This window comes from Amycolatopsis solani (assembly GCF_033441515.1).
GTDB lineage: Bacteria > Actinomycetota > Actinomycetes > Mycobacteriales > Pseudonocardiaceae > Amycolatopsis > Amycolatopsis solani.
In genome coordinates this window covers 451,650-563,571 of sequence record NZ_JAWQJT010000004.1, presented here as the reverse complement: position 1 = coordinate 563,571, position 111,922 = coordinate 451,650, and the positions used below count along the sequence as shown (strand labels likewise).

Genomic DNA, 111,922 nt, shown 5'->3' with positions numbered 1-111,922 from the left:
ACGTCGTCGCGGGGGAGCGGGACATGGGCGGCACCATGCGGCTCGGCGCCTACCCGGCGAAGCTCAAGGCGGGCTCGCAGGCCGCGAAGGCGTACGGGACCACCGAGGTCTCCGAGCGGCACCGGCACCGCTACGAGGTCAACAACGCCTACCGCAAGCAGCTCTCGGACGCGGGCCTGGTCTTCTCCGGCACCTCGCCGGACGACCACCTGGTCGAGTTCGTCGAGCTGCCCGCCGACGTGCACCCGTTCTTCGTCGGCACGCAGGCGCACCCGGAGCTCAAGAGCCGCCCGACCCGGCCGCACCCGCTGTTCAGCGCGTTCGTCAAGGCCGTGGTGGACCGCAAGGTCGCCGAGCGGCTCCCGGTCGAGCTGCCCGAGGCCCCGGTGGCGGCCCGGTGACCGCGCCCGGCGAGCACGAGTTCAGCGTCGCGGCCAGCCGGGACGTCCACATCGGACGGGTCGTCGGCCTCCGGATCGACGAGGTCGTCATGCCCGGCGGGGACACCGCGACCCGCGAGGTGATCGAGCACCTCGGCGCGGTGGCGATCGTCGCGCTGGACGACGACGAGCAGGTCACGCTCATCCACCAGTACCGTCACCCGATCGGGCACCGGCTCTGGGAGCTGCCCGCGGGGCTGATCGACCACGTCGGCGAGGACCCGGTCGGCACAGCTCGCCGGGAACTGGTCGAGGAGGTCGGGCTGGCCGCGTCGGACTGGGTGACCCTGGTCGACGTCGCGGCGTCGCCCGGGTTCACCGACGAGGTCGTGCGGGTGTTCCTGGCCCGCGGACTGTCCGATGTGGAGCGCGACGTGCTCGGCGAGGAGGAGGCGGACCTGGTGATCCGCAAGTTCCCGCTCGCCGAGGCGGTGCGGATGGCGTTGGCGGGCGAGCTGGTCAACGGCGCCACGGTGTCCGGCGTGCTGGCCGCGCACGCGGTGCTCACCGGCGCGGCCCCGGCTCGTCCCGCGGACGCCCCGTGGGAGGACCGCCCGACGGCGTTCGCCAAGCGCAAGGAGTCCTGAGGCCCGATGCCAGGGCGCCGGCAAAGTCGCGGGTCCCGCCGACCTGAAGGGGACGTTGCTGGCATCTGGTGTGCTGAAGGGGACTTTGCTGTCATCACATGACAGGAACGTCCCCTTCAGGGCACCGCAAAGTCGGATCGGGACCGGCGGGCCGGCTCGAGCGGCCCCCGGGATGTCTTGAATGAGTCATTCAGGACCTCCGGCGTCCTGAATGACTCATTCAAGACATCAGGCGAGCCCGTCGATGCCACGATCCGCCGGTGGGCGGCTCCGACTTTGCCGGAGCCGGCCGGCGGCGGCGAGGTCAGGGGCGCAGCTGGCCGGCGGCGGCGGGGTCAGGGGGCGCAGCTGGCCGGCGGCGGGGTCAGGGGCGCAGCTGGCGGCCTTCGGCGTCCCGGCCGCCGTTGACCAGCAGCACGATGCCGTCGATGATCGGCCACAGGATGCCGACCCCGGTGCAGAAGGTCGCGAAGAGCTGGGCGATGCCCAGGCCGGTCTGGCCGGTGTAGAACCGGCCGACGCCGAAGGGCAGCACGATCTGCAGCACGCCGGCCACCGTCTTCGACCGGTGGGAGTACACCGCGGGCGGCGGCCCGTACGGCATCGGCACGGGCATGGACGGCGGCGCGTACACCGGCATCGGCGTCGCTCCCGGTGGCGGCCCGAAGAAGCCCGGGTGCGGGTGCGGCAGGTCGCGGAACAGCGGCCGCAGCTCGCCCAGGGTCGTCGCCGCGTAGGCGTCGGTCACCCGGGTCTCGTACTCGACCGGCGTGATGCGGCCCATGCCGAAGTGGTCGGCGAGCAACCTCGCCGCCTCCTCCCGCTCGGCGGTGCCGATGCGGAGTTCGTCGGACCCCATGGATCCACGGTAACCGAACGGGGTTTCTGCCGGGTCACGAGCGCCGCGCGGCCTAAGGTGACGGCGTGGCAGCCCCGGGCAGCACGGCCGACGTGGTCGCCGCGTACCTCGACCACCTGGTCGTCGAACGCGGGACCGCGCGCAACACCCTGGACAGCTACGCCCGTGACCTGCGCCGGTACGCCGCGCACCTGGACGGCCTCGGCGTCGGGAAGGTCGCCGACGTCACCTCGGCGCACGTGACGTCCTTCGGCGCCGCGCTGCGCGAGGGCGACGAGGACCACAAGCCGCTGGCCGCGTCGTCGGCCGCGCGGGCCCTGGTCGCCGTGCGGGGCCTGCACAAGTTCGCCCACGCCGAGGGCCTCACCGAGCACAACCCGGCCCGTGAGGTCCGCCCGCCGACACCCGCGAAGCGGCTGCCCAAGGCCCTGCCGGTCCACGACGTGCTCCGGCTGCTGGAGACCCCGCCGCCGGAGGGCGAACGCCCGCTGCGCGACCGGGCGCTGCTGGAGCTGCTCTACTCGACCGGGGCGCGGATCTCCGAGGCGGTCGGCCTGGACCTCGACGACGTCGACGACGCCGAGCGCACGGTGCTGCTCGACGGCAAGGGCGGCAAGCAGCGGCTGGTCCCGATCGGGCGGCCCGCGCTCGCCGCGCTGCACGCCTACACCGTCCGCGCGCGCCCGGCGCTCGCCGCGCACGGCCGGGGCACCGCGGCGCTGTTCCTCAACGCCCGCGGCAGCCGCCTCTCGCGGCAGAGCGCGTGGCAGGTGCTCAAGGACACCGCCGGCCGCGCGGGGATCGTCGCCGCCGTCTCGCCGCACACGCTCCGCCACTCCTTCGCCACGCACCTGCTCGAAGGCGGCGCCGACGTCCGGGTCGTCCAGGAACTGCTCGGCCACGCCTCAGTGACGACGACGCAGGTGTACACGCTGGTCACGGTCAACACGCTGCGCGAGGTGTACGCCACGGCGCACCCGCGGGCGTTGGGCTAGACGGCCCTATAAACGGCGAACAGCCTTCCTACGCTGGACCGACGGTCGAGTGACATTGCCCCCTCGGGTCCGGCGCGTTGCTTTGCCGGGGCTCCGACTCCGCGCATAGGCTGCGGCGGACGCTGACGAACAAGGAGCTTTCGCGCCATGTCGACACCGAACCAGCCGGCCGTACCGGCCGAGTCCGCCGGGTCGGCGGCGGCGAACCTCAGCCAGGTCACCATCGCCACGCCCGCGATCCACGACGGCGACGAGACGTCCCCGGAGCGCAACGGCAAGAAGGTCAAGCTCGAGGGCATCGGCCCGACCGGCCGCCCGATCCGCGAGCACGCCGATCCGGCGCCGCTGGAGAAGCACGGCCCGGCCAAGATCATGGCCATGTGCAACCAGAAGGGCGGCGTCGGCAAGACGACGTCGACCATCAACCTGGGTGCCGCCCTCGCCGAGTACGGCCGCAAGGTGCTGCTCGTCGACTTCGACCCGCAGGGCGCGCTCGCCGTCGGCCTCGGCATCCAGCCGCACGAACTGGACCACACGGTCTACAACGCCATCATGGAGCGGTCGGTCAGCGCCACCGACGTGCTGATGAAAACCCGCGTCGACGGCGTTGACCTGCTGCCGAGCAACATCGACCTGTCCGCGGCGGAGGTCCAGCTCGTCGCTGAGGTAGGGCGCGAGCACACGTTGTTACGGGTCCTTCGTCCGGTCATGAACGACTACGACTATGTTCTTGTGGACTGCCAGCCCTCGCTCGGCTTGCTCACGGTGAACGCGCTGACCGCCGCGGACGGCGTGATCATCCCGCTGGAGTGCGAGTTCTTCAGTCTGCGAGGCGTCGCCCTCCTGATCGACACCATCGAGAAGGTCCAGGAACGCCTCAACCCCAAACTGGACATAGTCGGGATTCTCGCCACCATGTACGACCCGAGAACCCTGCATTCGAAGGAGGTCATGGCTCGCGTGGTGGAGGCATTCGGCGAGACCGTGTTCGACACGGTCATCAACCGCACGGTGCGGTTCCCCGAGACGACGGTCGCGGGTGAGCCGATCACGACCTGGGCGCCCAAGTCGGCCGGCGCGGCGGCGTACCGCCAGCTGGCCCGCGAGGTGATCGCTCGGTGAGCAGGCGCGCTTCCCTGCCCGGAGCGTCGGAACTCTTCAGGATCACCTCCAGTCCCGCCCTCGATCTCCCTCCCCAGGCACCGCCCGCCGAGCCCGTCGAGAAGGCCAAGCCTTCGGACAACGGCCGGACGGAACAGCTGGCCCGCAGCGCGGCCCCGCACGGGTCCGGCCGCACCAAGCACGACGCGAAGATCACCGTGTACGTCTCCGGGGACGAGCTCGTCGCCATGGAGCAGGCCCGGCTGACGCTGCGCGCCAAGCACGAGCTGGTCGTCGACCGCGGCCGGCTGGTCCGCGAGGCGGTCGCGGTGCTGCTGGCCGACTTCGACCAGCACGGCGAGGAGTCGGTGCTGGTGCAGCGGCTGCGGGTGGTCGGCTCAGACGGCGGCGAAACCGAGGGCTGATGGACGAGCCGGAAGCGGCCCCGGCCGACGCGCCGGAGCCGGTTGCGGAGGTCCCGGAGCCGCACCAGACGGTGCACGGCGGGATGATCCCCGAAGGCGTCAACACCGAAGAACTGAGCACGTCCAAGTTCAAGGTGCGGCTGGCCAACTTCGAAGGACCGTTCGACCTGCTGCTGCAGCTGATCTCGCAGCACCAGCTCGACGTCACCGAGGTGGCCCTGCACCGGGTCACCGACGACTTCATCGCCTACACGCGGGCGCTGGGCACCGACTGGAACCTCGACGAGACGACGGAGTTCCTGGTCATCGCGGCGACCCTGCTCGACCTCAAGGCGGCGCGGCTGCTGCCCTCGGCCGAGGTGGAGAACGAGGACGACCTCGCCCTGCTCGAGGCCCGTGACCTGCTGTTCGCGCGGATCCTGCAGTACCGCGCGTACAAGCAGGTGGCGGCGCTGTTCGGCGAGCTGGAACAGGGCGCGCTGCGGCGCTACCCGCGGTCGGTGGCGCTGGAGGACCGGTTCGTCGGGCTGCTGCCCGAGGTGATGCTGGGCGTGACGCCGGACAAGTTCGCCGAGATCGCGGTCGCGGTGTTCAAGCCGAAGCCGCCGCCGACGGTGTCGATCGCGCACATCCACATGGGCCGCGTCTCGGTCCGCGAGCACGCGGCGCTGCTGCGGGTGATGCTCGCCGAGCGCGGCCAGGCGACGTTCGGCGAGCTGGTCGACGACTGCGAGCACACGGTGGAGATCGTCGCGCGCTTCCTGGCGCTGCTGGAGCTCTACCGCGAGGCGACGGTCCAGTTCGAGCAGACCGAGGCGCTGGCGGAACTGCACGTCCGCTGGACGGGCGGCTCGAAGGAAGAAGCCTCCGCGGCGGCCGAGCTGGACCGCGCCGCCGGAGACGAAGAGGAGTACGGGTGAGTCCCGAGAACGACGAAGTGGCCGAAGCGCCGGTGCCGCCGGTGGGCGAGCCGGCCGAGGCCGCGGCGGAGCTGGCGCTGGACGAGGCCCTGTCCGGCGAGCCCGTGGACGAGGACGGCAGGCCGGTCGACCCCGTGGTCGAGCCGCCCACCCCCGAGCCCGCACTTTCACGTGAAAGTGCGGCCCCCGAGGCGGAGCTTTCACGTGAAAGCGACGCGCCCGAAGGGGAGCCGGGGGCTGAGGATCCCGAGTCCGAGCTGGTCGCGAGCGGGGACATCAGCCTGTTGCCCGACGTCAGCTCCGACGAAGCCCTCGAAGCGGCTCTCGAGTCGCTGTTGCTCGTCGTCGACTCGCCCGCGAGCGAAGAGCTGCTCGCCGAAACCCTCGAGCAGCCCAAGGCCCGGATCGTCGTCGCGCTGCGGACCATGGCGCAGAAGTTCACCGAGCGGACCAGCGGGATCGACCTGCGGCGCGTCGGCGAAGGGTGGCGGTTCTACACTAGGGACGTCTACGCCCCGTTCGTGGAGAAGCTCCTGCTGGACGGCCAGCGGTCGAAGCTGACCCGGGCCGCGCTGGAGAGCCTCGCCGTGATCGCGTACCGGCAGCCGGTGACCCGGGCCAGGGTCGCCGCGGTGCGCGGCGTGAACGTGGACGGCGTGATCCGGACGTTGCTCGCGCGCGGCCTCATCGAAGAGATGGGGACCGACCCCGACACGACCGGCACGCTGTACGTGACGACCGAGCTGTTCCTGGAGCGACTGGGGCTGTCGTCACTGAACGACCTGCCCGCCATCGCTCCGTTGCTACCCGAAGTGGACACCATCGATGACATCCAGTGAACACCCCGACGGCATCCGCCTGCAGAAGGTGCTGTCGCAGGCCGGGGTCGCCTCCCGGCGCGCGGCGGAAGACCTGATCGCGGCCGGACGGGTCGAGGTGGACGGCGAGGTCGTCACCGAGCTGGGCCGCCGGGTGCACCCGGACGAGGCGGTCATCCACGTCGACGGCACCCGCGTGAACCTGCGCGACGACCTGATCTATCTCGCCCTGAACAAGCCCAAGGGCGTGCACTCGACGATGTCGGACGACCGCGGCCGCCCGTGCGTCGGCGACTACCTGGCCGGCCGGTACGAGGAGACGCCCGGCGTCGTGCACGTCGGACGGCTCGACGAGAACACCGAGGGCCTGCTGCTGCTGACCAACGACGGCGACCTCAACCACCGGCTGATGCACCCGTCCTACCGGGTGCTCAAGACCTACCTCGCCGAGGTCGACGGCCTCGTGCCGCGCGGGCTCGGCAAGGAGCTGCGCAACGGCTGGGAGCTGCCGGACGGCATCATCAAGGTCGACCAGTTCCGGGTGAAGGACATGCACTCCGGCAAGTCGCTGGTGGAGCTGGTCATCCACGAGGGCAAGAAGCACATCGTGCGCCGCCTGCTCAAGGACACCGGGCACCCGGTCCTCAAGCTGGTCCGGACCGCGGTCGGCGACGTCCAGCTCGGCAACCAGCGCGTCGGCTCGATCCGGCGGCTGACCAAGGGCGAGGTCGGCGCGCTGTACCGGAACGTCGAGCTCTGACACTCCGGTAGGCACAGTCCCGACTTTCCGCCGTGGCGCGAGCGCGGCCGGCCCTGCCAGCGTGGTCGCATGCGAACCGGTCTGGTACTGCTCGCGCTCATCCTCTTCTCGACGTTCACGCCCGGGGCGGCGCACGCCGCGGCGCCCCGGGGCACTGAACCCGTCTACGACTACGCGTCCGCGATCCGGGAGACGGTCTGGGTCGACATCGGCCGCGACGGTGACGGCGACGGCCGGTCCGACCGCGTCGCCGCGGACATCGTGCGCCCGTCCGGCGCGACCTCGCGCGTGCCGGTGATCATGGACGCGAGCCCGTACTACTCGTGCTGCGGCCGCGGCAACGAGAGCGAGCTCAAGACGTACGACAGCGCCGGCAAGCCGGTGAAGTTCCCGCTGTTCTACGACAACTACTTCGTGCCGCGCGGGTACGCGGTGGTGCTCGTCGACCTGGCCGGGACCAACCGCTCGGCGGGCTGCGCGGACGTCGGCGGCGCCTCCGACGTCGATTCGGCGCGGAAGGTCGTCGACTGGCTCAACGGCCGCGTCACCGGCTACAGCGCGAAGACCGGCGGCACCGCGGTGACGGCGGGCTGGAGCACCGGCAACGTCGGCATGATCGGGAAGTCCTACGACGGCACGATCGCCAACGGCGTCGCGGCGACCGGCGTCGCCGGGCTGAAGACCGTCGTGCCGATCTCGGCGATCAGCTCCTGGTACGACTACTACCGCTCCGACGGCGCGACCTTCGGCTTCAACCCGGCGGGCCTCGCGCAGACCGTCGAAGCGCGCAACTCCGGGCAGAACTGCTCGGCGCAGAACCAGGTCCTCACCCAGGGCGCGACGGCCAACGGCGACTACGGGCCGCTGTGGGCGGACCGGGACTACGTCACCCGGGCCGGCAACGTGCGGGCCAGCGTGCTGCTTTCCCACGGCGTCAACGACCTGAACGTCAAGACCATCCACTTCGGACAGTGGTGGAGCGGGCTGAACGTCGAGAAGAAGATCTGGCTGTCGCAGACCGGGCACGTCGACCCGTTCGACTACCGGCGCGCCGACTGGGTCGACCTGCTGCACCGGTGGTTCGACCACTACTTGCTCGGCGTCGACAACGGCGTCCAGAACGGGCCGCAGGCGAGCGTCGAGCGGCAGCCGGACCAGTGGGTGGACCAGAGCGCGTACCCGGCGGCGAACGCGGTGGCGACGACGTTGCGGCCGGGCGCGTCCGGCACGCTGGGCACGGCGACGTCCTCGGGCACCGCGTCCTTCACCGACAACCCGAACCTGGGCGAGGACACCTGGGTGACGAACCCGGGCAGCGCGGCGCTGACCTACTCGACCGGGGCGCTGACGTCGGACGTCCAGGTGTCGGGGACCACGAGGCTCACCGTGACGGCGACGCCGTCCACCTCGTCGGCGCGGCTGTCGGCGCTGCTCGTCGACCTCGGCCCGGCGACGATCCGCAACTTCGCCGGCAGCGGCGAGGGGATCAAGACGGGGACGGCGGAGAACTGCTGGGGCTCGTCGGCGGCCGGGGACGACGCCTGCTACAAGATCGCGTCCGCCGACCCGAAGAAGGTCAACTACACGATCCTCAGCCGGGGCTGGGCGGACCTCGCGAACTACGCGTCGCTGTCCCAGGAACGCCCGTTGACGCCCGGAACGGCGTACACGATGACGTTCCGGCTGGCCTCGACCGACCACATCGTGCCGCGCGGGCACGCGCTCGCGCTGATCATCGGCGGCACGGACGGCAGCTTCATCCGCGGCCCCGCCCAGCCGGGCCGGGTGACCCTGGACCTGGCCCGCACGTCGGCGTCCATCCCGCTGGTGGGCATCCCGGCGCAGGCGACCACGCACCCGGCCCCGCCCGGCGGCGAGCACGTGCCGTCGGCGGGCCGGGCGGACCTGCGGTAGCCGCGGAATCCGCACGACAGCGGCCCCGGAGGCGGTTACGTTCGGCCGCATGCGCGAACTCACGTGGCGGCCGCTCGTCCCGGCGGACGCCAAGGCATCGGCCGACCTGCTCAACGCGATCGAGACAGTGGACCGGATCGGGGAGAACTACACCGAGGAGGACACGCTCCAGGAGCTGATCGACCCGTACGCGGACCTCGAGCGGGCGAGCCTCGCCGCGTTCGACGGCGAGGCGCTCGTCGGCTACGTGAAGGTCCGCCACAAGGCGGAAGCGGAAGCGGTCCACCGGGTCTTCCTCGACGGCGGCGTGCACCCGGCATACCGCCGCCGCGGTATCGGGACCGCGCTGGTGGACGCGGGCGTGGCGGCGGCGGAGGTCGTGCACGCCCGGCACCACCCGGCGCTGCGGCTCGTGGTCGACGTCCACAAGGCGGAGCACATCGCCGGGGTGCCCGAACTCGTGCGTTCGCGGGGCTTCGCGCCGGTGCGGTACTTCCAGCGCATGGAGCACGCGCTTTCGGAGGTGACCGGCGTCGCCGTGCCGGGACTGCGGATCGAGGGGTGGACGGCGGCGGCCGACGAGGAGTTCCGCGCGGTACGGAACGACGCCTACCGGGACTTCTGGGGCGCCGCGCCGATGCCGGCGGACCAGTGGCGGAACAAGATCGTCAACCAGACGTTCCAGCCGGAGGTCAGTTTCCTGGCGCGGGACGGCGGGACCGCGGTGGGGGTGCTGGTGACGATGTCCTGGGCGGCCGACACCGCGGCGACCGGCGTGCGGGACGCGCACTTCATGGTCATCGGGACGGCGAGGGAGCACCGCCGGCGGGGCGTCGCGAGCGCGTTGCTGGGTCACGCGCTCGCGACGGCCGCCGGGCTCGGGTACGACCGGGCCAGCCTGAGCGTGGACTCGGCGGACCCGGCTGGGGCGTCGGGGATCTTCGCGAAGGCGGGGTTCGTGCCGAAGCACCGGTACGTGCGCTGGGCGCGTGAGGTCTGACCCGAGCGCCCCAAGGCGGCCTTGGTTGCGTCTCACGCACCGAAGGCCACATTGGGGCGCTCGGGACCGCGGGCTAGTTCGCCTCGGCCGGGGCGGTCTTCGTGGCCGATTTGCGTTGGAGGGCGCGGGCGATCGGCTCCACCACGCGGGCGGCCGTCGGGCCGAGGATGGCCATCAGCAGGACGTACGCCGTGGCCAGGGCCGCCAGTTCGCCGGTCACCGCGCCCGCTGTCACCGCCAGGCCCGCGATGACGATCGAGAACTCGCCGCGCGCCACCAGTGCCGCTCCGGCGCGGGCGCGGCCCATCTTCCCGATGCCCTGCCTGCGCGCGGCCCACCAGCCGGTGCCGACCTTGGTCGCCGTCGTCACCACCGCCAGGACCACCGCCCAGCCGAGCACGGGTGGGATCGACGCCGGGTTCGTGTTGAGGCCGAACACCACGAAGAACACCGCGGCGAACAGGTCGCGCAACGGCTCGAGCAGGTGCGTCGCGTTCTCCGCCGTCGAGCCCGAGATCGCGATGCCGAGCAGGAACGCGCCGACCGCGGCCGACACCTGCATCGCCGACGCGATGCCCGCCACCAGCAGCGCTGCGCCCAGCACCTTGAGCAGGAACACCTCGCGGTCGGGGCTGTCGACGGCGGCCGAGACGTACCGGCCGAACTTCAGCGCGATGACCAGCACCACGGTGATCACCAGCAGCGAGATCCCGACGGCTTCCAGACCGCCGAGCAGCGAGACGCCGCCGAGCACCGCCGTGAGGATCGGCAGGTAGAGCGCCATCACCAGGTCTTCGAACACGAGGATCGACAGCACCACCGGCGTCTCGCGGTTGCCGAGGCGGCCGAGGTCGCCGAGGACCTTCGCGACGATGCCGGACGACGAGATGTACGTGACGCCCGCCATCACCATCGCGCCGACCGGGCCCCAGCCCAGCAGCAGCGCGACCGCCGCGCCGGGGGCGGCGTTGAGGACGATGTCGAGCAGGCCCGCCGTCCAGGAGCGGCGCAGGCCGGTGAACAGCTCGGCCGCCGAGTATTCGAGGCCCAGCAACAGGAGCAGCAGCACGACGCCGATTTCACTGGCGAGGTGGGTGAAGCCGCCGATGTCGGTCAGCGGGATCAGCCCGCCGGAGCCGAAGCAGAGGCCGCCGAGCAGGTACAGCGGGATGGGGGAGAGGCCGATCTTCCCGGCCAGGCGCCCGAGCGCGCCCAGCACGAAGAAGACCGCCCCCAGTTCGATCAGGGACAGCGCGGTGTGGTCCATCGTGGGCTCAGCCGTACTTCAGGATCTTGGCGGCGGCTTCGAGACCCTCGCTCGTGCCGACGGCGACCAGCAGGTCGCCGCCGGTGAGGGCGAAGTCGGGCGTCGGCGAGGGGTGCACCTGGCCGGCCCGCGCGACCGCGACCACCGAGACGCCGGTGCGGGTGCGCATCGCCGTGTCGCCGAGCGTCCGGCCGTCGAACGGGCCGGACGGCTTGATCGGCAGCTGCTTGGTGCTGATCCCCGGCAGGTCCTGGTGCTCCTCGGTGAGCTGGGCGACCAGCTGCGGCGCGCCGAGCAGGTTGGCCAGCGTGCCCGCCTCGTCCGCGGTCAGCGGGATCGAGGCGGCGCAGGCGTCGGCGTCGTCCGCTTTGGACACGATGAGCTCGGTGTGGCCGTCCCGCTGCGACACGACGCCGATGCGGCGGCCGGTACGGGTGCTGAAGTCCTTGCGGACCCCGATGCCGGGAAGAGGGGTTACTTCGACGTTCACCCAACCACCGTAACCCACCTGTCCGATTCGCGACGTTCAGCCGAGCAGGAGCAGCAGCGCCGCGACGACCATGACGGCGGCGGTGAGGCCGTGGACGCCGAAGGCGACGGCCTTCTTCCCCCGGTGGCGCAGCACGATCAGCATGTCGAAGACGGGCCAGAGGGCCGCGGTGAGGAAGACCCAGCCCAGCGCGTGCGGGTCGCCGTAGATCATCAGGGCCAGCGGGATCAGGCCGGCGCCGACGTCGCGGCCGCCCTTGACGTTCAAGAAGTTTGCGGCGTTTTCGGGGACTTCGCCGAAGCCGAAGCCCGCGGCGGTCTTCACCGGCGCGAAGAGGTAGTTGAGGCCGATGTAGATGATGCCGAGCGAGACGATCGCGACGAGGACGTAGCCGGTGATCACCATGGTGTTCCCTTCAGTTTTTCTAGCGGCGCTAGCATTACTAGCAACGCTAACTTAGCGGCGCTAGTTTGTCTAGCAGTGCTAGCATCGGCTCATGATCCAGCGACAACGGCGTGTGCGCGACCGGACCGAGCGCGGGCAGCGGATCGTCACGGCGGCCAGGGAGCTCGCCGAAGCGGAGGGCTGGGACGCGGTCACCACCCGGCGGCTCGCGGCCCTGATCGAGTACAGCCAGCCGGTGCTCTACAGCCACTTCCCCGGCGGCAAGGACGCGATCATGACGGCGGCCGCGCTCGAGGGCTTCGGTGAGCTGTCCACCGCGCTCGCGGCCGCCCGTGCCGGCGGGGTCGCCGGGGTCGCCGCGGCGTACGTGGCGTTCGCCGAGGCCAAGCCCGCGCTGTACGACGCGATGTTCACGCTGGCGTCGGAGCTGCCGTTCGCCCAGGACGACACCCCGGCGGTGATGCAGGAGGCCTACGGCGGGCTCTTCGCCGTGGTCGAGCCGGTGTCGGGCAGCCAGGACGCGGGCGCGCTGACCGAGGTGTTCTGGAGCACGCTGCACGGCCTGGTGACGCTGGACCGCGGCCACCGGCTGTCCCCGGAACACCGTGACGAGCGCCTCGCCTTGGTCGTCGCCCGCTTCGGCGCGCGGGGCGACTGATCTCCTCCGCACCCCGACCGGCAGAATGGACCCCAAAGCCGACGAGAACGCGAGGAGAGTGCCGGTGACGGGAGCCCTACGTGGTGTGGTCGCCTTGGACGGCCCGTCGGGGACCGGGAAGACCACCGTCGCCCGCAAGCTCGCCGACCGCCTCGGCGCCGGCTACCTCGACACCGGTGCCATGTACCGGATGGTCACCCTCGCCGTGCTGCGCGCCGGCGTGGACCCCACCGACCAGTCAGCCGTCGCCGACGTCGCCGACCAGGCGGACTTCAGCATCGGGACCAGCCCCGAGCGCCCCGAGATCCGGCTCGGCGGCGAGGACGTCGCCGCCGACATCCGAGGTCCCGAGGTCACCAAGGCCGTCTCGCCGGTCTCGGCCGTGCCGCACGTGCGCGAGCTGCTGGTCGGCAGGCAGCGCGAGATCATCGGCGACGTCGTCGGGCACCGCGGCGGGATCGTCGTCGAGGGCCGCGACATCGGCACCGTCGTCGTGCCGGACTCGCCGCTGAAGGTCTTCCTGACCGCGTCGGCCGACGTCCGCGCCTCCCGCCGGAGCACCCAGGACACCGCCGCCGGCCGGACGTCGTCGGTCGCCGACGCGCTGGCGAGCGTCGAGCGCCGCGACCACCTCGACTCGACCCGCGCCGCCTCGCCGCTGCGCGCGGCCGACGACGCCGTGCACGTCGACACGTCCGAACTGTCGATCGACCAGGTGATCGTCGCCCTCAGCGAACTGGCCAGCCACCGCGGCCTGCTGGCGGGGTGCAACGCCGAGGTAGCGCGATGAAAGCTGACGGACTCCCCGAGGGATCCGTCGCATGGCTCCACGAAGCCGGGCGGATTTTCGCCCGGTACCATTTGCGGTCGGCCTTCCGCGTTCGCGTGCACGGCCGTGACCGCATGCCCGCCACCGGGCCGGTGGTCGTGGTCGCCAACCACAGTTCGATGATCGAGCCGCAGCTGATCTTCGGAATGCTGCCGCGGCGTTCGGCGTTCCTGGTCAAGGCCGAGCTGTTCGCCGGGCTCGCCGGGAGGTTCCTCCTGGCGATCGGGCAGATCCCGCTCAAGCGCGGCGAGATCGACCGCAAACCGCTGATGACCGCGGTCGGCGTGCTCAAGGGCGGCGGGGTCGTCGGGATCTTCCCCGAAGGCACCCGCGGCGCCGGGGACGTCGGCGCGGCCGAACGCGGCGCGGCCTGGCTGGTCCGGGCCTCCGGCGCGACCGTGCTCCCGGTCGCGACGCGGGGGACCCGCAAGCCGGCCGACGGCAAGCGGCGCTGGCGCCCGCGCGTGGACATCCTCGTGGGGGAGCCGTTCACGCCGAAGGTCGGCCCCGGGAAGACCGGGCTCGACCAGGGCACCGAAGAGCTCCGCGGCGAGCTCGCGGCGCTCGTCAAGACTTTGGACGATTGGCGTAGCGAAAACGGATTCGTTACGCCATAAGGGAAATTGGGTTCTCATGGAAGAGTTCGACAGCATCGGCGAAGTCGACGGCACTTGGTCGGAAGAGACCGAGTTCGCCGCGCTCGACGCGCAGATCGAGGCGGCCGAGCTGGCCGAGGAGGCCGCGCTCGCGCAGCCGGTGCTCGCCGTCGTCGGCCGCCCGAACGTGGGCAAGTCGACGCTGGTCAACCGCATCCTCGGCCGCCGCGAAGCCGTCGTGCAGGACGTGCCGGGCGTGACCCGCGACCGCGTCGCCTACGACGCCTTCTGGGGCGGGCGCAAGTTCACCCTGGTCGACACGGGTGGCTGGGAGCCGGACGCGACCGGCCTGCAGGCCTCCGTCGCCGCGCAGGCCGAGCTGGCCATGCAGACCGCGGACGCCGTGCTGCTGGTGATCGACGCCACGGTCGGCGCCACCGCCACCGACGAAGCCGTCTCCAAGGTGCTGCGCCGCTCGAAGAAGCCGGTGCTGCTGGCCGCGAACAAGGTCGACGACGACCGCCTGCTCGCGGACACCGCGTCGCTGTGGTCGCTCGGCCTCGGCGAGCCGCACCCGGTCAGCGCGCTGCACGGCCGCAGCTCCGGCGACCTGCTCGACGCCATCCTCAAGGCCCTGCCCGAGTCGCCGCGCGAAGGCGGCGCCGTGACGTCGGGGCCGCGGCGCGTCGCGCTGGTCGGCAAGCCGAACGTCGGCAAGTCGAGCCTGCTCAACAAGCTCTCCGGCGAGGAGCGCTCGGTCGTCGACTCGGTCGCCGGCACCACCGTCGACCCGGTCGACTCGCTGGTCGAGCTGGACGGCGAGACCTGGCGGTTCGTCGACACGGCGGGCCTGCGCAAGCGCGTCAACTTCGCCGCCGGCGCCGAGTACTACGCCTCGCTGCGCACCAAGACCGCGATCGACGCGGCCGAGGTCGCGATCGTGCTGCTCGACGCGGCCGAGCCGCTCTCGGAGCAGGACCTGCGGGTGCTGACCATGGTCGTCGAGGCCGGGCGCGCCTGCGTGCTCGCGTTCAACAAGTGGGACCTGGTCGACGAGGACCGGCGGCACGCGATGGTCCGCGAGCTCGACCGCGGCCTGGTCCGCGTGCCGTGGGCGGAGAAGGTCAACATCTCGGCGCTGACCGGCCGTTCGGTGCGCAAGCTCGCGCCGGCGCTGCGGACCGCGCTGAAGTCGTGGGACCAGCGGGTGCCGACCGGTCAGCTCAACGCGTGGCTGTCCGACCTGATCGCGGCCACCCCGCCGCCGGTCCGCTCGGGCAAGCAGCCGAAGGTGCTGTTCGCGACGCAGGCCGGCATCCGGCCGCCGACGCTGGTGCTGTTCACCACCGGCTTCCTCGAGGCGGGCTACCGCCGGTTCATCGAGCGCAAGTTCCGGGAGCAGTTCGGCTTCACCGGCAGCCCCGTCCGGGTGAACGTCCGGGTCCGGGAGAAGAAGGCGAAGCAGAAGATCGGCGGGAAGGCCGCACGGACGCGGTGATTTCCCCACGTGGCGGGCCCGCGTGAGGTCCGACACTCCCTCGTGACCCTGTGGATACCTTTTCGTCATCCACAGGTATTGTGGAAGGTCGTTGCGGGCGCCTCAACCAGGAGAGCGAGCCCGGTTGAGGCTCCCGGAAGGTGAGTGGTGGGCTTGCGCGCCCATGCTTTGTCCCTGCATGTCTTCGTCACGGTCGAGGTGGACGCTCGATGACCGTCACGATCGAACCCACCGGTTCCGCCGCGGTCACGGCGGCGCCGGCCCCGGTCGCTGACCGCGCCCTGTTCTGGTCGGGGCTCGGCGCGAGCGAGCGCACCCTGCTCGACATCGTCGCGGCGACCGCCGAGCTCCACCCCAACGCCGCCGCGATCGACGACGGCACCACGACGCTGACCTACCGGCGGCTCCTCGAGGAGATCGACGCCTACGGCCGGCGGCTGCGCGGCTACGGCGTCGGCCTCGGTGACCGCGTCGGCATCCGGATCTCCTCCGGCACCGCCGAGCTGTACATCGCGATCCTCGCCACCCTGTCCGTCGGCGCCGCGTACGTGCCCGTCGACGCGGACGACCCGGACGAGCGCGCCGAACTGGTCTTCGAGGAAGCACAAGTGGCCGCCGTCGCCACCGACGGCAAGATCAACGTCCACAGCACGCCGGGTGGGCGTGACGGCGTCCCCGGCCCGGCCGACGACGCCTGGATCATCTTCACCTCCGGTTCCACCGGCAAGCCCAAGGGCGTCGCGGTCACGCACGCCTCCGCCGCCGCGTTCGTCGACGCCGAGGCCGAGCTCTTCCTCGCCGACGAGCCGGTCGGCCCCGGCGACCGCGTCCTGGCCGGCCTGAGCGTCGCCTTCGACGCTTCCTGCGAAGAGATGTGGCTGGCCTGGCGCCACGGCGCCTGCCTGGTCCCGGCGCCCCGCGCGCTGGTCCGCACCGGCGTCGACCTCGGCCCGTGGCTGGTCGCGCAGCGGATCACCGTCGTCTCGACCGTGCCGACGCTGGCCGCGCTGTGGCCCGCCGACGCGCTCGAAGACGTCCGCCTGCTCATCTTCGGCGGCGAAGCGTGCCCGCCGGAGCTGGCCGAGCGCGTCGCCGTCGAAGGCCGCGAAGTCTGGAACACCTACGGCCCGACCGAGGCCACCGTCGTCGCCTGCGCCGCGCAGCTGACCGGTGAGGGCCCGGTGCGGATCGGCCTGCCGCTGTCCGGCTGGCAGCTCGCCGTCGTCAACGACGAGGGCCGGCCGGTCGCGATGGGCGAGACCGGCGAGCTCGTGATCGGCGGTGTCGGCCTGGCCCGCTACCTCGACACCGAGAAGGACGCGGAGAAGTTCGCGCCGCTGCCGTCGCTGGGCTGGCAGCGCGCCTACCGCTCGGGTGACATGGTCCGCGCCGAAGCCGAGGGCCTGCTGTTCCTCGGCCGGCTCGACGAGCAGGTCAAGCTCGGCGGCCGCCGCATCGAGCTGGGCGAGGTCGACGCCGCGCTGCAGGCCCTCCCCGGGGTGCAGGGCGCGGCCGCCGCGATCCGCCGCACCAAGGCGGGCAACCAGGTCCTCGTCGGCTACGTCGTGCCCGGCACCGAGCCGTTCGACCACGACCAGGCCGCGAACCGGCTGCGTGAGCACCTGCCCGCCGCGCTGGTGCCGCTGCTCGCCGTCGTCGAAGACCTGCCGACCCGCACCTCCGGCAAGGTCGACCGCAACGCCCTCCCGTGGCCGCTGTCCACAGTGGACGCCACCGGGCTGTCGCCGACCGAGACGTGGCTCGCCGAAGGCTGGGCCGAGATCCTCGGGGTGTCGGTCGACGACCCGAAGGCCGACTTCTTCACCCACGGCGGCGGCAGCCTGACCGCCGCGCAGGTGGTCGCGCGCATCCGCACCCGGCACCCGCAGGTGTCGGTCGCCGACGTCTACGCCCACCCCAAGCTGGGTGCGCTGGCCGCGGTGCTGGACGCGCTGAGCGGCCAGGCCACCGAACGCCGCGACATCGCACCGACCCCGCGTCGCGCCGGGGTCGTCCAGACATTGCTGACCGTCCCGCTGATGGGGCTCGTCGGCCTGCGCTGGGCGACGCTGGCCGCCGCGCTGTCGAACGTCCTGTCCCTGCTCGGGTTCGCCTGGGCGCCGACGCTGAACTGGGCGTGGCTCGGCCTGGCCTGGGTGGTGCTGTTCAGCCCCGCGGGCCGGATCGCGATCGCCGCCGGTGGCGCGCGCGTGCTGCTGTCCGGGGTCCGTCCCGGCACCTACCCGCGCGGCGGGAGTGTCCACTTGCGACTGTGGACGGCCGAGAAGCTCGCCGAGTTCTCCGGCGCGGACAGCGTCGCCGGCGCGTCCTGGATGACGACGTACGCGAAGGCGCTCGGCGCGCGGATCGGCAAGGACGTCGACCTGCACTCGCCGCCGCCGGTCACCGGCTTCCTGAAGCTGGGCCGCGGGGCCGCGATCGAGCCCGAGGTCGACCTGACCGGCCACTGGGTCGACGGCGACGTCGTGCACATCGGCAAGGTCCGCGTCGGCGCGGAAGCCCGCATCGGCGCGCGCAGCACGCTGTTCCCGGGCGTCCGGATCGGCAAGGGCGCGGAGATCGCGGCCGGCTCGACCGTCCGCGGTGCCGTCCCGGCCGGGCAGCGCTGGGCCGGTTCGCCCGCCGCGCGCGTGGCGAAGGACGAGCGTGACGCGCTGAAGTGGCCGTCGAGCCGCCCGCCGCGGTCGCACTTCTGGGCCACCGTGTACGGCGTGACTTCCCTGGCGCTCGGCTTCCTGCCCGGCTTCGCCGCGCTGGCGGGCGTCGCCGTCCTCGGCTACGCGATCTCCGGCGCGCCGACGCTGCTCGACGCGTTCACCCGGGCGCTGGTCTTCGTGCCGGTCGCGACCGCCGCGTACTTCCTGGCTTACATGCTGCTGGTGCTGGCCGGTGTCCGGGCGCTGAGCATCGGCATGGTCGAGGGCTACCACCCGGTGCACGGCCGCGTCGCGTGGCAGGTCTGGGCCACCGAACGGCTGATGAGCATGGCCCGCGAAGGCCTGTTCCCGCTGTACGCCAGCCTGTTCACGCCGGTGTGGCTGCGGCTGCTCGGCGCGAAGGTCGGCCGCAACGTCGAGGCGTCGACCGTCCTGGCGCTGCCGAAGATGACCAAGGTCGACAGCGGTGCGTTCCTGGCCGACGACACCATGGTGGCGACCTACGAACTCGGCCACGGCTGGCTGCACGTCGCCCCGGCCCGGATCGGCAAGCAGGCGTTCCTCGGCAACTCGGGGATGACCGCCCCGGGGCGTTCGGTGCCGAAGCGCGGACTCGTGGGTGTGTTGTCCTCGACGCCGTTGAAGGCGAAGAAGGGTTCGTCGTACCTCGGCATGCCGCCGCTGCCGGTGCGCCGCGCGATCGGCGACGCTGACACCAGCCGCACCTACACCCCGGCGCTGCACCTGAAGGCGGCGCGGGCGCTGGTCGAGCTGTGCCGGATCATCCCGGTGATGTGCGGCGTCGCGCTGACCGTGTCGGTCGCCTTCGGGCTGCTGTGGGCCGCGTCCGTGTTCGGGTTCGGGGTCGCCGTGCTGCTCGCCGGGCCCGCGCTGCTGGCCGCCGGCGTCGTGGCGGCGCTGACCGCGACCGTCGTGAAGTGGCTGCTGGTCGGCAAGTTCCGCGAAGTCGACCACCCGCTGTGGAGCTCGTTCGTCTGGCGCAACGAGCTGGCCGACACGTTCGTCGAGGCGCTCGCGGTGCCGTGGCTGATCGGCTCGATCGGCGGCACGCCGCTGCTGAGCGCGTGGCTGCGCACGATGGGCGTCAAGATCGGCCGCGGGGTCTGGCTCGAGACGTACTGGCTGCCCGAGGCCGACCTCGTCGAGCTGGGCGACGGCGCGACCATCAACCGCGGCTGCGTCGTGCAGACGCACCTGTTCCACGACCGGATCATGAGCATGTCGCGGGTGGTGCTCGGCCAAGGCGCGACGCTCGGCCCGCACGGCATCGTGCTGCCGGGCGCCGGTATCGGCGCGCGCACCACGGTCGGCCCCGGGTCGCTGGTGACCCGCGGCGACGAGGTGCCGGCCGACACGCGCTGGCTCGGCAACCCGATCTCCGCGTGGACGGGTAAGTAGAAGGTCACGAAGTACCCACCTGGCTCGCCGGACTCACCCGTCCGTGCGAGCCTGGTTTGGTACGTCGGTACGAGGAAAGGTTCGGCTCGGGTGATTGCGAAGGCTCCTGCTCCGGCACCCGGCGCGGACACCTCCGGTGATCCCTACCTCCCCGCCCACGGCAACGGCGGGTACCGGGTCCGGCACTACGACCTCACGCTCGACTACAAGGTCGCGCCCAACCGGCTGTCGGCCGCGGCGGTGATCACCGCGGAGGCGACGCAGGCGCTTTCCCGTGCCAGCTTCGACTTCGGCGAGTTCCGGATCAACCGCGTGCTGGTCGACGGACGGCCCGCGAAGTACGTGAAGCGCGGGGTGAAGCTGCACGTCAAGCCGGCGAAGTCGGTCGCGGCCGGTGCCGCGTTCACGGTCGAGGTCCACTACGTCGGCAACCCGCGCCCGGTCCGCAGCCGCTGGGGTGACGTCGGCTGGGACGAGCTGACCGACGGCGCGCTGGTGGCGAGCCAGCCGGTCGGCGCGCCGTCGTGGTTCCCGTGCAACGACCACCCGTCGGACAAGGCGTCGTACCGGGTGAGCGTGACGACGGCGTCGCCGTACCTGGTCGCGGTCACCGGCACCCTCGTCGAGCGGTCGACGTCGGCCAGCACGACGAGGTGGGTGTTCGAGCGGCCGGAGCCGACGGCGACGTACCTGATGAGCGTGCAGATCGGCCGCTACGACGACGTCGAGCTGACCGGCCGCGGCTGGGCGCCGCCCGCCGGCGTGGGCGCGCGCCTGCTCAGCCTCGGCTTCGGGCACGGCCGCGTCGAGTCGGTCACCGAGACGGTGCCGCAGCGGGCCGCCGTGCCGCCGCGGCTGCGCCGGGCGTTCGACCGCGACTTCGGGCGGCAGGGCCGGATGATGGAGTTCCTCCAGCGGCTGTTCGGCCCGTACCCGTTCCACGAGTACGTCATCGTGGTCACGGACGACGACCTCGACGACCCGATCGAGGCGCAGGGCATGTCGATCTTCGGCGCCAACCACGTCGACGGCCGCCGCACGTACGAGCGGCTGGTGGTGCACGAGCTGTCCCACCAGTGGTTCGGCAACAGCCTGACCGTGGCGGACTGGCGGCACATCTGGCTGAACGAAGGCTTCGCGACCTACGCCGAGTGGCTGTGGTCGGAGGAGTCCGGCGGGCCGTCCGCCGAGGCGCTGGCCCGCGACTGGTACGCGCGCGTCAAGGCGAAGCCGGCGGACGTCCGGATCGCCGACCCGGGCGTGGCGCGGATGTTCGACGAGCGCGTCTACAAGCGCGGCGCCCTGACCCTGCACGCCCTCCGCACGGAGATCGGCGACCCGGCGTTCTTCGCGCTGCTGAAGGCGTGGGCGGTCGAGAACCGGCACGGTCTGGTCACGACGGCCCAGTTCGTCTCGACGGCGGAGGCGTACGCGGCCCGGCCGCTGACCGCGTTCTTCACCCGCTGGCTCGACTCGACCGCTCTCCCGCCGCTTTAGCCCGCCCAACGCTCGTGAGTGTTTAGTCGGGTTCTAACCCGACTAAACACTCACGACCTCCCGCGCCGGTATTCATCGGATGTCTTTGCCGCTTTCCGGGTGAACGACTCTGGCGTTTTGGGACACCCTCTGCAAGTATGGCCGCACGCCGCCGCTTGAACTCGCCGAAACGTAGTATGAATTCGGAGGATGCTTCATGGACTCAGTGTCCCGGCGGACGGTGCTCCGTGCTGCCTCGGTCGCGGCCGGGGCCGCGGCCTTCGGCGGTCTGTGGGCGAAGGGGGCCCCGCCCGCCCTCGCGGGGGCGGCGAACCCGCACCGCGAAGTCGCCGCCGACGCGCGCATGGTCTGGAAGCGGCTGCCGAAGAACTGGCGGGAGGGCCCGTTCCTGGCCAACGGCTACCTCGGCGCGCAGGTCTACGCCGGCCAGACGCCGCAGGTGCTGAAGGTGATGCTGAGCCACACCCAGGTGCAGGACCAGCGGATCCAGTGGGAGGCGGGCATCGGCCTGTCCCGGCTGCCGATCGGCTACCTCACGCTCACCCTGGCCGGCGCGATCACCGCCGTCGACTGGACGCTCGACCTCTACAACGCCGAGCTGGGCGGCACCATCACCACGACCCAGGGCTCGGTCGCCTTCTCCGCGGTCGTGCACAACGACCTCGGCGTGCTGCTCGTGTCGATGACGCCGAGCGCGGGCGAAGCCGGTGCGGCGTGGGCGTTCCAGCCGCTGGAGTCCGCGACGACGCGGGCCGTCCGCAAGCCGCCCGAGTACGTCGCGAACCCCGCGCCCGAGCTCGCGGACGGGTACTGCGCGCAGCCGATGCTCGCCGGCGGCGGGTACACGACGGCGTGGCGGGAACGCGCGATCGGGGCCCGGCGGCTCCTCGCTGCGACCGTCGCCTACAGTTTCCCCGGCACCACGCACACCGCCGACGCCCTCGAGAGCGTCCGGAAAGCGCTTGCGCTGAACCCGGACTTCCTCCTCGCGCGCCACCGCCACTGGTGGAACGACTACCACCGGCGCAGCTTCGTTTCGGTGCCGGACAAGCAGGTGCAGCGCTTCTACTGGATCCAGCTGTACAAGATCGCGGCCGCCACGCGCGCCGGCGGCCCCGTGGTCTCGGAGTGGGGCCCGTGGTTCCCCGAGGTCGGCAACAGCTGGACCGCGGTGTGGTGGAACCTCAACGTCCAGGTCACCTACCCGATCGTCAACAGCAGCAACCACCCCGAACTCGACGCCGTCACCGAGACCTTCCGGCGCGACCACGCGAACCTCGAGGCGTCCGTGCCGCCCGCGTACCGCGATGGCGACACCTACGCGCTTTCGCACCCGGGTGACTGGCGGCTGCGCCCCGGCGGCACGCGCTCGGTCGGCGTTCCCGGGACGACGTCCAAGACCGACCAGACCGGGAACCTGTTGTGGGGCCTGCACAACGTCTGGCTGGCCTACCGCCACCACCTGGACCGGAGCGTGCTGCGCGACGTCCTGTACCCGACGCTGGCGAAGGCGCTGAACTTCTACCGCCACTTCCTGGTCACGGGCCCGGACGGCTTCCTGCACCTGCCGCTGACCCGGTCGCCGGAGTACGCCGACACCCCCGACTGCACCTACGACCTGTCGCTGATCCGGTGGGCGGCCGGCACCCTCGTCGACACCGCCCGGATCCTGCGCCTGAACGAGCCGCGCGTGCCGATCTGGCGGGAGATCGGCGCGAAACTGGTGCCCTACCACGAAGATCCCGTCAACGGCGTGCTGATCGGCGACGGCGTCCCGCTGGCCGCGTCGCACCGGCACTTCTCGCACCTGCTGTGGCTGTACCCGTTGCGGGAGAAGGTCTGGGACACCCCCGCCGACCGCGACGTCATGACGCGCACCTTCGACCACTGGGCCGCCGACCAGTCCGCCTGGCACGGCTACAGCTACGCGGCCGCGTCCTCGATGAAGTCCGTGATGGACGCGCCGGAAGAAGCGTTGCGGTACTTGAAGTTCTTCCTCGACCGGAACATCGTGGCCGACACCGAGCTGACCGCGAACACGATGTACCGCGAAGGCTCGAACTTCGCCATCGAGAGCCCGATCACGGCCGCCCAGTCCGTTGTGGACATGCTGATGCAGGGTTCCGGCGGGGTGCTCAAGGTCTTCCCGTCGGTGTCGTCGACCTGGCGGGACGCCTCGATCTCGGGGCTGCGCGCGGAGGGCGCGTTCCTCGTGGACGCCTCCCGGCGCGGGGGCACCACGGAGTTCGTCCGCGTGCGCAGCGAAGCCGGCGAACCCCTGGTCCTCCAGCACGGCATCGCCGGGGACGTCGACGTCCGCGACGAGCACGGCAGGCACCTGCCGTGGCGGGCCGCCGGCCCGGGCCGGCTCTCGATCGGGCTGCGGCGCGGTGGGACCGCCGTCGTCACGCCCCGGGGCACGCGGCCGGAGTTCGCGCCGCGAGACGTCCCCGCCCTCGGTCCGGCGCCCGCGTGGGGCCTGCCGGTCTGACACCCGCTTCGACGAGGAGGCCGGAATGGACATCACCCGCAGAACCGTGCTCGGCGGCGCGCTCGCCGGGCTGGCCGCCGCCGGCTTGGCCCCCGCGGCCGCGGCGGCGGAACCGGGCGGCGACGACTTCTCCTGGGCCGGGTTCCTGGGCACCGCCGACCTGTACTGGCGGCGGCTGCCGAAGACCTGGTACGAGGGACCGTTCCTGGGCAACGGGTTCCTCGGCTCCGCGATCTACGCCGAGCCCGGGCGCAACGCGATCCGCTTCAACGTCCAGCACAGCCAGGTGCAGGACCACCGGCCGGAGTTCGGGTCGCTGTTCGGCCTGGCCCGGCTGCCCATCGGGTACTTCACGCTGGAGCCGGTCGGCGCGATCACCGCGCTCGACTGGCGGCTGGACCTGTGGAACGCCGAGCTGACCGGCACGATCACGACGACGGCGGGCAGCCTGAGCCTGCGCGCGATCGTCCACACCGGACAGTCGTTGCTCGCGATCGAAGTCCGGCCCAGCGAAGGCGAACGCGGGTTCGCGTGGGTGTTCCACCCGGCGGTGGCGGTCAGCCCGCGCGCCGACCCGGTGTGGAACAAGCCGCCGCCGGCGGGCTACACCGCCAACCCGCCGGTGAACCTGACGACCAGCGGGGACGCCCGCCTGGCCGTCCAGCCGCTGCTGGCCGGCGGCGAGCACGTGACGGCCTGGCGGGAGGTGGCGCGCGGCGGCGCGCGCACGCTGTACACGTCGGTCGCGTGGTCGCACCCGGAACGGACGTCGGTGGCCCGTGCGCTCGCCACGGTCCGCCGCGCGGGCGCGTTCGCCGAGCTGACCCGGGACCACCGCCGCTGGTGGCACGACTTCTACCGGGGCAGTTTCCTGTCCATTCCGGACACCCGGCTGCAGAGCTTCTACTGGATCCAGCTCTACAAGGTCGCGTCGGCGGCCCGGCGCGAGGCACCGGTGATGGCGACGTCCGGGCCGTGGCTGGAGAACACGCCGTGGCCGGCGACCTGGTGGAACCTCAACGTCCAGCTCGAATACTGGCTGATCCACGGCTCCAACCACCTGGAGCTGGACGCCGTCAGCTACGCGCTCGGCAAGTACCGCGCGAACCTCACCAGCCAGGTCGCGCAGCCGTACCAGGCCGACTCGGCCGGGATCCCGCGCACGACCGACATGACCCTGCTCAACGGCGTTTCGAACGCCACCAGCGGGTTCCCCGTGGGCGTCCCGGGGCAGGACACGCCGACGCCGGAGGTCGGCAACCTGACCTGGGCCCTGCACAACGTGTGGCTGTCCTACCGGCACACGATGGACCGGACCCTGCTGACCGGCACGCTGTTCCCCTTGCTGCGCAAAGCAATCAACTACTACCTGCACTTCCTCGCTCCGGGCGCCGACGGGAAGCTGCACTTGCCGCCGACGTTCTCACCCGAGTACGGCGTCAACGCCCCGGACTGCAACTACGACCTCTCGCTGATCCGCTGGGGCTGCAAGACGCTCCTGGAGATCGCGCCCGGTGACGCGCTCGCCCCGAAGTGGCGGGACGTCCTCGCGAACCTCGTGGCCTACCCGGCCGATGCGAACGGCTACATGATCGGCGCCGGGGTCCCGTTCGCGAAGTCGCACCGGCACTACTCGCACCTGCTGCAGATCTACCCGCTCTACGACGTCACCTGGGAGCAGCCGGAACACCGCCAGATCATCGAAACGTCGCTGAACCACTGGGTCGGCTTCGAAGGCGCGCTGCAGGGCTACACGTTCACCGGGGCCGCGTCGATCTCGGCGCAGATGCTCCGCGGCGACCAGGCCGCGTTCTACCTCGGCGAGCTGCAACGGCGGTACATCCAGCCGAACACGATGTACAAGGAGTCCGGGCCGGTCATCGAAACGCCGCTGTCGGCGGCGAAGTCGTTGCAGGACATGCTGGTGCAGAGCTGGGGCGGCGTGCTGCGGGTGTTCCCCGCGGTCCCGTCGGCGTGGGGCGACATCGCGCTGCGCGACTTCCGCACCGAGGGCGCGTTCCTGCTCAGCGCGTCCCGGGCCGGCGGCCGGACCCGCTGGCTGAAGGTGCACAGCGAGGCCGGGGCGCCGTGCGTGCTGCGGCCGGGCATCGAGGGCGAGCTCGCCGTGACCGACGCGCGCGGCCGGGCCCGCCGGTGGCGGCGGCTGGCCACCGGGGACGTCCAAGTCGAACTCGGGCGTGGCGAGGACGCGTTCGTCCACCGGAAGGGGGACAAGCCGGACTTCGGTGTCCGGCCGGTCACGCCGGGTGGGCCGAGTTCACCGTGGGGGCTGCCCTGATCGGGCGTTCTCGCCCGGGGAACGGCCGTCGGCGGCAGAATGGAGCTCTCGACGAGGGGAGCGTTCATGAGCGAGCCGGGGGAGCGGCCTCAGCAGTACGGCCAGTGGCCGCCGCCGATACCGCCGAAGCGGACTTCGACGACGGCGATGGCGCTGGTCACCGGGTCGGTCGTGGTCGTCGTCGTGATGGTGCTGGCGTTCCTGGCCTGGGGCTACCCCGGGTTCCTGCGCAAGCCGGACGGTCAGGCCGGCGGTGGTTTCTTCGCCGCGCCGACGTCCTCGGCGATGGCGTCTTCGGCCACCCCGCCGGTCACGGTCAGCTCGCCGGTTTCGATCCCCGGCGGCCGGGCCGCGATGCCGAAACGGGTGAAACCGCTGGCCGACCCGGTGACCTGCGCGTTCACCCCGGATCCCGGCGCGCCGGCGCCGAAGAAGGCCGGGCTGCCGCCGGACGGCCCGGCACCGTCGTCCGGGACGGTCGACGTGCGGCTCGCGACGAGCGCGGGTGCCATCGGGCTGACGCTGGACCGCGCGTTGGCCCCGTGCACCGTGGTCAACTTCGTGAGCCTGGCGAAGCAGGGCTTCTACGACGGCACGTCGTGCCACCGGCTCTCGGTGACGGCCGGCCTGCAGATGCTGCAGTGCGGCGACCCGGTCGGCGACGGGACCGGCGGCCCGGGCTACACGATCCGCGACGAGGTGTTCCCCGAGCTGACCTACGGCCGCGGGATCCTGGCGATGGCGAAGACGAGCCAGCCCGACACCGGCGGTTCGCAGTTCTTCCTGGTCTTCGGCGAGACGCAGATCCCGCCGGAGTACACGGTCTTCGGCAGCATCGACGACGCCGGCCTCGCCGTCCTGGACCAGGTCGCCCGCGGCGGCATCGACTCCTCGAAGCCGGGCATCGGCGACGGCAGCGGGCCCCCGAAGACCCCGGTGACGTTCACCGGGGTCACCACCACGCCGTGATCAGGGCCGGTCGAGGACCTGCCGCAACGCGCTGAGCAGGGCCTTGGCGGCGTCGGGTGCCGCGGTGGCCTGGCGCCAGGCGACGTAGCCGTCCGGGCGGACCAGCAGGCAGCCGTCCTCGTCGATGCCGCTCAGCCGCGACCAGTCACCGTAGGCGTCGCGGGTGCCGGGGTCGCCGATCCGGACGGCCCGCAGGTCGAGGCCCAGTTCCGCGCCCACCTTGGCCGCCGCGTCCCGCCACGGCGTGCCGGTGAGGCCGGTCAGCACCGTCCAGCGACCGCCGGCCACGAGGTCCAAAGTGGACACACGGCGGCCGTGCGAGCCGACGAGCCAGGCGTGCGGCAGCTTCGCGCCCGGCTCGGTGCTCGGCCGGTGGAACAGCTCGGGGTCGCGGTCCGATTCCGCCGTGACGCCGTCGGGCAGCACCGCGCCGGAGACGTACCGCTGGTCCAGCTCGACGCCGTGGGCGTTGAACTCGTAGTGCTTCAGCTCGATCGCCCGCTCCAGCTCACGACGTTTGCGCGCGCCCTCGGCCGTGGGCGCGAGGCAGGTTTCGAGCCCGGCCGTGATGCCGTCGGCGTCGGTGCCGCCGTCGATGCCGAGCGCGGCGAAGATCGGCCCGAACTGGTCGCGGCTGAGGTTTGCCCGGTCGACGATCTGCTTGCCCACCGGCGCCCGTTCGGCGCTGTAGCTGTCCAGCAGTCTCTCTCCCGCCTCGCCGCGCAGCACCATCGCGAGCTTCCAGGCCAGGTTGTAGGAGTCCTGGACGGACGTGTTGGAGCCGAGCCCGTTGGACGGCGGGTGCCGGTGCACGGCGTCCCCGGCGCAGAACACCCGGCCGTTGCGGTATTCGGTGGCGTAGTTGTGGTTGACCGTCCACAGCGACGTCGAGGTGATCTCGACCTCGAGGTCCGGGTCGCCGACGAGGTCGCGCACCAGCCGCGTCGCCTCCTCGACGTCGACGTCCGGCGGGGCCTGCTCGATGTCGTAGCCCCAGGTCAGCAGCCATTCGTTCCACGGCCGGACCATCCGGACCAGGCCCATCCCGATCCCGCCGAGGTGCGCGCCCGGCCGCATCACCCAGTACAGGACGCTCGGCCGGTGGGCCACGTACGGCGCGAGGTCGGCGGTGAACGTGATGTTCATGCTCCCCGCCTTGCCGGTCTGCCCGGCGATCGGCAGGCCGGCCTGGTCGGCGACGCGGCTGCGGGCGCCGTCCGCGCCGATCAGGTATTGGGCGCGCAACGTGAACTCGTCGCCGCGGACGCGGTCGCGGAACCGGGCGGTGACGCCGTCGCCGTCCTGCGTGAAGTCGAGGAATTCGGTGTCCAGCCGCAGTTTCGCACCGCGCGCGGCGGCTTCGCCCGCCAGGATCGGCTCGAGGTAGGTCTGCGGCAGGTCGATCATGTGGCACGGGCTGGCGGCGGTGTACTCGGCCGCCGACCGGTCGCCGGTGCCCCAGCTGGCGATCCGGCCGATCTCCGGCCCGGTCAGCGACGTGCAGAGCACGGTGTCGCCCATCAGTTCCGGCGGCGTGCCGATGGCGAGGGCCTTGTCCTCGACGCCGAGGTCGCGCAGCACCTCCATGGTGCGCTGGTTGGTGATGTGCGCGCGGGGCGTGTTCGCCGTCCAGCCGTACTTGGTGGCGAGCACCGTGGGGACGCCGTAGGTGGCGAGCAGCAGGGCCGCGGCGCCGCCGGCCGGGCCGCTGCCGACCACGATGACGTCGGTGTCGTAGCTCATGCACCGCTCCCTGAGATCCGGAAGGTGAACTCGAGTCCGTCGGTGAAGTCGACGATCAGGCCGTCCTTGACGCCGAACACGGTGTCGGAGTCGAGGTACTCGCCGCCGGCGACGAACAGCTGGGTGATCAGCGTGCGGTAGCCGGGCTTGGCGATCATGAAGTGCACGTGCGGGGCGCGGTACGGGTGCCGTCCGACGGCGGTCAGCATCTCGCCGACCGGGCCGTCGGCGGGGATCGGGTACGCGCTGGGCACGATCGTCCGGAACCGCAGCCGCCCCTCGGCGTCGGTGCGGAACCGCGCCCGCAGCACCGGGCCGTCCAGGTCGGGCAGCTGGACGTCGTAGAAACCGTCCTCATTGGACTGCCAGACGTCGACGATCGCGCCGGCGACCGGCACGTCCTGCGTGTCGGTGACGAGGATGTCGGCCGACAGGGGCGTGCCCGGCAAGCCTTCCGCGATGTCGGCGCCCTGCGGGGTCTCGGGTGGTCCCTCGACGTAGAAGGGGCCGAGCACGGCCGACGGCGTCGTGTCCGGCGTCCGCGAGTTGGTCAGGACGTCGACGACGCTGGAGACGCCGAGGGTGTCCGACAGCAGGATGAACTCCTGGCGGGTGTCGGTGGTGATGTGCCCGGCGCGGGTGAGGAAACCGATCGCGTACTCCCACTCGTCCTGCGTGAGGTCGGTGCGGATGGCGTAGCCGTGCAGGGTTTCGACCAGGTCGGTGAGGAGGGTGCGCACGCGGTCCGGGGCGCCGGCGAAGCTGTCGGCCACCTGCTTCGTCAGCGCCTTGAGGCTCGGCGGCGCGGCGGGACGGGTGCCGTGCAGAGCCTGGCGGAGCAGCTCCGGTTCGCCCTCGAGGTCGGCTTCGGTGAGGCCCAGCTCGGCCAGCGAGTGCGGGATCGGGAGGGACGCGGCCAGCTCGAAGACGTCGTTCGCGTCGTCCAGGCCTTTCTCCGCCATGACGTACGGGAGGAGAACGGCGTGGGTTTCCGCGTGCGGCAGCCCGAACTTGCCGCCGAGGTGGTGGCAGAGCTGGTGGTGCAGGCCCATCGTGACGGCGTCGAGGCACGAGCCGGCCAGCCAGGCGCCGCGCAGCGCGTCGGTCCGCGCGTCCACATCGGACGGATCCGCCGCGATGCGGGGGAGTGCGCTCACGAGCAGCCGCTTGGCCTCCGCGGCGAACAGGTCGGTCATCGGGTTGGCGTCCGGCGCGTAGGTCGCTTCCACCGCGTGGGCCAGTGCGTTGAGCCCGCTGGCCGCCGAGAGGGGCACCGGCAGGGACAGCGTCAGATCGACGTCGTAGAGGACGGCCTCGGGCCGGACCTTCGAGGTCTTCTGCGTGGTCTTGCGGCCGTCGGCCGTCTGGCCGAGCACGGAGGTGAGTTCGGAACCCGCGTAGGTCGTCGGGACGATCAGCTGCGGCAGGTCGGTGTGCAGCGCGATGGCCTTGGCCAGCCCGGTGGCGGAACCGCCGCCGATCGCGACGACGCCGTCGACGTCGTGCTCGGCGACGACCTTGAGCGCGCGCTCGGTGACGTCGACCGGGGTGTGCATGGCCGGCTCTTCGAACCGGGCGGCCAGGCGCGGGCCGAGCGCCGCCGCGGCCCGGTCACCGAACCGCGCGCCGCCGACCAGCAGCACCCGGCTCAGCCCGAGGCGGCCGGCTTCGTCGCCGAGGGTGCCGAGCGAGCCGAAGACCACCCGGACGGGGTTCGCGGCGTAGCTGAACGAGGTCATGCGACGCAGTATCCGGCGCGGACGAGCCCGGGTCCTGCACGTTCCTGCTGCCGGACGGCACGAAACGCGCGAGTCAGCCCGCCCGGCGCAGCGCGGCCGGGGTGGTGCCGAGCTGGGCGCGCAGCACGCGCGTCAGGTGCTCCTGGTGGGAGAAGCCGCAGCGGGCGGCGATGTCGGCGATCGGGTCGTCGCCGGTGCGCAGCAGCAGCCCCGCCCGCTCGACGCGCAGGCGCAGCAGGAACCGGTGCGGCGGCAGGCCGGTGCGCGCCTTGAACTGCCGCGAGAACTGGCTGACGCTCAGCCCGGCGAGCGCGGCCAGCTCGGCGAGCGGCACCGCTTCGGCGAGGCGCTCGGTCATCAGATCGCGGACGCGCGCGAACTGCCGGTCCGAAAGCCCCCGCGCGACGGGCGCGGCGACCGGCCCGGCGCGGTGCCGCCGGACCAGCTGCGCGGCGACGAGCGCCCCGAGCTGGTCGGCGTAGGTGCGAGCGCTGGGCTCCCAGTCGCGGACGACGCCGTCGAGGCTCAGCACGAGCTGTTCGAGCAGGGGATCCGAGCTGCCCAGCTCCTCGGCGAGCCGCACGCTTCCCCCGGCGGCCTCCTGCACGGCGTCGTCGTCGACGTAGACGTGCACGGTGTCGAGCTCACCGCCGAGCTCGACGGACAGCTCCGCGTGCGAGGGCTGAAGGAACAACCCGCCGACGGGCATCCGGCGGCTCTGCTCGCGAGGCGTGCCGACGCCGCGCCGGACCGTCACAGGCCCGTCGAGGTGCAGGATCAGCTGATGGCTGCGTGCGGCGCCGAACTCGGCGCGGTAGGGGCGTTCGCGCTGCTTGGAGACGTAGACGCGGTCCCAGCCGAGCCCGGCGGAGGTGCGTTCGGGGCGGACCCAGGGCAGCGCGAGGATGCCGTTGGTGTCGGCCAGCCCGAGTTCGCCCACGCCTGCCTCCTCGACGTCGAGGCTGCCCGCGATGGTACGCGAGCAGCACCGCGGTACCCAGCCGGACGATTCGCTCGGGCTGGTGCCAGCCGCCGCCGGGCTGCTGCTGCCCGACCTGGCCGGCCGGTGGCGCGCGTGGGGCGGCCCGGCGCCCGGCCTAGCCGGCCGGGCGCGTGGGTGGCCCGGCGCGGTGGCGGCGATCGCGCTGGTTCAGCTCGAGGCCGGGTACCTGGTGCCCGGCGGCCGCGCGTGGGGGGCCCGGCCGGGCGGTGTACGTGGGTGACCCGGCGCGGCGGCGATCGTGGCTCAGCCCGGGGCCGCGCGGCCGTGGCGCCAGTAGCCGAGGAACGCGATGTCCGGCTTCGGCCAGCCGCGCTCGCGCACCAGGTGGCGCCGGACGCCCGTGGCCAGCGCGCTTTCCCCGGCCACCCACGTGTACGCGCGCCCCTCCGGGAGGTCCGCCGCCTCGATCGTCTTGAGCGCCAGCGTGCCCGGGCGGCGGCCGGGCTCGTCCCGCGGCAGCCAGTGCACCCGCACGCCCGGTGGCGGGTCGAGGTCCCGGACGTCTGCCGTCGACGGCACCTCCAGGAACACCTCCGCGACCAGGTCGGACCGCGCGCCTTCGAGGATCGCCAGTATCGCCGGCACCGCGCTCTCGTCGCCGGCCAGCAGCTGCCACGCCACCCCGGGCGGCGGCAGGTAGCTCACGCCCATGTCGAAGATGCCCGCCGGATCGCCGGGGCGCGCGGTGCGGGCCCACGAAGCCGCCGGGGCGTCGCCGTCGTGGAGGGCGAACTCGATGTCGATCTCGCCGGGGCGGGCGCGCCGGATCGTGTAGTTGCGGACCCACGGGCGGCGCGACTTCGGCAGCATCAGCACCTCGGCCATCCAGCCCTCGTTGTCGCGCGTGGGCATCCGCAGGCCGGCTTGGCCGTCGCGGGGGAAGAACAGGCGCACGGCCTGGTCGTCGCCCGCCGGTTCGAAGTCCGCGAGGGCCGGGCCGCCGAGGGTGATGGTCCGGAACGCCGGGCTCGGTGCGGTGTTCGCGCGGACTTCGAGCGTGATCATCCGTCGCGTCTTCGGGCGGCGCACCTTCGGGATCATCAGACGTCCAGCACGAGCCGGGGCGACGAGGCACGCGACACGCACGGGTACATCCGCCCGGCCGGCGCGCCGATGTCGTCGCGGTGCTCGGGGTCGCCGTCGAGGACGGAGAGTTCGCAGCTGCCGCAGACGCCCTCGCGGCAGCCGGACGGCACCGGCTTCCCGGCGTGGTTCAGCACGTCGAGCAGCGATTCGTCGGCCGGGACCCGGAGGGTCTGCTCGGATCGGGCGCACACCACCTCGAACGGGGTGTCCGGCCCGAAGACGCGCCGGGTGGGCTGGAAGCGTTCGGTGTGCACGCGCGGGAACAGCGCTTCGGCCGCGTCCACCATGGACGCCGGGCCGCAGCAGTAGACCTCCGCCGCCGGGAACTCCGCCGCCAGCGCCGCGAGGTCCGGCCGTTCCTCGGAGTACAGCCGCACGCGTTCGCCGTACGCGGCCACGAGGTCCGCCGCGAACGGCATCGTCGAAGCCGAGCGGCCCGCGTACACCAGCGTCGCCCGGGTGCCGGCGGCCCGCAGCATCGGGATGATCGGCGTGATCCCGATGCCGCCGGCCACGAACAGGTATTCCGGGGCGGCCACCAGCGGGAAGTGGTTGCGCGGCACCGAAACTTCCAGGGTCCGGCCGGGGCGCAGGTACAGGTGGACGTACTCCGAGCCGCCGCGGCTGAGCGGGTCGTGCCGGACCGCGATCCGGTAGGCGGAGCGGTCCGCGGGGTCGCCGCAGAGCGAGTACTGCCGGGTCAGCCAGTTCGGCAGCGCGAGGTCGATGTGCGCGCCGGGCTCCCACGGGGCCAGATCGCCTTCGTCGCCACGCAGCACGAGGGAGACGACGTCGTCGGCGACGCGCTCGACGCGGTCCAGGATCGTCTTCTGCATGTCAGTACAGCTTCCGGTAGCCCTCTTCGAGCATCCGCTCGAGGAGTTCGGGGTCGCCGCCCATCGCCTCGGCGGCGACCTCGCCCACCGAAGGCAGCTCCGCGGCCAGCGCCTGGCTCGCCGGGTTCCACAGCCGCGAGCGGATCAGCGCGCGGCCGCAGTGGAAGTACACCTGCTCGACCTCGATGACGATGGCGAGCATCGGCTCCTTCGCCTCGGTGCGCATCCGGGCCAGGACGTCGGGCTCGTCGGTGACGTACGCGCTGCCGTTGACGCGCAGGGTTTCCCGGGTGCCGGGGACGAAGAAGAGCAGCCCGACACCGTCGTTCTCGGCGATGTTGCGGAAGGAGTCGGCGATCTTGTTGCCGGTGCGGTCGGGCATGGCGAGGGTGCGTTCGTCGAGGACCTTCACGAACCCGGGGTAGTCGCCGCGGGGCGAGCAGTCGGCACGGCCCGCGGCGTCGGCGGTGGCCAGCGTCAGGAACGGCGAGTGGGCGATGAAGCGCCGGGCGTGCCGGTCGATGCGGTCGCCGATCTTGGCCTCGATCATGGCTTCGGGCTCGCCCAGCCGGGACCGCACCTCGGCCATGGTCACGCGGCGCAGCATGTTTGTGCTGGTCATGACACAATTATGAGCAAATACTCAGATCCTGCGCTACTCGCTTTCGAGGCGCGCGAGAGGAGGAGCCGTGAGCTTGGGCGAGCGTCGCATCCAGGCACGTAAACAGCCGCGTCAGGTCCGCGCCGAGCTGACCCGGCAGCGGATCCTGACCGCGGCTGCTCACGTTTTCGGCGAGCACGGCTACGCCGCGGGCACCACCAACCGCATCGCCGAGCGGGCCGGCATCTCCATCGGCTCGCTGTACCAGTACTTCCCGAACAAGGACTCGATCCTGGCCGAGCTGCTGGTCCGCCACCTCGACGAAGGCGCCGCCGCCACGGAACGGATCCAGCGCGCGGAGCTGCCCGGCTCGATCGAGGAAATCTTCCGCGTCTTCGTCCGCGGCGCGATCGAAACCCACCTCGGCGACCCGCAGCTGCTGCGCCTGCTGATGGAGCAGGCCCCGCGCTCGGCCGAGCTCCTCGAAAAGGTCGCGCGGCTCAAGCAGTCGCTGGTCAGCTACGTCGAGGAGCTGTTCGAGACCCACCCCGAGGTCCGGGTCGCCGACATCGCGACGGCGGCCCGGCTGGTCGTCACGACGACCGAGCTGGTCGTCCACCAGCTCGTGGCCGACCACGAACCGATGGACCCCGGAAGGCTGGAGAACGAGATGGTCGCGATGCTGACCCGGTACGTCACGGGGTGAACTGGTAGGCGCCCGCGTCGATCCGCGTGCCGATCGCGGTGCCGTCGACGTCGACGTCCGCGTACTTCGCCGTGCCGAGGCCGATCGCCGGGCTGCCCGCGGTGAGGACCAGGTTCGTGGCCGACGTGAACTTCGGGTCGGCGACCTCGTCCGTGGCGCCCGGCGTGAACTGCCGCTGCCCGCCGAAGAAGACGTTGTGGTCGGTGGCGGTCCAGCCGCTGTCGGCGTACCCGACCTTCATGGCGGCCTGGACGACGTTCTGGGTGAGCTTCAGCGTCTGGTTCGTGCAGCCGCCGTAACAGACGAAGCCCTCGGATTCGGCGTTGCCCAGCCAGACCGAGTTGTTGCGGAAGGCGGTGCCGGTCACGGGGCCGTTCCGGCCGTCGGCGTCTGTGCCGAGCTCGGTGAAGGACTCGCTGTCCTCGGCGATGTTGTGGTGGGTGACGTTGCCGGAGTGGTAGAAGATCTCGACCGCGGCGCCGTCGAGGCCGCCGAAGTCGTCGCTCACCGCTATCGACCCGCTGATCCGGTTCCAGCCGATGTCGGATCCGTTGCCCGGCACCAGGATCGCGAACGCCCCCGAGTCGTCGCTGCCGCCCGGCGTCGCGACGGTCATGTGGTTGTTGTCGACAAGGTGTTCTGCGTGTCCTCGGTGCCGGCGCCGGTGATGTAGTTCGAGAGCACCTTGTCGTGGTCCCCGCCGACCTCGACGCCCGCCCAGGAGCAGCGCCCGGCGTCGGCCGCGACGCCGACCTGCAGGTCCTGCACGGTGATGTAGTTGCCGGGCAGGTCGACGCAGGCTTCGTCGTTCCCTTGGACGATCGGGCGCGCCCCGGTGCCGTAGGCGCCGATGGTCACCGGGGCGGCCGCGCTGCCGGAGCCGCGGACGGCGAGCCCGCCGGTCCAGGTCCGGCCGCGGCGCAGCAGCACGGTGTCCCCGGGCGCGAGGGTGGTCGCGGCGACCTTGCCGAGCGACTTCCACGGCGCCGACTGCGACGTCCCGGCCGCGGTGTCGCTGCCGGAAACCTGGTCGACGTAGTAGGTCTTCGGCGCGGCGGCCGCGTCGGTGGCGGTGAACGCCGTGGTGGCGAGGGCGGCGAACACGCCCAGCGCCAGCAGTTTCTTCGACATGGCGCGCGACGCTAAGCCAGGCTCGTACAGGGGACGTACAAGCCGGCCGCGATCACCGGTCCCTGGCCAGCAGCGCCGCCTGAGTGCGGCTCGTGACGCCCAGCTTGGCCAGGACGTTGCCGACGTGCACCTTCACCGTCCGTTCGGCCAGCCGCAGCCGGGTCGCGATGTCCCGGTTGGACAGTCCTTCGCCGAGCAGTTCCAGCACGTCCCGCTCTCTCGGCGTCAGCGCGCCGCCCGCGCTCAGTGCCGACGCCACCGCCGGGCTCAGCGCGGTCACGCCCTGGTGCGCGGCCCGGACCGCGGCCGCCAGCTCGTCGCCGGACGAGTCCTTCAGCACGAACCCGGCCGCGCCCGCGTTGAGCGCTTCACGGATTTCACGAGGCCGGCCGATCGTGGTCAGCATCAGCACCCTCGGCGCAGGACCCAGCCGGCGCAGGACTTCGAGGCCGTCCATCCCGGGCAGGTACAGGTCGAGCAGCACGACGTCGGCCTCGACCGGCGACGCGAGCAGCTCCGGCCCGCTCGCGTACTGCGCGACGACGTCGACGTCCGGCCGCGCCGCCAGGATCAGGGCGATGCCCTCGCGCACGAGCGCGTGGTCGTCGACGACCTGGACCCGGATCATGCCGGGCACTCTACTGTCGGGCGCATGCGCCAGTCCTTCGTCACGACGGCCGCGGCCGCGGCGGTGTTCTTCGCCGGCGGCGCCTGGACCCCGCACCAGGGCTGGGTCGCGGCGCTGCTCAGCGCGGTGCAGCTGGTCCCGCTGCTGTGGTCGCGGCGCGCGCCCGCCGCCGTGCTGGTGGCCGTCACCCTGGCGACGGCCGGGCACCTGCTGCTCGACCAGCCGCGCAACACGATGTACGTCCCGGTGCTGCTCGCGCTCTACAGCACACCGCAGCGGTGGCTCGCGGCCGCGGCGGCCCTCGCCGTCGGTGCGGCCGTGTTCCCAGCCAAGGGGCCCTTCGACGGCACGTTCCTGGCCGTCACGATCTGCGCGGTCGCCTGGCTGCTCGGCGCCGAACGCCGTCGCGCGCTGGCCGACCGGGCCGAGCGCGCCGCCCGCCGGCTGCACGACACCCTCGCCCAGACCACGGCCGTCATGCTGGTGCAGGCCGAAACCCTGCGCGCGGTCGGCGACCTGACCGACGCCGACCGCGAGCGCCTCGACACCCTCCTGGCCGCCGGGCGCGGCGCGCTCACGCTGGTCCGCCGCACGCTCGACGACCTGCGTGCCGACGACGAGCGAGCGCCGGACCTCGCCGAGGTGCTGGCCCGGCTGCGCACCGCGGGCCTGGTCCTCGACCGCGACCCGGTGCTGCCCGCGCTGCCGCGTCCGCTGCGGGAGCTGGCCGAGCGGTTCGTCGCGGAGACGGCCGTGAACGCGTTGCGGCACAACGGCCCCGGCGTCCGGCTGCGGTTCGACGTCGAACCCGGCGAGCGGGTGAAGATCACCGCGCGCAACGCGCTCAAGGGAACGCCGCGCCCGGGCGGCGGCTACGGACTGGCCGGCCTGGCGGAGCAGGCCGCGGGCGGGTTGTCCTACGGCCCGCGCGACGGCGAGTGGGTCGTCAGCGTCGAGCTGCCAGCAGCTGCGACACGGTCACGAACCGGTAGCCGCGCTGCTTGAGCCGGTCGACGATCGGCCCGATCGCCTGCCGGGTCTGCCCTCGCGCGGCGTACATGGCGTGCAGCAGCACGATCGAGCCGGGCCGGACCTGGTCGACGGCGGCCTGCTCGACGCTCGCGGCGTCCGGCGTCCCGTCGGAATCGGGCTCGACGTCCCAGGTGATCGTGGTGCGGTCGTGCGACGCGAGGTAGTGCGGGAGGGCGAAGAGCTTCTTCCCGTTCGGCGGCCGGAAGTGGATCTCGCCGGGGTAGCCGGTGGCGCGGATGAGGGCGTCGGTGGCTTCGACCTCGTCGGCGACCCAGGCCGGGGTCACGCCGATCATCCGGTCGTGGCTGAAGCTGTGGTTCCCGATCTCGTGGCCGGCCGCCGCGATCGCGCGGGCGAGGTCCGGGTGCGCGGCGATGTCCCGGCCGATGAGGAAGAACGTGGCCGGCACCTGGCGGCGGCGCAGCGTGTCCAGGATGGCCTGGGTCCCGGCGGGGTCGGGCCCGTCGTCGAAGGTGAGGGCGACGATCTTCTCGTCCGTCTCGACCCGGTTCACCAGGGTTCCGAAGAACTGGAACGTCCGCGACTTCGACACCTCGAACAGCGTGAACGCGGCGCCCAGGACCACGACGAGCACGCTCGCCACGACGATCGTCCACTTCCGCGCGCGGCGGGATTTCAAGATCATGGCGCCACCCTGGCTTCGCCCGGAGAGCCGAGGAAGCCGCGAAGGTACTAGTACCTCCGCGGCTTCCGTAGGACGTCAGAGCGGGTTGAAGACACCCAGGGGAGCGGTGCAGAACGGGCCGCCCACGTACTCGGCCGCCGCCCCGGTGGGTGCGGGCTTCGACGCCAGCTGCTCCGCGTACACCTCGGCGTCGTCCAGGGACTTGTAGCCCAGCGCCTCCGCCTCGGCCAGCGAGTAGATCCGGCGCGTGTTGTCCGAGACGCCCCAGATCAGCCGGTACCCCGGCGACGGCGCCGACAGGCAGGCCTCGAACAGCCGGGCCCCGTCGTCCGGGGACAGCCACGTCGTCAGGCCGCGCGGGCCCAGCGGCAACGGCGTCTCGAAGCAGGAGCCGATCCGGATCACGATGACGTCCATGCCGAAGCGCGAGTGGTACAGGCTGCCCAGCGCCTCGATCGCCGCCTTGGAGACGCCGTAGTACGTGTCCGGGCGCGGGGACGAGTCCGCCGGCAGGTCCTCGTCGTTGCGGCGGAAGCCCACCGCGTGGTTGCTGGAAGCCAGGATCACCCGCGTGATGCCGGCCTGGCGCGCCGCCTCCAGGACCGTCTGCGTCCCGTTGATGTTGACGTCCAGGGTCGCTTCCCACGAGTTCTCGCGGCTGTGCCCGCCGAGGTGGATCAGCGCGTCCACGCCTTCGCACGCCGACGCCATCGCCGAAGCGTCGGTCACCGAAGCCGTCACGACCTCTTCGGAGGCGTCCGACGCCGTCTGCGGGGCCAGGTCGAGCAGGCGCAGCACGCGGCCGTCGCGCTTCAAGCGGGGCCGCATCAGGGTGCCGACGACCCCCGCCGACCCGGTGATGAGCACACGCTGGTCCGTCATGGATTTCCTCTCGGTAAGGGCGGCGGTCAGCGAATGCCGGCCCGGCGCAGCTGCTGCCCGAGCTCGGCGGTGGTTTCGGCGAGCAGCTCGCCGACGCGCTGCGCGTCGGCGTCGCTCACCTGGGAGATCGGCATCGAGCAGCTGATCGCGTCGGTGCCCGGGATCCGGTAGGGGATCACCGCGGCGACGCAGCGGACGCCCAGCGTGCCCTCCTCGACCTCGGCGGCGTACCCGCGCTCGCGCGTCGCGGCGCACTCGGCGTGCAGCGCTTCGAGCGTCGTGATGGTGTTCGGGGTCAGCGCGGTCAGCGACGCCGGCATCAGCGCCTCGATCTCGTCGTGCGTCAGCTCGGCCAGCAGCGCCTTGCCCAGCGCGGTCGCGTGCGTGGGCAGCGTGCGGCCGACGCGGGAGACGAGGTGCGTGGAGCGCTGCGACTCCCGCGTCTCGAGGTAGACGACCTCGGTGCCGTTGCGCCGCGCGAAGTGCGCGGTGAAGCCCGTCTTCTCGCGGATGCGCTCGAGCGCCTCGGTGGCGAACGGGACGACGGCGTCGCGGTCCAGGTACGCCGTGCCGCAGATCAGCGCGCGGACGCCGAGCCGGTAGCGGGCGGTGTTGGTGTCCGCCTCCAGCCAGCCGGCCTCCAGCAGCGTCCGCAGCAGGCCGTGCAGCGACGAGCGGGGGAAGCCCGTGCGCGCGTGCAGGTCCGAGAGCGACAGCCAGACGTCGTTCGCCGCGAACGTCTCGATGAGGTCGACGGCCCGGCGCGCGGACTTCACCCCCGACGACTCGGCGGGAGCACCCTCCGCCGTGTCCACCTTCTGCGGCATTTGTGCTCCTCCGTCCGGCCGTTGACTTGTGACTCCGGCCATATTAGCGTCCCGAACAACGTTCTTATGGATGAACATAATCACTATAACAGACTCCGTTCATAGATGTGAACAGTGAAACCACATCGACGTGGACGCGGAAGGGAGCCTGCGGTGCACGCACTCGACTGGACGATGGTCTGCGCGTACTTCGCGCTGATGATCGTGATCGGCTGGTGGTCGCACAAACGGGTCAGCGACGTGAAGGACTTCTTCACGGCCGGCGGCAAGATGCCGTGGTGGCTGGCCGGCATCTCGCACCACATGTCCGGCTACAGCGCCGTGCTGTTCGTCGCGTACGCGGGCGTCGCGTACACCAGCGGCGTCACCGTGTACTTCTGGGGCTTCGCCAGCATCGGCATCGGCGTGGGCATCGGCAGCTGGCTGTTCGCCGCCCGCTGGAACCGGTTGCGCTCGAAGCTGGGCGTCGCCTCGCCGCTGGAGTACCTGGCCAAGCGGTACAACGTGCCGACGCAGCAGGCGCTCGCCTGGAGCGGCAGCCTGCTGAAGATCTTCGACATCGCCGCCAAGTGGTTCGCCGTCGCGACGCTGCTGCACGTCTTCGCCGGCCTCGACTACAACCTCGGCATCCTCATCACCGGCGCGGTCACCCTCGTCTACTGCACCATCGGCGGGCTGTGGGCCGACGCGCTCACCGACTTCGGCCAGTTCGTCATCCAGGGCATCGCCGCGATCGTGATGATCGTGGTCGTACTGGGCAAGCTCGGCGGGATCTCCGCGCTCTGGACGATGTGGGACAAGCTGCCCGAAAACCACATCAACCCGGTGACGTCGAAGTACACCACCATCTTCCTGCTCGTCTACGTGCTGGTGAAGACGCTGGAGTACAACGGAGGCATGTGGAACCTGGCGCAGCGCTACATGGCGGCGCCGAACACCCACGAAGCCAAGCGCGGCGCGCGCCTTTCGTCCGCGCTGTACCTCTTGTGGCCGCTGGTGCTGATGTTCCCGATGTTCGCGGCACCGCTGCTCATCCCGGGCATCAAGGACCCGACGCAGTCCTACGCGATCATGACGACGACGTTCCTGCCGCCGGGCCTGGTCGGCCTGGTGCTGGCCGGCATCTTCTCGCACACCATGGCGATGGTCTCCTCCGACGCCAACGCGATCTCCGCGGTGATCACCCGGGACATGATCCCGGCGATGGTCCGCCGCACGCGGCAGTGGACCGACGTCCAGGGCCTCAAGGCCGCGCGGATCACCACCGTCGTGTTCGTCGCGCTCACCATGCTGGTGGCCACGCAGGCGCAGAACCTCGGCGGCGTGCTGCAGATCGTCGTCAACTGGGTCGCCGCGCTGATGGGCCCGATCTCCATCCCGCTGCTGCTGGGCATGCTGCCGTGGTTCCGCAAGTGCGGCCCGCGCGCGGCGCTGGTGTCCTGGGCGGGCGGCCTGATCGCCTACGCGCTCTGCTACTACGTCTTCAACGCGAACCAGACCGTGCTGATCGCCACGCCGATCCTGGTTTCGCTGGCCCTGTACGTCGGTCTCGGCCTGCTCGCGCCCGAGCGCAGTGCGGTCGCCGATGAGATCGTCGACACCGTGAACGTCGACGACGACGTCGACCGCACGAAGGAAGGCACGACCGTGCCCGCTTGACCGAAGCCGGTCCACCCCCGGCCGCACCCGACCAACGGAGAGCAGAAAACAGATGGCACAGACCGAGATCGCGCTGGACGGCCTGCTGGCCTTCCCCCTCACCCCGTTCACCGAGGACCTCGAGGTCAACCTCGACGCGCTCGCGGAGAACGTGGAGAGCCACATCGCGGCGGGCGCCGGCGCCCTGTTCGTCGCGTGCGGCACGGGTGAATTCAGCTCCCTGTCGCCGGCCGAGCACGCCGCTGTGCTCGCGAAGACCCGTGAGGTCACCGCGGGCCGGGTTCCGGTCTGGGTGGGTGCGGGCGGGGGTGCCGCCTCGGCGCGGGCGGGCATCGCCCTCGCCGAGGCCGGGGGTGCCGACGGCGTCCTGCTGCTGCCGCCGTACCTGGTCACCGGGCCGCCCAGCGGCCTGGTCGACTTCGTCCGGTACGCCGTCGGCGACTCGTCGGTGCCGGTGATCGTCTACCACCGCGGCACCGGGGTGTACACGGCGCAGACGGCGGCGGCGCTGCTCGACATTCCCTCGATCGTGGGGCTCAAGGACGGCTACGGCGACGTCGAGGTGATGACCCGGATCGTCACCACGATCCGGGCGCTGGACACCGAGCGGGCGCGGAAGTTCCTGTTCTTCAACGGGTTGCCGACCGCGGAGGTCTCGGCCAAGGCGTACGCCTCGATCGGCGTCGCCCGCTACTCCTCGGCGGTGCACTGCTTCGCGCCGGAGATCGCGCACCGCTTCCACCGCGCGCTCGGCGAGGGCGACACCCGCGTGCTGGACGCGCTGCTGACCGGCTTCTACCTGCCGCTGGTGGCGCTGCGGGACGAGACGCCGGGCTTCGCCGTGTCCCTGGTGAAGGCCGCCGCGCGGTTGCGCGGCGACAAGGTCGGCCCGGTCCGGCCGCCGCTGGTCGAGCCGACGCCGGAGCAGGTCCACCGGCTCGAGAAGATCGTGGAGGACGGCTTCGTCACGCTGAAGGCGCTGGGCTGATGAAGATCCTCGATGTGGTGCTGACGCCGGTCGCGTTCGCCGACCCGCCGCTGCTCAACGTGATGGGCGTGCACGAGCCGTTCGCGCTGCGCAGCGTCGTGCAGGTGAAGTGCGAGGACGGGATCGTCGGGCTCGGCGAGTCCTACGGCGATTCCGCGTTCCTCGGCGAGGTCCGCAAGGTGCTGCCGCAGCTGCGCGGCCACGACGTCTTCGACCTGCCCGGGCTGCAGCGGCTGGTCGCGCGGGCGTTGTCGGACACGGTTCTGACCGACGCGCACGGGCTGATCGGCGGGTTCTCCATCCGCAAGACCATCGCCAGCGTCTATTCGCTGTTCGAGGTCGCGTGCCTGGACGCGCAGGGCCAGTACCTCGGGCGCCCGATCACCGACCTGCTCGGCGGCAAGGCGCGTGACGCCGTCGAGTTCTCGGCGTACCTGTTCTACAAGTACGGCAAGCACGTCGACGGCCGCGAGGACTCCTGGGGCGAGATCACCACGCCGGAAACCCTGGTGGGGTCGGCGAAACGGATGATCGACGAGTACGGCTTCCGCTCGATCAAGCTCAAGGGCGGCGTCTTCGAACCGGGCCAGGAGGTCGACGGGATCCGCGCGCTGGCCGAGGCGTTCCCCGGCCACCCGCTGCGGATCGACCCGAACGGCGCGTGGACTCCTGAGACCGGCATCCGGGTCGCCGGTGAGCTCGACGGCGTCCTCGAGTACCTCGAAGACCCGACGCCGGGCATCGAGGGCATGGCGCAGGTGGCAACCGAGGCGTCGATGCCGCTGGCCACCAACATGTGCGTGGTCAACTTCGGCGACATCGACCCGGGCTTCCGGGCGCGCGCGATCGGCGTCCTGCTGTCGGACCACCACTTCTGGGGCGGCCTGCGGGCGACGCAGTCGCTGTCGACGACGTGCGAGAGCTTCGGCGTCGGCCTGTCGATGCACTCCAACAGCCACCTCGGGATCAGCCTGGCCGCGATGGTGCAGGTCGCCGCGGCGACCCCGCACCTGACCTACGCGTGCGACACGCACTGGCCGTGGAAGGTCGAGGACGTCATCGAACCGGGCGCGCTTTCCTTCCGGGACGGCGCCGTCGCGGTACCGGCGGCCCCGGGCCTCGGCGTACGACTGGACGAGGACGCGCTGGCCCGCCTGCACGAGAACTACGTCCGATGTGGACTGACCAAACGGGACGACGTGACCTACATGCGCAAGTATGTGCCGGGGTTCGAGCCGAACACGGCGAGGTGGTGACCCGGTGAAGGTGACGGGATACGCCTACCCCTGGGACGTCCTGGAGTCCGGGTTCGCCGCGCGCGTCCGGGATCTGGGCGTCGACGAGGTGGCCGTGGCGCTGTCGTACCACAGCGCCCGCGCGGCGACGCCGTGGTCGGCTTCGCGGACTTCGGTCGTCGCTCGGCACGCGGCGTTCTACCGCCCGGTTTCCGAAGGGTGGGGTGCGCTGCGTCCGTCCACTCCGGACTGGGTTTCGCCGGAGGACTCCGGCGGTGACGCGGTCCGGCTGCTCAACGAGGCCGGGATACCGGCGGCCGCGTGGATCGTGCTGACCCACAACTCCCAGCTCGGCTACGAGCACCCGGACGTCGTGGTGCGCAACTGCTTCGGCGAGCCGTACCCGTGGGCGCTGTGCCCGTCGCAGCCCGCGGTGCGCGAGTACGCGGCGACGCTGACCGCGCAGGCCGTCGCCGGGCTGGAGCTGTCGTCGGTGATCCTCGAGGCGTGCGGCCCGCTCGGCGCGGTGCACCAGCACCAGCACGAGAAGACCGACGGCGTCTGGGCGCCCGCGGTGGCCCGGCTGCTGTCGATCTGCTGCTGCGACGCGTGCGCCGCGTCATGGGACGTCGACGCGGACACCGTCCGGGCCCAGCTCGTCGAGGAGGTCCGGCGGCTGATCGCGACCGGCGACCTGGGGGTGACGGCCGACGGACTGCCGCCGTCGTTGACCTCGATGCTGCTGCGGGTCCGGCAGGAAGCCACCGACGCCTTGCGGGCCGCGGTGCTGGCGGTGCTGCCTTCGGGGGTGCGGATCGTGTTGCACGGCGCGCTCGACCCGTGGGTCACCGGCGCACTGCCGGGGCTGACGCCGTCCGCTGCGGACGACGTCGACGCGGTCGTATTGTTCGGCTGGGCGCCCGCCACGGGTGCCGAGGCCGTCGCGGCGGCCCGGGAGGCACTGCCCGAGCGGGTCGCGATCGGCAGTTACATCACCGCGGTCGCCGCCGCCCGGGTGCCGGACATCGCCGCGTACGCCGGCGAGCTGGCCAAGGCGGGCGCCGCGGAGCTGCACCTGTACCACCTCGGACTGGCCGGTCCGGGTCGCTGGGGCGACCTGGCCACGGCCACCGCCGCCGCCCATGAGAACTGAGGAGCTGTACCCCAAATGAGCCAGGCCACCGAAGCCGCCACGCTCGAGAAGATCCTGGCGGCCGCCGCCGAAGCCGCCCGTCCCGCCGCCGAGGCCACCCCGGCCGAGCGCGCCCGCTGGCTGGTCGCGGCCGCCGACGCACTGGACGCCGCCGCGGACGACCTCGTCCCGCTGGCCCACGCCGAAACGCACCTGCCGGCCACCCCGCGGCTGGCGGGCGAGCTGAAGCGCACGACGTTCCAGCTGCGCCTGTTCGGCGAGGTGCTCACCGACGGCGAGTTCCTCGGCGCGACCGTCGACCACGCCGACCCGGACTGGCCGATGGGCCCCCGCCCGGACATCCGCCGCGTGAAGACCGCCATCGGCCCGGTGCTGGTGTTCGCCGCGAGCAACTTCCCGTTCGCGTTCAGCGTCGCCGGCGGCGACACGGCGTCCGCGCTCGCCGCGGGCTGCCCGGTGATCCTCAAGGCGCACCCCGGGCACCCGGAGCTGTCCGCGCTGACCGGCCGCATCGTGCGCGAAGCCCTGATCGGCGCCGGCGCGCCGGACGGCATCTTCGACGTGATCTTCGGGCAGGACGAAGGTGTCACGGCGCTGAAGGACCCGCGCATCGCGGCGGCGTCGTTCACCGGCTCCATCCCGGGCGGCCGGGCGTTGTTCGACATCGCGAACGCTCGGCCGCGGCCGATCCCGTTCTACGGCGAGCTCGGCAGCGTCAACCCGGTCGTGGTGACCGAAGCCGCGATCGCCGCGCGCGGGGAAGCCGTCGCCAAGGGGTACGCCGGGTCGTTCACCCTGGGCGCCGGGCAGTTCTGCACCAAGCCGGGCCTGCTGTTCCTGCCCGAGGACCACGGCTTGACCTCGACGTTGAAGGACGCGCTGGCGGGCGCCGCGGCCCAGCCGATGCTCAACGACCGCATCGCTTCGGGGTATGCGTCGAAGCTTGCGGCGCTGCAGGAGGTGCCGGGCGTCGAGGTGGTGTCTTCGTCGGCGGCGTTCGCCCCGACGCTCCTGGCGACCACCGGCAAGCAGTTCCTCGAGGGCGGCGACACCGTGCACGAGGAGTGCTTCGGCCCGGCGTCGCTGATCGTCACCTACGCCGACCAGGCCGAGCTGCTGCGCCTGCTCGACGTGATCGAACCGGGGCTCACCGCCACGATCCACGGCGAGGAGTCCGACGCGGACTGGCTCCGGCCGGTGCTGCCCCCACTGGCCCGCATCGCCGGCCGCCTGCTGTGGAACGACTGGCCCACCGGCGTGACGGTGAGCTGGGCCCAGCACCACGGCGGCCCGTACCCGGCGACGACCGCCCCGACGACGACGTCCGTCGGCACCGCGGCGATCGAGCGCTTCCTGCGCCCGATCGCCTGGCAGGGCTTCCCGGACGCGCTGCTCCCCGAACCCTTGCAGGAGGCCAACCCCTGGCAACTGCCCCGCCGCACCGACGGCTCCCGCTGACTCGCACTTTCACGTGAAAGTGCCAACCTGGGCCCCGCACTTTCACGTGAAAGTGCGGGGTGATGCTCCACCACGCCGCCGCACAACTGAATCCCCTTCCCCGCAAGCCAAGGCTGTCTTGATCCTGGGAGTCGTCGTCATGCCCGTGAACCGGAGAAATGCCCTGCGCGGTGGTGCCCTGGCGGCCGCTTCCACCGTGCTCCTCGCCCGTCCGGCGTTCGCCGCCGGCGCTGGGCCCGTGGGCGGCGCCGCGAGTGGGGTGCCCGCCGCGACGGCGCCGATCGTTGCTGCCTACCGGCAGCTGCAGACCGGGATCAACCGGCCGTCGCCGGAACGGACCGAGGCGCTCGCGAACTTAAGCCGCGTGGCTAAGGCGTACCACTCGAGCCTGTCCGTCGCCGGCGGTGGCGCTCCACTGTGGACGGACCTGCCGCTCGGGCCGGGCAGTGACTACACTACGTCGATGTACGCCCGGCTGCGCGCGATCGCCGTCGACTGGGGTACCCCGGGCGGTGCGCTGGCCGGCGATCCGGCGGTGCTCGAGCGGATCAAGGCGGCGCTCGAGCTGATCTACACCAGCCAGTACAACGAAAACGTCGGCGAGATCGGCAACTGGTACACCTACGAGATCGGCATCCCGTACTACCTGCTGCACACGCTTTCGGTGGTCGCCGACCAGCTGACCGCGGACCAGCTCGCCCGCTACCTCAAGCCGGTCAAGCGGTTCGTCGGCGATCCGAACCGGCGCGCGAACAACGCGGCCGTCGTCGAAACCGGGGCCAACCGGGCGGACAAGGCGCTGATCTCGATCGTGTCCGGCGCGCTGCTCGGCGACGCCGCGTGGATCAAGACCGGCCTCGACGCGCTCACCGACGTCGCCGGCGGGGGCGCGGCGAGCGTCGTGGCGAAGCTGGACCGCGCGGCCGGCGACGGCTTCCACGTCGACGGCTCGTTCCTCCAGCACGACACCATCCCGTACCCCGGGCACTACGGCATCGTGCTGCTCACCGCGCTCGCCGGCGCCATCCACGTCACGCAGGGCACCGAGTACGCGCTCCCGCAGCCGCTCAAGGACAAGATCTACGCCTTGGTCGCGGACAGCTTCGCGCCGTTCGTCTACGCGGGCGCGCTGATGGAGCCGGTGCGCGGGCGGATGCTGTCGCGGCAGGGGGAGACCGGGCACGACATCGGCCACCAGCTCACCGTCGCGACCCTCGTGCTGGCGCGGACGGCTTCGGGCAAGACCAAGACCGACCTCAACGCGCTGGCCGCGAAGTGGATCAAGGAAGGCGCGTACGCGCCGTTCCTGAGGATCCCGGACCCCGAACGGTTCGCGCCCGGCCCGGACCTGGTGGCGACGCCGGGCATCGAGTTCGCGCAGGACATGCTCGCCTCGGGCGCGCGCCCGGCGCGGGTCACCGCCACGCACCGGAACTTCGGCCAGCAGGACCGCCTGGTCCACGTCACCGAGGACTGGTCGGCCTCCCTCGGCGTCAGCTCGACGCGAATCTCGCGCTACGAAGCCATCAACGGCCAGAACCTCAAGGGCTACCACGTCGGCGACGGCGTGCTCTACACGTTCCTCCCGAACGCCAAGGGCCACTACACCGACGCCTACTGGCCGACCGTCGACCCGCTGCTGCTGCCCGGCACGACGGAAAACGACGGGCCGCCCGACCCGGCGTTCGGCGGCGTGCCGGTCGGGCCGAACCCGCACACCGGCGGCGTCCGCTGGGACGCGCGCAGCGGCGCCTACGCGCTCGACTTCAAGTCCTGGGACGGCTCGCTGGTCGCGAAGAAGTCGTGGTTCTTCACCCCGGCCGGGATCCTGTGCCTCGGCGCCGGGATCACGAGCACGTCCGGCCACGCGGTGCGCACGACGATCGAGAACCGCAACCTCGGCGAGGGCGGGGGCGGGGCGCTGCTCGCGGACGGCCGGCGGGTGGCCACCGACCCCGGCAAGGCGTCCGCGCTGCGCAAGCCGCGCTGGGTGCACCTGGAGGACGTCGGCGGGTACGTGGTCCTGGACGGCGCTTCGGTGACGGCGCTGCGCGAGGATCGGACCGGCGCGTGGCGCGACATCGACACCGGCGCCAACACCAAGGGCACCACCACGCCGAACACGCGCCGGTACCAGAAGCTGATCCTGGAGCACGGCGTGCAGCCGACGGGCGCGACGTACGCGTACGCGGTGCTGCCGGGCGCGTCGATGCTCGGCACCCTGGCGGCGTCCTGGGCGTGGCGCGTGCGGTCCAACACCGCGACGGTCCAGGCCGTCCAGACCGGGGACGTGCTGCTGGCGAACTTCTTCGCGGCCGGTTCGGTCGACGGCGTCAGCGCCTCCGGGCCCGCGTCGGTCGCGGTCGGGCGGCATCAGCTGGCGGTGTCGGACCCGACGCAGACACAGGAGAGCGTGACGGTGACCGTGCACGGCAAGCCCGTTGCGGTGCCGCTCAAGGGCACGTTCGGCGCGACGCGGGTCGTGCGGTGGTAGGGCCCCGGTTACGCTGCGAACCATGACCGGTGCCGAACACGTCGACGTCCTGATCGTGGGGGCCGGGCTGTCCGGCATCGGCGCGGCCTGCCGGCTCCAGGAACGGCTGCCGGGCAAGACGTACGCGGTGCTCGAAGCGCGCGACACCATCGGCGGCACCTGGGACCTGTTCCGCTACCCCGGCATCCGGTCGGATTCGGACATGTTCACCCTCGGCTACCCGTTCCGCCCGTGGAAGGACCCCCAGGCGATCGCGGACGGGCCGTCGATCCTCGCGTACATCCGCGAGACGGCGGCCGCGCACGGGATCGTCGACCGGATCCGCTTCGGGCACCGGGTGGTGCGGGCGTCGTGGTCGTCTTCGTCGGCGCGGTGGACGGTCTCGACGGCACACGGCGCGACGTTCACGTGCCGGTTCCTGTACCTGTGCAGTGGTTACTACTCCTACGAGTCCGGGCACGTCGTCGACTTCCCGGGCCGCGCGGACTTCGCGGGCGAGATCGTCCACCCGCAGCACTGGCCTTCGTCGCTGGACTACACGGACAAGCGGGTCGTCGTGATCGGCAGCGGCGCGACGGCGGTGACGCTCGTCCCGGCGATGGCCTCTCGCGCTTCGAGCGTGACGATGCTGCAGCGCTCGCCGTCGTACATCGTGGCGCGCCCGGGCCGCGACGCGCTCGCCGACCGGATCCGCGCGCTGCTGCCGGAGAAGCTCGCGCACCGGGTGGTCCGCGGCAAGAACGTGGTCATGGGAACGCTGTTCTTCCAGCTGATGCGCCGCCTCCCGGGCCGGGCCGCGCGGGCGCTGCGCGACCGCGTGGCGGCGCAGCTGCCGGCGTCGATCCCGGTGGACCCGCACTTCGTGCCGTCGTACGACCCGTGGGACCAGCGCCTGTGCCTGGTCCCGGACGCGGACCTGTTCAAGGCGCTGCGGTCGGGCAAGGCCGACATCGTGACGGACGGGATCTCGCGCTTCACCGAAACCGGAGTGGAACTGGCTTCGGGACGTACGGTGCCGGCGGACATCATCGTCACGGCGACCGGCCTTCGCCTGGTGGCCTTCGGCGGGATTTCACTCGACGTCGACGGCCGCGCGATCGAGCCGGGGGAGCAGCGGGCGTACAAGGGCATGATGTTCGGCGGCGTCCCGAACCTGGCGTGGTGCGTGGGCTACACGAACAACTCGTGGACGCTGCGGGCGGATCTGGCGTCCCAGTACGTCTGCCGGCTGCTGGCGCACCTGGATCGCCACGGGTACGCGTTCTGCGTGCCCGACCCGGCGTCGGCGGAGTCGGCCGGTGAGCCGCGGCCAATCGTGGACCTGCAGTCCGGGTACATCAAAAGGGCCGCTTCCGGCCTGCCGAAGCAGGGCGGGAAGCGGCCCTGGATGATGCGCCAGAACTACCTGCTGGATCTGGCGGACATGCGCTTCACCCGGCTCGACGACGGCGTGCTGCGGTTCGGGTCCCGCACGCCGGCGAGCGCGGTTCAGCCCTGACGCGCCTTCGAGCGCGGGTTGTCCTTGTTGATCACGAACACCCGGTTGCCGCGGCGGATGACCTGCGCGCCCTGCTGGCGGGCCAGCGAGCGGATCGAGCTGCGGACCTTCATGGTGGACCGTCCTTCCCGTGGGAACCGTCCCACACCCTCCTCAACATCACGCCATTCGGTTTGATTCCGCGACTCAGCTGGTCTCGCGAGCCACCCATCCCTGCAGGTCGTCGCCGCGGATGGCGGCGGCCATCAGCTCGGGGAACTGGTCCGGGGTGCACGCGAACGCCGGGACGCCCAGCTCGGCCAGCGCCGCCGCGTTCTCGTGGTCGTAGGAAGGCGCACCCGAATCGGACAGCGCCAGCAGCGTGACCACCTGGACCCCCGCGCCCACCAGCTCGCCGACGCGGTGCAGCAGCTCGTCGGCGTCACCGCCCTCGTACAGGTCGCTGATCAGCACCAGCAGCGTGCGCTCCGGGCGCTCGACCAGGCCCTCGCAGTAGGCGATCGCCCGGTTGATGTCGGTGCCGCCGCCCAGCTGGGTGCCGAACAGGACGTCGACCGGGTCGGTCAGGTGCTCGGTCAGGTCCGCCACCTCCGTGTCGAACGCGACGAACGACGTCCGCAGCGCCCGCATCGAGGCCAGCACCGCGCCGAACAGCCCGGAGTAGACGACCGACTCCGCCATCGAGCCCGACTGGTCGACGGCCAGGATCACGTCCCGCTGCACCGCCTGCTGCCGCCGCCCGAAGCCGATCAGGCGCTCCGGCACGATCGTGCGCAGCTCGGGGGAGTAGTGCTTGAGGTTCGCGTGGATCGTGCGCGCCCAGTCGACGTCGCCCGGGCGGGGCCGGTGGGTGCGCGACGCCTTGTCCAGCGCGCCCTTGATCGCGGCGCGGGTGCGCTCGGCGAGGCGCTCCTCCAGCTCGTGGACCACCTTGCGGACGACCTCCCGCGCGGTCTCCTTCGTCTCCTCGGGCAGCACGCCGTTGAGCGAGAGCAGCGTGCCGACCAGGTGCACGTCGGGTTCGACCGCCGACAGCAGCTCCTTCTCCAGCAGCATCCGGGTCAGCCCGAGCCGGTCGACGGCGTCGCGCTGCATCACCTGCACCACCGTGCTGGGGAAGTAGCGGCGGATGTCACCCAGCCAGCGCGCGACCCGGGGCGCCGACGCACCCAGGTTCGCCCCGCGCGGGCCACCCGCGGCCTCCTCGTCCGGCTTGTCGTAGAGCGCGGCCAGCACCTGGTCGACCCCACTGTCCTCATCGGACAGTTCCGTGTCGGCCAGCCCCGAGCCGGGCCCGGCGCCGTCGCCGCCCAGCACCAGCCGCCAGCGCCGCAGCCGGTCGTCGGTCTCCGCGGTCATGCCCCCACCCCCAGCAGTGTGGCCAGGACGGGCAGCACGCGCTCCGCCCGGTCCTCGTCCAGTTCGTCGGCCACCGGGGCGAGCCGGGCGGGGCCGGTCAGGCCGGCCGCCCGGTGCCCGATCGCCCGTTTCTCGGGCCCGCTGAACGCGCCGAACGTCCGGCGCAGCAACGGAAGCACCTCGGTGAAGACCTCCGGCGGGATCCCCGCGAGCCAGGCGTCGATCACCCGCAGCAGGCCTTCGTCGTGCACCAGCAGCAGCGCGCCGCCGTCGAAGAAGCCCTCGACGTACGCCGCTCCCGCCGACGGCGTGATGCCCGGCGTCAGCGCCCGGCCGAGCCGCAGCTCGATGTCGAGCGCGTCGAGGAGGCCGCTGTCGTGCAGGATCCGGGTGAGCCGCCCGGCCAGCAGCGGCGGCAGCGACGGGCGTTCCGCGAGCCGGGCCAGCGCCGCCAGCCAGCGTTCCTTGGCGGCGTCATCCAGCAGCGAGGTGGCGTCGTGCACGCCGTCGACCAGCGCGGCCAGCCGGGCCGCGGCGTCGTCGTCGATGCCGTGGGCGGCCGGGGGCAGCCCGGCGCAGATCCGGTCGAGCATGCGGTCGGCGACCGCCCGCAGGGCACCGGTGTCGGTGCCGCGCACGTTCCCGTAGCGGGTCGCCCTGGCCAGCGCCGGCAGCGCCGACATCAGCCGCGCGACGTCCGCGTCGGCCGCCGCACGGGCGTCGAGCGCCGCGAGCGCTTCGGGCAGCGCCTCCGGCAGGTCGGCGAGCAAGCAGTTCTCGACGGCCGTGGTGACCTCGTCCAGCGGTGGCGTGCCCTCGACGGTGCCGCGCACCGCGGCCGTGGCCGCCGAGGGCACGGTCGTGCCGTAGACCGCCGCCGCGACCAGGTCGACCTCGAACGACGGTTCCCAGGCCAGCGCCCAGGTTTCCCGGAACGTGCCCTTGTTCCGCCGCGCCGACGCCTCCCGGCTGCCCCACTCGATGCCGAGGATCCGCAGCCGGTGCAGCAGCTTCGAGCGGTCGAGCCCGCCGGGTGTGCGCAGGTCGAGGTCGAGCTCCTTGACGACCGGATCCTTCTTGAGCCGCAGGCGTTTCGCCGTCGCGGTCAGGTCCGCGGCCAGCGGCGGCTGCGGCACCCGGTCGGGGACCTCGCCGAGCCGTTCGCCGACCACCAGCCGCCGGGTGACCAGCTCGACCTGCACCTCGTCGCCACCGCACAGCACGGACCGGGTGGCTTCGGTGACCTCGGCGAGCCCGGCCGACGACCGCCCGCGCAGCGTCGCCAGCGCTTCGGCCAGCCGGACGGCTTCGATGACGTGCGCGGTCGAGACGGGCAGGTCCTCTTCCCGCAGCACCCCGGCGACGCCGGTCAGCCAGCGCGCGGTGACGTCTTCGGCCGTCGTGAACAGGTGGTGGTACCAGCCCGGCGACCGCACCCCGGCGCCGTACCCGCTGGCGGTGGCCAGCCTGCCGTGCGTCCACGGCACCCAGGTGCACGCGACCTTGCGCTTCGGGAGTCCTTTGAGGACGGCCTGGTCGTGCGACGCCGGCGGCAGCGGGTCGGCCAGCGCGGGTACGTGCCAGGCCCCGCAGACGACCGCAATGTTTTCGAAGCCGTCCTTGCGGGTGCGGCGCAGCACCGAGCGCATGTACGCCTCACGCCGGGCTTCGCTGCCCTGCGGGGGTTCTTCGTCTTCGCGCACCGCGGTCATCGCGTCGGCGATCACGTCGAACGGGTTTTCGCTGTCCCGCCGGGACTCGACGACGTCGTCCCACCAGCGTTCCGGGTCGTCGTAGCCGCCCGCCGAAGCCAGCAGCGCCAGCGGGTCGACCGGTGGGCCGGCGAGCTCGTCGGGACCCGCGGCGAACGTGTTCGCGGCCGGCAGGTCGCAGAACCGCACCGGGATCCCGGCTTCGCGGGCGTAGGTGAGCGCCTGCCATTCCGGGCTGAAGACGGCGAACGGCCAGAACGCGGCCCGCGAGACGTCGTCGGTCGCGTAGGCCAGCAGCGCGACCGGCGGCGCCATCGCCGGGTCTTCGGTCAGCTCGACCAGGACGTCGGCTTCGGGCGGGCCCTCGATCAGCACGACGTCGGGCTCGAGTTCGGCGAGCCGCGCCGCCACGGCCCTGGCGGATCCCGGGCCGTGGTGGCGGATGCCGAGCAGGTGGGTCGCCGTCACGAAATCTCCTGGCCGGCCCGGTAGAAGTCGGCCCAGCCGTCGCGCTCGCGGACCACCGTCTCCAGGTATTCGATCCAGATCGCGCGGTCGGCGACCGGGTCCTTGACCACGGCGCCGTGGATGCCGGCCGCGACGTCGTGCGGGCGCAGCACGCCGTCGCCGAAGTGCGCCGCCAGTGCGAGCCCGCCGGTGAGCACGCTGATCGCCTCCGCGGTGGAGAGCGTGCCGGACGGCGACTTCACCGCCGTGCGGCCGTCTTCGGTGCGGCCCGAGCGCAGCTCGCGGAACACCGTGACCACCCGGCGGATCTCGGCGAGCTCGGCGGCCTCGGTGGGCAGCTGCAGCGACTTGCCCAGCTCGGCGACCCGCCTGCTGACGATCTCGACCTCCGCGTCGGCGCTGTCCGGCAGCGGCAGCACGACCGTGTTGAACCGCCGCCGCAGCGCGCTCGACAGCTCGTTGACGCCCTTGTCGCGGTTGTTGGCCGTCGCGATCAGGTTGAAGCCCGGCCGCGCCTGCACCTCGGTGCCCAGCTCCGGGATCGGCAGTGTCTTCTCGGACAGGATCGTGATCAGCGAGTCCTGGACGTCGGCCGGGATGCGGGTCAGCTCCTCCAGCCGGGCCAGCTTCCCGTCGCGCATCGCGTGCAGCAGCGGGCTCTCGACGAGCGCGGCGGGGCTCGGGCCCTCGGCGATCAGGCGGGCGTAGTTCCAGCCGTAGCGGATCGACTCCTCGGACGTGCCCGCGGTGCCCTGCACCAGCAGCGTCGAGTCGCCGCTGATCGCGGCCGAGAGGTGCTCGGACACCCACGTCTTCGCCGTGCCCGGCACGCCGAGCAGCAGCAGCGCGCGGTCGGTGGCCAGCGTGGCGACGGCGACCTCGATCAGCCGGCGGGGGCCGACGTACTTCGGCGTGAGCACGGTGCCGTCCGGCAGGGTGCCGCCGAGCAGGTATTCGACGACGGCCCAGGGGGACAGGTGCCAGTTCGGCGGCTTCGCCCGGTCGTCGGCGGCGGCCAGCGCGGCCAGCTCGGCGGCGTGGTCCTGTTCGGCGTGCGGCCGGAGGACGGTGGCGGGGGCGGTCATGCGAGCTCCTCGTACATTTCGCGGCGGAAGTTCAGCGTTTCGGTGAGCGCCCGGCGCCACGGCCCGGCGTCCATGGTCAGGCGGGTGGTGGCCAGCGGGTGGCGCAGGCACTGCGGCGGGACCGCGCGGGCGATCACGACGGCGGCGTGCGAAACCAGGCGGTGGTCGTCCTGGCGGGCGATCCAGTCGAGCAGGGCCGTGCCGAGCTCCTTGGTCCACGGCCGGGGCAGTTCGTGCACCAGCCGCGCGAACGATTCGACGGGCAGCCGGCTCACCAGGTGCCCGATCGTGGCGGCCTGGCTCGCCGGGCTCAGCACGCCGAGCAGCGGCGGGGTGGTGCGCCCGCCGGGATCGGCGCCGATCAGCGCCTTCGCCCAGGTCTCGTCGCCTTGGCGGACAGCGGCGGTGGCCCAGGAGTCGCGCAGCACGGCGGCCGGGCACCCCTCGACGGTCATCCGCACCACCTCGGCGGGCGGCCCGAACTCGGTCCAGAAGGCCAGGGGAGCGGCCGCGACGAGGGTGCGCAGCCGGACGGTGCCGTCACCGCGTTCGCCTTGCGGCAGCACGATTTCCAGGACCCGGTTGCGGCTGCGGACCAGCGGGCGCAGCCGTTCGGCCATGCTTTCGCCGTACCGGGTGCCGGGCAGCCGCCCGAGCAGCTCGGCGGCCCGTTCCCGGACGGCGGCCGCCCGGTCGGTCAGCGCGGCTTCGAGGAAGGCCTCGTCCTCGGGCCGCACGTGCGGGGCGAGCACGCTGAGGAAGTCCGAGCGGACGTCGGCCGGTTCGGACTTCCAGGACGTCGTGAGGGCTTCGCGGGCTTCATCGGGTGCTTCGGCCAGCTTGGCGGCCAGCCAGCGGCGCCGCTGGGCGAGGCTGCCGTACTGCCAGATGTCCGGCGAACCACCGGATTCCGCGGGGGCGCCGAGGAAGGACCAGTCCGGGTTCCGCTGCCCGAGCCAGGCCCCGACGGGCCCGGCGACCGCGACGAGCGGCCCGCGCAGGGCGGCTTTCGTCCGCGCGGCTTCGGCGAGTAGGGGAAGGGTCTCGGGCGGGACGCGGTAGCGGGTGCCGGCGACGATGCCGAGCCACTCGAGCAGCAGATCGGGATGACTGGCGGCGAGCAGCCGGGCTAGCCGTTCCCGGGCGAGCGGCGGTACGAAGGCGCGCTCGTCCTCTGTGGCAACGGGCAGTGGCCGCACGTCGTGCAGCGCCTGCCGCCCGGCCCGCCGGAAGGTGGTGAGCACCGCCGCGGCGGCGAGGAGCTGCTCGGCGGGGTCGGCGCGGTCTTCGGCGAGCGGCCGGACGGCGGGCGGGAGGTGGGCGAGGTCGAGGGTGCGGCGGCGGGTGCCGAGGAGGGCGGTGCCGACGAGGTCTTCCCAGGCCTTCACGGGTGCACCTCCGGTGCTCGAAGTTCTTTCAGGGCAAGGTTCACAGGCGCACCGCCCGGTTTTCGTGCCAGCACGTCAAGGGGCGGAAGCCGGCTGGGCTCCACTCGCCCGCCACCGTCAGGGGGCGGCCCGCCGACATCGCCAGCAGGGGCCACGGGAACGCGTACGGCACCAGCGGTAGTGCTGTTCCGTCCTTTTCGGACAGACACCAGCCGCCCGCGTGTTCGGCTGGGGTGACTGCCGAGAGCAGGATCGGCCAGCGTTCCAGCCACGGGTCGGCGGCCATGGCCTCCGCGTACGCCGCCAGCGCCTCCGGGATGGAGCCGCCCTCGGCGGACGGGGCCGCGAGCGGGATGCCGCGCTCCACCACCAGTGCCCGCAACGGGGCCGCGCCCGGGTAGAACGCCAGTTCCGCCGTGAGCAGGTGCCCGGGTGGCAGGGACGCGTCCAGGGGGCGGCCCGGCGGGGCGAACGACAACACCAGCGCGTCACGGCCCGTGCCGCGGCCGCGCAGCCACGTCCGGCGAGTCAGCAGCCGGTCGTTCTCCTCGTCGGCCGCGCCGGTGATCAGCCAGTCGTCCGAGACGCGCTCGCCGGTCTCCATGACGCGGGCCGTCTCCACCGAGAAGCCGAGCCTGGTCCGGACCGTCTCCGCCAGCGGCGGCGGCAGCTCGTCCAGCCGGCCTGCCGCGTCCGCCAGCAGGTACAGCAGCGAAAGCTCCGAGAGCAACGCTTCCGGCCAGTCGCGGCGGCCGACGGTCCCGGCCGCCCGCCTCAAGCCGCCCGCGAGGCCGGACGCCTGTGCGTCGACCATCCGGGCCGCGACCGTGCGCAGTTCTTCGCCGCCGTTGCGGTCGAAGCCCGCGAAGCCGGCGCCGATCCGGTCGGTCAGCCAGACCTTCAGCTCGGCGACGCCGCCTTCGACGCGCGCCGCGCGTTCGCCCGCACGGCGGGCGGCCGCTTCTTCGTCCTTCGGGCCGGTCGCTTCCGCGCGTTTTTCCGCCCGCCGGGCGCGATCGGCTCGCTCGGCGAGCCACGTGTGCACCCACTCCGGCGCCGGTCCCGCGTCGATCTTCCCGGCCGCCCACAGCATCAGCAGCCCCAGTGCGTGCTTGCACGGGAACTTCCGGCTGGGACAGGAACACCGGAACGCGGGCTCGGCGAGCTCGACGCACGTCTGGTACGGCTTCTTGCCACTGCCCTGGCAGAAGCCCCACACGGCGTCTTCGGACGCGCCCGCGCCGGACCACTTCGCCGGCGCGGCGAGCGCCCGGCCCGCCTTCTCCGACGCGGGATCCGGCGCCAGCCCGGCCACGCGCTCCGCGGTCCACGGCACCGCCGTCACCACCTGTCCCCCCACTGTGCTCCCTCGCTTTCCGGTACTCGCTGAAGCATGCCAGCCCCCACCGACAATTTCCGGAACCGTTGACGAGTGGGTGTATTACAGTACTAGAATAGGCCGGTGCTCACCGACGCGGAACTGACGGTGCTCGGCCTGGTGGTCGAGCGGCCGAGGCACGGCTACGAGCTCGACGAAGTCGTCTCCGAACGCGGCATGCGCGAGTGGACGGCGCTCGGGTTCAGCTCGATCTACTACGTGCTCGGCAAACTCCGCGACCGCGGCCTGGTCGCCGAAGTCGAGCAGGAACGCGCGCACGCCAAGGCGAAGAAGACGTACACGGCGACGGAAGCGGGACGGCGGGCGTGCGCGGCCGCCGCGGAAGCCGCCATCGCCGAACTGCGCCCGGTGCACCCGCCGCTGCTCGTCGGACTGGCGAACAGCCCGGTGGTGGCGCCGGACCGGGTCGCCGCGGCGCTGGCCCGGCGAGCCGAGGCGGTCGCGGAGAAGCTGGCCGAAGTCCGGCGCGCCGCCGCGGCCCAGCCGGACGTGCCGCCGTTCGTCCGCGCGATCTTCGACTATTCGATCGCGCAGCTCGAAGCCGAAGCCGCGTGGCTGGAGGGGATGTCCTGATGCCGTACGACCTCAAGAAAGAGCTGAACCAGCTCTACGCGCCCAAGAACACCGACTGGGCCCTGCTCGACGTGCCCGAGCAGCAGTTCCTCGCGATCGACGGCCGCGGCAACCCGAACACGGCCGAGGCGTACCGAAAGGCCGTCGAAGCGCTCTACGCCTTCGCGTACACGATCAAGATGACGGCCAAGCGCACCGGCGAGGACTTCGTCGTCGGCCCGCTGGAAGGCCTGTGGTGGGCCGACGACTACGCCGCCTTCACCGTGCGGGCCAAGGACACCTGGCAGTGGACGATGCTCATCGCGCAACCGCCGTGGATCGGCGAGGACGCCGTCGAGGAAGCCCGGGAAGCGGTGCGGCGCAAGAAGAAGATCGACGCGCCGGTCCGGCTGGAGAAGCTGCACGAGGGTCGCTGCGCGCAGGCCCTGCACGTCGGCTCGTACGACGACGAAGGCCCGTTGCTGGCCCGCTTGCACGGCGAATTCCTCGAGCGGCACGGATTGGCGCCGACCGGGCTGCACCACGAGGTCTACCTCGGCGACCCACGCCGGACGGTGCCTGAGAAGCTCAAGACCGTGCTGCGTCAGCCGGTCGGCTGATCCAGCGCCGCCAGTCCCTGTTCCCAGCGCTCCCGCCGTTGCGCGGAAGTCTGCTCCCACCACGGTTCGCCGCGCTCGCCCAGCGCGACCTTCGCGAGCTGGGTGCGTTCGCGGTCCTGCACGCGCCGGGCCGCCATCAGGTGCTTCTGCAGCCGGTCGCGGACGTCGGCCGGGATCTCCGGGTCCGTCGCGCGCCAGCGGCGGCCGTTCACGACGATGTACCGGCCGTCGGGGGTGTGCTCGGGCATCAGTACTCGGAGGTCGCCGGCCAGGTGTCGTCGTGCAGGAGGCGCTTGAGGATCTTGCCCGTCGCGTTGCGGGGGAGGTCCGGGACGAAGTAGACGTCCCGCGGCACGGCGAACCGGGCCAGCCGCTGGTGGATGTATGCGCGGATGTCCTCGGCGTGCAGCGAAGCACCGCGCCGGGGCACGACGTACGCCGCCAGGCGCTGGCCCCACTCCGCGTCCGCCACGCCGACCACCGCCGCGTCGTGCACGCCGGGCAGCGCGACCAGGGCTTCCTCGACCGGGCGCGGGAAGACGTTCTCGCCGCCGGAAACGATCATCTCGTCGGCCCGGCCGGTGACGAACAGCCGGCCCGCCGCGTCGAGGAAGCCGACGTCGCCGGTGGCCATCAGGTCCGCCGCGCGGGCCGGGTCGGTGCCGTTGGTGTAGCCGTCGAAGAGCATGTCGTTGCCGACGAAGATCTGGCCCTCGCCGCCCGGCGGCACCGGCTTGCGGTCCTCGTCCAGGATGGCCAGGCGGGTGCCGAGCAGGCAGCGGCCGGCCGTGGTCGGGGCCGCGCGCAGGTCGGCGGGGTCGGCGATGCTCGCCCAGGACACCTCGGTCGAGCCGTAGAAGTTGTAGAGGACGTCGCCGAAGGTGTCCATGAACGACGTCACGAACGCGCCGGACATCGCCGAACCGCTGCTCGCCACGATCCGCAGCGACGACAGGTCGTAGCGCGCGCGGACCCGTTCGGGCAGGTCCATGATCCGCTGCAGCATGATCGGCACGACGAACAGCGCGTCGCACTTCTGCTCGGCGATCGTCCGCAGCGTCTCTTCGGCGTCGAACTTGCGGATCAGCGCCAGCGACGCCCGCAGCGCCATGCCGATCTGCATCGCGGCAAGGCCCCAGCTGTGGAACAGCGGCGCCGCGACGAGGATCCGGTCGCCGGCGCGCAGCGGGATGCGGTCGAGGATCGCCGCGGCGGAGCCGAGCCCCTTCGGGGTGGGACGGCGGGCGCCCTTCGGCGTCCCGGTGGTGCCGGAGGTGAGCACGACCAGCCTGCCCGGCCGCTCGACCGGCTTCGGCGGATCGGCGGGCGCGGCGTGGATCAGCTCGTCGACGGTCGGGTAGCCGGCGTCGGCGTCCGGCCACGTGCTGATCCGCGCGAAGTCGCCGGGGACGTTCGCGATGGTCTGCGCGAATTCGTCGTCGGCGAGCACGGCGGACGGCTTGTGTTCGGCGAGCACGTCCTTGACCGAAGCCGCGGACAGGCCGGTGTTCAGCAGGACGACGTCGGCGCCGAGCTTGCTGGCCGCGACGAACGACTCGACCATCGCGGAGTGGTTGCGGCACATCAGCGCGATCCGGTCGCGCTCGGCGACGCCGAGTTCGCTCAGCGCGTTGGCGAGCCGGTTGCTGCGCTCCTGGACCTGGCGGAAGGTGCGGGTGTTGCGCTCGTCGTGCAGCGCGGGCTGGTCAGGGACGCGCCCGGCGGCGGCCTGGTAGCCACCCGCGACGGTGGCGCCCCACTGCGCGAGGGAGTTGAGCTGGCGGGCCAGCTTGTCCGGCCGGGCCGGGCTGAGCACGCCGGCGCGCAGCAGTACGCTGGTGGTGCGCAGCTTGGTCGCCTTGTTGCCGTCGCGATCGGCTTCGGTGTCGTATTCGCCGGCCAGGTGCAGGTCGAGCCGCCGGGCCAGGACGCGGACGTCCTTCTTGATCGACGAGACCAGATCGAGGTACGCCGGCGGTAGCATCATCCGCACGAACAACTCGGTCTTGCCGCCCGCCAACGGTCTCAGCTCCAGGGAGACCCACGTGCCCTCGTCCGGGACGCCGCACCACACCACGTGCTCGCCCGGCCGGTACACGACGGCCTGCACCTGCGCCTCCAGCATCGGCCCGCGCGCCGGGACGATCCTGATCATCCCCTTCGGCCCCCGGCCGCGCGAGGCTGGTTCCTGCACCTCGCACCAGCTGATCTCCGGCACGAACCGCGCATACCACTCCGGAGATCCGACGATCTGCCACACCACGTCCGGCGTGTGCCCGACCACCGCACTCGCCTCGACCACATCGTCACGCATCGTCTGCCCTCGCCGCAGTGTCACCGAACACACGTTCAGGTCACGGAGGCGTCACAGTAACAGCAAACGGGTGATCACGGATACTCCGAACGGCCAGATACCGGTGAGTAACGGACACTCGTAGTAGGTCTTCCTAGTGTCCATAATGGACCGATTAACGGCGTTCACCGAGCATAGCGGGCGAACCGCGTTCAAGCCGGGTGGTTTTCGGTGGGTGGCGGCGTGAGCAGGCCCGATACCGCGCGTGGCCGGGGCCGGCCGGAGTTATCGGGCATAACGGGCAACCAGCTCGGCGCCGAGGCGGGCCAGCTCGGCCCGGACCGACGCCGGACCTTCGACTTCGACGAGCGCGCCCCACCCCGCCAGCTCCTGCGCGATCATGATCGGCGCGGGCGCGGCGACCCGCACCCGCACGCGGTCGTCCGGCAGCTCGGCCACGAGCTCGCAGTGCCGCCCGAACCGGTCCCGCATGACGCCGAGGTGGCGCCGGTCCAGCAGGACGTCCGCGGTGAGCGGCGAACGGCGCTTCTCGACCTCTTCGACGACCTCCTCCCACACCTTCGCCAGCTCCAGGTCCGTCGGCCGGTCGGCCGGCTCGGCGGTGGGAGCGGCCGCGGTGATCCGGTCGACGCGGAACGTGCGCCGGCCCTTCTCGGTGCCCGCGACCAGGTACCAGACGTCGTTCTTGTCGACCAGGCCCCACGGATCGACGAGGCGCTCGCGTCCGGTGTAGGTCAGGCGGACGCGGCGGCGGGCGACGACCGCGTCCCGCAGCAGCCCGACCATCGGCGGCCGGTCCTTCGGCCGCTCGCCCCAGCCGGCCTGGTCGACGACGACCGCGTCCGCCGCCGCCTCGGCGGCCGCGCGGAACGTGCCCGGCAGCGCGCCCATGAGCTTGCGCAGCGCCGACTTGACCTCCGGCGCGGCGGCCGCGGCCGGGCCGGCCAGGAGGAACAGGGCCTGCGCTTCGCCGGCGCTCAAGCCCGAGAGGTCGGTGCGCGCGCCGCCGACGAGCTGCCAGCCACCGCCGCGGCCGGGCTGGGGGTAGACGGGAACCCCGGCGGCCGAGAGGGCTTCGAGGTCGCGGCGGGCGGTGGCGACCGAGATCTCCAGTTCGACGGCCAGCTCGCGCGCGGTGACGCGGCCGCGTGCCTGCATCAGCAGGAGGGTGGCCACGAGGCGGTCGGCGCGCATGGGGGAAGTGTCGCAAACAAAGTGCTCACTCCGTGCGCACTTTTACCCCGCATGCTGGCTCCACACCCGCTGAAGAGGAGCAGACATGCTGCGAGGAATGGCCACCGTTTCGTACTTCGCCGATGACCACGAAGCCGCCAAGGAGTGGTACGCCGGGTTCCTCGGCATCGAGCCGTACTTCGAGCGGCCCGGATACGCCGAGTTCCGCATCGGCGACCACCAGCACGAGCTCGGGCTGATCGACCGGAAGTACGTCCCGGCGAGCCGGGGCGGGGCGAGCGGCGAGATCGTCTACTGGCACGTCGACGACCTCGAGGCGACCGTCGCCCGCCTCCACGAGCTGGGCGCGCGGGAGCACGAGCCGATCACCGAACGCGGGCCGGGATTCGTGACGGCGTCGGTCGTCGACCCGTTCGGGAACGTCCTCGGCGTGATGACCAACGCGCACTACCTGGCGGTGCTGGCCCGCTGACGGGGTGTGCGGCGACACCACGGGATCTTCGCGACTTGTAGCCGCCGCGCACATGGCCCGCGACGCGGGTCACGCTTACCGTTCCCGTCCATGACCAGCGATCTGGACGGGCGCACCGCCCTCGTGACCGGCGGGGCCGGGGGCATCGGCCTCGCCTGCGTCCGCGCTCTCGCGGCGGCCGGGGCCAAGGTGCACGTCGTCGACGTGGACGCCGAAGGCGCCGAAGCCGCCGCCTCCGAAGCCGGCGGCTGGGCGCACACCGCCGACCTGACCGACCCGGCCGCCATCGCCGCGCTGCCCGCCGAGGTCGACATCCTCGTCAACAACGCCGGCATCCAGCACGTCGCGCCGCTCGAGGACTTCCCGCCGGAGGTCTTCACGCGCATCCAGGCGCTGATGGTCACCGCGCCGTTCCTGCTCATCCGGCACGCGCTGCCGTCGATGTACGCCAAGGGCTGGGGCCGGATCGTCAACATGTCGAGCGTGCACGGGCTGCGCGCGTCCGCCTACAAAGCCGCGTACGTCGCCGCCAAGCACGGGCTCGAAGGGCTCTCCAAGGTCGCCGCGCTCGAAGGCGCCGAGCACGGGGTCACCAGCAACTGCGTGAACCCCGGGTACGTCCGCACCCCGCTGGTCGACGGCCAGATCGACGCGCAGGCCGCCGAGCACGGCATCCCGCGCGACGACGTCGTCGCCGAGGTCCTCCTCCGGCGGGCCGCGATCAAGAAGCTCATCGAACCCGATGACGTCGCTTCCCTGGTGGTGTGGCTGTGCTCCCCGCGCGCCGGCCACATCACCGGGGCGTCCATCCCGCTCGACGGTGGCTGGACCGCCGCCTAGATCCCGCCAACCCCACAAGGAAGTGGAGCCCGCAGTGAGCCAACCCCACCGGTCGGCGATCGCCAAGATCGTCGGCGCGAGCCTGATCGGCACCACCATCGAGTGGTACGACTTCTTCCTCTACACCTCGGCCGCGGCACTGGTGTTCAACAAGCTGTTCTTCCCGACGGCGGACCCGCTCACCGGCACGCTGCTCGCGTTCCTGACCTACGCGGTCGGGTTCCTCGCCCGCCCGATCGGCGGCCTGGTGTTCGGGCACTTCGGCGACCGGCTCGGGCGCAAGAAACTGCTCATCGTCAGCCTGTCGCTGATGGGGGGTTCGACCGCGCTCATGGGCGTCCTGCCGACCTACGCCTCCGCGGGCGTCGCGGCTCCGGTGCTGCTGACGCTGCTCCGCCTCGTCCAGGGCTTCGCGCTCGGCGGGGAATGGGGTGGCGCCGTCCTGATCGTCTCCGAGCACGGCGACGACCGCCGCCGCGGGTTCTGGGCGAGCTGGCCGCAGTGCGGCGCGCCGGGCGGCAACCTGCTGGCCACCGCCGTGCTGGCGATCCTGTCCGCGACGCAGTCCGACGCGGCCTTCCTGTCCTGGGGCTGGCGGATCCCGTTCCTGCTCTCGGCGGTGCTACTGCTGATCGGGCTGTGGATCCGGCTGGCCGTCTCCGAGTCGCCGGTGTTCCTCGCCGCTCAGCAGCGGGCCGCGGAGCGCGGCGAGAAGCACGTCCCCGTCGTCGACGTCTTCCGCCACAACTGGCGCGAGGTGCTGGTCACCATCGGCGCCCGGATGGCCGAGAACGTGTCGTACTACGTGATCACCGCGTTCATCCTGGTGTACGTCACGACCGGCCTGCACCTGCCGAAGGGCATGGGCCTGACCGCGGTCCTGATCGGGTCGGCCGTGCACTTCGTGACCATCCCGATGTGGGGCGCGCTGTCCGACCGCGTCGGCCGCCGCCCGGTCTACCTGTTCGGCGCGATCGGGATGGCCGTGTGGAGCTTCGCGTTCTTCGCGCTGCTGGACACGAAGTCGTCGGCCGTGATCGTCCTGGCCACGACCGTCGGGCTGGTGCTGCACGGCGCCATGTACGGCCCGCAGGCCGCGTTCTTCGCCGAGCAGTTCCCGACCCGCGTCCGCTACACCGGGCTGTCGGTCGGCGGCCAGCTGTCCTCGATCGCCGCCGGCGCCGTCGCGCCGCTGATCGCGGTGGCGCTGTTCTCGGCCTGGGGCAGCACCGTGCCGGTGTCGCTGTACGTCACGGGGATGTGCCTGCTCACCGTGATCGCCCTGCTGGCGGCCGGCGAGACCCGCGGCCAGTCCCTGCACGACGAGGGCGTTCAGGCGGAGCAGGCGACCGTTTCGCCCTAGCATGACCGCCGTGACCGCACCTTCCGACGCGTTGCGCCGGCTGCTCGACCTCCTCGCCTCCGGGGCGAGCACCGAGCAGCTGGCGCACGTCGTCGTGGCCGCCCGCGCCGAAGGCTCCCTCGGCGCGGGCGATCTGGCCGCGCTGGCCACCGCGGGCGAGCTGGCCCTGCGGATCCGCGAGACCCTCGACGAGCACCGGCGGCGCGAAGCCCAGGTGGGCGCGTTGTTCGCCACCGCGAGCGAGCTCGCCGCGCTGTCCGACCCGGACACCGTGCTGCGCTCGATCGTCCGCCGCGCGCGGGCACTGCTCGGCGTCGACGTCTCCTACCTGTCGCTGAACCGGGAGGCCGAGAACAAGACCTACGTCCGGGTCAGCGACGGGTCGGTGTCGGCGGAGTTCCAGCAGATCGTGCTCGGCATGGGGGAGGGCCTCGGCGGGCTGGTCGCGCAGACCGCGCGGCCGTACGCGACTTCGGACTACTTCAACGACGAGCGGTTCAAGCACACCCGGCACATCGACTCCGGCGTCAAGGACGAAGGCCTGACCGCGATCCTCGGCGTTCCCCTCGCGATCGGCCCCAAGGTGCTCGGCGTGCTCTTCGCCTCCGACCGCGCCACGCGGGAGTTCACCGCGGACGAAGTGGCCCTGCTGTCCTCGCTGGCCGACCACGCGGCCATCGCGCTGGACAGCGCGAACCTCCTCGACCAGACACGCCGCGCGGTCGCCGAGCTCAACGAGGCCAACGCGACGATCCGCGCGCAGAACGAGGCGATGGAACGCGCCGAGGACGCCCACGACCGGCTCACCGACCTGGTGCTGCGCGGCGGCGACCTGCCGGACGTGGCCGCCGCCGTCGCCGGTGTGCTGCACGGCGACCTCACGGTGTACGACGCCGAGGGCACGCTCCTGGCCAGTTCGGCGGACCCGGTCGCCCTCGACCCGGCCGCGCTCGCCGCGGCCCGCGCCGCCGGGCGCGCGGTGTCCACGAAGGACTGCTGGGTGTGCGCGGTCCAGGCCGGTCCTGAACTGCTCGGCAGCCTCGCGCTGGCCGGCCGCCCCGGGCTGACCGAACCCGACCGGCGGCTGTTCGAACGCGCCGGCGTCGTGACGGCGCTGCTGCTGATGCTCCGGCGGTCGGTGGTGCGGGCCGAGGACGAGGTCCGCGGCGAGCTGCTCACCGACCTGCTGACCGCGCCGGACCGCAACCCCCGTGCGCTGCTGGCCCGCGGCCGCCGGCTGGGCATCGACCTGTCGGCACCGCACGCGGTGCTGGTCGCGCACGCCGACGGCGGTTCGCGGCGGCGGGTGGCGAGCGCGGCCGCCCGGCACGCGACCCTGGTCGGCGTGCACGCGGAGGAAGTCGTGCTGCTCGGCGAAGGCGACCCGGACGAGCTGGCCCGGCGCGTGGCGGCCGACCTCGGCGCGGCCACCGGCCGCCCGGTCACGGTGGGCGCGGCCGGCCCGGCGAGCGGCCCGTCGGCGATCGCGGACGCCCACGCGGAAGCCGCGCGCTGCGTCCGCGCGCTGCTCGCACTCGGCCGGACCGGCGAAGGCGCGGCGATGACCGGGCTCGGCTTCCTCGGCCAGCTGCTCGGCGACCGCGCGGACCTCGACGCGTTCGTCCGGCAGACGCTCGGCCCGGTGCTCGACTACGACGAGCGCCGCGGCACCGAACTCGTCGCGACGCTGCGGGCGTACTTCGCGAACGGGGCGCAGCTGGCGCGCACGAAGGACGTCCTGCACGTCCACGTGAACACGGTGGTGCAGCGGCTGGAACGGGTGGCGTCGCTGCTGGGCGAGGACTGGCAGGCGCCGGACCGCGCGCTGGAGATCCAGCTGGCCCTGCGCCTGCACCGCCTCCGCGAAGCCTGAGGGGTCGGTTCAGGATTCTGACCGGCCAGCTGCGGGAGCGGCTCGAACCCCTGCTTCCGGTACACCCGCGGCGGTTCCGCCACCCCGGCCGCGAGCGCGCCGACGACCGCGTTGTCCGGCGCCTCCGGGGTCACCTGCCGGCGGCCTGCGCATCCGCACCGGACGACGAGCCGACACGCCAGCTCGTTCCGAACTGACCTCTAAGCCACCGCGACGATCAGCTTGCCGCGCCGCGGCCCGCGTTCGGCGGCGGCGTGCGCGGCGGCGGCGTCTTCGAAGACCGCCTCGACGGGGACGCGGAACCGGCCCTGCTCGAACCAGCGGGCCGCCGCGGCGAGGCCGTGCCGTCCGTGCGGCTCGCCGCCCAGCACGCCGACCGATACGCGGACGCCGTGCGCCGGGCCGCCGAAGTCGGCGAGCGTGACGACCGACGACGGCGTGCCGGTGAGCGCGACCAGCTCCGGCAAGGAACCCCTCCCGGCGACGTCGAGCGCGGCGTCGACCCGGCCCGGCACGCGCTCGCGCAGACCCGGCCCGTACGGCACCGGGGTGGCACCGAGGCTTTCGACGAACTGCTGGTTGCCGGGCGCGGCGGTGCCGATCACCCGCGCGCCGCGTGCGAGGGCGAGCCCGACGGCGAGGCTGCCGACCCCGCCCGACGCGCCGTCCACCAGCAGGGTCGAGCCGGCGCGGAGGCCGAGCAGGTCGAGGGCGCGGGTGGCCGTCTCGATCCCCGACGCGGCCCCGGCGGCCTGCGCCCACGGCATCGAGGGCGGTTTCGCCGCCCAGAAGTCCAGCACCGCGAACTCCGCGGTGGCCCCGCCGAGCCGGGCGACGTCGACCGCGCCGAAGACCTCGTCGCCGGCCGAGACGCTGTCGGCGGCCGATTCGTCGACCACGCCCGCCGCGTCGACGCCGGGGACGTGCGGCAGGGCGATCGGCGAGCGCGACTTCCCGGCGCGGATCGCCAGGTCGACCGGGGACACCCCGGCGGCCCGCACCCGGACCCGCACTTGCCCGGGACCGGGGTGCGGCTCCGGGAGTTCTCCCCTGGACAGGACTTCCGGCGGACCGAACCGCTCGAACCGAATCGCGAACACGGGCCTACGGTAGGGGTGATCACGGGCGAGGAACGGGAAGTGAGAGCCGTGCGGGAGCGACAGACTCGGAAACGCCGGACCGACGCCGAGCACAACCGCCGTCACCTCGTCGCCGTGGCGCACACGGCGTTCGCCGAGCGCGGCCCGGACGTACCGGTGCGCGAGATCGCGCGGCGCGCGGGGCTGGCGCCGGCGACGGTCCACCGGCACTTCCCCTCGCGCGACGACCTCCTCGCGGCCGTGCTCGCCGGTCAGGCCGACCGGTGCGAGCGGGAGCTGTCGGCCGCGCTCGCCGACCCGGACAGCCGCCGCGCGCTGACCCGGACGTTCCACCGCTTCGGCGAGTGGCGGGTCCGGGAGCCGGGGCTCATCGAGGCCATGGGCGGGCCCGGGTTCGCCGACCGGCGCCGCGCGCACGCCGAGGCGTTCGCGCGGCTGGTCGACCGGGCCCGCGCCGACGGCGTCCTCCGGCCCCGGGTGTCGCTCGACGACGTCCGGGTCGCGCTGCTGGCGATCCCGTCGGCAGGCCCGGCGGCGCGCCGGCTGACCGCGGTGCTGCTCACCGGCCTGCTAGCACTGCCCGTCGGCGAGCACCCAGTAACCCGGTGACGTCTCCTTCAGCGCGTGCGTCGTGAAGGTGTTCCACAGCCCCATGGCCTGGTTCGAGCCGTTCGCGTTCACCTGGCCGCCGCTCTGGTGCGCGCGCCCGGCCTGCGTGTGGGCGTAGTTGCTGGCGCTCACGCACGTCCCCGACGGCGGGGTGCTCGTCGTCGTGGTCGGCGGCGTGGCCGTCGTCGTGCTCCCGGATCCCTTGTCCAGCCCCCAGAACACGCCGGTGTAGTAGCTGGAGCAGATCCCGGCGAGGAAGTACGCGCCGGTGCTGCCGCACTGCGTCGTGCCGGAGCCCGGGTCGACGGCGGTGCCGTGGCCCATGCCCGCGATCGAGTACAGCTGGACCCGGTCGGCGTAGTTCGTCAGCGTCGTGCCGCCGGGCAGGGACTGGGTGCTCGTCGGCGTCTGCGAAACGCCGTGCACCGCGGTCCACTGGTCACGCAGCTCGGTGCCGTTGACCGGGTAGACGGTGTAGTCGCCGGTGCCCTGCCAGATCGCGACCCGCGGCCACGGCCCGCCGTAGCCGGGGTTCTGCGCCGTGACCTTCGCCGCCCACTGCGCCGGGCTCAGGTTCTGGTTGTTCTGCTGGCAGCTCGACGCCTGCGTGATGCTCGTGGCGCACTGCGCGGGGATCCCGGCGTCGATCCCGCCGCCGGCGAAGACGTCCGGGTACGCGGCGAGCAGGTCCGCGGTCATCGCGCCGCCGGCCGACAGGCCCGTCACATAGACGCGGGAGGTGTCCGAGCCGTGGTCCGCGACCGCCTTGTCCACCATGGACTTCACGGACGCCGCCTCGCCCTTGCCCCGGGTGTCGTCGGCGGGGTCGAACCAGGTGAAGCACTTCAGCGAGTTGTTCGCGGTCGACGTCTGCGGGAACACCACCTCGAACCGCCACCGGTCGGCCAGCTCGGGCCAGCCGGAATGGGCGTAGTAGTCCGCGGCGCTCTGCGTGCAGCCGTGCAGGGCGACGACGACCGGGCGGCCGGACTCGAGCCCGGCGGGGGTGTAGGTGTACATCGCCAGCGCACCGGGGTTCGAGCCGAAGTTCGACACCTGGACCAGTGACGACGGCGGTGGGTCGGCGGCGGCCACGCCGACGGTGGTGAGCGCGGCGGCGGCGATGACGGCCAGTCCGGCGAAGGCGAGCTTGCGCATGGGGAGTCCTTCTCGTCGTTGAGAGGGTTTCCAGCGACGCTAAGACGGCTCGGCGGTTCGGACCATGTGGCCGTCCACCACATCGCGGCGCGGTTTCATGGTGACCGCCGGGATGGCTCGGCGGCGGCGCACGCGCTTGAGTTCTGTCCCATCGACGAGACCGGAGGTGGACCGTGCGGGGTTGGCTGACCTTGGTGGTGGCGGGTGCGCTCGTGGCGGCGCTGCCCGCACCGGCGACGGCGGCGGCCGGGCGCTGCCGGGCGGACGTGCCGGGCGCGGAGAAGTCCGTCGCCGTCTGCCTCGATGACCTGACGACGACGGGCACGCTCGCGACGGGGCACACCGTCGAGGCCGACTGGGCCGGGCTGACGTCGGCGGGACTCCCGTCGCCGAGCGGCGTCCCCGGCGTCCAGGTCGACGGGTACTTCCCGGACTCCTCGACGTCGAACGCGAACCACGGCTGGAACCACGACTCCCAGTTCGTACTGCGGATGCCCGACCGCTGGAACGGCGGCCTCGTCGTCGCCGGCGCGCCCGGCGTGCGCCGCCAGTACGCGAACGACCGCGCGATCGGCGACCAGGCACTGGCCGAGGGCTTCGCCTTCGCCGCGACCGACAAGGGCAACACCGGCGCGGCGTTCTACACCGACGGCGTCCGCCCGGGCGACGCGCTGGCGGAGTGGAACACGCGCGTCACGCAGCTGACGCTGGCCGCGAAGGGCGCGCTGACCCGCCACTACGGGCGCCCGCCCGCGCGGACCCTCGCCGCCGGCCTGTCCAACGGCGGCTACCTGGTGCGGTGGCAGCTGGAGAACCGGCCGTGGCTCTACGACGGTGGCGTCGACTGGGAGGGAACGCTGTGGCGTGCCGACGGGCCGAACCTGTTCACGTTCCTGCCCCCGGCACTGCGGGCGTACCCGGCGTACGCGGCGGGGTCCGAGGCCGCGCACCAGTCCATTTTGGACGCGGGGTTCGCGCCGGGGTCGGAGTTCCTGTGGGACTACCACTACCGCGTCTACTGGGACCTGACCCAGCGGATCTACCGCGAGGAGGTCGACCCGGCGTTCGACGGCGCGGCGCTGGCCGGAACTCCGTTCTGCGCCTCGGGAACGCCGTCGTGTGACGCGGACTACGCGTACTCGTCGCGGCCCGCGCCGGTGGCACGGGCGGTGGAGCGGATTTCGCTGACGGGCCGGATCGGCAAGCCGCTGCTGACGCTGCACGGAACGCTGGACACGCTGCTGCCGATCACCCGCGACTCGGACGTCTACGACCGGATGATCAGCGACGCGGGCCGCGGCGCCCTGCACCGGTACTACCGCGTCGAGGGCGGCAACCACGTCGACGGCCTGGTCGACGTCTACCCCGACCAGCTGCGTCCGCTCGGCCCGTGCTTCCGCACGGCGTTCGACGCGCTGACGGGCTGGCTGCGCGGAATCCGGCCCCCGGCGTCGGCGACGATCGCCCGCCCCGCCGGCGCGACCCCGGCGGAGCTGGCGACTTCGTGCGACCTGGTCAGTCACCCTTGATCAGGTGGGTGGCCAGTGCCGGGCTGAACGTTCCCGCCGGGACGCCCGTGCCGTAGCCGCAGCTGCCGTCGGAGTCGCCGGGGACCTTGATCCACAGCTGCATCTCCGGGCCGCCGCCGAGCTGGGAGGGCGCGCCCAGCTTGCGCTTCGGTGGGTTGCACCACTCGGAGTCCGTGCCGTGGCCGTTGCCGTTGCGGCTGGAGTCGACCACGAACGGTGCCGCGTAGCCCAGTGCCGAGCCGACCGCCTTGCCGTACGTCGTCGACTCGGCCGTCGAGTAGAAGTTCGACACGTTGAGCACGAAGCCGTGGATGGACTGGACGCCCACCTGCTTCAGCCGCGACGCCATCGTGGCCGCCGGGATCCAGGTGGCGTTGCCGCCGTCCATATACGCCCAGGTGTTGGGCGCCTTCTGCGCGAACTGCGTCGCCGCGTACTTCAGCAGGTCGACGCGGTCCGTGCGGGCGGTACCGGTCAGGCAGTCGAGCTGGGCCAGTGCGTCCGGCTCGAGGACGACGATCGCCGGCTTGCCGCCGATGCCGTCGGCGAACGCCGAGATCCAGTCGCGGTAGGCCTGCGGGCTGCCCGCGCCGCCGGTCGACTCGCCGCCGCAGTCGCGGCCGGGGATGTTGTAGGCGACCAGGACCGGCAGCTTGTCGGCGACGTCGGCGGCGTAGGTGTACTTGTCGACCGCCGTGCGGATGTCGCCGCTCCAGGTGCCGAACCAGCGGGCGCCGGGCTTGGTCGCGATCGACGTCCGGATCGGGCCCGCGAGACTGTCCGACGCGTGGTCGCGGACCCACACCGCCGGGTTGGAGTCCGGGTCGACGTAGAAGCCGTTCGTCTTCTCCAGCGGGTTGCCGTCCGCGGCGAGAGCCGGGGACGCGAGGCCGGCCAGCGCCAGCGCGGCGGCCATGAGACAGGTCGAAATGCGCATTCCGGGAGTGTGCCGAGTGCGGGTACACGAGCCGTACAAAACCGGGGTGAACCGGTGGCCCCGGGTGGCCGTACTACCTGGTGAGGGGGCTGCTTTCCGGCTACCCCGAAACGTCCCGGGGTCCGCGGAACCCGTTCACGTCGAAGAGCCAGGTGTCGGCCATGCTTCGGAAGAACCGTCCATCCGGAAGTGAACGCCATGCTGCTACCCGTCGCCGGGGCCACCTGATGGCCGCGGACCTGCCCGGCCTCGTCATCGTGGCCGGCGTGCTGCTCCCGGCGCTGGCCGCCGCGGCCTGGGCGATCGCCCTCGAGCGGCGCCGCCGCCTCCCCGAGCCGGACGAAGAGCCCGACTTCACGGTGGCCGGCATCCAGGCGCGGCTGCGCTTCGAGCAGGCGGCGCGCCGGCTGGCGGAGGCGGGCACGATCGCGCTGCCGACCCTGCCGATCCCGCGGCAGACGGGCCGCGAGACGTCGCTGGACGGGCTGCCGTGGCGGGTGCCCCGTGCCCTCCCGCCACCGCGCCCCGGCGGCCGCAAGCTGGTGCCCCAGCTGGCGTTCGCGGCCCCGGACAGCGACCTCATGCGGCGCATCCTGGACGGCCTGCGCCAGCTGGACTGAGGCAGTCACAACGCCGACGGCGACTCCGCCTCCGGGATCAGCAGGCGCGGGGCGCCGGTGCCGTCCGCCGGGACCGACCAGACGTCCGCGTGGCCCGGCCCGCGGGCCACGCCGTAGCCGATCGTGTGGTCGTCGAGCCAGGCCGGCTGGTCGTCGACGCTGCGGGTTTCCGCCAGCGGCGTCACCTTCGAGGCCGCCAGGTCCAGCACCGACAGCCGCCAGCCGCGGGCCGGGTCACCGTCCACAGCGGACTTGAACGCCACCCGCGTGCCGTCCGGGGACAGCGACGGGCACTCGACGTTCTCCCGCAGCGTCCGGATCGTGTGCGCGGCGAAGTCGCCCGCGACGAGGTACCGGTGGCCCGCGGACGACATGGTCGCGTAGAAGTGGCGGTCGTCGGCGGTGAACGTGACACCCCAGAAGTTGAGGTCGGCCGCCTGGTACGGCTTGCCGTCGAGCGTCACCGCGTAGTCCTCGAGCGTGCCGGCCAGGTCACCGGTCGCGGTGTCCAGGATGCCGGCGCGGGTGGAGAACATGCCGCCGTTGTACGAATCCCCGGTGACGAACACCGTCCACGCGAGCATCCGGCCGTCCGCCGACACCCGCGCCCGGTTCGGCAGCCCGACCAGCGGGATCTCCCGCGTCGACGCGAGCCGCGCGTCGAGCGCCACCAGCTGGTAGGTGGTCAGGTCGCCGTCCGGGCGCAGGCACAGCCCGGTGCCGCCGGCGGCGTACACCCGGCTGCACGAGAGCGGGGACACCGTCCGCGCGCCGCCCGGGTCGGTGGCGGACACCGTGGCGACGTGCCCGCGGTCGGCGTCCGCGGTGCTGCGGAACAGCAGGCGCGGACCGGGGGAGAGGCTCACCGCGCCGGTCGCGGTGACGTCGTGGCCGCGCGCGCTCGCGAACCCGACGTACGCGACCGCCGCCCCGGCCAGCACGAGCACCCCGGCGACGGCGATCAGGATCCGGACCTTCATGCGGCGGCCTTCCGGGGCGAGAGGACGGCGAACGTGACACCGATCGCGACCACGGCCCCGCCCGCGGCGACGCCGATCGCGAGCTCGGGGCCCCAGAACTGCCACGCCAGTCCGAAGAGGACGGACGAGGCGAAGTACGCGAGCGCCTGGACGGTCTGCACGAGGGAGATCCCCGTGGTGCGCAACGACTCCGGCAGCAGCGGGCCGGCCAGCGCCATCAGCACGCCGTCGGTCGCCGCGTAGAAGGCGCCGTACAACGCCAGCGCCGCCGCGATCAGCAGCCACCCGGACGCCGGCCCGGCCAGCAGCAGGTAGACGACGGCCAGCGCGCCGTAGCCGCCGAGCACCACCGGCAGCCGCCCGATCCGGTCGGCCAGCGCGCCCAGCGGCGCGGCGAGCAGCAGGTAGCTGAGGTTCGTCCCGACCGCCAGCAGCGGGAACCAGCCGGTGGCGATGTCCTCCTTGTGCTGCAGCAGCAGGTAGACGAACCCGTCGCCGACCGTGGCCAGCCCGAGCACGCACGCCGCCACCAGCAGCCGCCGCACGCCGCTGCCGCGCAGCAGCGCCGCGGCCGCCCGCGGCGAGACCGCCTTCGGGTCGCTGCGCGGGGTCCGGCGGTCGCGGACGAACAGCACCAGCAGCAGCACGCCGATCGCGGCGACGCAGAAGCTGACGACGAACACGGCGTCGAACGCTTCGGGGTCGGCGGTACCGACCGCGGCGAGCACGGCGAGCGCGACCAGCGGGCCGGCGAACGCGCCCACGCTGTCCATCGCGCGGTGCACGCCGAACGCCAGGCCGAGCAGCGGTTCGGGCGCGGACAACGTGATCAGCGCGTCGCGCGGCGCGGTCCGCAGGCCCTTGCCGGTGCGGTCGAGCGTGATGACCGCGCCGATCGCGGCCGCCGACGCCCCGGCCGCGAGCAGGCCGAGCTTCGCCACCGCGGACAGCGCGTACCCCACGCCGGCCACGGCCTTGCGCCGCCGGACCCGGTCGGCGACGTACCCGCCGACGATCCGCAGCAGCGCCGTCGCACCGGTGTAGAGGCCGTCGACCAGGCCGTAGGCGGCGGGGCTGAGGTGCAGGCCGAGCACCAGGTAGACCGGCAGGATCGCGGTGACCATCTCCGAGGAGACGTCGGTGACGAGGCTGACCGCGCCGAGCGCGAAGACGTTCGCGCCGACCGCCGAGAGCTTGCCCTTCGCGGCGTGCTCCCGGCGGCCGATGGTGGAGAGGTACACGCGGGTTACTGCCAGACGTCGAGGATCGGCGACTTGCTCGCGGCGCCGCCGATGCCCGGCAGGCCGTAGGACGCCTCGATCGTGCGCAGCACGGTGTAGTGGTTGATCGATTCGCTGTAGCTGCCGGCCTTGACGTGGGCGCCGGTGAAGCTGGTGAAGATCTGGTTGACCGACGTGCCGCTGTCCTCGTCGAAGGTGGTGATCAGCAGGCTGTTGTGGGTCTTGGCCCACTGCGCGTACGCGTCGAGGTGGTTCTTCAGCCAGGTGTCGCCGGTGCCGACCGAGCAGTCGTGCATGTCGTTGCACATGTCGGGCGTCACGAAGGCGACGGTGGGCAGCCGGGTGAAGTCGGACGGGAAGGCGGAAAACCGGACATTGCTGGCGGCGGGCACGTTCGAGAAGTCCACCCAGCTGTTGTGCTTCCGGCGGTAGGTGCCGCTCGAACAGCCGGTGTAGCCGTCGGAGGGCATGGCTTCGGAGTAGCCCGTGAAGGTCTTGCCCGCGCCGATCAGCTGCTGGCCGAGGTTGGCCTTCGCGCCGAGGTTGGCGGGGCAGCTGTCGTCGGTGACGCCCTGCGTCGCGCCCGAGAAGAGGGCGACGTAGTTGGGCTGGCTCGGGTGGGTGATCGCGAAGGAGTTCGTGAACTTCGCGCTCTGCGAGGCGAGGGTGTTGAAGTAGGGCGCGCTGGAACTGCCGTTGATCGAGGAGTACTTCTTGTTCTCGAACATCACCAGGACGATGTGGTCGAACGCCGGCACGGCCGCCGCGGTCGGCTGCACGGCGGGTTCGGCCGTCCGGGTGACGACCGTGACCGCTCCGGTGGTGACCAGCGCGGCAACGGCGAACACGGCGGCGATCCGCTTGCGGATCATGGGGTCCTCCAGCGTGTGGTGGGTGAGGGCGCCTCATGATGCTCACGCCGGAGGGCGGTTGCGTGCCGTTGCGCGGTCCGGTCGGTGAACACCAGGGAACCTTCGGCGGACAACGGAAAGAGTGGGTTAATGGCTTTCCGGTGTCAACCTCCTTTGGTAGGTGTCCACAGTGGCCGGTCAGGGAGTTGACAGGTCGCTCCCAGCTCGCTCAAAGGAAGCCCGCCGACACTCGATCCCATGGACCCCTCGACTGACCGGACCGCTCACCGGGAACGGGGCCGCCGCAAGGCCGCCCTGGCCACGGCGGCGGCAGCTCTGCTGGCCGCGGCCGCGGCCGGCGCGATCGGCTTCGGCCTGTCGTCGGCGAACGCGGACACCGTGCAGAACACGACTGGTGACCAGGATCAGCTGCAGGCCCCGGACAGCGGCTTGAGTTCCGGTTCGGGTTCCGCGCACACGGGATCGGGCGCGTCGTGACGACGGCGTTCCGCGCCCTGGGCACGACGGCGGAGGTCCTGGTCACGGACCCGTCCCGGCTCGATGCGGCGGTCGAGCTGCTGCACGAGGAACTGGCGGCGATCGATCTGGCGTGCAGCCGGTTCCGGGCGGACTCGGAGATCTCGCGGTTGCACGAGGCAGCGGGACGTCAGGTGCGGGTGGGGCCGCTGCTGGCGGAGGCGCTGGGCGTGGCGCTGCGGGCGGCCAGGGTGAGCGACGGGCTGGTCGATCCCACGGTGGGTTCGGCCGTCCGGGAGCTGGGGTACGACCGCGACTTCGCCGAGGTGGCCGGACGCGAGTCGGGTGCGGGCGAGAGCGGTTCAGGCTCGGCCGGCGGAGAACCTGCCGCGGCTGGGCGTTCGTGCGACCGCGATTCCGCGGGACGGCCGCCGACCGGTCGCGACCTGGCGGCCGGCGAGCCGGGTTGGGTTGGCCGGGCGGGTTTCGGCGGGCCAGCCACTGGTGCTGGTGGGCCGGCTTCGGCTGGCCGGGCCCGCTCGGGCGAGCCGGCCACCGCCGCTGGCGAGCCGGGGTCGGCTGGCCGGGCGGGGTTCACCGGGCCAGCTACTGGTGCTGGTGGGCCGGCTTCGGCTGGCCGGGCCCGCTCGGGCGAGCCGGCCACCGCCGCCGGCGAGCCGAGTCCGACTGGGCCCGCCTGCTGCGCCGAGCCGGCGTCGGCTGGGCGCGTCGGCTCCGGCGATTTCCCGCCACCCACCCCCGCCCCCGGCTGGCACCGCGTCCTCTTCGACCCCCGGCAGCGCCTCGTCGTCCTGCCGCGCGGGGTACACCTCGACCTCGGTGCCACCGCGAAAGCCCTCGCCGCCGATCGGGCCGCGTGGCGGATCCACTCCGTCGTCGGCTGCGGTGTCCTCGTCAACCTCGGCGGGGATCTGCGCGCCGCCGGGCGGGTGCCGGCCGGGGGGTGGCAGGTCGCGCTGGCCGATGACCACGCCGTGGCCGTCGCCGCCCCGGAGGCCACCGTCGCCCTGCACCGGGACTTCGGCCTGGCCACCTCCGGGATCACCCGGCGGCGCTGGCGGCGCGGTGGCCGGACGGTGCACCACATCGTCGACCCGCGCACCGGTGATGTGCCGGAACCGCGCTGGCGCACCGTGACCGTCGCCGCGGAGTCCACTGTGGACGCCAACACCGCCGCCACCGCGGCCGTCGTCCTCGGGGCGGACGCGCCGGAGTGGCTCACCCAGCGCAGGCTGCCCGCCCGGCTCGTCGGCCTCGGCGGCGACGTCGTCACCACGCCCGGGTGGCCGTCGTGAGCGCCGCCGTCTGGTACTTCAGCCGCGCGACCGGGCTCGTCTCGCTCGTGCTCTTCACCGGCGTCGTCGTGCTCGGCGCGCTCGGCGCCGGCCGGTTCGCGACGCCCGCGTGGCCGCGGTTCGCCGTCGCGGCGGTGCACCGGAACCTCGCGCTGACCAGTCTCGCCTTCCTCGCCGTGCACATCGCGTCGGCGGTCCTCGACGGCTACGTCCCGTTGAACTGGCTGGACGTCGTGCTCCCGTTCGGCGCGGGCTACCAGCCGTTCTGGGTGGGCCTCGGCGCCGTCGCGATCGACCTGCTGCTCGCGATCGTCGTCACCAGCCTGGTCCGGACCCGCCTGCCCGCGCGGGTGTGGCGGGCCGTGCACTGGCTGGCCTACCTGTGCTGGCCGGTCGCGCTGGTGCACGGCATCGGGATGGCCGAGGACGACGCCGCGCGCGGCTGGATCGTCGCGCTCGACGTGCTGTGCGCGCTGGCCGTGCTCGGCGCCGTCGCCTACCGCGCCGGCGTGAAGCACGCCGACACCGAAATCCGCAAGCTCTCGCCGCTGGGAGGCACCCGATGAGCATCCTGCCCCCGCACCGGCTCGACCTGGCCGGGCACCGGCGCCGCAACGGCGTCGTGCCGTGGGTCGCCTACCACGACGACGCCGGGCGCGATCGGCTGGTGGAAGCCGTCGAGTCGGCCGGCCTGCGCGGCCGGGGCGGCGGTGGCTTCCCGACGGCGGTGAAGCTGCGTGCGGCCCGGTCGCGGCGCTCGATCGTCGTCGCGAACGGCTGCGAAGGCGACCCGCTCAGCGGGAAGGACGCGGCGCTGCTCACGGTGGCGCCGCACCTCGTGCTCGACGGCCTGCAACTCGCCGCGCACGCCATCGGCGCCGCCGAAACCGTGCTGTGCGTGCACGCGGGCAGCCCGGTGCTGCCGAGTGTCACCGCGGCGCTGGCCGAGCGCGACGACCGCGTGCCGGTGCGGATCGCGGAGATCCCGCGCCGGTACGTCGCCAGCGAGGAGAGCGCGCTCGTGCACTACCTGACGTCCGGCGACGCCCGGCCGCTCGGCAAGGAGCCGCGGCCCGCCGAACGCGGGGTGCGCGGCCGTCCGACGCTGGTGGACAACGTCGAGACGCTGGCGCAGCTGGCGTCGGTGGTGCTGCTCGGTCCGCACCACTACCGCGCCTCGCGCACAGACCTGGTCACGGTGACCGGCGCGGTCCGGCACCCGGGCGTCGTCGAGCTGCCGTCGGGCCCGTCCCTGGCGGCGGTGCTGACCGCGGCCGGCGGCGAGACCGAGCCGGTGCAGGCGGTGCTCGTCGGCGGCTACGGCGGGAGCTGGACGGCCGACCTGCGGCTCGGGCTGTCGGCGATCCCGGCGGTGTACGCGCTGCCCGCGAGCGCGTGCGGGCTCGAGTACACGGCGAAGGTGCTGGCGTTCCTGGCGGCGGAGTCGGCCCGGCAGTGCGGCCCGTGCATGTTCGGCCTGCCCGCGGTCGCGGCGGACTTCGCGGAGCTGGTGCGGGGCGGCCCGTCCGCGAACCGGCTGGCCCACCGCCTCCCACTGCTCACCGGCCGCGGCGCGTGCGCCCACCCGGACGGCGCGGCCCGCCTGGCGGCGAGCGCGTTGCGGACGTTCACCGCGGACGTGGCAACGCACCAGGCCGGCGGCCGGTGCCGGGTGCTGGAGGGAGTGGCGTGAAGCTTTCGGTGGACCCGATCGCCTGCCGCGGGCACGGGCTGTGCGCGGACCTGCTGCCGGAGCTCGTCCGGCTCGACGAGTGGGGGTACCCGGTACTCGCGCGGGGACCGGTGCCGCCGGAACTGGCGGCGGAGGCCCGCCGCGCGGCGAACGCGTGCCCGGCGCTGGCGTTGCGGCTGCGGAAGGAGTGAGCGTTCAGACGGCAGTGGCCAGGCGGGTGGCCGGATCGGCGTGTTCGCAGGCATGTGCCCACGAGCACAGCTTCTTGCACCGGTCTTCCACCATGCGGTCGAGATAGCCGTCCGGGTTGTGCGTTCCGCTCGCGGCGGCGGTCTCCAGCTCACTGAGGAGTACGGTCTTCTTGCCTTGCATGAAGTCGATGTACCCGAGTTGACGCAAGGCGGGGACCACCGCGCCGATGAGCCGGCCGACGCACCCTCTCACCCGCGGGTTCTCGTCTCCGCGCCAGACGCCGTAGAGGCGGACCGCGACGGACCGCAAAGCGTCCTCCGTGTTCGGGTGGGCGAGGGTCATCCCGACGAGGGCGTCGATCAGGAGGAGCTTCGTCTTGGGACAGAAATCCTGGTCCCAGTCTCCGTCGATGGCGCTTGGCCAGTGGAGCGAATGGCAGGGGTCCAGCCGATTCGCGTTGCGGCACAGAAGTTCCGCGGCGACTAGCTGTGCGTTCCCGGTCGACCGTAGAGCTGCGTCGACGACCAGCACCGCCGTTTCGGGCGCGACTTGCGGTGTTTCTTCGGACCAAAGGTTGACCAGGAGGGCAACCGCGAGCTCGGCGTTGTCGAGCTTCGTGAGAGCCAGCAGACCGGACGCGACCGCGGCGGGATCGGCTGGGGAGTCCTTGGCCGAGAAGAGTTCTCCCGCCCGCATCGCAGCATCGAGCCGCAACCGGGCTTCCTCGTCGGCGTGCTCGTGGTTCAGCCGGCGATTCGCCTGCCGGGCGGTGAGCCAACCGACCACGATTCCTGACAATGACACCAGCGCCGCCACCACGCCGACCGATACCGGATTCACCGGACCACCTCCCTGTCGCCCTGTGAGTCGCTCGTGGAAGCGAAGATGTGACAGCCAATGGCGAGCAAGTGCGAAATCCGCTCGTCGGACCGCGGGGGAGTGGCTAACCTCCGGCGCATGGACCTCTTCGACCGGATCCGCGGCGCCCGGCTCGTCGGCGTGCTCACCGGGGCCGGGATCTCCACCGCGTCGGGCATCCCCGACTACCGCGGGCCCGACGGCGTCTGGACCCGTTCGCCGAGTGCCGTCGACGCCTTCACGCTGAAGAACTTCATGGCCGACGCCTTGGTGCGCAAGGAGTTCTGGCGCAGTTACACCGATCACGCCGCCTGGCAAGCCGAGCCGAACGCGGCGCACCGGGCGCTGGCGGAGCTCGACGGCTCGGGCACCGCCGTGCGCGTGCTCACCCAGAACGTCGACGGCCTGCACCAGCGGGCCGGGCTCGCCGCGCGCAAGGTTCTCGAACTGCACGGCACCATGCACACCACGCGGTGCACCCGCTGCCCGGAACGGCTGCCGACCCCGGAAGTACTCGTCCGCGGGGAGGACGACCCACGATGTGCGCACTGCGGCGGGATCTTGCAGCTCGACGTCGTCCTCTTCGGACAGACGCTGGACGGCGACCTGCTCGGCCGCGCGCGGAGCGTCGCCGCGGCCAGTGAGGTCTTCCTGGCCGTGGGCAGTTCGCTGCAGGTGGAGCCGGCCGCGTCGCTGTGCGAGGTGGCCGGGCGGACCGGGGCGACGGTGGTGATCGTCAACCGCGACCCGACCCCCTTACGACGAGACCGCGGATTTCGTGCTGCGCGGGGACATCGAGGTCGTGGTGCCGGAGCTGTGCGCCGCGCTGGTCGCCTAGCCGGCAACTCAGGCCGACGTCAGCGGCGCCGTGGCCAGCAGGTGGCTCGCCGCCACGCTCGCGCCGTCCGCACGCACATGGACCGCGAACCGCCGCGCCCGGGCGGCCACGTCCGGCCGCAAGGCGATCTCCAGCGCTGAAGTCAGTGCCTCGGCGGTCGGCTCCGTCGCCGCGCCGAGGCCCAGGGCACGGACGCGGCCGGCGAAGTAGTGCTGGTCGTACATCTGCGGCACCACCACCTGGGGCGCGCCCGCGCGGGCCGCCGCCGTCGTCGTGCCCGCGCCGCCGTGGTGGACGACCGCCGCCACGCGCCGGAACAGGGCCTGCTGGTTGACCTCGCCGACGCCGAAGCAGTCCGGCTGCGCGCCGGCCGCGGCGAGGCCCGCCCAGCCGCGCGCGATGACCGCACGGCGGCCGTGCGCGCGGGCGGCCGCCAGCATCGCCTCGGCGAGCTCACCTGGCGCGCGCATGCTGCCGAACCCGAAGTACACCGGCGGCTCGCCCGCGTCGAGGAACTCCGCGAGCCCGGGCGGCAGCGGCCGTTCGTCCGGCCAGATCCACGCGCCCGTCTGGACGACGCGGGCGTCGCCCGGCTCGGGCCACGGGGCCAGTGCCGCGTCGGCGGCCAGCCAGGGCCGGCCGGTGAACACGTGGTCCGGCAGGTCCTCGACGGGCGGCTGGCCCGCCGCCGCGCGGTGCTCGTTGACCCGGCCGCCGAAGAACGTGTTCCAGCGGTCCGCGTCTTCGGCCCAAAGGGCGCGGTTTTCCGCCTTTCCGGGCGATCGCCACGGCATCGGCGGCGGCGCGTGCAGATCCGAGGGCAGGGTGATCGGGCAGAAACTCGCGTAGACGTAAGCGGCGCCGCGCCGTTCGGCGATCGAGCGCGCGGCGAATTGCAGGGCACCGGCCGCGACCAGGACGTCACAGCCCTCGGCCGCGGCCCCGACCGTCTCGAACTGGGTCGTGACGGTGCCTTCGGCGGCCTGCCGGATCTGCTCCGGCGTCGGCCGTCCCCGGTGCGCGGATGCGGTTCCGCGCAGCTCAGGGCCGATCGGCACGACGTCGAACCCCAGCTCGTCGAGCCAGTCGCGGAAGTCGGGCGGCACGCACAGCCGGACGTCCTGCCCGAGCGCTCTCAGCTCCGAGGCCAGCGCCACCACCGGCTGCACTTCGCCCCGCGAGCCGATCGTGGACAGCAGCACACGCATGGAGAAATCCCCTCACTGGAAAATGGTGAGCCCGAATTGTGGACCCGCACCGGGGCCTTGCCGCAAGCCCCGGTACCCGCTATAAAGTGAAATGGGGAGAGGGAATCGTGTGTCCTCATCGACGTCTGATCGTGCTGCTTCCGATGTGCTCTCACGGCCCGCTCAGCCTGCGCCCGCCCGGGGTCCTGACGTAACCTTTGATGACCGAACCCGGACCCGGTGAGGAAAAACCCGGGCGGCAGGAGGTCAGGATGACACTTCGCAGCGTTCTCCTCGGAGACGAGGTCATCCTGTCCGTCGACGGAGTGTTCGACGGCGGCTTGGCCCCCACCTACCACCAGGCGATCGAAGACGCCTTCGCGGCAGGCGTCCGCCGCGTGGTCGTGGACCTCGTGCTGGCCACGGCGGTCGACGGCGGCGGCATCGCGGTACTGGCCGCGACGGCGGCGGGCTGCACCGCCCGCGAGACCCAGCTGATCATCGCGATGCCGCGCGGCGTCGAAGCCGTCATCACCGATCCCGCGCAGGTCAGGCTGCTCTTGCGCAGCTTCGAGCCGTGGCAGGACGCCGGTTAACGGACCCGGACGGTGAGCCGGAAGCGGCGCAGCTCGCTCTCCGGTGCCCACGACCGCGCCTGCCGGGCCACCACCGTCGTCTCACCCGGCTCGTCCGCGTGCAGCACGAACCGGTGTTCGCCGGTGCCGCCGGCCCGGTCCGCCACCGGGTGGAGGGTCTCTTCGACCACTCGCAGCGGCGGTTCCGGGCCGTCGAGCACCCACTGGTAGCCGGTGCCCGCGTTCTCGGGCAGGCGCAGCTCCAGCCGCTCGCCGGGCGCGACGTCCGTCGCCGCGCCGTCGGCTTCGAGCGTGATCACCCGCACGGGTTCACCAGAGGTAGATCTCGTGGATCAGGCCGTCGGCGGCCTCGGGGTAGGTGACCGAGCCGGACAGTTTCGCCGACGTGGCGAGCATCAGCAGCGCCTCGTGCACGCTGTCGCTGTTCGTCGCGAGGCGCCGCCAGCCGACGGTGTCGACGAAGGCGTAGCCGTTGCGGTCGGAGTTGTTCGTCCAGAGGGCGAGCACCTTCTTGTTCGCCTGCCACGCCGCGGCCGTGGTGACCGCGGCGGCGACCTGCGGGGCGCCCGGCGGGCTCAGCGCCGGCTCGACGCTCGGTTCGGCGGTGACGGTGGTCGTCGCCGCGTTCAGCTGGTCCGGGGTGAGGGGCTGGGGCGCGTTGTCCGGGCTGGCGGCCGGTGCCGCCGCCGCGGGAGCGCTGGACGGGCTGGTCGATGCGGCCATCGCGGGCTCCTAGAAGACGTAGGTCTCGATGATCGTGCCGTTGTTGTTGAACGCGTTGACCGGACGGCCACCCTGCTTCGCGGCGATCAGCTCGATCAGCATCGCCTTGTTGATCACTTCGTCGTCGGCGGCGAGGTGCAGCCAGCCCATGTTCTGCAGGTACGCCCAGGTGTTGCGGTCCTGGTCGTTGCTCCACAGGCCGAGCACCGACGTCGAGCCGGTCCACGAGCGCAGGTTCACCGAGCCGACCTGCTCGACCTGCCAGGTCTCGATGCCGCATTCGCCGTAGGCGATCCGGAAGAAGCCGCCGTCGCCCCAGTTGGTGCTCCAGCTGTTCTTCGCGATCCAGCAACCCTGGCTGTCGTCGTAACCGACGAGCGTCACGCAGTGACCGCCGGCCAGCGCGCCGGCGACGTGCCGGTAGACACCGGTCCGGTAGGAGAAGAAGTCCTGGTACACCAGGAAGCACGCGACGAGCGCGCCGCGGGCCGCCAGCTGTTCCTTCATCGCCGCGGGGTTGCCGGTCAGCGCCGTGTACGACGGCGTGGTCGCGAGCCGGTTCGGCCAGTCGGCGTTCAGCTTGGCGCCGGAGCGGTTGCGCGGGCTGTACGGGAAGTAGTCCTCGTAGGTCAGGCCGACGTCGTGGCAGAACTTCAGGGCGCGATCGGGCATCCAGCCGGTGTCGCAGGTGGCGCCGTCGTTCCCGCCGTGGGTGTAGAACAGGTGCGCTTCGGACAGGTCGAGCTGCAGGCCGGGCTGCCCGCGCGTGAACGCGGCGACCGTCTCGATCGTGGCGGCGGTGCCGAAGGAAACGCAGGAACCGCAGTCGCCCTGGTCCTTCACCGGCGTCACGTAATTGCTGCCGCCGACGTTCCGGCTGTCGAACTGCGCGGGGGCGCCCACGCCGGAAACGGCGGTGGCGCGGGCGGCTTCACCCTGGGCGAGGGACTTGGCCGTCGATTCGAGCTCGCGCCGTTCCGATTCCGGAGGCAGCGGAACCCCCAGCCGGTGGCGGCGCTGGTCTTCCTGGAGGATGGTCATGGAGTTCTCGCCGGTGACCCAGGGATGGCCCTGCGCGGCGAGTTCGGTGCGGACCCGGTCGAGTGCGACCGGTGACGCCGGGGTTCCGGGATCGGCCATGATGACACCCCAATCTTGGACGCCTCACGCGGCGGTGGCCGTGCCCGACCGGTTCTACTCCCGCCGCGGCGGTGGCCACCAGTGACGTCATCCTTTTGCCGAGGAGCAGTTTTGTGGCGGTGGAAAATGGGGTGCCGTCAGGAAATCTCGACGGGCTCGGCACTTTCGAAAACCCTTTCCCGAACGGTCAGTTCTTCGGCGAGGATGGCGTCGACCTGCCGGCCGGCGGACCGCAGTTTCACGACACCCGCGCCGAGCAGCACGAGCCCGGCGAGCACCGCCGGCGGCCAGATCGCCCCGGCGATGATCAGCAGGGAGGCGGCGAAAACTGCCCGGACGGCCACCCGGTGCCACGCGGGACGCGGCTTGGCGTGCCGCCCGCGCGGGGTGTGGGCAAGGGGCCGCGCGAGGGCAGCGTGGACAGTCATCCAGACCTCCGGAATTTCGTCGAACCGGCCAGGACGGGGATTCCCGGCGGTGGTGCCCGCGTGTTCGGCACACGGGATGTGTCGAGGTCGGAGGCGTCCCGGTTACCGGTCGTTATTGCTTCGAGTCCGGATTCGGGAAATGCGGTTCGCGGTTGTTTCCGATGCTTTTCGTCACTAGGGCCGTTCGGCCCGGATCCGCGCGCCGGAGGTCCCGCTCAGGTGTCTCCGTGGCCCTTCCCCTTGCCCCGGGTTTCGCCCTTCCCGATCTTGCCGGGCTTGCTTGCGGGCGGCGGCGCGGGGCGAGCGGGGGTCGGGCGGGTGACGACGGCGGGCTCGAGCGACGGCGAGCCGGCGGGCGGCGGCTGCGGATCGGGCGTCCCCCGATCGGCGAGCGGCGCGGAAGTGGCGGACGGCGAGGTGGCCACGGGCGCGGGCGGCTGCGCGGGGGTGGTGGTCCCGGCGTCGCCGCCCCGGGTGAGCAGGGTGGCGGCGAGCGCGCCGAGGGTGATCAGGGCCAGCACCCCGGCAACGGCCAGCCGACGCCGACGGGCGGGGCGAGGGTCGGAGATCCGGGTGGCGAGGGTGGTGGTGTTGCGGTGGGTGGATTCGCCCTCGCTGGGCGATCCTGCGCCGGCCGATCCGGCGCCGATCGACCCCGCGCCGATCGACTCGGCCGCGGCGGATCCTGCGCTGGCCGCGCCCGCACCAACTGAGCCCGCGCCGACGGACCTTGCGGGGGCCGGGCCCACGCCGGTCGACGCCGCGCCGGTCGACTCGGCGGCGGATCCTGCGCCGGTCGAGCCCGCACCGACTGAGCCCGCGCCGAGCGAGCCTGTTCCGGCGGATCCCGCGCGGGGCGAGCCCGTGCCGCCCGGTCCCGCGCCGGCGGATCCTGCGCCAGCCGAGTCCGCACCGAGCGAGCCTGTTCCCGCCCCAGCCAACCCCGCCCCAGCCGCAAAGTCCTCCGCCGATCCGACCGCCTCCAGCCGGCGGCGCCACAACGGGCGGCGCACCAGCGCCGTCACCGGGGCCGGCTCGTGCAGCATCCGCCGGACCTCCTCCGCCGTCGGGCGATCTCCCGGCTCGCGGCGGGTCATGCGGCGGATCGTGTGCGCCAGCGAGGGCGGCACGTGCTCCGGGATCCGCGGCGGGCGGGTGAGCCTGGCCATCGCCGCCTCGATCATCGTGCCCGCGTACTCGCGCTCGCCCGTCAGGCACTCCAGCAGGATCAGCCCCAGCGCGTACACGTCCGCCGGTGGGCCGGCCGGTTCGCCGCCGACCTGCTCCGGGGCCAGGTACGCCGCCGTGCCCGGGACCACGCCCGTGCCCGTGATGTGCGTCGTGTCCAGTACGTGCGCGATGCCGAAGTCGCCGATCAGCGGGCCGGTCTCGGACAGGAACACGTTGGCCGGCTTGAGGTCGCGGTGGACGACGCGCCGGGCGTGGACGTGGGCGAGGGCCTCGGCCAAGCCGTCCGCCAGTGCCGTCACCTCCGCCGCCGGCATCGGGCCGCCGAGGAGGCGCTCCGCCAGGTTCTCGCCCTCCACCAGCTGCATCACCAGGAAGGTCCGGCCGTTCTCGCTGCCGCTGTCGAGCAGCGCCACCACGCCGGGGTGGCTGATGCTGGCCTGGATGGTCGTCTCGCGCAGCCGGCGCCGCTGGTCCAGCGGCAGCGCCTCCCACGCGTAGATCTTGACGGCGACCTCGCGGCCCAGCCGGACGTCATAAGCCCGGTAGACGCGGGCCGTGCCGCCGCTGCCGATCAGCCTGCCGATCTCGTAGCGGCCGGCCAGCAGGTCCGGTGGCCGTTCGTCGTCCGGGTCCTGGCGCGGGGTGGTGGTGAACTCGCCGAGGACATAGCGAGCACACGTGACGTCGTCCGAGTCGCCCACCGTCGGGCGCCCCGTTCTCCCGGCTTCGTCGGACACGCGCCAGTTGTACCCCGATCGCGTGAAAGGCAAACGTCGGAAGAACGCACTCCCGCGCAAATCGCGTCCGGGGCCGAAACGGGGGACAATCGGGGGGAGAGGCGCACCCGACCCAGGAAGGCTCTGATGGCCGACTACTACGGGAACCAGCCCCAGGACGTCCGCCCGGGGATCGACGCCCGACGGCTGTGGGCGGGCGGCGTCGCGACGGCGGTGGTCGCGGCCCTGCTCGCGGTGGTCGGACTGCTGATCGCGCGGGGCATCTTCGAGGTCGAAGTGCTCGCCCCAAAAGGCGAGGGCGTCTGGGGCAACGCGAGCACCACGACGTACGCGCTGGTCGCCGCCGCGGTGGCCCTGCTCGCCACCGGGCTGATGCACCTGCTGAGCGTGGCGACGCCGGCGCCGTCCCAGTTCTTCGGCTGGATCATGGTGCTGGTCACGCTGATCGCCGTCGTACTGCCGCTGACCCTCACGGTGGCCCCGAGCGCCAAGATCGCGACGGCCGTGATCAACCTGGTGCTCGGCCTGGCGATCGCCATGGTGGTGAACAGCATGGCGGCCAGCGCCCGCACCCTGCACCGGCGCCGGCAGAGCGCGGCCCCGCCGCCGACGCAGCAGCAGTGGACGCAGCAGGAGCCGCCGACCCGGTACTACGACCGCTGATGGACGTCCAGGAGACGAACCGCCGGGTGATCCGGCAGTTCCGCGCGGGCGGCGAGGTGGAGGGCATGCACCGTGAGCGCCTGGTGCTGCTGACGACGACGGGCCGCCGCACGGGCGAGCCCCGCACGGTCCCGATGATGGTCCACCGCGACGGCGACCGGCTGCTCGTGGTGGCCTCCAACGTCGGCGCGCCCCGGCACCCGGACTGGTACCTGAACCTCGCGGACGACTCCCGGGTCAAGGTCGAGACCGACGGCCGCGAGTTCGAGGGCGAGGCGCTGCCGCTGCTGGGCGCGGACTACGTGCGGGCGTGGGCGGAGCTGGAGCGGCAGTACCCGTTCCTGGCCGAGCACCGGGAGAAGGCCCGGCAGGCCCGCCGGGTCATCCCGATCGTGGAACTGTCCGAAGAGGACTGACGTAGTCCTCTTCGGACGGTCCTACTTGCTCGCCACCCGGCGGTAGCGGGCCGTGGCCAGCGGGGCGAACACCGCGATGATCGCGATGCAGCACAGGATCGAGTACAGCGCCGCGTGCTCGGCGGGCCAGCCCGTCGGCGCCGGGCCGAACCGGTTGCCGAACAGGTCCCGCGTCGCGTTGATCACCGCCGTGAACGGGTTCCACTCGGCGATCGCCTTGAGGAAGCCGGGGAGGGTCTGGGTCGGGACGAACGCCGAGGAGATGAAGCTCAGCGGGAACATCCAGATCAGGCCCGCGCTCTGCGCGACCTCGACGCTGCGGGCCGCGAGGCCGATCAGCGCGCCGACCCACGACAGCGCCCACGCGAACATCAGCATCACCAGGTAGCCGAGGACCGCGTCCGCGAAGCTGCCGCGGATGCGCCAGCCGACGAGCAGCCCGCACAGCGACATCACGACCAGCGCCACCACGCTGACCACGAGGTCCGACGTCGTGCGGCCGAGGACCACCGCGATCCGCGACATCGGCAGCGAGCGGAACCGGTCGATGATGCCCTTCTGCAGGTCGTTGGCGAAGCCGATGACGGTGAACGCCGAGTTGAACGCCACCGTCTGGGCGAAGATCCCCGCGATGAGGAACTCGCGGTACGCGGCGCCGCCCGCCTCGCCGCCGATCGCGTTGCCGAAGACGTAGGCGAACAGCAGCACGAACATGATCGGCTGCAGGGTCGCGGCCATCAGCCAGTCCGGGTTGCGGCGGACGTTCACCAGGTTGCGCCAGGTGATGATGCCGCCGTCGGAAATGCTCTTCGCGAGCGTGTTCACTTCGCCACCTCCTCAGCCGAAGCGCCGTGGCCGGTCAGGGACAGGAAGACGTCGTCGAGGGTCGGCCGGTGCAGGGCGACGTCCTGGACGGCGATGCCCTGACCGTCGAGCCGCCGCAGGGCTTCGATGAGGGCCTTGGGGCCGGTGTCGACGAAGATTTCGGCCCGGCGCGTGTGGTCGTCGCCCGTGGGCTCGCCGGTCCCCACCTCGCGCAGCACCGCGAGCGTGGCGGGCAGGTCCGCGGCGGAGGCGACGACCAGCTCCAGCCGCTCGCCGCCGATCTGCGCCTTGAGCTCGTCGGACGTGCCGCGGGCGATCACCCGGCCGTGGTCGATCACCACGATCGAGTCGGCGAGCTGGTCGGCCTCTTCGAGGTACTGGGTGGTCAGCAGCACGGTCGTGCCGTCGGCGACCAATTCCTTGATGACGCCCCAGGTGTCGAGGCGCCCGCCCGGGTCGAGGCCGGTGGTCGGTTCGTCGAGGACGACGACGGTCGGCTCCGCGACCAGCGCGCCGGCCAGGTCGAGCCGCCGCCGCATGCCGCCGGAATAGCCCTTCGCCGGCCGGTCGGCGGCGTCTTCGAGGGCGAACCGCGCCAGCAGTTCCCGGGCGCGCGAGCGGGCCGCCGGTTTCCGGCGGCCGTAGAGCCGCCCGACCATGTAGAGGTTCTCGAACCCGGTGAGGTTCTCGTCGACGGCCGCGTACTGCCCGGACAGCCCGATCCGCTGCCGCACCTCGTCGGGCTGGGTCAGGACGTCGTAGCCGGCCACGTGCGCCTCGCCGGAGTCCGGTCGCAGCAACGTGGTCAGGATGCGGACGGTGGTGGTCTTCCCGGCCCCGTTCGGGCCGAGCAGGCCGAGCACGCGCCCGGCCGGGATGTCGAGGTCGACGCCGTCGAGCGCGCGCGTCGAACCATAGGTCTTCACGAGCCCGCGTACCTGGACGGCGACGTCCGGTTCCGGCTGTGGCATGTCGGCTCCCCTTCCGGTGACACCGACAAGCTAGGCCACGCTGTCCGCTTTGTCCTCCGGGTTTCTCCCGGAGAGGAATCAATTCGCCGAAAGCGTTACCTCGAACTCCGGCGGCGTCCGCAACGATTGGAACACCACGCAGTAGCGCTCGGTCAGCTTCTTGAGCGTGGCGAGCTGGTCATCGGAGGCGTCGGTGTCGAGGTCGAACGACAGCCGGATCGCGCGGAAGCCCACCGGCGCGTCCTTCGCGACGGCCAGCGTGCCGCGGAAGTCCAGGTCGCCCTCGGCGCGGACGCGGCCACCGCGCACCGCCAGGCCCAGCGACGTCGCCACCGCCCGCAGCGTCACCCCGGCGCACGCCACGAGCGCTTCGAGCAGCATGTCGCCCGAACAGGCGAAGGTGCCGTCGCCGCCCGTGGCCGGGTGCAGGCCGGCTTCCACGACCGCGCGGCCGGTCTCGACCTTGCACGAGATGCCGAGACCGTCCAGTTCGGCGTCGGCGTGCAGCGTGACGAGCGCGCTTTCCGGAGTTTCGCGGTACCTGTCCTTGAGCGGGGCCTGAGTCGCGCGCAGTTCTTCGGTGTCCATGCGGCGATTCTCCCCCGGAAGACGAAGAAACGGGGAGACCGGGCAGCCCGGTCTCCCCGCTTCAGCGGTTCAGTGTTCCAGCGTCAGCTCAGGGTCACAGCCACGTCGTCGATGACGAACGAGGTCTGCAGCGAGCTGTCCTCGGTGCCGGTGAACTTCAGCGCGAGGGTGCCGCCGGCGGCCGACGAGACGTCGATCGTCTTGAGCGCGTACCCGGACGCCTTGTTCAGGTTGGAGTAGCTGCCCAGCGTCGTGCTGCCGTTGGCGACGGTCAGCTTGTCGTAGGCGGTGGTGGTGGTCGTTTCCGCGGTGTCGATGTGCAGGTAGAACGTCAGGCTGGCGTGGCAGCCGGCCGGGATGCTCACCGACTGCGCGACCGACTCCGTGTGGGTGGAGCCGTAGCCGTCCAGCCAGGCGCTGTAGGTGCCGCCGTGCGCGGCCTCACCCTGCGAACCCCACTGGCCGATCGCGCCGGTGGTGCCGGTCCAGCTGCCGCTGCCCGATTCGAAGCCGCCGTTGACGATCTTCTGGCCGGAGCAGCCGCCGGTGGTGCCGACGGTCCACGTGAACGACGCCGTGCCGGTCTTGTTCGCCGCGTCCTTCGCCGTCACCGTGACGTTCGAGGTGCCCGCGGTGGTCGCGGTGCCCGAGATCGTGCCGGTGGAGGCGTTGATCGACAGGCCGGCCGGGAGGCCGGTGGCCGACCAGGTGTACGGCGAGGTGCCACCGCTGGCCGACAGCGGCAGGTTCACCGAAGCACCGGTGACGGTCGACTGGTTGCCCGGGTTCGACACCGTGACGGTGCCGGTCGCCGAGCAGGTCGGGTCGGCCGACTGCGCCGGCACCGAGATCGCGTCCCACGCCGCCTTGACGGTGTTGAACTCGGTGCAGCTGCCCGGGAAGAGGTTCTTCGCCGCGGTCAGCGTCCAGGTGCGGTACTTCAGGTACGAGCTGCTGGTGGTCTTGAGCAGCATCGCGTTGTAGAAGATCTTCAGCGCGGTCTGCACGCCGAGACCGGTGACCGTGGAGCTGTTGCACGTGCTGCTCGTCGGCTGCCCGTTGGTCGGGTTGGTGCCTTCGGCCAGCAGGTAGAACCAGTGGTTGCCGGGGCCGGCGGCCGCGTGCACCTCACCGTTGGGGACGGAGCTGTCGTAGCAGTTCTTGTCGCCCAGCGCCGACGGGTTGTACATGTTGCGGATCGGGCCGGAGCCGACCAGGTTGACCTGCTCGCCGACGAGGAAGTCCGGCACATCGTAGGGCGACGGCTCGTTCGCGAACCACTCGGTGGAGGCACCGAAGACGTCCGCGACGAACTCCTGGGTGCCCGCGCCGGAGATGCCGCCCGGGGTGTGGTCGTCGATGCCGTGGCCGTGCTCGTGCGCGACGACGTCGATCGAGCCGATCCAGCCGCCGGCGGTGTTCTTGCCGATCTGGACCTGGGTGCCGTCGTAGTAGGCGTTCTGGTCGTTCAGGCCGACGCGGATCGGCCAGCCGCCGCCGCTGCCGTCGAAGCTGTTGCGGCCCAGCCACTGCGAGAGCATCTTGTTCTCGGTCTGGGCGGCGAACAGCGCGTCGACACAACCGGTTTCGCGGTTGCTGGCGGTGCCGTTGCCCCAGAGGTCGTCCGTGCCGCTGAAGGTGGTGTTGTTGGCCGCGTCCTGGCAGGACGTGTTGGTGATCGTCGGGTCCTTCAGCGAGTACGTGCTGCCCGAGTGCGTGGTGTCGAGGTGGACCGGGTTCGGGCCGTTCCACGCGCTGGTGCCGTCGCCGTTGAGGACGTGCTCCTGCGTCTTGAGCACCTTGCCGGTGGCGGCGTCGACGATGACGTCGAGCCGGCTCGGGCCGTCGGCGTCGCGGCCGACGACGGTGCTCTTCCAGGCCAGCGCCGGCGTGCCGAGCGCGAAGACGACCTGCTGGGCCGGGCTCACGCTGTCCACGGCGGACAGCTGCTGCCGGGCGGTCGCCTCGGCCGCGGCCTTGGAGACCTTGGCGGCGGTGGAGGCGAGGTTGATGGTCTGGTCCTGCGCGACGGAGGTGCCCAGCACCTGGCCCGCCGAGTCGGTCGCGACGACGAAGTCGCCGCCGACGACCGGCAGGCCCTTGTAGCTGCGCTCGTAGGGGACGTACTTCAGCCCGTTGGTCGAGGAAATCGCTTTCTGGGCCAGGAAGACGTCGTCCGCGCTGGCGTGCAGCGCGGCGGGCTTGCTGGCGACCAGGCCGGCCGCCGCGTTGACGGCCAGGGTCTGGGCGTCGGTGGTGGCGTTCGGGGCGGCGGGCTGGGCCTGGGCGGCGGTGGTCGTGCACATCGCGGCTATCAGCGCGCCGCTCGCGGCCAAGACGATGGGACGTCTCAGGTGCATCGAAGGATCTCCTCCGGGCAGGGCGAACCGGCCCGGTGCAGGCCGGGCCGAGAACGGGGGACGGGAAAAACGGTGCTGCTTGGCGGAAATCAGGATCCGGCGCCGAAGGCTCGTGAACAAGCGACTAACGTACGGTCTTATCTACCGGACGCAATATTTCCCAAAAAGGACATTTCTCGCCATTGGGATTCGATCCGCCGATCGTCCACTGAGGACTGATGGCGGATCACCGCCGTTCGGGTGATCTTTTCCGGTCTGAAACGGCAAATGGCCCCTCCGCCGAGATCGGCGGAGGGGCCATTCGATGCCGGGTGAACCGTCAGGCGGTCTTCTCGCGCTTCGGGAGCTTCCAGCCCGGGCGCACGAAGTGGCAGGTGTACCCGTTCGGAATGCGCTGCAGGTAGTCCTGGTGCTCCGGCTCGGCCTCCCAGAAATCGCCCACCGGGCGGACTTCGGTGACGACCTTGCCCGGCCACAGCCCCGACGCGTCGACGTCGGCGATGGTGTCCTCGGCGATCCGCTTCTGCTCGTCGTTCTCGAAGTAGATCGCCGAGCGGTAGCTCAGGCCGATGTCGTTGCCCTGGCGGTTCTTCGTCGTCGGGTCGTGCACCTGGAAGAAGAACTCGAGCAGGTCGCGGAACGTGGTCTGCGCGGGGTCGTAGACCACCTCGATGGCCTCGGCGTGCGTGCCGTGGTTGCGGTAGGTGGCGTGGGGGACGTCGCCGCCGCTGTAACCGACCCGGGTCGAAATCACCCCGGGCTGACGGCGGAACAGCTCCTGCATGCCCCAGAAGCAGCCGCCGGCCAGGACGGCCCTTTCGGTTGACGTGGTCACGGCGTCACTCCTTCTCCTCGTGCGGTGCTTCCGCGATGTACAACTTCCGCGGACCACTGATGATTCCACGTCGGCATTACGGAAGCCTGACGTCACCGAAACGATGATACCGCCCGATTGATATCGGTGATAGTGCCTGGTAGCGTCGCTGTGCGTGGACCAGAGAACGCGGATCCTGACAGCGGCGGCCGACCTGCTCTCGCGGTCGGCGGACGTCTCCACGCGGGCCGTCTGCGAGGCCGCCGGGGTCGGCGCGCCCGCCCTGTACCGGCAGTTCGGGGGCAAGGACGGGCTGCTCGCCGCCGTCGTCGACCACGGCTTCGAGCGCTACCTCGCCGGCAAGCGGGCCGCGGTGCCCTCCGCCGACCCGGTGCGTGACCTGCGCGACGGGTGGGACAACCACGTCTCGTTCGCGCTCGCGCACCCCCACCACTACCGCCTGATGTACGCGGGCCTCTCGACGCCGCCGGGTGCCGCCGCGGAGGCGCACGGCCTGCTGCTCGAGGTCCTGGAACGCTGCGCGGCCGCCGGCCGCCTCAAGCTGCCGCCGCCGCTCGCGGCGCAGATGGTGATGGCGGCCAACGCGGGGGTGGCGCTGTCGCTGATCACCCGGCCGTCGCTCTACCCGGACCTCGCGTTCGCCGTCCGCGTCCGGGAAAGCGTCCTGGCCGGCATCCTCGCCGGGGAGCCGCCGGAGCCACCGGCCGGCGTGGCCGCGGCGGCGACCGCGCTGGGTGCGTTGCTCGGCGGGTCGGCGCCGCCGGGCCTGAGCGCGAGCGAGGCGGCGCTGCTGCGGGAGTGGCTGACCCGGCTTGCAGTCCATAGTGGACATTAGCCCGGACGGCGGTGCCGGGTTCGCCCGTACGCCGGGAAAAGCCCGTCGTGGGAACAGTTCCCCGCCTCGGCGCGCTGTGGCCGGGGCGCGGTGGGACGATGGTCCGGGGCCGGCCTCCGACACGGCTCCGAGGAGGCGCGCGATGCGCGACCAAAACAGGATCGCCCCCGAACGGACCAGTGGCGTGCTGGTCGTCGAAGTGCGTGGCGAGCTCGACATCGACACGGTCCTGCAGTGGACGACGGTGATCGAGGCCACCATCTGCGAATTGCCGGGGCCGCACCTGCTCGTACTCGACCTGGGGGAGCTGGAATTCCTTTCCGTCCGCGGAATCCGTGGTTTGCTGCGGGCGTTCGAGCTGTGCCAGGAGCGCGGGATTTCGGGCTGCCTGATCGCTGCTCCGGGCGGTGCGGTGGAGCGGGTGATCCGGCTCACCGGGCTGGCCGGGAGGGTTCCGCTGTTCCCGCACCGGCTGGCGGCGATCGCCGCGTACCAGCCGACGGAAATGCGGTGGCTACCCGGCTGACGTCGTCGAGGCGCGTGTTTTTCGTGGCGGTGGGCGAGGATCAGTGCGGTATCGGCTGTGCGGCGACGCGCCTCAGCTCCTGCGGCCCGACCCGGATCCCGGCGTCCGGCAGCGCGCCGCACCGCACCGGCGGCCTGGTGGCCGGCTGAGCGCTACTCGCCGCGCATCGAGCGCCGGATCTCGGCCAGCCGGTCCTTGGCGGCCTGGTCGCGGTCGGCGATCTGCTTGTCTAGGGCGTCCGCGGTGGTGTCGGTGCCGAGCCCGGCGACCTCGGTCGCGCCGACCGACGTCGTGTACCGGTTCTCGATCTTGTCGCGGACGAAGTCGAAGCTGGGCACGCCGCCCTCGCTGTAGTCCGGCTCCGGCAAGGGCGCCGCGGGCACCGCGATGGCCGCGGTGGGGGTTTCGTCGACGATCTCGCCGTCCAGGACGTTCGGGTCGCCGTCGCGTTCGGTCATCTCCCGACTCTAGCGCCGGAGTGGGCACTCCCGCCGGTAGGGCAGTGGGTAATTCGGCCGTTGGGCGGTGCCGCGCGGTGCGGAATTCTCGACCCGCACAGCCGGTGTCCGGAGGGAGCAGATCATGAGTGCCGGGGCCTACCGCGCCGAAACCACGGAAATGGGGACGGTCGCCAAGGCGGTCGAGGAGGTCGGGTCGTCCTTCCATTCGGTCACCCGTGACCTGGAGGGCCTGGTGCTCGACGCGTTGTCGTTCGCCGGGATCGGGAGCGGGGTGGCGGCCGCGAATTCGGCGCTGCACTCCTCGCTCGGCAGCGCGCTGCAGAAGTTCCTGAGCTTGATCACGAACGTCAACCAGAACGTCCAGACGGCCGCGAACCGCTACAACGCGGCCGACTCCGACGTCGCGCAGGCCTACGGCGGTGGCCAGGCCCAGGCCGGCGGCGGGGGAGCGGCGGCCGCGGCGGCGCCGCAGCAGCTGGACCCGCGGGTGGTCGACTCGATCATGCGCTCGGAGGGCGCGACCGGCGAGCAGGGCGGCGTGCCCGAGGCGTACGGCTTCCGGCAGAACATGCACAACGGTTACGACCGGATCATCGCCGCGCGCGAGCAGTACGGCATCGGCAGCGCCGAGGAACGCGCCGTCGTCTCGGACCTGATGACGGCGAACGCGCGCACGGCGGGCGCGCTCAACTTCACCGATCCGGGCACCCAGGCCGCGATCATGTCGGGCGCGCACATGCGCGGGGCCGGCGGCGTGCGCGCGATCATCAACCACATGGGTGGCGACGACATCGTGCGCAGCTCGCGGACGCTGAGCGACACGGCGATCCAGCACGTGCAGGGCCTGACCCCCGAGCAGTTCCAGCAGGAGTTCCGCGACGCCCGTGTCGAATACGACCGCCAGGTCTACGGCGACACGACCACCCGCCAGGGCGGGCACACGCAGAACTGGTGGGACCGCTACGGGAACGGCCTGACCCAGCGGTACGACCGCGAACAGCAGGAATTCCTGCAGCTTTCCCAGCCGCGGAACTGAGTGGTTCGAAGATCCAGAAACGGGGCACCTTACCTCCTGTAGCCGAACGACAACGGGAGGCGCGCGATGAACCGGAGGATGATCGCACTACTGGGCGGGGTCGCCGCGATGGCGGGGACCGTGGCGTTCGCGGGCACGGCCGAAGCGGCGTCGACGCCGTGCGGTGCCGACGCGAAGGCCTGCGTCCAGCGCAGTTCGAATACGGCGTGGCTGACGGACGGCGCCGGGAACGTCACCTACGGCGGCGTCCCGATCACCGTCGGGCTGCCGAAGTACCCGACCCCGCTGGGGAAGTTCCACGTGCAGTACAAGGACATCGACCACTACAGCAAGCAGTACAACGGGCCGATGCCGTACTCGGTGTTCTTCACCACCACCGGAGTCGCTTTCCACCAGGGCAGCCTGAAGGTGAAGTCGCACGGGTGCGTGCACCTTTCGCACGCGGCCGCGGTGACGTTCTACAACTCCTTGCACCCGGGTGACGTGGTCGAGGTCGTGCCCTGATCCGTCCGGTGTGGACGGTCGAGCAGGGCGCCGGCGACGGCTCCGAACACCAGGTGATCGGCCAGCTGCGGCGTGCGGGGAAGCGCCCGCACGGCGGGGTAGGCCCGGGCTGCGACGCCGAGGTCGAGTACGGCGATCGCCAGCCCGGCCACCGCCCCGCGGGTGACGCCGCGGCAGCGGGCCGAGGCGAGGACGCCGGTCCACCCGGCGGAGATCAGCAGGTGCGCGACCAGCCCGGCGGCGACGCCGGGCCGGTCGCGCCGTCCTGGGACGAGCGTGCCGGCGGCTCGGGTAGCGGCGAGGACGTCGCCGCCGGTGAGCAGCGTGTGTGCGGTCGACGGTATACCGCCGACCACGGCGGCGACGGCTGCCGCGCGCACGACCTGGCGGATCCGGCCGGCCCACGGAGGTCGCGAATGACTCATTGGGGACCGCGGAGGTCCCGAATGAGTCATTCGCGACCTCTCGCGGCCGGTCCGGCGTCGAAGGCCGTGAAGGACCCCTTCACGGCGTTGGGCCGGAACCGCGCGTCAGATATGCGGCCACCCGGATGCGCAGCCCGCGCACGTGCGGGAGCGCGATGGTGAACGCGGCCGCCGGGCGGTACCCCGGCCACGGGTCACCGTGCGTGCACGGCCCGAGGAAGTAGACGAAGTCGTCTTCGTCGTCGTAGCGGCCCGGGGTCCAGCGCTGAGCACCGCCCGGGATCCTGGCCTCCCAGTAGGCCCGGTGCTTCAGCACGCGGGCGAGCTGCCGGGCGAACCGGGGGAGCTCGGCTTCGGGCAGGCCGAGGCCGCGGCCGCTCCAGACTCGCGGGGTGCGTTCCGGCGTGCGCGCGGGGCAGCCGAAGGTGACCTCGCCGTCCGCGTAGTGCCGGGTCCAGCGAGCACTTTCCGTTGCCAGTGCGTCGAAATCGGGGCCGCCGGTGATCTCCAGCGTCATGGGAAAACGATAGGCGATCAAGCGCGCGGGAGTACCGCCGCGCGGGTGTCGATCAGTCGTCCAATAGTGTATACAGTATGCAGTAGTCACGTCGGACCCGGAGGCCGCCATGTACTCAGTCACCGATCCCGCGACGGGGGAGCGGGTCGAAGAGATCCCGAACGCGACCGACGAGGAGGTCCGCGCCGCCATCGGCCGGGTGCACCGCGGGTACGCGGGCTGGCGGGCCCGGCCGGTCGCCGAACGGGCGGCGATCGTGCGCCGCGCCGCCGGGCTGTTCGCCGAACGGGCCGACGAGCTGGCCGCGATCATGACCCTCGAAATGGGGAAGCGGATCAACGAAGGCCGCGGCGAGGTGGGCGTGGTCGCCGACATCTTCCGCTACTACGGCGAGCGCGGCCCGGAGCTGCTGGCCGACGAGCCGCTCCCGATTCGCGGCGGCGAAGCGGTGCTGACGAAGGAGCCGATCGGGCCGTTGCTCGGCGTCATGCCGTGGAACTTCCCGTGCTACCAGGTCGCCCGGTTCGTCGCGCCGAACCTGGTGCTGGGCAACACGATCCTGCTCAAGCACGCGTCGATCTGCCCGCGCTCGGCGGTCGCCATCGCGCGGGTGCTGCGCGACGCCGGCGTGCCCGAAGACGCGTACGTGAACGTCTTCGCGTCGAGCCGCCAGGTCCCGTGGATCCTCGCCGACCCGCGCATCCAGGGCGTGTCGCTGACCGGCAGCGAGCAGGCCGGCATCGCCGTCGCGGCCGAAGCCGGGCGCAACCTCAAGAAGAGCGTCCTCGAGCTCGGCGGTTCCGACCCGCTGATCGTGCTGGACACCGACGACCTGGACGAAACGGTCAAGGCCACGGCGACGGCCCGGATGCGCAACTGCGGCCAGTCGTGCAACGCGCCGAAGCGGATCATCGTGCTGGGCGACCTCTACGACGAGTTCACCGACCGGTTCGCCAAGCGCGTCGCGGCGTACTACGTCCCGGGCGACCCGGCGGACCCGGCGACGACACTGCCACCCCTGGCCTCACTGGCCGCCGCGGACGAAGTGGCGGCCCAGGTCGAACGAGCGATCCGCGAGGGCGCAACCCTGCGCGCGGGCGGCCACCGCATCCCCGGCCCGGGCGCATACCTGGAGGCAACGGTGCTCACCGACGTGACCCCGCAAATGGCGGCTTACCACGAGGAAATCTTCGGCCCGGTGGCCCTGCTGTTCCGCGCGGAGACCGAGGAGGAGGCGATCGCCCTGGCGAACGACACCCCTTTCGGCCTCGGCGCAAGCGTCTTCGCCACCAACCGCACCCGCGCAGCCCGCGTCGCCCGAGGCATCGAAGCGGGCATGGTCTACATCAACAAATCCGGCGGCTCCGAGGCGGACCTCCCGTTCGGCGGCATCAAGCGTTCGGGGATGGGCCGGGAACTGGGACCGCTGGGGATCGAGGAGTTCATGAACAAGAAGCCCATCCGCCTCTGAACCTCAGCTCGGCTGGAAGAACTCGAGCATCCGCCGGCTCGCGTCCGGGGCCATCAACAGCTCCTGCATCTTCGACGACATCCGCGCGGCGGCGCCCGTGCGCTCGTACATCTCCCGCTCGTACTCCCCGATCGCCGCCGGGAAATCCCCCGGATGGGCGGCCACCGCGAGGGCGAGCACGGCGCCGTCCAGGAGGGCCATGTTCGCGCCCTCGCCCACCGGGGGCATCAGGTGCGCCGCGTCGCCGACGAGGGTGATGTCCGGCTTCGGGGGCCAAGTCAATCCGGGTGGGAGGGTCGTGAGCGCGCGGGGGACCACCGTGTCGTCGCAGGCCTCGATCAGTGCCGTGATGCGGGGGTTCCAGCCCGGCAAGAGGTCGATCAGCCGGGCGCGGGCGGCGGCCGGGTCGTCGAACGGGATGCCGCTCGTCGCGAGCCAGTCCTCGGGGGTGTTGTAGAAGCTGATGCCGATGCGGACGCGGCCGTCGCCGTTGCGCTGGGCCGCCAGGGAGATTCCCTTGCCCAGCACCCAGTAATTTCCTCTGCCGACCATGGCTGCCAGGTCCGGGTGGGTGTGGTCGATGTCGGGGATGCCGACCTCGACGACGTTCTGGCCGAGGTGGGCCGGGCGGGCGTCGGTGAGCAGGGTGCGGACGCGGGACTGTGCGCCGTCCGCGCCGACCAGCAGGTCGTACGGCGTCGTGTGGCCGTTCGTGAAACGCAGGACGCCGTCGCTCGCCGACGCGAACGCGTGATCCCAGTGGACGACGCTGTCGGGGAGGGAATTCAGCAGCAGGTCGCGCAGGTCGGCGCGGTCGACTTCGGGGCGCAACATCGGTGCGTCGTCGGGGGTGTCCTCCTGGAGCAGGAGGGTGCCGTCCGGCTCGAGGAGGCGCATGTCCTGGCCCTCGCCGCGGGCGATCGCGAAGAACTCGTCGAGGAGGCCGGCCTCGCGCAGCGCTCGCTGCCCGGAATGGATGTCCAGCATGCCGCCCTGGCCGCGGGCCTCGCGCGACGGCTCCCGCTCGTACACGTCGGCGTCGATCCCGTTGACGTGCAGCACCCGGGCCAGTGCCAGGCCGCCCAGGCCGGCTCCGACGATGGCGATGGTCATGGTTTCCTCCGATTCACCGTATCGATCGATACAGTGTATCGCGAGAGGCGTTGTAGTGTCCGCGGCATGGTGGTGTGGGAGCGGCCGGAGCCGCCGGAACGGCCGGTGCCGGCCCCGCTGAGCAGGGAGTCGATCGTGCGGGCCGCGGTCCGGCTGGCCGACGCGGACGGCCTCGTGGCGGTGTCGCTGCGCAAGGTCGCCGCGGAGCTCGACGTCGGGCCGATGCGGCTCTACGGCTACATCGACACCAAGGAGGAACTGCTCGACCTGATGGCCGACGCGGTCCACGGCGGGATCCGGCCCAGCGGGGACGGGTGGCGGGAGGTGCTGTATTCACTGGCCGAAACCACCCGGCAGGCCGTCCGGCGGCACGACTGGTTCGCCGACCTGATCGGCTCGCGACCGGCGCTCGGGCCGAACGCGCTGGCCAAGGGCGAAGCGGTGGTGGCCGCGATGGACGGCGTCGACCTGGACGACGTCATGCCGATCGTCGCCGCGGTCGACGCGTACGTGATCGGCGCGGTCCGCCGCGAGGCCGCCGAACGGCGGGCCGAGCGCAGCTCCGGGCTGGACAAGGAACAGTGGCAGCGGTCCTACGGGCCGTACCTGCAGCGGACCTTCGCCACCGGCCGGTTCCCCGCGCTGGCCACGGTCATCCGTGACGCCGCGCACCTGGACGCCGACGAGACCTTCCGGCTGGGCCTCGACTTCCTGCTCGACGGCATCGAAGCGCGTCTCTCGCGGTGACGAAAGTTCAGGTCTGCGGTCGCACTCGCCGAAGCGAATTCGCCATCTCGCGGTCGATCTCCGCCTGTTCGCGCTTTGTGCGGTCGGACGCCGCGATCAGGCGAGCCTTGGCCCGGGCCACCTGGGCACCGGCCCGGTCGAGGACCTCCGCGTCGACTTCGGCCGCGGATTCCCAGCCCGATTGATCACCTTTTCCGCTCTCGAACCGGGATTCGTAGAACTTGATCCGCTGTTCGCGCCGGTCCGCCAGTGCTTCGCGGTCGTCGGCGACCCGCTCGCGGTCGTCGGCCCGCTGCTCGCGTTCGTCGGCCCGGCGGTCGCGTTCGTCGGCGATCCGGTCGCGTTTGTCCGCCAGGTTCGCGCGCGCGATACCCAGGTCGTCCGCTTCGCCCATGCCACCAGGATACGTCCGGTCGGCGTGCGTTGCCGAGCGGTTCAGGGGATGATTCCGCGAGAATCCAGGGCGTCGGCCAGGCGCTCGCGCAGTTCCTGGGCAGTGGCCTGGACGTCGATGTCCGCCGGTGGGGAAAGAACTTTCGACATCACCGTCGACAGGTTCTGGTACGCGGGGGTGAGCGGCCGGACCGCCGCGTCCGTCAGCGCCGCCCGGATGTCGTCCTTCATCGGGTACTGGTCGGCCATCGTCGGGTTTTCCTTGGCGTCGGCTGGTTTCGCCGCGTCGAGCGGGCTGGTGTCGCGGTAGATCGTCGAGATGCTCGGCGGGATCCCGTCGACCAGGGCCTGGTACTTCTGGCTCGCCGCGTTCCGCAGGCACAGCGCCGCTTCGAACGCTTCCGGCTTGTGCCGGGAGTACGTGCTGACGGCGAGGTTGAACCCGCCGATGGTCACCCGGCTGGGCTGCCCCGCGGCCACCGACGGGTAGCGCGTCCACTTGAAGTGCGCCAGGTCCTGCGGCTTTTCCTTGGCGTAGGAGGCGTAGACGAACGGCCAGTTCAGCTCGGTCGCCGCCTGCCCGCGCTGGAACGCCTGGCGGATGTCGTCCTCCTTCTGGTTCGTCAGGGACGGGTCGGTGATCCCCGCCGTGGTCAGCCGCTTGAGGAGCTCCAGCGCGCGCACCGCGCCGTCGTCCATCACGACCGAGCGGCCGTCGTCGGACAGGATGTGCCCGCCCGCCGACGCGACCAGCGTGTTGTAGAAGACGACCAGGCCCTCGTACTGCGCGCCGGTGAACAGCACCTGGTACGGCTTGCCCGCCGCCTTCAGCTGCTCCGCCTGCGTCATCAGCTCGTCGAACGTCTTGGGCGGCGACGGCGTGATCCGGTCGTCGTACCAGAGCAGCTGGACGTTGGTGTTCTTCGTGGCGCCGTAGAGCTTCCCGTTCCACTTGGCGGTGGCCAGCGGGCCGGGCAGCACGTCCTGGGTGGCCGCGGCCGCGTTCGCGCCGGTCCACTCCTCGGCCCAGCCCGCTTCGGCGAACTCCGGCACCCACGTGACGTCGAGGCCGAGCACGTCCAGGGACGCGTCGCCCGCGGCGAGCCGCCGGACCATCTGCTCGCGCTGGCCGTCCGCGCCGCGCGGCAGTTTGTTGTAGACGATCTTGTACTTGCCGGCGGCGGCTTCGGTGCACCGGTCGACCACCGTCTGCAGGTGGTCCTCCGGCGAGATGTACAGGTTGATCGTCACGCCCGCGGAAGAGGAGCACGCGGCGAGCGCGGTGCCGGCCAGCACGGCCGCGCCGGCGAGGGGGAGGAGTTGGCGCATGTCGGCCTCCTTGCCGGACAGGCAACGCACGATTGCAAGCGCTTGCATCGATGATTAGCCTTGATCAAGGCCGGTGTCAATGCTGGTGACGCGGATGGTTGCAAGCGCTTGCAACGGATGGGGTAAGGGGATGCCGGAGAAGCTCGACGACGTCGCCCGGCTGGCCGGGGTCTCGGCGGCCACCGTGTCCCGGGCGCTGCGCGGCGTCCCGGGCGTCGCCGAACGCACGCGGACCCGGGTCCTGACGGCCGCCGCGCAACTCGGCTACGCGATCTCGCCCGCCGCGTCGAGCCTGGCCACCGGCCGGACCGGGACGGTCGGCGTGATCGTCCCCTACATCGACCGCTGGTACTTCTCGCGGCTCATCTCCGGCGTCGAGCGGGTGCTGCGCGAGGCCGGGATCAGCCTGCTGCTCTACAACCTCGGCGACGACGCGGGCCGCGCGCGGTTCTTCGCCGGCCTGCCGCTGCGCCGCCGGGTCGACGCGGTGCTCGTGCTCTCCCTGCCGCTGGCGGCGGCCGAACGCGAGCTGCTGCTGGGGCTCGGCACCCCGCTCGTCACGATCGGGACCGAAGAGCCCGGCGCGGACTCGGTCGGCATCGACGACCACGCCGCCGCGGCCGGCGCGATGCGGCACCTGGTCCAGCTCGGGCACCGCGAAATCGCGTTCATCGGCGAGGGCGACCCGGTGCCGCTCGGCTTCACGACGCCGTTGCGCCGGCTCGCCGCCTATCGCGAGGTCTACCACGCGGTGTGCCGGGAGGACGGCCGCGAGCCGGACCCCGCGTTCGAGACCGGCGGCGGCTTCACCGTCGCGGGCGGGGAACGGGCGATGAGCGCGCTGCTGGGCCTGCCCCGCCGGCCGACCGCGGTGTTCGCGGCGTCCGACGAAATGGCGTTCGGCGCCCTGCGGACGCTGCGCCGGGCCGGGTTGCGGGTACCGGCGGACGTCTCGGTGGTCGGCTTCGACGACCACGACCTCGCCGACCTGCTGGAGCTGAGCACCGTGGCGCAGCCGGTGGCGGAGCTGGGGGAGCGGGCCGGCCGCCTCCTGCTCGCACGATTGTCCGGCGGAAAAATCGCGACATCGCCCGCGATTGTCGGGACGCACCTGGTCCTTCGGGGTAGTACTGCGCCGCCCTCGGGGCGTTGAGCAGCGGTTTTTGCGGCGCTACTCCGTCCGGTCGATTGCGACCTACTCGATCTTTAGGTCAAATAATCGCCGACAAGGATTAATCGCCGTGAGGAGCTGGCTGTGCACTGGGGGTCCGTGCTCGAAGAAGGCGGAGCGGGGATGGTCCGTCCTTACTTCCGCACCCATGGCCGCACCCGCCCCACGCGGGACCTGCCGGTCGAGACGCTGGTGTCGATCACCCAGCGGGGGCGGGCGGTGGTGCGGGGCAGCACGCGGGAGGAGACGGAGATCTGCGCGCTGCTGCGGACTTCGCAGTCGGTGGCGGAGGTCGCCGCCCGGCGCCGGATCCCGCTCGGGGTGGCGCGGGTGCTGCTGTCGGACCTGGCGGACCGGGGGATCGTCGCCGTGCACACCGCCCGGATGGGGTCGGGGAACCGGCCGAGTCTCGAGATGATGGAACGCATCCTGCACGGCCTGAGCCGGTTGTAAGCGCTTTCCTGCCTGCCCGCGCCGAACACCGGTAGCGTTGGGCGCGGCGGGGGAGGGCGTTCATGCGGGTACTGGTGACCGGGGGCAACGCGGGGATCGGGTACTTCGCCGCCGAGCAGCTCGCGTCCGCGGGGGCGGAAGTGGTGCTCGGCAGCCGTGACCCGGTGAAGGCGGCGGCCGCGATCGCCTCGATCCGGTCGCGGGTCGCCGGGGCGCGCGTGACCCACCTGCGGCTCGACCTCGCCGACCTGGCCCAGATCGCCACCGTCGACCCCGGTGAGCTCGACGCCGTCGTCGGCAACGCGGGGGTCATGCTCGACCACCCGCCGCGCCGCGAGACCCCGAGCGGGCACGAGCTGATGTTCGGCACCAACCACCTCGGCCACTTCGCGCTGATCGCCCGGCTGCTCCCGGTGCTGGCGCCGGACGCGCGCATCGTCACCACGGGCAGCTTCGCCGCGAAGTCCGCGAAGCTCGACTTCGCCGACCTGCAGAGCGAACGCGACTACGTCCCGAAGCGTGCTTACGAGCGGTCCAAGCTGGCCCAGATGCTCTTCGCCGTCGAACTCGACCGGCGGCTGCGGGCCGCGGGCTCGAACCGGCTCAGCGTGCTCGCCGACCCCGGCGGCGCGCTCGGCTCGCTGACGCCGTCGCGGCCGCCGGTGCACACCCGCACTGCCGGTCAGTGGCTGCGCGGGCGGCCGGCCGGGCTGCTGCTGCAGGGCAAGGACGCCGGCGCGCGGCCCGCCGTCCGCGCGGTGCTCGGCCCGGACGTCACCGGCGGGCAGCTGTGGGGGCCGCGGGTGTTCGGCCTCCGGGGCCGGCCTCGCCTGGAAGCGCGCTGGGCGAACCTGACCGACGACGTCGCCGCCGGGCGGCTCTGGGCGGAAAGTGCCACGCTGACCGGAGTGGACCCGCTGACCTGAGTGCACAGCGCCGGCGTCCGGGCTGTGCACATCGCACGGTGACGTTGCCGGGACCGCTGCTTACGGTGCGGGGAACCCATCCCCGTCCCGGATTAGGAGGTCGGCGTGGCCTCATCAGTCGGTGTCGATGACTATGCCCTCACCAGAGTGCCGGACCACGCCCGGTACTCGTGGTGGTCGGTCGCCGTCCAGCGGTTCGGCCAGGTGTCCGCCCTGTCCCAGTTCCTGCTCGGAGCCACCGTCGGCTTCGGGATGAGCTTCTGGAACGCGGTACTGGCGTTCACGCTCGGCTCGGTCATCCTGGAGCTCATCACGATCCTCGTCGGCGTCATCGGCGTCCGCGAAGGTCTGTCCACGTCCATGATCGCCCGCTGGACCGGCTTCGGCCGCGGCGGCTCGGCGCTCATCGGGCTCGCCATCGGGATCAGCCTGATCGGCTGGTTCGGCATCCAGTCCGCGGTGTCCGCACAGGGGCTCGCCGCGCTCATCGGCGGCCTGCCGGAGTGGGGCTGGGCGCTGCTGTTCGGCCTGCTCGTCACCGCGATCGTCGTCCGCGGCTTCCACTCCATGGCCTGGACGGCGTACCTGACCGTGCCGGCCTTCCTGATCCTCGTCGGCTGGTCGGTCATTTCCGAGCTGACCCGCCACGACCTCGGCACGCTCGTCTCCTCGGCCCCGCCCGGGCCGTCGCTGAGCCTGCTGCAGGGCACCACGCTGGTGGCCGGCGGCTTCATCGTCGGCGCCGTCATCACCCCGGACATGACCCGCTTCAACCGGTCCACTTCGGACGTCGTCAAGCAGACGCTCGTCGGGATCACCCTCGGCGAGTACGTCATCGGCCTGTCCGGCGTCCTGCTCGCGCACGCCGTCGGCAGCGCCGGGATCACCACGATCGTGACGTCGTCGGTCGGCTGGGTCGGCCTGCTGATCGTCATCGCCGGCACGATGAAGATCAACGACTGGAACCTGTACTCGTCGGGGCTCGGGGTCGTGAACTTCATCGGCACGGTGTCCGGGCGCAAAGCCCACCGCGGGCTCGTGACGGCCGTGCTCGGCGTCGCGGGCAGCCTGCTCGCCGCGGCGGGGATCCTGGCCAAGTTCACCGACTTCCTCACCGTGCTGGGGGTCGCGTTCCCGCCGATCGCCGGGATCATGGTCGCCGAGTACTTCGTGGTGAAGAAGTGGCGCGGGGACCTGGAAGCCGCCCGGGCGCGGGGAACCGTGCCCGAAGAGGCCCCGGTGTGGGTGCCCGCCACGATCGTCGTCTGGATCGCCGCGGCGGTCTTCGGCGAGTTCGTCGAGTGGGGCCTGCCGAGCATCAACTCGCTCGTCGTGGCCTTCGTCCTGTACGTCGTCGCCGGGAAGCTCGGCCTGGTGCGGGGGATCGGCAGCAGCCGGACCGCCGAGGCCGCTCCCGCCGTCCAGTCTGCTTAAGGAGAATCTTCGTGCGCATCGGCATCGACGTCGGCGGCACCAACACCGACGCTGTCCTGCTCGACGGCCGCCAGGTGCTCGCCTCGGTCAAGACCAGCACGACCGCGGACGTCACCTCGGGCATCGTCGCCGCGATCGACGGCCTGCAACGGCAACGCGCGTTCGACCCGGCGGCGGTGCGGGCGGTGATGATCGGCACCACGCACTTCATCAACGCCCTCGTCGAGGCCCACCGGCTCGCGCCGACCGCGGCCGTGCGGCTGAGCCTGCCGGCCGGTGCGTCGCTGCCGCCGATGGTCGACTGGCCGCAGCGGCTCGTCGACGCGGTGTCGGGGCGCAGTTACCTGGTCCACGGCGGACACGAGTTCGACGGCCGCCACATCGCGGAGCTCGACGAGAGCGAGCTGCGCAAGGCCGCCGACGACATGGGGGCGGCCGGGGTGCGCAGCGTCGCGATCACCTCGGTCTTCTCCCCGGTCAACGCCGAGTTCGAAGCCCGCGCGGCCGAGATCATCGGCGCGCAGCTGCCGGACGTCGCCATCTCGCTGTCCCACGAGATCGGCCGGATCGGCTTGCTGGAGCGGGAAAACGCGACGGTGATCAACGCGGCGCTGCGGGAGCTGGCCGCGCACATCGTCGACGGGCTGGCCGCGTCGGTCACCGGCGCGGGCATCACCGCGCCGCTGTACCTGAGCCAGAACGACGGCACGCTGATGGACGTCGACTTCGCCCGCCGCTACCCGGTGGCGACGTTCGCTTCAGGGCCGACGAACTCGATGCGCGGCGCCGCCGTGCTGTCCGGTTTGGACACGTGCGCGGTGGTCGACGTCGGCGGCACGACGTCGGACGTCGGCGTGCTGCGGCAGGGGTTCCCGCGTGAGGCGACCACGGACGTCAGCGTCGCGGGCATCCGGACCAACTTCCGGATGCCGGACGTGCTGTCGATCGGCATCGGCGGCGGCAGCCGGGTGCGCGGGAACGTCACCGTGGGCCCGGACTCGGTCGGCTACGAGCTGACGTCGAAGGCGCTGGTGTTCGGCGGGGACACGCTCACCGCGACCGACATCGCGGTGGCCGCGGGCCGGGCGGACATCGGGGACGCGTCCTTGGTCGCACACCTGGACAAGGGTCTGGTCCGGGCGGCGCTGGACCGCATCGCCGCCGACGTGTCCGATGTGGTCGAACGGATGCGGACGTCGGCCGAGCCGTTGCCGGTGGTCGCCGTCGGCGGTGGTTCGGTGCTGCTGCCGGACGAACTCGCCGGCTGCGGCGCGGTGCACCGGCCGGAGAACTACGCCGTGGCCAACGCGATCGGCGCGGCCATCGCGCAGATCGGCGGCGAGGTCGACCGCGTCTACGTGATCGAGCCCGGCCGTCGCGACGCCGTGGTCGAGGAGGCGAAGCAGGAGGCCGTCGACCGGGCGGTGGCGGCCGGTGCGTCGCCGGCGTCGGTCGGCATCGTCGACTTCGACGAAGTGCCCATCCCGTACCTGCCCGGCAACGCCACGCGCATCCGCGCCAAGGCCGTCGGCGACCTGCAGCTGGGGGCGTGATGCGCGAGATCACTCAGGACGACCTCGACGACATCGCCCGCGGTGCCGCCATCCTCGGCACCGGGGGCGGTGGCGACCCGTACATCGGGCGGCTGCTCGCCCGGTCCGCGGTCCGCACGCACGGCTCGGTGCCGCTGGTCCCCTTGGCGGAGGTGCCGGACGACGCCGTCGTGCTGCCGGTCGCGATGATGGGCGCGCCGACGGTGATGGTGGAGAAGCTGCCCTCGGCCGAGCAGGTGGGCCTGGCCGCGCGCACCCTCGCCGGCTACCTCGGCAAGGAGCTGACGCACATCGCGTGCGCCGAGGCCGGGGGCGTCAACTCGCTCATCCCGGTCGTCGCGGCCGCGCAGCTCGGGCTGCCGCTGGTCGACGCGGACGGCATGGGCCGCGCGTTCCCCGAGCTGCAGATGGTCCTTCCCACACTGTATGGAATCCGCGCGACGCCGATGTCCATTGCCGACGAAAAGGGCAACCGCGGAGTATTGGATACCGTCGACAATCGCTGGGCGGAGCGCCTGGCCCGGTCGGCGACCATCGACATGGGCTGCTCGGCGATGATCAGCAACTACGCGATGTCCGGCGACCAGGCCCGGGAGTCGCTGGTGCCGGGCACGCTGAGCCTGTGCGCGGAGCTGGGCGCGCTGGTGCGCGCGGCTCGAGAGGCGCACGGGGATCCAGTATCCCGCGTCGTCGAGCGGCTGGGCGGGCAGCGGCTGTTCAGCGGCAAGGTCGTCGACGTCGCCCGCCGGACGGTCACCGGCTTCGCCCGCGGCGAGGCCCGCCTGTCCGGAATGGACGGTGACGAAGGCGCCGAGCTGGTGCTGCGGTTCCAGAACGAGCACCTGGTGGCCGAGCGCGACGGCGTCGTCCAGGCGTCGGTGCCCGACCTGATCTGCACGCTGGAACGCGAGACCGGGGAAGCCGTCACGACCGAGGGCCTGCGGTTCGGCCAGCGCGTGACGGTGATCGCCGCACCCGCCGACCCGCGCTGGCACACGCCGGAGGGCATCGCGCTCGCCGGCCCGCGGTACTTCGGCTACGACATCGACCCGATCGGAGTGGCCGGGTGAGCTGGACCCTGACCGAAGACGACCTGCCCGACCTCGCCCGCGGCGCCGCCGTGCTCGGCACCGGCGGGGGCGGTGACCCGTACGTCGGACGGCTGCTCGTGCGCGAGGCCATCCGGAAGCACGGGCCGATCACGATCCTCGACCCGTCCGAAGTGGACGACGACGCGCTGGTGATCCCGACCGCGCAGATGGGCGCGCCGACCGTCGTGCACGAGAAGCTGCCCAACGGCGCCGAGCCCGTGCTGGCCCTGCGGACGCTGGAGAAGCACCTAGGGAAGCGCGCCGACGCGACCATGCCGATCGAGTGCGGGGGCATCAACTCGATGATCCCGCTGATCGTCGGCGCCCGGCTCGGGCTGCCGGTGGTGGACGCCGACGGCATGGGCCGGGCGTTCCCGGAGCTGCAGATGGAGACGTTCGGTGTCTACGGTATCCCGGGCTCGCCGATGGCGATCGGCGGGGAACGCGGCGAGACGACCGTGATCGACACCGGCGCGGACAACCGGCGGATGGAGTGGCTGGCCCGCGGCGTCACCATCCGGCTCGGCGGCGTCGCGCACATCGCCGAGTACGCGATGAGCGGCGCCGACGTGAAGCGGACCGCCGTGCCGCAAACGCTTTCGCTGGCGCTGACCGTGGGCCGCGCGATCCGGCTCGCGCGGGAAGCCAACGAGGATCCGGTCGAACGGCTGGCCGCCGCGCTGGCCGAGACGCCGTACGAGCACCTGCGGGTGCTGTTCCGCGGCAAGGTGTCCGATGTGGAGCGCCGGACCGAGGCGGGCTTCGCGCGCGGGCGGGCCGCGGCGGTGTCGTTCGACGGTTCGAGCAAGCTGGAGATCCTGTTCCAGAACGAGAACCTGCTGGCCACTGTGGATGGTTCCGTGCGGTGCGTGGTGCCGGACCTGGTCTGCGTGCTGGAGTCGTCGACGGCCGAGCCGATCACCACCGAGACGCTGCGGTACGGCCAGCGCGTCACCGTTGTCGGCATCTCGACGCCGCCGCTGATGCGCACGCCGGAGGCCCTGGACACCTTCGGCCCGGGCGCGTTCGGGCTGCTGCACGCCTTCGTCCCCGTCGAGGAGATCGCGTGAGCCTGGCCGGGAAGAACGTCGTGATCATCGGTGGCGGTTCCGGGATCGGGCTGGCGGTGGCCCGGCGTTCGGCCGCGGCGGGTCCGTCGGTGCACCTCGGCGGGCGCACGCGGGCTCGGCTGGCGGCGGCCGGGGCGGAGATCGGGGCCACCTGGCAGGTCGTCGACAGCACCGGCCAGGACTCGCTGGCCGCGTTCTTCGGCGCCCTCGACCGCGTCGACCACCTCTTCACGCCCGGCGCGTCCTACACGGTCGGGCCGCTGCGGGAGCTGAGCGACGAGGACGCGGCCAGCCCGTTCGTGACGAAGTTCTGGGGCCAGTACCACGCCGTCAAGCACGCGGTGCCGAAGCTGGCGCCCGACGCGTCGATCGTGCTGATGTCCGGCGCGGCGAGCGTCCGGCCGCCGGGCGCCGCACCCGCGTACGTCGCCTGCAACGCCGCCGTCGAAGGGCTCGGCCGCGGGCTCGCGGTCGAGCTGGCCCCGGTCCGGGTGAACGTCGTCGCGCCGGGCACGATCGACGGCAACCTGTGGGCTGGGCGGCCCGCGGCGGTCCGGGAGGCGAGCTTCGCGCAGTACCGCGGGGACACGCTGCTGCACCGCGTCGGGAAGGAGTCCGAAGTGGCCGATGCGGTGCTGTACCTGTTCGGCAGCACGTACACCACCGGGTCGACGCTCTACCCCGACGGTGGGTACGCCCTGCGCTGAGCTCGTCTACTGTGGTCAGTCATGCGCATCGCCGCCGGTGACGTGGCCGCCCTCGAACGCGGGGTGGCCCTGCTCGGGTCCGGCGGTGGCGGGGACACCGTCACCGCCGCCGTGCTGCTGCGCCGGTTGCTCTCGGACGGCCGCTCGCTCGAGGTCTCGCCGGTGGCGGACCTGCCGCCGTCCGCCCGGGTGGTGCCGATCG

The 111,922-nt window shown here is 72.2% G+C and carries 110 protein-coding genes and 1 pseudogene (2 of these 111 only partly in view); 62 read left to right on the top strand and 49 right to left on the bottom strand.

All coding sequences use genetic code 11. The features are described from left to right. Both pyrG and SD460_RS46780 read left to right on the top strand, forming a co-directional pair. A protein-coding gene (gene pyrG, locus SD460_RS46785; protein ID WP_290059154.1) for a CTP synthase crosses the window boundary here: on the top strand, positions 1-401 show its 3' end. The gene continues 1,300 nt to the left of window position 1, outside the view; the window shows 401 of its 1,701 coding nt (coding positions 1,301-1,701); its start codon lies off the left edge, out of view; its stop codon occupies positions 399-401. After that, positions 398-1,027 (top strand): NUDIX domain-containing protein, encoded by a 630-nt coding sequence (locus tag SD460_RS46780; RefSeq protein ID WP_290059153.1) that lies wholly within the window; start codon positions 398-400, stop codon positions 1,025-1,027. The genes pyrG and SD460_RS46780 overlap by 4 nt, the downstream gene beginning before the upstream one ends. Positions 1,028-1,391: 364 nt before the next feature. On the opposite strand, the gene SD460_RS46775 is transcribed toward SD460_RS46780, so the two are convergent. Beyond that, positions 1,392-1,886, bottom strand: coding sequence for a DUF1707 domain-containing protein (locus SD460_RS46775; RefSeq protein ID WP_290057573.1), 495 nt, complete (start codon positions 1,884-1,886; stop codon positions 1,392-1,394). A gap of 92 nt (positions 1,887-1,978) precedes the next feature. Between SD460_RS46775 and xerD the strand changes: the two genes are divergently transcribed. From xerD to SD460_RS46735, 8 genes are all read left to right on the top strand, one after another. Further along, on the top strand, positions 1,979-2,881 hold the full coding sequence (gene xerD, locus SD460_RS46770) for a site-specific tyrosine recombinase XerD (RefSeq protein ID WP_318307820.1): 903 nt from the start codon (positions 1,979-1,981) through the stop codon (positions 2,879-2,881). 147 nt (positions 2,882-3,028) lie between these two features. Then, positions 3,029-4,003, top strand: a complete 975-nt coding sequence (locus SD460_RS46765; RefSeq protein WP_290057572.1) for a ParA family protein — start codon at positions 3,029-3,031, stop codon at positions 4,001-4,003. Further along, positions 4,000-4,407: a cobyrinic acid a,c-diamide synthase gene (locus SD460_RS46760; protein ID WP_290057571.1), complete on the top strand. Its 408-nt coding sequence runs from the start codon at positions 4,000-4,002 to the stop codon at positions 4,405-4,407. The genes SD460_RS46765 and SD460_RS46760 overlap by 4 nt, the downstream gene beginning before the upstream one ends. Then, entirely contained in the window at positions 4,407-5,327 is a 921-nt protein-coding gene (locus SD460_RS46755; RefSeq protein WP_290057570.1) for a segregation and condensation protein A, read from the top strand. The genes SD460_RS46760 and SD460_RS46755 overlap by 1 nt, the downstream gene beginning before the upstream one ends. Then, a complete protein-coding gene (gene scpB, locus SD460_RS46750; protein ID WP_290057569.1) occupies positions 5,324-6,166 on the top strand; it encodes an SMC-Scp complex subunit ScpB in 843 nt (280 codons plus the stop codon). Before SD460_RS46755 ends, scpB begins: the two co-directional genes overlap by 4 nt. Next, positions 6,153-6,905 carry a pseudouridine synthase gene (locus SD460_RS46745; RefSeq protein ID WP_290057568.1) on the top strand — a complete coding sequence of 251 codons (753 nt, stop codon included), beginning with the start codon at positions 6,153-6,155 and terminating at the stop codon, positions 6,903-6,905. The genes scpB and SD460_RS46745 overlap by 14 nt, the downstream gene beginning before the upstream one ends. Positions 6,906-6,974: 69 nt before the next feature. Beyond that, complete coding sequence (locus SD460_RS46740) at positions 6,975-8,819, top strand: Xaa-Pro dipeptidyl-peptidase (protein WP_318307810.1); 1,845 nt, start codon at positions 6,975-6,977, stop codon at positions 8,817-8,819. A 49-nt stretch (positions 8,820-8,868) separates the two neighbouring features. Then, positions 8,869-9,819 (top strand): GNAT family N-acetyltransferase, encoded by a 951-nt coding sequence (locus SD460_RS46735; protein WP_290057566.1) that lies wholly within the window; start codon positions 8,869-8,871, stop codon positions 9,817-9,819. A gap of 73 nt (positions 9,820-9,892) precedes the next feature. On the opposite strand, the gene SD460_RS46730 is transcribed toward SD460_RS46735, so the two are convergent. The 3 genes from SD460_RS46730 to SD460_RS46720 are packed head-to-tail and all read right to left on the bottom strand — an operon-like array spanning position 9,893 to position 11,981. After that, complete coding sequence (locus SD460_RS46730) at positions 9,893-11,086, bottom strand: cation:proton antiporter (protein WP_290057565.1); 1,194 nt, start codon at positions 11,084-11,086, stop codon at positions 9,893-9,895. A 7-nt stretch (positions 11,087-11,093) separates the two neighbouring features. After that, entirely contained in the window at positions 11,094-11,576 is a 483-nt protein-coding gene (locus SD460_RS46725; protein WP_247021590.1) for a cation:proton antiporter regulatory subunit, read from the bottom strand. A 36-nt stretch (positions 11,577-11,612) separates the two neighbouring features. Continuing rightward, positions 11,613-11,981 (bottom strand): DUF4267 domain-containing protein, encoded by a 369-nt coding sequence (locus SD460_RS46720; protein ID WP_290057564.1) that lies wholly within the window; start codon positions 11,979-11,981, stop codon positions 11,613-11,615. A gap of 112 nt (positions 11,982-12,093) precedes the next feature. Between SD460_RS46720 and SD460_RS46715 the strand changes: the two genes are divergently transcribed. From SD460_RS46715 to SD460_RS46675, 9 genes are all read left to right on the top strand, one after another. Continuing rightward, a complete protein-coding gene (locus SD460_RS46715; protein WP_290057575.1) occupies positions 12,094-12,639 on the top strand; it encodes a TetR/AcrR family transcriptional regulator in 546 nt (181 codons plus the stop codon). Positions 12,640-12,724: 85 nt separating this feature from the next. Further along, positions 12,725-13,429 (top strand): (d)CMP kinase, encoded by a 705-nt coding sequence (gene cmk / locus SD460_RS46710; RefSeq protein ID WP_290057574.1) that lies wholly within the window; start codon positions 12,725-12,727, stop codon positions 13,427-13,429. After that, positions 13,426-14,085, top strand: coding sequence for a lysophospholipid acyltransferase family protein (locus tag SD460_RS46705; RefSeq protein ID WP_290057563.1), 660 nt, complete (start codon positions 13,426-13,428; stop codon positions 14,083-14,085). The genes cmk and SD460_RS46705 overlap by 4 nt, the downstream gene beginning before the upstream one ends. Positions 14,086-14,101: 16 nt before the next feature. Continuing rightward, positions 14,102-15,562: a ribosome biogenesis GTPase Der gene (gene der / locus SD460_RS46700; protein WP_290057562.1), complete on the top strand. Its 1,461-nt coding sequence runs from the start codon at positions 14,102-14,104 to the stop codon at positions 15,560-15,562. Between the two features lie 209 nt (positions 15,563-15,771). Beyond that, entirely contained in the window at positions 15,772-19,659 is a 3,888-nt protein-coding gene (locus SD460_RS46695; protein ID WP_318307809.1) for a Pls/PosA family non-ribosomal peptide synthetase, read from the top strand. A 90-nt stretch (positions 19,660-19,749) separates the two neighbouring features. Further along, positions 19,750-21,156 (top strand): M1 family metallopeptidase, encoded by a 1,407-nt coding sequence (locus SD460_RS46690; protein ID WP_290057560.1) that lies wholly within the window; start codon positions 19,750-19,752, stop codon positions 21,154-21,156. Between the two features lie 196 nt (positions 21,157-21,352). Continuing rightward, positions 21,353-23,647, top strand: coding sequence for a glycosyl hydrolase family 95 catalytic domain-containing protein (locus SD460_RS46685; RefSeq protein WP_318307808.1), 2,295 nt, complete (start codon positions 21,353-21,355; stop codon positions 23,645-23,647). A 25-nt stretch (positions 23,648-23,672) separates the two neighbouring features. After that, a complete protein-coding gene (locus SD460_RS46680; RefSeq protein WP_290057558.1) occupies positions 23,673-25,946 on the top strand; it encodes a glycosyl hydrolase family 95 catalytic domain-containing protein in 2,274 nt (757 codons plus the stop codon). A gap of 66 nt (positions 25,947-26,012) precedes the next feature. Next, positions 26,013-26,915, top strand: a complete 903-nt coding sequence (locus tag SD460_RS46675) for a peptidylprolyl isomerase (protein ID WP_318307807.1) — start codon at positions 26,013-26,015, stop codon at positions 26,913-26,915. Here the strand turns inward: SD460_RS46675 and SD460_RS46670 are convergent, their stop codons facing one another. From SD460_RS46670 to SD460_RS46660, 3 genes are all read right to left on the bottom strand, one after another. Beyond that, a complete protein-coding gene (locus SD460_RS46670; protein WP_290057556.1) occupies positions 26,916-28,658 on the bottom strand; it encodes an FAD-dependent monooxygenase in 1,743 nt (580 codons plus the stop codon). Beyond that, a complete protein-coding gene (locus SD460_RS46665) occupies positions 28,655-30,397 on the bottom strand; it encodes a maleylacetate reductase and hydroxyquinol 1,2-dioxygenase domain-containing protein (protein ID WP_290057555.1) in 1,743 nt (580 codons plus the stop codon). Before SD460_RS46665 ends, SD460_RS46670 begins: the two co-directional genes overlap by 4 nt. A gap of 73 nt (positions 30,398-30,470) precedes the next feature. Then, complete coding sequence (locus tag SD460_RS46660; RefSeq protein ID WP_290057554.1) at positions 30,471-31,337, bottom strand: helix-turn-helix domain-containing protein; 867 nt, start codon at positions 31,335-31,337, stop codon at positions 30,471-30,473. 31 nt (positions 31,338-31,368) lie between these two features. Here SD460_RS46660 and SD460_RS46655 point away from each other — a divergent pair, with 31 nt between their 5' ends. Beyond that, the gene (locus SD460_RS46655) at positions 31,369-31,620 is read left to right on the top strand and encodes a hypothetical protein (protein WP_318307806.1); all 252 of its coding nucleotides are present in this window, start codon (positions 31,369-31,371) and stop codon (positions 31,618-31,620) included. A 23-nt stretch (positions 31,621-31,643) separates the two neighbouring features. Here SD460_RS46655 and SD460_RS46650 read toward each other — a convergent pair whose 3' ends face one another. From SD460_RS46650 to SD460_RS46640, 3 genes are read right to left on the bottom strand one after another with little or no spacing between them, the layout of a single operon-like run. Further along, a complete protein-coding gene (locus SD460_RS46650) occupies positions 31,644-32,441 on the bottom strand; it encodes a siderophore-interacting protein (protein ID WP_290062608.1) in 798 nt (265 codons plus the stop codon). Further along, entirely contained in the window at positions 32,441-33,322 is an 882-nt protein-coding gene (locus SD460_RS46645) for a PDR/VanB family oxidoreductase (protein ID WP_290062609.1), read from the bottom strand. The genes SD460_RS46650 and SD460_RS46645 overlap by 1 nt, the downstream gene beginning before the upstream one ends. A 1-nt stretch (position 33,323) precedes the next feature. Next, the gene (locus SD460_RS46640; RefSeq protein ID WP_290062610.1) at positions 33,324-33,944 is read right to left on the bottom strand and encodes an MSMEG_1061 family FMN-dependent PPOX-type flavoprotein; all 621 of its coding nucleotides are present in this window, start codon (positions 33,942-33,944) and stop codon (positions 33,324-33,326) included. A 67-nt stretch (positions 33,945-34,011) separates the two neighbouring features. Here SD460_RS46640 and SD460_RS46635 point away from each other — a divergent pair, with 67 nt between their 5' ends. After that, the gene (locus SD460_RS46635) at positions 34,012-34,629 is read left to right on the top strand and encodes a TetR/AcrR family transcriptional regulator (protein ID WP_290062611.1); all 618 of its coding nucleotides are present in this window, start codon (positions 34,012-34,014) and stop codon (positions 34,627-34,629) included. Here the strand turns inward: SD460_RS46635 and SD460_RS46630 are convergent. The 3 genes from SD460_RS46630 to SD460_RS46620 are packed head-to-tail and all read right to left on the bottom strand — an operon-like array spanning position 34,619 to position 36,388. Next, positions 34,619-35,245 carry a hypothetical protein gene (locus SD460_RS46630; protein ID WP_290062612.1) on the bottom strand — a complete coding sequence of 209 codons (627 nt, stop codon included), beginning with the start codon at positions 35,243-35,245 and terminating at the stop codon, positions 34,619-34,621. The genes SD460_RS46635 and SD460_RS46630 overlap by 11 nt on opposite strands. Further along, positions 35,242-35,760, bottom strand: a complete 519-nt coding sequence (locus SD460_RS46625; RefSeq protein ID WP_318307805.1) for a hypothetical protein — start codon at positions 35,758-35,760, stop codon at positions 35,242-35,244. The genes SD460_RS46630 and SD460_RS46625 overlap by 4 nt, the downstream gene beginning before the upstream one ends. 52 nt (positions 35,761-35,812) lie before the next feature. Beyond that, on the bottom strand, positions 35,813-36,388 hold the full coding sequence (locus SD460_RS46620; protein ID WP_290062614.1) for a LuxR C-terminal-related transcriptional regulator: 576 nt from the start codon (positions 36,386-36,388) through the stop codon (positions 35,813-35,815). A 24-nt stretch (positions 36,389-36,412) separates the two neighbouring features. Here SD460_RS46620 and SD460_RS46615 point away from each other — a divergent pair, with 24 nt between their 5' ends. Next, positions 36,413-37,393, top strand: coding sequence for a histidine kinase (locus SD460_RS46615; RefSeq protein WP_318307804.1), 981 nt, complete (start codon positions 36,413-36,415; stop codon positions 37,391-37,393). Here the strand turns inward: SD460_RS46615 and SD460_RS46610 are convergent. The 3 genes from SD460_RS46610 to SD460_RS46600 form a co-directional block, all read right to left on the bottom strand. Then, positions 37,335-38,066: a polysaccharide deacetylase family protein gene (locus SD460_RS46610; RefSeq protein ID WP_290062257.1), complete on the bottom strand. Its 732-nt coding sequence runs from the start codon at positions 38,064-38,066 to the stop codon at positions 37,335-37,337. The two genes, SD460_RS46615 and SD460_RS46610, sit on opposite strands and share 59 nt — an antisense overlap. Before the next feature lie 75 nt (positions 38,067-38,141). Then, complete coding sequence (locus SD460_RS46605; RefSeq protein WP_290062256.1) at positions 38,142-38,948, bottom strand: NAD-dependent epimerase/dehydratase family protein; 807 nt, start codon at positions 38,946-38,948, stop codon at positions 38,142-38,144. Between the two features lie 26 nt (positions 38,949-38,974). After that, positions 38,975-39,775: an IclR family transcriptional regulator gene (locus SD460_RS46600; protein ID WP_290062255.1), complete on the bottom strand. Its 801-nt coding sequence runs from the start codon at positions 39,773-39,775 to the stop codon at positions 38,975-38,977. 153 nt (positions 39,776-39,928) lie between these two features. Here SD460_RS46600 and SD460_RS46595 point away from each other — a divergent pair, with 153 nt between their 5' ends. The 7 genes from SD460_RS46595 (at position 39,929) to SD460_RS46565 (ending at position 50,260) form a co-directional block, all read left to right on the top strand. After that, the gene (locus SD460_RS46595) at positions 39,929-41,434 is read left to right on the top strand and encodes a sodium:solute symporter family protein (protein ID WP_290062254.1); all 1,506 of its coding nucleotides are present in this window, start codon (positions 39,929-39,931) and stop codon (positions 41,432-41,434) included. A gap of 52 nt (positions 41,435-41,486) precedes the next feature. Next, the gene (locus SD460_RS46590) at positions 41,487-42,422 is read left to right on the top strand and encodes a 5-dehydro-4-deoxyglucarate dehydratase (RefSeq protein WP_318307803.1); all 936 of its coding nucleotides are present in this window, start codon (positions 41,487-41,489) and stop codon (positions 42,420-42,422) included. Further along, complete coding sequence (locus tag SD460_RS46585) at positions 42,422-43,678, top strand: glucarate dehydratase family protein (protein ID WP_290062253.1); 1,257 nt, start codon at positions 42,422-42,424, stop codon at positions 43,676-43,678. Before SD460_RS46590 ends, SD460_RS46585 begins: the two co-directional genes overlap by 1 nt. Before the next feature lie 4 nt (positions 43,679-43,682). Further along, the gene (locus SD460_RS46580) at positions 43,683-44,810 is read left to right on the top strand and encodes a hypothetical protein (RefSeq protein WP_318307802.1); all 1,128 of its coding nucleotides are present in this window, start codon (positions 43,683-43,685) and stop codon (positions 44,808-44,810) included. 15 nt (positions 44,811-44,825) lie between these two features. After that, positions 44,826-46,268, top strand: a complete 1,443-nt coding sequence (locus SD460_RS46575; protein ID WP_318307801.1) for an aldehyde dehydrogenase (NADP(+)) — start codon at positions 44,826-44,828, stop codon at positions 46,266-46,268. A gap of 139 nt (positions 46,269-46,407) precedes the next feature. After that, a complete protein-coding gene (locus SD460_RS46570) occupies positions 46,408-48,762 on the top strand; it encodes a polysaccharide lyase 8 family protein (RefSeq protein WP_290060300.1) in 2,355 nt (784 codons plus the stop codon). Between the two features lie 22 nt (positions 48,763-48,784). Continuing rightward, positions 48,785-50,260 (top strand): flavin-containing monooxygenase, encoded by a 1,476-nt coding sequence (locus SD460_RS46565; RefSeq protein ID WP_290060301.1) that lies wholly within the window; start codon positions 48,785-48,787, stop codon positions 50,258-50,260. Here SD460_RS46565 and rpmJ read toward each other — a convergent pair. The 6 genes from rpmJ to SD460_RS46535 all read right to left on the bottom strand — a co-directional run bounded on the left by rpmJ (position 50,251) and on the right by SD460_RS46535 (position 57,632). Then, positions 50,251-50,373, bottom strand: a complete 123-nt coding sequence (rpmJ, locus tag SD460_RS46560) for a 50S ribosomal protein L36 (RefSeq protein WP_290060302.1) — start codon at positions 50,371-50,373, stop codon at positions 50,251-50,253. The genes SD460_RS46565 and rpmJ overlap by 10 nt on opposite strands. Before the next feature lie 73 nt (positions 50,374-50,446). Next, positions 50,447-51,619, bottom strand: a complete 1,173-nt coding sequence (locus tag SD460_RS46555) for a VWA domain-containing protein (protein ID WP_318307800.1) — start codon at positions 51,617-51,619, stop codon at positions 50,447-50,449. Beyond that, a complete protein-coding gene (locus SD460_RS46550) occupies positions 51,616-53,799 on the bottom strand; it encodes a DUF5682 family protein (protein ID WP_318307799.1) in 2,184 nt (727 codons plus the stop codon). The genes SD460_RS46555 and SD460_RS46550 overlap by 4 nt, the downstream gene beginning before the upstream one ends. Next, positions 53,796-54,884: an ATP-binding protein gene (locus SD460_RS46545; protein WP_290060305.1), complete on the bottom strand. Its 1,089-nt coding sequence runs from the start codon at positions 54,882-54,884 to the stop codon at positions 53,796-53,798. The genes SD460_RS46550 and SD460_RS46545 overlap by 4 nt, the downstream gene beginning before the upstream one ends. Beyond that, a complete protein-coding gene (locus SD460_RS46540) occupies positions 54,881-56,272 on the bottom strand; it encodes a DUF5691 domain-containing protein (RefSeq protein WP_290060306.1) in 1,392 nt (463 codons plus the stop codon). The genes SD460_RS46545 and SD460_RS46540 overlap by 4 nt, the downstream gene beginning before the upstream one ends. Positions 56,273-56,312: 40 nt before the next feature. Beyond that, a complete protein-coding gene (locus SD460_RS46535) occupies positions 56,313-57,632 on the bottom strand; it encodes an SWIM zinc finger family protein (protein WP_290060307.1) in 1,320 nt (439 codons plus the stop codon). Positions 57,633-57,734: 102 nt separating this feature from the next. On the opposite strand from SD460_RS46535, the gene SD460_RS46530 reads away from it, so the two are divergent. Together SD460_RS46530 and SD460_RS46525 are read left to right on the top strand one after the other, a co-directional pair. Continuing rightward, on the top strand, positions 57,735-58,244 hold the full coding sequence (locus tag SD460_RS46530) for a PadR family transcriptional regulator (RefSeq protein WP_290060308.1): 510 nt from the start codon (positions 57,735-57,737) through the stop codon (positions 58,242-58,244). Beyond that, the gene (locus SD460_RS46525; protein ID WP_290060309.1) at positions 58,244-58,843 is read left to right on the top strand and encodes a GyrI-like domain-containing protein; all 600 of its coding nucleotides are present in this window, start codon (positions 58,244-58,246) and stop codon (positions 58,841-58,843) included. Before SD460_RS46530 ends, SD460_RS46525 begins: the two co-directional genes overlap by 1 nt. Here the strand turns inward: SD460_RS46525 and SD460_RS46520 are convergent. From SD460_RS46520 to SD460_RS46510, 3 genes are all read right to left on the bottom strand, one after another. Further along, positions 58,828-59,091 (bottom strand): hypothetical protein, encoded by a 264-nt coding sequence (locus SD460_RS46520; RefSeq protein ID WP_290060310.1) that lies wholly within the window; start codon positions 59,089-59,091, stop codon positions 58,828-58,830. The genes SD460_RS46525 and SD460_RS46520 overlap by 16 nt on opposite strands. After that, positions 59,091-61,157, bottom strand: a complete 2,067-nt coding sequence (locus tag SD460_RS46515; protein ID WP_318307798.1) for an AMP-binding protein — start codon at positions 61,155-61,157, stop codon at positions 59,091-59,093. Before SD460_RS46515 ends, SD460_RS46520 begins: the two co-directional genes overlap by 1 nt. Positions 61,158-61,421: 264 nt before the next feature. Continuing rightward, complete coding sequence (locus tag SD460_RS46510; protein ID WP_318307797.1) at positions 61,422-62,351, bottom strand: helix-turn-helix transcriptional regulator; 930 nt, start codon at positions 62,349-62,351, stop codon at positions 61,422-61,424. A gap of 85 nt (positions 62,352-62,436) precedes the next feature. Between SD460_RS46510 and SD460_RS46505 the strand changes: the two genes are divergently transcribed. The 4 genes from SD460_RS46505 (at position 62,437) to SD460_RS46490 (ending at position 66,899) form a co-directional block, all read left to right on the top strand. Then, positions 62,437-62,823: a VOC family protein gene (locus tag SD460_RS46505; RefSeq protein WP_290062781.1), complete on the top strand. Its 387-nt coding sequence runs from the start codon at positions 62,437-62,439 to the stop codon at positions 62,821-62,823. A gap of 90 nt (positions 62,824-62,913) precedes the next feature. Further along, positions 62,914-63,663, top strand: a complete 750-nt coding sequence (locus SD460_RS46500; protein ID WP_290062782.1) for a 3-hydroxybutyrate dehydrogenase — start codon at positions 62,914-62,916, stop codon at positions 63,661-63,663. Between the two features lie 34 nt (positions 63,664-63,697). After that, the gene (locus tag SD460_RS46495; RefSeq protein WP_290062783.1) at positions 63,698-65,026 is read left to right on the top strand and encodes an MFS transporter; all 1,329 of its coding nucleotides are present in this window, start codon (positions 63,698-63,700) and stop codon (positions 65,024-65,026) included. Position 65,027: 1 nt separating this feature from the next. After that, a complete protein-coding gene (locus tag SD460_RS46490) occupies positions 65,028-66,899 on the top strand; it encodes a helix-turn-helix domain-containing protein (RefSeq protein WP_318307796.1) in 1,872 nt (623 codons plus the stop codon). 200 nt (positions 66,900-67,099) lie between these two features. Here the strand turns inward: SD460_RS46490 and SD460_RS46485 are convergent, their stop codons facing one another. Then, positions 67,100-67,999: an NADP-dependent oxidoreductase gene (locus SD460_RS46485; protein WP_290061703.1), complete on the bottom strand. Its 900-nt coding sequence runs from the start codon at positions 67,997-67,999 to the stop codon at positions 67,100-67,102. Positions 68,000-68,047: 48 nt separating this feature from the next. Between SD460_RS46485 and SD460_RS46480 the strand changes: the two genes are divergently transcribed. Next, positions 68,048-68,608, top strand: coding sequence for a TetR/AcrR family transcriptional regulator (locus tag SD460_RS46480; protein WP_318307795.1), 561 nt, complete (start codon positions 68,048-68,050; stop codon positions 68,606-68,608). Here the strand turns inward: SD460_RS46480 and SD460_RS46475 are convergent. Beyond that, positions 68,570-69,766 (bottom strand): extracellular catalytic domain type 1 short-chain-length polyhydroxyalkanoate depolymerase, encoded by a 1,197-nt coding sequence (locus SD460_RS46475; RefSeq protein WP_290061701.1) that lies wholly within the window; start codon positions 69,764-69,766, stop codon positions 68,570-68,572. The two genes, SD460_RS46480 and SD460_RS46475, sit on opposite strands and share 39 nt — an antisense overlap. 191 nt (positions 69,767-69,957) lie before the next feature. Between SD460_RS46475 and SD460_RS46470 the strand changes: the two genes are divergently transcribed. Further along, positions 69,958-71,295, top strand: coding sequence for a 3-hydroxybutyrate oligomer hydrolase family protein (locus tag SD460_RS46470; protein WP_290061705.1), 1,338 nt, complete (start codon positions 69,958-69,960; stop codon positions 71,293-71,295). On the opposite strand, the gene SD460_RS46465 is transcribed toward SD460_RS46470, so the two are convergent. Beyond that, a complete protein-coding gene (locus tag SD460_RS46465) occupies positions 71,282-72,232 on the bottom strand; it encodes a glycoside hydrolase family 6 protein (RefSeq protein ID WP_318307794.1) in 951 nt (316 codons plus the stop codon). The genes SD460_RS46470 and SD460_RS46465 overlap by 14 nt on opposite strands. 227 nt (positions 72,233-72,459) lie before the next feature. Here SD460_RS46465 and SD460_RS46460 point away from each other — a divergent pair, with 227 nt between their 5' ends. Beyond that, positions 72,460-72,852 (top strand): hypothetical protein, encoded by a 393-nt coding sequence (locus tag SD460_RS46460; RefSeq protein ID WP_290061699.1) that lies wholly within the window; start codon positions 72,460-72,462, stop codon positions 72,850-72,852. Between the two features lie 5 nt (positions 72,853-72,857). Here SD460_RS46460 and SD460_RS46455 read toward each other — a convergent pair whose 3' ends face one another. The 3 genes from SD460_RS46455 to SD460_RS46445 are packed head-to-tail and all read right to left on the bottom strand — an operon-like array spanning position 72,858 to position 75,945. Further along, positions 72,858-73,832, bottom strand: coding sequence for a TolB-like translocation protein (locus SD460_RS46455; protein WP_290061698.1), 975 nt, complete (start codon positions 73,830-73,832; stop codon positions 72,858-72,860). After that, positions 73,829-75,073: an MFS transporter gene (locus tag SD460_RS46450; protein WP_318307793.1), complete on the bottom strand. Its 1,245-nt coding sequence runs from the start codon at positions 75,071-75,073 to the stop codon at positions 73,829-73,831. The genes SD460_RS46455 and SD460_RS46450 overlap by 4 nt, the downstream gene beginning before the upstream one ends. A 5-nt stretch (positions 75,074-75,078) precedes the next feature. Next, positions 75,079-75,945 carry an alkaline phosphatase family protein gene (locus tag SD460_RS46445; protein ID WP_290061696.1) on the bottom strand — a complete coding sequence of 289 codons (867 nt, stop codon included), beginning with the start codon at positions 75,943-75,945 and terminating at the stop codon, positions 75,079-75,081. A 237-nt stretch (positions 75,946-76,182) separates the two neighbouring features. On the opposite strand from SD460_RS46445, the gene SD460_RS46440 reads away from it, so the two are divergent. Genes SD460_RS46440 through SD460_RS46420 form a run of 5 tightly spaced genes read left to right on the top strand, consistent with a single transcriptional unit; the run spans position 76,183 to position 79,601 of the window. Further along, positions 76,183-76,422, top strand: a complete 240-nt coding sequence (locus tag SD460_RS46440) for a hypothetical protein (protein ID WP_290061695.1) — start codon at positions 76,183-76,185, stop codon at positions 76,420-76,422. Continuing rightward, positions 76,419-77,717 carry an FAD:protein FMN transferase gene (locus SD460_RS46435; RefSeq protein WP_318307792.1) on the top strand — a complete coding sequence of 433 codons (1,299 nt, stop codon included), beginning with the start codon at positions 76,419-76,421 and terminating at the stop codon, positions 77,715-77,717. Before SD460_RS46440 ends, SD460_RS46435 begins: the two co-directional genes overlap by 4 nt. Continuing rightward, positions 77,714-78,283, top strand: a complete 570-nt coding sequence (locus SD460_RS46430) for a ferric reductase-like transmembrane domain-containing protein (RefSeq protein WP_290062754.1) — start codon at positions 77,714-77,716, stop codon at positions 78,281-78,283. Before SD460_RS46435 ends, SD460_RS46430 begins: the two co-directional genes overlap by 4 nt. Then, positions 78,280-79,410 carry an NADH-ubiquinone oxidoreductase-F iron-sulfur binding region domain-containing protein gene (locus SD460_RS46425; RefSeq protein ID WP_318307791.1) on the top strand — a complete coding sequence of 377 codons (1,131 nt, stop codon included), beginning with the start codon at positions 78,280-78,282 and terminating at the stop codon, positions 79,408-79,410. The genes SD460_RS46430 and SD460_RS46425 overlap by 4 nt, the downstream gene beginning before the upstream one ends. Beyond that, on the top strand, positions 79,407-79,601 hold the full coding sequence (locus tag SD460_RS46420; RefSeq protein WP_318307790.1) for a ferredoxin: 195 nt from the start codon (positions 79,407-79,409) through the stop codon (positions 79,599-79,601). The genes SD460_RS46425 and SD460_RS46420 overlap by 4 nt, the downstream gene beginning before the upstream one ends. 4 nt (positions 79,602-79,605) lie before the next feature. On the opposite strand, the gene SD460_RS46415 is transcribed toward SD460_RS46420, so the two are convergent. Beyond that, complete coding sequence (locus SD460_RS46415; protein ID WP_318307789.1) at positions 79,606-80,442, bottom strand: hypothetical protein; 837 nt, start codon at positions 80,440-80,442, stop codon at positions 79,606-79,608. Positions 80,443-80,499: 57 nt separating this feature from the next. On the opposite strand from SD460_RS46415, the pseudogene SD460_RS46410 reads away from it, so the two are divergent. Next, positions 80,500-81,084: pseudogene (locus SD460_RS46410) on the top strand (SIR2 family NAD-dependent protein deacylase); the annotation flags it as partial. 222 nt (positions 81,085-81,306) lie between these two features. Here the strand turns inward: SD460_RS46410 and SD460_RS46405 are convergent. Continuing rightward, positions 81,307-82,506 carry a glycosyltransferase gene (locus tag SD460_RS46405; protein WP_318307788.1) on the bottom strand — a complete coding sequence of 400 codons (1,200 nt, stop codon included), beginning with the start codon at positions 82,504-82,506 and terminating at the stop codon, positions 81,307-81,309. 251 nt (positions 82,507-82,757) lie between these two features. Here SD460_RS46405 and SD460_RS46400 point away from each other — a divergent pair, with 251 nt between their 5' ends. Continuing rightward, positions 82,758-83,081: an STAS domain-containing protein gene (locus SD460_RS46400; RefSeq protein WP_318307787.1), complete on the top strand. Its 324-nt coding sequence runs from the start codon at positions 82,758-82,760 to the stop codon at positions 83,079-83,081. Here SD460_RS46400 and SD460_RS46395 read toward each other — a convergent pair. From SD460_RS46395 to SD460_RS46375, 5 genes are all read right to left on the bottom strand, one after another. Further along, entirely contained in the window at positions 83,078-83,386 is a 309-nt protein-coding gene (locus SD460_RS46395; RefSeq protein ID WP_318307786.1) for a protease inhibitor I42 family protein, read from the bottom strand. The genes SD460_RS46400 and SD460_RS46395 overlap by 4 nt on opposite strands. Before the next feature lie 4 nt (positions 83,387-83,390). Then, on the bottom strand, positions 83,391-83,804 hold the full coding sequence (locus tag SD460_RS46390; RefSeq protein ID WP_290061112.1) for a hypothetical protein: 414 nt from the start codon (positions 83,802-83,804) through the stop codon (positions 83,391-83,393). A 9-nt stretch (positions 83,805-83,813) separates the two neighbouring features. Then, complete coding sequence (locus SD460_RS46385) at positions 83,814-84,944, bottom strand: C1 family peptidase (protein WP_290061111.1); 1,131 nt, start codon at positions 84,942-84,944, stop codon at positions 83,814-83,816. A gap of 137 nt (positions 84,945-85,081) precedes the next feature. Further along, the gene (locus tag SD460_RS46380; RefSeq protein ID WP_290061110.1) at positions 85,082-85,372 is read right to left on the bottom strand and encodes a hypothetical protein; all 291 of its coding nucleotides are present in this window, start codon (positions 85,370-85,372) and stop codon (positions 85,082-85,084) included. Positions 85,373-85,587: 215 nt separating this feature from the next. Further along, complete coding sequence (locus SD460_RS46375) at positions 85,588-87,300, bottom strand: serine/threonine-protein kinase (protein ID WP_290061109.1); 1,713 nt, start codon at positions 87,298-87,300, stop codon at positions 85,588-85,590. Positions 87,301-87,426: 126 nt separating this feature from the next. On the opposite strand from SD460_RS46375, the gene SD460_RS46370 reads away from it, so the two are divergent. Together SD460_RS46370 and SD460_RS46365 are read left to right on the top strand one after the other, a co-directional pair. Further along, complete coding sequence (locus SD460_RS46370; RefSeq protein ID WP_290061108.1) at positions 87,427-87,963, top strand: DUF6069 family protein; 537 nt, start codon at positions 87,427-87,429, stop codon at positions 87,961-87,963. Continuing rightward, positions 87,921-88,379, top strand: a complete 459-nt coding sequence (locus SD460_RS46365; protein ID WP_290061106.1) for a nitroreductase/quinone reductase family protein — start codon at positions 87,921-87,923, stop codon at positions 88,377-88,379. Before SD460_RS46370 ends, SD460_RS46365 begins: the two co-directional genes overlap by 43 nt. A 21-nt stretch (positions 88,380-88,400) precedes the next feature. Here SD460_RS46365 and SD460_RS46360 read toward each other — a convergent pair whose 3' ends face one another. The 5 genes from SD460_RS46360 to msrA all read right to left on the bottom strand — a co-directional run bounded on the left by SD460_RS46360 (position 88,401) and on the right by msrA (position 93,958). Further along, positions 88,401-89,204: an ABC transporter permease gene (locus SD460_RS46360; protein ID WP_290061105.1), complete on the bottom strand. Its 804-nt coding sequence runs from the start codon at positions 89,202-89,204 to the stop codon at positions 88,401-88,403. Next, positions 89,201-90,175, bottom strand: a complete 975-nt coding sequence (locus SD460_RS46355) for an ATP-binding cassette domain-containing protein (protein WP_318307785.1) — start codon at positions 90,173-90,175, stop codon at positions 89,201-89,203. The genes SD460_RS46360 and SD460_RS46355 overlap by 4 nt, the downstream gene beginning before the upstream one ends. Positions 90,176-90,253: 78 nt before the next feature. Then, positions 90,254-90,763 carry an OsmC family protein gene (locus tag SD460_RS46350; protein WP_290061102.1) on the bottom strand — a complete coding sequence of 170 codons (510 nt, stop codon included), beginning with the start codon at positions 90,761-90,763 and terminating at the stop codon, positions 90,254-90,256. Between the two features lie 83 nt (positions 90,764-90,846). Further along, positions 90,847-93,123, bottom strand: coding sequence for a M4 family metallopeptidase (locus SD460_RS46345; protein ID WP_318307784.1), 2,277 nt, complete (start codon positions 93,121-93,123; stop codon positions 90,847-90,849). A gap of 319 nt (positions 93,124-93,442) precedes the next feature. Then, a complete protein-coding gene (msrA, locus tag SD460_RS46340) occupies positions 93,443-93,958 on the bottom strand; it encodes a peptide-methionine (S)-S-oxide reductase MsrA (protein ID WP_290061099.1) in 516 nt (171 codons plus the stop codon). A gap of 154 nt (positions 93,959-94,112) precedes the next feature. On the opposite strand from msrA, the gene SD460_RS46335 reads away from it, so the two are divergent. Both SD460_RS46335 and SD460_RS46330 read left to right on the top strand, forming a co-directional pair. Then, positions 94,113-94,793, top strand: a complete 681-nt coding sequence (locus SD460_RS46335) for a TetR/AcrR family transcriptional regulator (protein WP_318307783.1) — start codon at positions 94,113-94,115, stop codon at positions 94,791-94,793. Between the two features lie 142 nt (positions 94,794-94,935). Next, entirely contained in the window at positions 94,936-95,319 is a 384-nt protein-coding gene (locus SD460_RS46330; protein WP_290063015.1) for an STAS domain-containing protein, read from the top strand. A gap of 152 nt (positions 95,320-95,471) precedes the next feature. Here SD460_RS46330 and SD460_RS46325 read toward each other — a convergent pair whose 3' ends face one another. Next, positions 95,472-95,777 carry a hypothetical protein gene (locus tag SD460_RS46325; protein WP_290063014.1) on the bottom strand — a complete coding sequence of 102 codons (306 nt, stop codon included), beginning with the start codon at positions 95,775-95,777 and terminating at the stop codon, positions 95,472-95,474. 124 nt (positions 95,778-95,901) lie between these two features. Here SD460_RS46325 and SD460_RS46320 point away from each other — a divergent pair, with 124 nt between their 5' ends. Further along, a complete protein-coding gene (locus SD460_RS46320; protein ID WP_290063012.1) occupies positions 95,902-96,816 on the top strand; it encodes a hypothetical protein in 915 nt (304 codons plus the stop codon). Positions 96,817-96,882: 66 nt separating this feature from the next. Next, positions 96,883-97,320 carry a L,D-transpeptidase gene (locus SD460_RS46315; protein ID WP_290063011.1) on the top strand — a complete coding sequence of 146 codons (438 nt, stop codon included), beginning with the start codon at positions 96,883-96,885 and terminating at the stop codon, positions 97,318-97,320. On the opposite strand, the gene SD460_RS46310 is transcribed toward SD460_RS46315, so the two are convergent. Beyond that, positions 97,275-97,700, bottom strand: a complete 426-nt coding sequence (locus tag SD460_RS46310) for a hypothetical protein (protein ID WP_318307782.1) — start codon at positions 97,698-97,700, stop codon at positions 97,275-97,277. The genes SD460_RS46315 and SD460_RS46310 overlap by 46 nt on opposite strands. A 124-nt stretch (positions 97,701-97,824) precedes the next feature. Then, entirely contained in the window at positions 97,825-98,262 is a 438-nt protein-coding gene (locus SD460_RS46305) for a hypothetical protein (protein WP_290060445.1), read from the bottom strand. A gap of 109 nt (positions 98,263-98,371) precedes the next feature. Between SD460_RS46305 and SD460_RS46300 the strand changes: the two genes are divergently transcribed. Then, complete coding sequence (locus SD460_RS46300) at positions 98,372-99,733, top strand: NAD-dependent succinate-semialdehyde dehydrogenase (protein WP_290060446.1); 1,362 nt, start codon at positions 98,372-98,374, stop codon at positions 99,731-99,733. Positions 99,734-99,736: 3 nt separating this feature from the next. On the opposite strand, the gene SD460_RS46295 is transcribed toward SD460_RS46300, so the two are convergent. Next, a complete protein-coding gene (locus tag SD460_RS46295) occupies positions 99,737-100,846 on the bottom strand; it encodes an FAD-dependent oxidoreductase (RefSeq protein WP_290060447.1) in 1,110 nt (369 codons plus the stop codon). Between the two features lie 66 nt (positions 100,847-100,912). On the opposite strand from SD460_RS46295, the gene SD460_RS46290 reads away from it, so the two are divergent. Then, entirely contained in the window at positions 100,913-101,593 is a 681-nt protein-coding gene (locus tag SD460_RS46290) for a TetR/AcrR family transcriptional regulator (RefSeq protein ID WP_290060448.1), read from the top strand. A gap of 7 nt (positions 101,594-101,600) precedes the next feature. Here SD460_RS46290 and SD460_RS46285 read toward each other — a convergent pair whose 3' ends face one another. Beyond that, positions 101,601-101,987, bottom strand: a complete 387-nt coding sequence (locus SD460_RS46285; RefSeq protein WP_290060450.1) for a hypothetical protein — start codon at positions 101,985-101,987, stop codon at positions 101,601-101,603. Positions 101,988-102,028: 41 nt separating this feature from the next. Further along, positions 102,029-103,315: an ABC transporter substrate-binding protein gene (locus SD460_RS46280; RefSeq protein WP_290060451.1), complete on the bottom strand. Its 1,287-nt coding sequence runs from the start codon at positions 103,313-103,315 to the stop codon at positions 102,029-102,031. A 130-nt stretch (positions 103,316-103,445) separates the two neighbouring features. On the opposite strand from SD460_RS46280, the gene SD460_RS46275 reads away from it, so the two are divergent. The 9 genes from SD460_RS46275 to SD460_RS46235 all read left to right on the top strand — a co-directional run. Further along, positions 103,446-104,468 (top strand): LacI family DNA-binding transcriptional regulator, encoded by a 1,023-nt coding sequence (locus tag SD460_RS46275; protein WP_290060452.1) that lies wholly within the window; start codon positions 103,446-103,448, stop codon positions 104,466-104,468. 102 nt (positions 104,469-104,570) lie between these two features. Then, positions 104,571-104,939, top strand: coding sequence for a DUF742 domain-containing protein (locus SD460_RS46270; RefSeq protein WP_290060453.1), 369 nt, complete (start codon positions 104,571-104,573; stop codon positions 104,937-104,939). 62 nt (positions 104,940-105,001) lie between these two features. Beyond that, complete coding sequence (locus SD460_RS46265; RefSeq protein WP_318307781.1) at positions 105,002-105,865, top strand: SDR family NAD(P)-dependent oxidoreductase; 864 nt, start codon at positions 105,002-105,004, stop codon at positions 105,863-105,865. A 105-nt stretch (positions 105,866-105,970) separates the two neighbouring features. Next, entirely contained in the window at positions 105,971-107,299 is a 1,329-nt protein-coding gene (locus SD460_RS46260; RefSeq protein WP_290060455.1) for a purine-cytosine permease family protein, read from the top strand. Between the two features lie 11 nt (positions 107,300-107,310). Then, entirely contained in the window at positions 107,311-108,852 is a 1,542-nt protein-coding gene (locus tag SD460_RS46255; RefSeq protein ID WP_290060456.1) for a hydantoinase/oxoprolinase N-terminal domain-containing protein, read from the top strand. After that, positions 108,852-109,922, top strand: a complete 1,071-nt coding sequence (locus tag SD460_RS46250) for an S-methyl thiohydantoin desulfurase family protein (protein WP_290060457.1) — start codon at positions 108,852-108,854, stop codon at positions 109,920-109,922. The genes SD460_RS46255 and SD460_RS46250 overlap by 1 nt, the downstream gene beginning before the upstream one ends. Further along, positions 109,919-111,013 (top strand): S-methyl thiohydantoin desulfurase family protein, encoded by a 1,095-nt coding sequence (locus SD460_RS46245; RefSeq protein ID WP_290060458.1) that lies wholly within the window; start codon positions 109,919-109,921, stop codon positions 111,011-111,013. The genes SD460_RS46250 and SD460_RS46245 overlap by 4 nt, the downstream gene beginning before the upstream one ends. Then, complete coding sequence (locus SD460_RS46240; RefSeq protein WP_290060459.1) at positions 111,010-111,720, top strand: SDR family oxidoreductase; 711 nt, start codon at positions 111,010-111,012, stop codon at positions 111,718-111,720. Before SD460_RS46245 ends, SD460_RS46240 begins: the two co-directional genes overlap by 4 nt. Before the next feature lie 21 nt (positions 111,721-111,741). Then, positions 111,742-111,922 carry the start of a DUF917 domain-containing protein gene (locus tag SD460_RS46235; RefSeq protein ID WP_318307780.1) on the top strand. It continues 890 nt past the right edge of the window, so only the first 181 of its 1,071 coding nucleotides appear in the window; the start codon lies at positions 111,742-111,744; the stop codon falls past the right edge of the window.

Bases quoted from the DNA above. Each gene is read 5' to 3' on its own strand.
- der (WP_290057562.1), top strand. From the start codon at position 14,102: ATGGAAGAGTTCGACAGCATCGGCGAAGTCGACGGCACTTGGTCGGAA.
- SD460_RS46705 (WP_290057563.1), top strand. From the start codon at position 13,426: ATGAAAGCTGACGGACTCCCCGAGGGATCCGTCGCATGGCTCCACGAA.
- SD460_RS46425 (WP_318307791.1), top strand. From the start codon at position 78,280: ATGAGCATCCTGCCCCCGCACCGGCTCGACCTGGCCGGGCACCGGCGC.
- SD460_RS46575 (WP_318307801.1), top strand. From the start codon at position 44,826: ATGAGCCAGGCCACCGAAGCCGCCACGCTCGAGAAGATCCTGGCGGCC.
- SD460_RS46325 (WP_290063014.1), bottom strand. From the start codon at position 95,777: ATGACCGAACGCGACGGCGACCCGAACGTCCTGGACGGCGAGATCGTC.
- SD460_RS46355 (WP_318307785.1), bottom strand. From the start codon at position 90,175: ATGCCACAGCCGGAACCGGACGTCGCCGTCCAGGTACGCGGGCTCGTG.
- SD460_RS46475 (WP_290061701.1), bottom strand. From the start codon at position 69,766: ATGCGCAAGCTCGCCTTCGCCGGACTGGCCGTCATCGCCGCCGCCGCG.
- SD460_RS46500 (WP_290062782.1), top strand. From the start codon at position 62,914: ATGACCAGCGATCTGGACGGGCGCACCGCCCTCGTGACCGGCGGGGCC.
- SD460_RS46545 (WP_290060305.1), bottom strand. From the start codon at position 54,884: ATGACCGCCCCCGCCACCGTCCTCCGGCCGCACGCCGAACAGGACCAC.
- SD460_RS46565 (WP_290060301.1), top strand. From the start codon at position 48,785: ATGACCGGTGCCGAACACGTCGACGTCCTGATCGTGGGGGCCGGGCTG.
- SD460_RS46400 (WP_318307787.1), top strand. From the start codon at position 82,758: ATGACACTTCGCAGCGTTCTCCTCGGAGACGAGGTCATCCTGTCCGTC.
- SD460_RS46515 (WP_318307798.1), bottom strand. From the start codon at position 61,157: ATGCGTGACGATGTGGTCGAGGCGAGTGCGGTGGTCGGGCACACGCCG.
- SD460_RS46630 (WP_290062612.1), bottom strand. From the start codon at position 35,245: ATGACCGTCGCGACGCCGGGCGGCAGCGACGACTCGGGGGCGTTCGCG.
- SD460_RS46605 (WP_290062256.1), bottom strand. From the start codon at position 38,948: ATGACGGACCAGCGTGTGCTCATCACCGGGTCGGCGGGGGTCGTCGGC.
- SD460_RS46265 (WP_318307781.1), top strand. From the start codon at position 105,002: ATGCGGGTACTGGTGACCGGGGGCAACGCGGGGATCGGGTACTTCGCC.
- SD460_RS46685 (WP_318307808.1), top strand. From the start codon at position 21,353: ATGGACTCAGTGTCCCGGCGGACGGTGCTCCGTGCTGCCTCGGTCGCG.
- SD460_RS46510 (WP_318307797.1), bottom strand. From the start codon at position 62,351: ATGCGCGCCGACCGCCTCGTGGCCACCCTCCTGCTGATGCAGGCACGC.
- SD460_RS46650 (WP_290062608.1), bottom strand. From the start codon at position 32,441: ATGATCCCGAAGGTGCGCCGCCCGAAGACGCGACGGATGATCACGCTC.
- SD460_RS46730 (WP_290057565.1), bottom strand. From the start codon at position 11,086: ATGGACCACACCGCGCTGTCCCTGATCGAACTGGGGGCGGTCTTCTTC.
- SD460_RS46620 (WP_290062614.1), bottom strand. From the start codon at position 36,388: ATGATCCGGGTCCAGGTCGTCGACGACCACGCGCTCGTGCGCGAGGGC.
- SD460_RS46655 (WP_318307806.1), top strand. From the start codon at position 31,369: ATGGTACGCGAGCAGCACCGCGGTACCCAGCCGGACGATTCGCTCGGG.
- SD460_RS46385 (WP_290061111.1), bottom strand. From the start codon at position 84,944: ATGGCCGATCCCGGAACCCCGGCGTCACCGGTCGCACTCGACCGGGTC.
- SD460_RS46250 (WP_290060457.1), top strand. From the start codon at position 108,852: ATGCGCGAGATCACTCAGGACGACCTCGACGACATCGCCCGCGGTGCC.
- SD460_RS46695 (WP_318307809.1), top strand. From the start codon at position 15,772: ATGACCGTCACGATCGAACCCACCGGTTCCGCCGCGGTCACGGCGGCG.
- SD460_RS46525 (WP_290060309.1), top strand. From the start codon at position 58,244: ATGCCGTACGACCTCAAGAAAGAGCTGAACCAGCTCTACGCGCCCAAG.
- SD460_RS46285 (WP_290060450.1), bottom strand. From the start codon at position 101,987: ATGGGCGAAGCGGACGACCTGGGTATCGCGCGCGCGAACCTGGCGGAC.
- SD460_RS46320 (WP_290063012.1), top strand. From the start codon at position 95,902: ATGAGTGCCGGGGCCTACCGCGCCGAAACCACGGAAATGGGGACGGTC.
- SD460_RS46520 (WP_290060310.1), bottom strand. From the start codon at position 59,091: ATGCCCGAGCACACCCCCGACGGCCGGTACATCGTCGTGAACGGCCGC.
- SD460_RS46455 (WP_290061698.1), bottom strand. From the start codon at position 73,832: ATGAAGGTCCGGATCCTGATCGCCGTCGCCGGGGTGCTCGTGCTGGCC.
- SD460_RS46330 (WP_290063015.1), top strand. From the start codon at position 94,936: ATGCGCGACCAAAACAGGATCGCCCCCGAACGGACCAGTGGCGTGCTG.
- SD460_RS46390 (WP_290061112.1), bottom strand. From the start codon at position 83,804: ATGGCCGCATCGACCAGCCCGTCCAGCGCTCCCGCGGCGGCGGCACCG.
- SD460_RS46275 (WP_290060452.1), top strand. From the start codon at position 103,446: ATGCCGGAGAAGCTCGACGACGTCGCCCGGCTGGCCGGGGTCTCGGCG.
- SD460_RS46370 (WP_290061108.1), top strand. From the start codon at position 87,427: ATGGCCGACTACTACGGGAACCAGCCCCAGGACGTCCGCCCGGGGATC.
- rpmJ (WP_290060302.1), bottom strand. From the start codon at position 50,373: ATGAAGGTCCGCAGCTCGATCCGCTCGCTGGCCCGCCAGCAGGGCGCG.
- SD460_RS46640 (WP_290062610.1), bottom strand. From the start codon at position 33,944: ATGACCAGCACAAACATGCTGCGCCGCGTGACCATGGCCGAGGTGCGG.
- SD460_RS46295 (WP_290060447.1), bottom strand. From the start codon at position 100,846: ATGACCATCGCCATCGTCGGAGCCGGCCTGGGCGGCCTGGCACTGGCC.
- SD460_RS46490 (WP_318307796.1), top strand. From the start codon at position 65,028: ATGACCGCCGTGACCGCACCTTCCGACGCGTTGCGCCGGCTGCTCGAC.
- SD460_RS46755 (WP_290057570.1), top strand. From the start codon at position 4,407: ATGGACGAGCCGGAAGCGGCCCCGGCCGACGCGCCGGAGCCGGTTGCG.
- SD460_RS46570 (WP_290060300.1), top strand. From the start codon at position 46,408: ATGCCCGTGAACCGGAGAAATGCCCTGCGCGGTGGTGCCCTGGCGGCC.
- SD460_RS46380 (WP_290061110.1), bottom strand. From the start codon at position 85,372: ATGACTGTCCACGCTGCCCTCGCGCGGCCCCTTGCCCACACCCCGCGC.
- SD460_RS46610 (WP_290062257.1), bottom strand. From the start codon at position 38,066: ATGATCTTGAAATCCCGCCGCGCGCGGAAGTGGACGATCGTCGTGGCG.
- SD460_RS46445 (WP_290061696.1), bottom strand. From the start codon at position 75,945: ATGATCCGCAAGCGGATCGCCGCCGTGTTCGCCGTTGCCGCGCTGGTC.
- SD460_RS46645 (WP_290062609.1), bottom strand. From the start codon at position 33,322: ATGCAGAAGACGATCCTGGACCGCGTCGAGCGCGTCGCCGACGACGTC.
- SD460_RS46600 (WP_290062255.1), bottom strand. From the start codon at position 39,775: ATGCCGCAGAAGGTGGACACGGCGGAGGGTGCTCCCGCCGAGTCGTCG.
- SD460_RS46765 (WP_290057572.1), top strand. From the start codon at position 3,029: ATGTCGACACCGAACCAGCCGGCCGTACCGGCCGAGTCCGCCGGGTCG.
- SD460_RS46670 (WP_290057556.1), bottom strand. From the start codon at position 28,658: ATGAGCTACGACACCGACGTCATCGTGGTCGGCAGCGGCCCGGCCGGC.
- SD460_RS46665 (WP_290057555.1), bottom strand. From the start codon at position 30,397: ATGACCTCGTTCAGCTACGCCGCGAACCCCGTCCGGGTGGTCTTCGGC.
- SD460_RS46305 (WP_290060445.1), bottom strand. From the start codon at position 98,262: ATGACGCTGGAGATCACCGGCGGCCCCGATTTCGACGCACTGGCAACG.
- SD460_RS46720 (WP_290057564.1), bottom strand. From the start codon at position 11,981: ATGGTGATCACCGGCTACGTCCTCGTCGCGATCGTCTCGCTCGGCATC.
- SD460_RS46680 (WP_290057558.1), top strand. From the start codon at position 23,673: ATGGACATCACCCGCAGAACCGTGCTCGGCGGCGCGCTCGCCGGGCTG.
- SD460_RS46350 (WP_290061102.1), bottom strand. From the start codon at position 90,763: ATGGACACCGAAGAACTGCGCGCGACTCAGGCCCCGCTCAAGGACAGG.
- SD460_RS46405 (WP_318307788.1), bottom strand. From the start codon at position 82,506: ATGCGTGTGCTGCTGTCCACGATCGGCTCGCGGGGCGAAGTGCAGCCG.
- SD460_RS46740 (WP_318307810.1), top strand. From the start codon at position 6,975: ATGCGAACCGGTCTGGTACTGCTCGCGCTCATCCTCTTCTCGACGTTC.
- SD460_RS46615 (WP_318307804.1), top strand. From the start codon at position 36,413: ATGCGCCAGTCCTTCGTCACGACGGCCGCGGCCGCGGCGGTGTTCTTC.
- SD460_RS46460 (WP_290061699.1), top strand. From the start codon at position 72,460: ATGGCCGCGGACCTGCCCGGCCTCGTCATCGTGGCCGGCGTGCTGCTC.
- SD460_RS46625 (WP_318307805.1), bottom strand. From the start codon at position 35,760: ATGTCGAAGAAACTGCTGGCGCTGGGCGTGTTCGCCGCCCTCGCCACC.
- SD460_RS46505 (WP_290062781.1), top strand. From the start codon at position 62,437: ATGCTGCGAGGAATGGCCACCGTTTCGTACTTCGCCGATGACCACGAA.
- SD460_RS46290 (WP_290060448.1), top strand. From the start codon at position 100,913: ATGGTGGTGTGGGAGCGGCCGGAGCCGCCGGAACGGCCGGTGCCGGCC.
- SD460_RS46300 (WP_290060446.1), top strand. From the start codon at position 98,372: ATGTACTCAGTCACCGATCCCGCGACGGGGGAGCGGGTCGAAGAGATC.
- SD460_RS46675 (WP_318307807.1), top strand. From the start codon at position 26,013: ATGAGCGAGCCGGGGGAGCGGCCTCAGCAGTACGGCCAGTGGCCGCCG.
- SD460_RS46465 (WP_318307794.1), bottom strand. From the start codon at position 72,232: ATGCGCATTTCGACCTGTCTCATGGCCGCCGCGCTGGCGCTGGCCGGC.
- SD460_RS46585 (WP_290062253.1), top strand. From the start codon at position 42,422: ATGAAGATCCTCGATGTGGTGCTGACGCCGGTCGCGTTCGCCGACCCG.
- SD460_RS46555 (WP_318307800.1), bottom strand. From the start codon at position 51,619: ATGACCGCGGAGACCGACGACCGGCTGCGGCGCTGGCGGCTGGTGCTG.
- SD460_RS46440 (WP_290061695.1), top strand. From the start codon at position 76,183: ATGGACCCCTCGACTGACCGGACCGCTCACCGGGAACGGGGCCGCCGC.
- SD460_RS46745 (WP_290057568.1), top strand. From the start codon at position 6,153: ATGACATCCAGTGAACACCCCGACGGCATCCGCCTGCAGAAGGTGCTG.
- SD460_RS46735 (WP_290057566.1), top strand. From the start codon at position 8,869: ATGCGCGAACTCACGTGGCGGCCGCTCGTCCCGGCGGACGCCAAGGCA.
- SD460_RS46775 (WP_290057573.1), bottom strand. From the start codon at position 1,886: ATGGGGTCCGACGAACTCCGCATCGGCACCGCCGAGCGGGAGGAGGCG.
- SD460_RS46280 (WP_290060451.1), bottom strand. From the start codon at position 103,315: ATGCGCCAACTCCTCCCCCTCGCCGGCGCGGCCGTGCTGGCCGGCACC.
- SD460_RS46590 (WP_318307803.1), top strand. From the start codon at position 41,487: ATGGCACAGACCGAGATCGCGCTGGACGGCCTGCTGGCCTTCCCCCTC.
- SD460_RS46345 (WP_318307784.1), bottom strand. From the start codon at position 93,123: ATGCACCTGAGACGTCCCATCGTCTTGGCCGCGAGCGGCGCGCTGATA.
- SD460_RS46315 (WP_290063011.1), top strand. From the start codon at position 96,883: ATGAACCGGAGGATGATCGCACTACTGGGCGGGGTCGCCGCGATGGCG.